Source organism: Halostagnicola alkaliphila (assembly GCF_055379965.1).
Genome location: NZ_AP043827.1, coordinates 1 through 114255, shown reverse-complemented (window position 1 = coordinate 114255; position 114255 = coordinate 1). Strand labels below are relative to the sequence as shown.

The 114255-nt window shown below is 59.6% G+C and carries 102 protein-coding genes and 3 rRNA genes (1 of these 105 only partly in view); 56 read left to right on the top strand and 49 right to left on the bottom strand.

The window, feature by feature from the left end; genetic code table 11:
* The 3 genes in view from ACZ5C7_RS22585 to ACZ5C7_RS22575 are tightly spaced (each overlapping or abutting the next) and all read right to left on the bottom strand, a layout consistent with a single transcriptional unit that may run on beyond the window.
* On the bottom strand, positions 1 to 861 hold the 5' portion of the coding sequence (locus tag ACZ5C7_RS22585; RefSeq protein ID WP_464378758.1) for an ABC transporter substrate-binding protein. Its footprint begins 111 nt before the window's first position; 861 of the gene's 972 nt are visible here — the first part of the coding sequence; the start codon lies at positions 859 to 861; its stop codon lies off the left edge, out of view.
* A complete protein-coding gene (locus ACZ5C7_RS22580) occupies positions 858 to 1871 on the bottom strand; it encodes an ABC transporter substrate-binding protein (protein WP_464378757.1) in 1014 nt (337 codons plus the stop codon). The genes ACZ5C7_RS22585 and ACZ5C7_RS22580 overlap by 4 nt, the downstream gene beginning before the upstream one ends.
* The gene (locus tag ACZ5C7_RS22575) at positions 1864 to 2772 is read right to left on the bottom strand and encodes an ABC transporter substrate-binding protein (protein ID WP_464378756.1); all 909 of its coding nucleotides are present in this window, start codon (positions 2770 to 2772) and stop codon (positions 1864 to 1866) included. The genes ACZ5C7_RS22580 and ACZ5C7_RS22575 overlap by 8 nt, the downstream gene beginning before the upstream one ends.
* A gap of 85 nt (positions 2773 to 2857) precedes the next feature.
* Here ACZ5C7_RS22575 and ACZ5C7_RS22570 point away from each other — a divergent pair, with 85 nt between their 5' ends.
* Positions 2858 to 3196 carry a cupin domain-containing protein gene (locus ACZ5C7_RS22570; RefSeq protein WP_464378836.1) on the top strand — a complete coding sequence of 113 codons (339 nt, stop codon included), beginning with the start codon at positions 2858 to 2860 and terminating at the stop codon, positions 3194 to 3196.
* Between the two features lie 170 nt (positions 3197 to 3366).
* On the opposite strand, the gene ACZ5C7_RS22565 is transcribed toward ACZ5C7_RS22570, so the two are convergent.
* From ACZ5C7_RS22565 to ACZ5C7_RS22550, 4 genes are all read right to left on the bottom strand, one after another.
* Positions 3367 to 4473 (bottom strand): cupredoxin domain-containing protein, encoded by a 1107-nt coding sequence (locus ACZ5C7_RS22565; RefSeq protein ID WP_464378755.1) that lies wholly within the window; start codon positions 4471 to 4473, stop codon positions 3367 to 3369.
* A gap of 33 nt (positions 4474 to 4506) precedes the next feature.
* Positions 4507 to 6210 carry an outer membrane protein assembly factor BamB family protein gene (locus tag ACZ5C7_RS22560; protein ID WP_464378754.1) on the bottom strand — a complete coding sequence of 568 codons (1704 nt, stop codon included), beginning with the start codon at positions 6208 to 6210 and terminating at the stop codon, positions 4507 to 4509.
* Between the two features lie 6 nt (positions 6211 to 6216).
* Complete coding sequence (locus ACZ5C7_RS22555; RefSeq protein ID WP_464378753.1) at positions 6217 to 7128, bottom strand: hypothetical protein; 912 nt, start codon at positions 7126 to 7128, stop codon at positions 6217 to 6219.
* Positions 7129 to 7224: 96 nt separating this feature from the next.
* On the bottom strand, positions 7225 to 7362 hold the full coding sequence (locus ACZ5C7_RS22550; protein ID WP_464378752.1) for a hypothetical protein: 138 nt from the start codon (positions 7360 to 7362) through the stop codon (positions 7225 to 7227).
* A 267-nt stretch (positions 7363 to 7629) separates the two neighbouring features.
* Here ACZ5C7_RS22550 and ACZ5C7_RS22545 point away from each other — a divergent pair, with 267 nt between their 5' ends.
* The 4 genes from ACZ5C7_RS22545 (at position 7630) to ACZ5C7_RS22530 (ending at position 11139) form a co-directional block, all read left to right on the top strand.
* Complete coding sequence (locus tag ACZ5C7_RS22545; RefSeq protein WP_464378751.1) at positions 7630 to 8049, top strand: GlcG/HbpS family heme-binding protein; 420 nt, start codon at positions 7630 to 7632, stop codon at positions 8047 to 8049.
* 207 nt (positions 8050 to 8256) lie between these two features.
* Positions 8257 to 9345 (top strand): NAD(P)/FAD-dependent oxidoreductase, encoded by a 1089-nt coding sequence (locus ACZ5C7_RS22540; RefSeq protein WP_464378750.1) that lies wholly within the window; start codon positions 8257 to 8259, stop codon positions 9343 to 9345.
* Positions 9346 to 9580: 235 nt separating this feature from the next.
* Entirely contained in the window at positions 9581 to 10405 is an 825-nt protein-coding gene (locus ACZ5C7_RS22535) for an alpha/beta fold hydrolase (RefSeq protein WP_464378749.1), read from the top strand.
* A gap of 236 nt (positions 10406 to 10641) precedes the next feature.
* Positions 10642 to 11139 (top strand): YciE/YciF ferroxidase family protein, encoded by a 498-nt coding sequence (locus ACZ5C7_RS22530; RefSeq protein ID WP_464378748.1) that lies wholly within the window; start codon positions 10642 to 10644, stop codon positions 11137 to 11139.
* A 97-nt stretch (positions 11140 to 11236) separates the two neighbouring features.
* Here ACZ5C7_RS22530 and ACZ5C7_RS22525 read toward each other — a convergent pair whose 3' ends face one another.
* From ACZ5C7_RS22525 to ACZ5C7_RS22515, 3 genes are all read right to left on the bottom strand, one after another.
* A complete protein-coding gene (locus tag ACZ5C7_RS22525; protein WP_464378747.1) occupies positions 11237 to 11518 on the bottom strand; it encodes a hypothetical protein in 282 nt (93 codons plus the stop codon).
* Complete coding sequence (locus tag ACZ5C7_RS22520; RefSeq protein WP_464378746.1) at positions 11515 to 13041, bottom strand: TrkH family potassium uptake protein; 1527 nt, start codon at positions 13039 to 13041, stop codon at positions 11515 to 11517. Before ACZ5C7_RS22520 ends, ACZ5C7_RS22525 begins: the two co-directional genes overlap by 4 nt.
* Positions 13042 to 13405: 364 nt before the next feature.
* On the bottom strand, positions 13406 to 13915 hold the full coding sequence (locus ACZ5C7_RS22515) for a YciE/YciF ferroxidase family protein (protein ID WP_464378745.1): 510 nt from the start codon (positions 13913 to 13915) through the stop codon (positions 13406 to 13408).
* Between the two features lie 268 nt (positions 13916 to 14183).
* On the opposite strand from ACZ5C7_RS22515, the gene ACZ5C7_RS22510 reads away from it, so the two are divergent.
* Positions 14184 to 15119: a twin-arginine translocation signal domain-containing protein gene (locus ACZ5C7_RS22510; protein ID WP_464378744.1), complete on the top strand. Its 936-nt coding sequence runs from the start codon at positions 14184 to 14186 to the stop codon at positions 15117 to 15119.
* 5 nt (positions 15120 to 15124) lie between these two features.
* Positions 15125 to 16999, top strand: coding sequence for a dehydrogenase (locus ACZ5C7_RS22505; protein WP_464378743.1), 1875 nt, complete (start codon positions 15125 to 15127; stop codon positions 16997 to 16999).
* 75 nt (positions 17000 to 17074) lie between these two features.
* Here the strand turns inward: ACZ5C7_RS22505 and ACZ5C7_RS22500 are convergent, their stop codons facing one another.
* Positions 17075 to 19318 (bottom strand): PQQ-dependent sugar dehydrogenase, encoded by a 2244-nt coding sequence (locus ACZ5C7_RS22500; RefSeq protein ID WP_464378742.1) that lies wholly within the window; start codon positions 19316 to 19318, stop codon positions 17075 to 17077.
* A 248-nt stretch (positions 19319 to 19566) separates the two neighbouring features.
* Complete coding sequence (locus tag ACZ5C7_RS22495) at positions 19567 to 20622, bottom strand: SMP-30/gluconolactonase/LRE family protein (RefSeq protein WP_464378741.1); 1056 nt, start codon at positions 20620 to 20622, stop codon at positions 19567 to 19569.
* Between the two features lie 335 nt (positions 20623 to 20957).
* Between ACZ5C7_RS22495 and ACZ5C7_RS22490 the strand changes: the two genes are divergently transcribed.
* Complete coding sequence (locus tag ACZ5C7_RS22490) at positions 20958 to 22061, top strand: extracellular solute-binding protein (protein WP_464378740.1); 1104 nt, start codon at positions 20958 to 20960, stop codon at positions 22059 to 22061.
* Between the two features lie 65 nt (positions 22062 to 22126).
* Complete coding sequence (locus tag ACZ5C7_RS22485; protein ID WP_464378739.1) at positions 22127 to 25147, top strand: ATP-binding cassette domain-containing protein; 3021 nt, start codon at positions 22127 to 22129, stop codon at positions 25145 to 25147.
* Between the two features lie 116 nt (positions 25148 to 25263).
* On the opposite strand, the gene ACZ5C7_RS22480 is transcribed toward ACZ5C7_RS22485, so the two are convergent.
* Positions 25264 to 25554 carry an ArsR/SmtB family transcription factor gene (locus ACZ5C7_RS22480; protein ID WP_464378738.1) on the bottom strand — a complete coding sequence of 97 codons (291 nt, stop codon included), beginning with the start codon at positions 25552 to 25554 and terminating at the stop codon, positions 25264 to 25266.
* Between the two features lie 115 nt (positions 25555 to 25669).
* On the opposite strand from ACZ5C7_RS22480, the gene ACZ5C7_RS22475 reads away from it, so the two are divergent.
* A complete protein-coding gene (locus ACZ5C7_RS22475; RefSeq protein WP_464378737.1) occupies positions 25670 to 25972 on the top strand; it encodes an amphi-Trp domain-containing protein in 303 nt (100 codons plus the stop codon).
* A gap of 20 nt (positions 25973 to 25992) precedes the next feature.
* Here the strand turns inward: ACZ5C7_RS22475 and ACZ5C7_RS22470 are convergent, their stop codons facing one another.
* Genes ACZ5C7_RS22470 through ACZ5C7_RS22460 form a run of 3 tightly spaced genes read right to left on the bottom strand, consistent with a single transcriptional unit; the run spans position 25993 to position 28200 of the window.
* The gene (locus ACZ5C7_RS22470) at positions 25993 to 26328 is read right to left on the bottom strand and encodes an ATP-binding cassette domain-containing protein (RefSeq protein WP_464378736.1); all 336 of its coding nucleotides are present in this window, start codon (positions 26326 to 26328) and stop codon (positions 25993 to 25995) included.
* Complete coding sequence (locus ACZ5C7_RS22465) at positions 26325 to 27713, bottom strand: ABC transporter substrate-binding protein (RefSeq protein WP_464378735.1); 1389 nt, start codon at positions 27711 to 27713, stop codon at positions 26325 to 26327. The genes ACZ5C7_RS22470 and ACZ5C7_RS22465 overlap by 4 nt, the downstream gene beginning before the upstream one ends.
* Before the next feature lie 52 nt (positions 27714 to 27765).
* The gene (locus tag ACZ5C7_RS22460; protein WP_464378734.1) at positions 27766 to 28200 is read right to left on the bottom strand and encodes a hypothetical protein; all 435 of its coding nucleotides are present in this window, start codon (positions 28198 to 28200) and stop codon (positions 27766 to 27768) included.
* A 174-nt stretch (positions 28201 to 28374) separates the two neighbouring features.
* Between ACZ5C7_RS22460 and ACZ5C7_RS22455 the strand changes: the two genes are divergently transcribed.
* Positions 28375 to 29187, top strand: a complete 813-nt coding sequence (locus ACZ5C7_RS22455) for a manganese catalase (RefSeq protein ID WP_464378733.1) — start codon at positions 28375 to 28377, stop codon at positions 29185 to 29187.
* A 155-nt stretch (positions 29188 to 29342) separates the two neighbouring features.
* Here ACZ5C7_RS22455 and ACZ5C7_RS22450 read toward each other — a convergent pair whose 3' ends face one another.
* Together ACZ5C7_RS22450 and ACZ5C7_RS22445 are read right to left on the bottom strand one after the other, a co-directional pair.
* Positions 29343 to 30227: an SRPBCC family protein gene (locus ACZ5C7_RS22450; protein ID WP_464378732.1), complete on the bottom strand. Its 885-nt coding sequence runs from the start codon at positions 30225 to 30227 to the stop codon at positions 29343 to 29345.
* A 199-nt stretch (positions 30228 to 30426) separates the two neighbouring features.
* The gene (locus ACZ5C7_RS22445) at positions 30427 to 31194 is read right to left on the bottom strand and encodes a DUF2267 domain-containing protein (RefSeq protein WP_464378731.1); all 768 of its coding nucleotides are present in this window, start codon (positions 31192 to 31194) and stop codon (positions 30427 to 30429) included.
* A gap of 199 nt (positions 31195 to 31393) precedes the next feature.
* Between ACZ5C7_RS22445 and ACZ5C7_RS22440 the strand changes: the two genes are divergently transcribed.
* On the top strand, positions 31394 to 31759 hold the full coding sequence (locus tag ACZ5C7_RS22440) for a sensory rhodopsin transducer (protein WP_464378730.1): 366 nt from the start codon (positions 31394 to 31396) through the stop codon (positions 31757 to 31759).
* 18 nt (positions 31760 to 31777) lie between these two features.
* Here ACZ5C7_RS22440 and ACZ5C7_RS22435 read toward each other — a convergent pair whose 3' ends face one another.
* The 3 genes from ACZ5C7_RS22435 to ACZ5C7_RS22425 form a co-directional block, all read right to left on the bottom strand.
* Positions 31778 to 32593, bottom strand: coding sequence for a hypothetical protein (locus tag ACZ5C7_RS22435; RefSeq protein WP_464378729.1), 816 nt, complete (start codon positions 32591 to 32593; stop codon positions 31778 to 31780).
* Positions 32594 to 32835: 242 nt separating this feature from the next.
* Positions 32836 to 32988, bottom strand: coding sequence for a hypothetical protein (locus tag ACZ5C7_RS22430; protein WP_464378728.1), 153 nt, complete (start codon positions 32986 to 32988; stop codon positions 32836 to 32838).
* A 151-nt stretch (positions 32989 to 33139) separates the two neighbouring features.
* The gene (locus ACZ5C7_RS22425; protein WP_464378727.1) at positions 33140 to 33910 is read right to left on the bottom strand and encodes a helix-turn-helix transcriptional regulator; all 771 of its coding nucleotides are present in this window, start codon (positions 33908 to 33910) and stop codon (positions 33140 to 33142) included.
* Positions 33911 to 34320: 410 nt separating this feature from the next.
* On the opposite strand from ACZ5C7_RS22425, the gene ACZ5C7_RS22420 reads away from it, so the two are divergent.
* Together ACZ5C7_RS22420 and ACZ5C7_RS22415 are read left to right on the top strand one after the other, a co-directional pair.
* On the top strand, positions 34321 to 35088 hold the full coding sequence (locus ACZ5C7_RS22420; protein WP_464378835.1) for an ABC transporter ATP-binding protein: 768 nt from the start codon (positions 34321 to 34323) through the stop codon (positions 35086 to 35088).
* A gap of 5 nt (positions 35089 to 35093) precedes the next feature.
* A complete protein-coding gene (locus ACZ5C7_RS22415) occupies positions 35094 to 36725 on the top strand; it encodes a hypothetical protein (RefSeq protein ID WP_464378726.1) in 1632 nt (543 codons plus the stop codon).
* A 32-nt stretch (positions 36726 to 36757) separates the two neighbouring features.
* Here ACZ5C7_RS22415 and ACZ5C7_RS22410 read toward each other — a convergent pair whose 3' ends face one another.
* Positions 36758 to 37252 carry a DUF892 family protein gene (locus ACZ5C7_RS22410; protein WP_464378725.1) on the bottom strand — a complete coding sequence of 165 codons (495 nt, stop codon included), beginning with the start codon at positions 37250 to 37252 and terminating at the stop codon, positions 36758 to 36760.
* A gap of 208 nt (positions 37253 to 37460) precedes the next feature.
* Between ACZ5C7_RS22410 and ACZ5C7_RS22405 the strand changes: the two genes are divergently transcribed.
* From ACZ5C7_RS22405 to ACZ5C7_RS22390, 4 genes are all read left to right on the top strand, one after another.
* Positions 37461 to 37730 (top strand): hypothetical protein, encoded by a 270-nt coding sequence (locus ACZ5C7_RS22405; protein WP_464378834.1) that lies wholly within the window; start codon positions 37461 to 37463, stop codon positions 37728 to 37730.
* Between the two features lie 428 nt (positions 37731 to 38158).
* On the top strand, positions 38159 to 38431 hold the full coding sequence (locus ACZ5C7_RS22400) for a DUF7344 domain-containing protein (protein WP_464378833.1): 273 nt from the start codon (positions 38159 to 38161) through the stop codon (positions 38429 to 38431).
* Between the two features lie 351 nt (positions 38432 to 38782).
* Complete coding sequence (locus ACZ5C7_RS22395) at positions 38783 to 40381, top strand: S8 family peptidase (RefSeq protein WP_464378724.1); 1599 nt, start codon at positions 38783 to 38785, stop codon at positions 40379 to 40381.
* A 99-nt stretch (positions 40382 to 40480) separates the two neighbouring features.
* Positions 40481 to 41398 carry a DUF7983 family protein gene (locus ACZ5C7_RS22390; protein ID WP_464378723.1) on the top strand — a complete coding sequence of 306 codons (918 nt, stop codon included), beginning with the start codon at positions 40481 to 40483 and terminating at the stop codon, positions 41396 to 41398.
* A 322-nt stretch (positions 41399 to 41720) separates the two neighbouring features.
* Here ACZ5C7_RS22390 and ACZ5C7_RS22385 read toward each other — a convergent pair whose 3' ends face one another.
* From ACZ5C7_RS22385 to ACZ5C7_RS22375, 3 genes are all read right to left on the bottom strand, one after another.
* Positions 41721 to 43028 carry a purple acid phosphatase family protein gene (locus ACZ5C7_RS22385; protein WP_464378722.1) on the bottom strand — a complete coding sequence of 436 codons (1308 nt, stop codon included), beginning with the start codon at positions 43026 to 43028 and terminating at the stop codon, positions 41721 to 41723.
* A 136-nt stretch (positions 43029 to 43164) separates the two neighbouring features.
* Positions 43165 to 43776: a bactofilin family protein gene (locus ACZ5C7_RS22380; protein WP_464378721.1), complete on the bottom strand. Its 612-nt coding sequence runs from the start codon at positions 43774 to 43776 to the stop codon at positions 43165 to 43167.
* Between the two features lie 137 nt (positions 43777 to 43913).
* Positions 43914 to 44255, bottom strand: coding sequence for a DUF6176 family protein (locus ACZ5C7_RS22375; protein WP_464378720.1), 342 nt, complete (start codon positions 44253 to 44255; stop codon positions 43914 to 43916).
* A 154-nt stretch (positions 44256 to 44409) separates the two neighbouring features.
* On the opposite strand from ACZ5C7_RS22375, the gene ACZ5C7_RS22370 reads away from it, so the two are divergent.
* The gene (locus tag ACZ5C7_RS22370; RefSeq protein WP_464378719.1) at positions 44410 to 44967 is read left to right on the top strand and encodes a sugar O-acetyltransferase; all 558 of its coding nucleotides are present in this window, start codon (positions 44410 to 44412) and stop codon (positions 44965 to 44967) included.
* Positions 44968 to 45025: 58 nt separating this feature from the next.
* Here ACZ5C7_RS22370 and ACZ5C7_RS22365 read toward each other — a convergent pair whose 3' ends face one another.
* The 3 genes from ACZ5C7_RS22365 to ACZ5C7_RS22355 all read right to left on the bottom strand — a co-directional run bounded on the left by ACZ5C7_RS22365 (position 45026) and on the right by ACZ5C7_RS22355 (position 46508).
* Complete coding sequence (locus ACZ5C7_RS22365) at positions 45026 to 45439, bottom strand: nuclear transport factor 2 family protein (RefSeq protein WP_464378718.1); 414 nt, start codon at positions 45437 to 45439, stop codon at positions 45026 to 45028.
* A gap of 182 nt (positions 45440 to 45621) precedes the next feature.
* Positions 45622 to 45798, bottom strand: coding sequence for a hypothetical protein (locus ACZ5C7_RS22360; RefSeq protein WP_464378717.1), 177 nt, complete (start codon positions 45796 to 45798; stop codon positions 45622 to 45624).
* A gap of 17 nt (positions 45799 to 45815) precedes the next feature.
* The gene (locus ACZ5C7_RS22355; protein WP_464378716.1) at positions 45816 to 46508 is read right to left on the bottom strand and encodes a class I SAM-dependent methyltransferase; all 693 of its coding nucleotides are present in this window, start codon (positions 46506 to 46508) and stop codon (positions 45816 to 45818) included.
* Between the two features lie 338 nt (positions 46509 to 46846).
* Here ACZ5C7_RS22355 and ACZ5C7_RS22350 point away from each other — a divergent pair, with 338 nt between their 5' ends.
* Complete coding sequence (locus ACZ5C7_RS22350) at positions 46847 to 47284, top strand: SPW repeat domain-containing protein (RefSeq protein WP_464378715.1); 438 nt, start codon at positions 46847 to 46849, stop codon at positions 47282 to 47284.
* Between the two features lie 112 nt (positions 47285 to 47396).
* Here the strand turns inward: ACZ5C7_RS22350 and ACZ5C7_RS22345 are convergent, their stop codons facing one another.
* Positions 47397 to 48656, bottom strand: a complete 1260-nt coding sequence (locus ACZ5C7_RS22345; protein ID WP_464378714.1) for a magnesium transporter — start codon at positions 48654 to 48656, stop codon at positions 47397 to 47399.
* Between the two features lie 373 nt (positions 48657 to 49029).
* Here ACZ5C7_RS22345 and ACZ5C7_RS22340 point away from each other — a divergent pair, with 373 nt between their 5' ends.
* The gene (locus tag ACZ5C7_RS22340) at positions 49030 to 50229 is read left to right on the top strand and encodes an alpha/beta hydrolase family protein (protein WP_464378713.1); all 1200 of its coding nucleotides are present in this window, start codon (positions 49030 to 49032) and stop codon (positions 50227 to 50229) included.
* Positions 50230 to 50331: 102 nt separating this feature from the next.
* On the opposite strand, the gene ACZ5C7_RS22335 is transcribed toward ACZ5C7_RS22340, so the two are convergent.
* Positions 50332 to 51303: a diacylglycerol/lipid kinase family protein gene (locus ACZ5C7_RS22335; protein ID WP_464378712.1), complete on the bottom strand. Its 972-nt coding sequence runs from the start codon at positions 51301 to 51303 to the stop codon at positions 50332 to 50334.
* A 398-nt stretch (positions 51304 to 51701) separates the two neighbouring features.
* Complete coding sequence (locus ACZ5C7_RS22330; protein WP_464378711.1) at positions 51702 to 53051, bottom strand: metallophosphoesterase; 1350 nt, start codon at positions 53049 to 53051, stop codon at positions 51702 to 51704.
* A gap of 587 nt (positions 53052 to 53638) precedes the next feature.
* Here ACZ5C7_RS22330 and ACZ5C7_RS22325 point away from each other — a divergent pair.
* From ACZ5C7_RS22325 to ACZ5C7_RS22285, 9 genes are all read left to right on the top strand, one after another.
* Positions 53639 to 56560: ribosomal RNA gene (locus tag ACZ5C7_RS22325) — 23S ribosomal RNA — on the top strand.
* A gap of 146 nt (positions 56561 to 56706) precedes the next feature.
* A 5S ribosomal RNA gene (gene rrf / locus ACZ5C7_RS22320) occupies positions 56707 to 56828 on the top strand.
* 71 nt (positions 56829 to 56899) lie between these two features.
* A 5S ribosomal RNA gene (rrf, locus tag ACZ5C7_RS22315) occupies positions 56900 to 57021 on the top strand.
* Positions 57022 to 57319: 298 nt separating this feature from the next.
* Positions 57320 to 57913 carry a PH domain-containing protein gene (locus tag ACZ5C7_RS22310; RefSeq protein WP_464378710.1) on the top strand — a complete coding sequence of 198 codons (594 nt, stop codon included), beginning with the start codon at positions 57320 to 57322 and terminating at the stop codon, positions 57911 to 57913.
* A complete protein-coding gene (locus ACZ5C7_RS22305) occupies positions 57910 to 58470 on the top strand; it encodes a PH domain-containing protein (protein WP_464378709.1) in 561 nt (186 codons plus the stop codon). The genes ACZ5C7_RS22310 and ACZ5C7_RS22305 overlap by 4 nt, the downstream gene beginning before the upstream one ends.
* 123 nt (positions 58471 to 58593) lie before the next feature.
* Positions 58594 to 59133, top strand: a complete 540-nt coding sequence (locus ACZ5C7_RS22300) for a hypothetical protein (protein WP_464378708.1) — start codon at positions 58594 to 58596, stop codon at positions 59131 to 59133.
* A 220-nt stretch (positions 59134 to 59353) separates the two neighbouring features.
* Positions 59354 to 60427, top strand: a complete 1074-nt coding sequence (pdhA, locus tag ACZ5C7_RS22295; RefSeq protein ID WP_464378707.1) for a pyruvate dehydrogenase (acetyl-transferring) E1 component subunit alpha — start codon at positions 59354 to 59356, stop codon at positions 60425 to 60427.
* Positions 60420 to 61385: an alpha-ketoacid dehydrogenase subunit beta gene (locus ACZ5C7_RS22290; RefSeq protein ID WP_464378706.1), complete on the top strand. Its 966-nt coding sequence runs from the start codon at positions 60420 to 60422 to the stop codon at positions 61383 to 61385. The genes pdhA and ACZ5C7_RS22290 overlap by 8 nt, the downstream gene beginning before the upstream one ends.
* A gap of 92 nt (positions 61386 to 61477) precedes the next feature.
* Positions 61478 to 62041: a type 1 glutamine amidotransferase domain-containing protein gene (locus tag ACZ5C7_RS22285; RefSeq protein ID WP_464378705.1), complete on the top strand. Its 564-nt coding sequence runs from the start codon at positions 61478 to 61480 to the stop codon at positions 62039 to 62041.
* Between the two features lie 33 nt (positions 62042 to 62074).
* Here the strand turns inward: ACZ5C7_RS22285 and ACZ5C7_RS22280 are convergent, their stop codons facing one another.
* On the bottom strand, positions 62075 to 62500 hold the full coding sequence (locus ACZ5C7_RS22280; protein ID WP_464378704.1) for a CBS domain-containing protein: 426 nt from the start codon (positions 62498 to 62500) through the stop codon (positions 62075 to 62077).
* 263 nt (positions 62501 to 62763) lie between these two features.
* On the opposite strand from ACZ5C7_RS22280, the gene ACZ5C7_RS22275 reads away from it, so the two are divergent.
* Together ACZ5C7_RS22275 and ACZ5C7_RS22270 are read left to right on the top strand one after the other, a co-directional pair.
* Complete coding sequence (locus tag ACZ5C7_RS22275) at positions 62764 to 63705, top strand: dihydrodipicolinate synthase family protein (protein ID WP_464378703.1); 942 nt, start codon at positions 62764 to 62766, stop codon at positions 63703 to 63705.
* A gap of 569 nt (positions 63706 to 64274) precedes the next feature.
* The gene (locus tag ACZ5C7_RS22270; protein WP_464378702.1) at positions 64275 to 64628 is read left to right on the top strand and encodes a hypothetical protein; all 354 of its coding nucleotides are present in this window, start codon (positions 64275 to 64277) and stop codon (positions 64626 to 64628) included.
* 147 nt (positions 64629 to 64775) lie between these two features.
* Here the strand turns inward: ACZ5C7_RS22270 and ACZ5C7_RS22265 are convergent, their stop codons facing one another.
* Entirely contained in the window at positions 64776 to 66770 is a 1995-nt protein-coding gene (locus ACZ5C7_RS22265; protein WP_464378701.1) for a DEAD/DEAH box helicase, read from the bottom strand.
* Between the two features lie 1018 nt (positions 66771 to 67788).
* Here ACZ5C7_RS22265 and ACZ5C7_RS22260 point away from each other — a divergent pair.
* Positions 67789 to 67965 carry a hypothetical protein gene (locus ACZ5C7_RS22260; protein WP_464378700.1) on the top strand — a complete coding sequence of 59 codons (177 nt, stop codon included), beginning with the start codon at positions 67789 to 67791 and terminating at the stop codon, positions 67963 to 67965.
* On the opposite strand, the gene ACZ5C7_RS22255 is transcribed toward ACZ5C7_RS22260, so the two are convergent.
* Complete coding sequence (locus ACZ5C7_RS22255) at positions 67958 to 68923, bottom strand: transcription initiation factor IIB (protein WP_464378699.1); 966 nt, start codon at positions 68921 to 68923, stop codon at positions 67958 to 67960. The two genes, ACZ5C7_RS22260 and ACZ5C7_RS22255, sit on opposite strands and share 8 nt — an antisense overlap.
* Before the next feature lie 762 nt (positions 68924 to 69685).
* Between ACZ5C7_RS22255 and ACZ5C7_RS22250 the strand changes: the two genes are divergently transcribed.
* From ACZ5C7_RS22250 to ACZ5C7_RS22235, 4 genes are all read left to right on the top strand, one after another.
* Positions 69686 to 70282, top strand: coding sequence for a DUF7344 domain-containing protein (locus tag ACZ5C7_RS22250; protein WP_464378698.1), 597 nt, complete (start codon positions 69686 to 69688; stop codon positions 70280 to 70282).
* A gap of 358 nt (positions 70283 to 70640) precedes the next feature.
* Positions 70641 to 71753, top strand: coding sequence for a Gfo/Idh/MocA family protein (locus ACZ5C7_RS22245; protein ID WP_464378697.1), 1113 nt, complete (start codon positions 70641 to 70643; stop codon positions 71751 to 71753).
* Positions 71754 to 71878: 125 nt separating this feature from the next.
* Entirely contained in the window at positions 71879 to 73339 is a 1461-nt protein-coding gene (locus ACZ5C7_RS22240; protein WP_464378696.1) for a flippase, read from the top strand.
* A 488-nt stretch (positions 73340 to 73827) separates the two neighbouring features.
* A complete protein-coding gene (locus ACZ5C7_RS22235; protein ID WP_464378695.1) occupies positions 73828 to 75873 on the top strand; it encodes a right-handed parallel beta-helix repeat-containing protein in 2046 nt (681 codons plus the stop codon).
* A 681-nt stretch (positions 75874 to 76554) separates the two neighbouring features.
* On the opposite strand, the gene ACZ5C7_RS22230 is transcribed toward ACZ5C7_RS22235, so the two are convergent.
* From ACZ5C7_RS22230 to ACZ5C7_RS22215, 4 genes are all read right to left on the bottom strand, one after another.
* Positions 76555 to 77502, bottom strand: a complete 948-nt coding sequence (locus ACZ5C7_RS22230) for a hypothetical protein (protein ID WP_464378694.1) — start codon at positions 77500 to 77502, stop codon at positions 76555 to 76557.
* A gap of 221 nt (positions 77503 to 77723) precedes the next feature.
* Positions 77724 to 78995, bottom strand: a complete 1272-nt coding sequence (locus ACZ5C7_RS22225; RefSeq protein ID WP_464378693.1) for a GNAT family N-acetyltransferase — start codon at positions 78993 to 78995, stop codon at positions 77724 to 77726.
* Between the two features lie 6 nt (positions 78996 to 79001).
* Positions 79002 to 80222, bottom strand: a complete 1221-nt coding sequence (gene mct / locus ACZ5C7_RS22220) for a succinyl-CoA:mesaconate CoA-transferase (protein WP_464378692.1) — start codon at positions 80220 to 80222, stop codon at positions 79002 to 79004.
* 74 nt (positions 80223 to 80296) lie between these two features.
* Positions 80297 to 82087, bottom strand: a complete 1791-nt coding sequence (locus tag ACZ5C7_RS22215) for a hypothetical protein (protein WP_464378691.1) — start codon at positions 82085 to 82087, stop codon at positions 80297 to 80299.
* Positions 82088 to 82661: 574 nt separating this feature from the next.
* Between ACZ5C7_RS22215 and ACZ5C7_RS22210 the strand changes: the two genes are divergently transcribed.
* Both ACZ5C7_RS22210 and ACZ5C7_RS22205 read left to right on the top strand, forming a co-directional pair.
* Entirely contained in the window at positions 82662 to 83975 is a 1314-nt protein-coding gene (locus ACZ5C7_RS22210; protein ID WP_464378690.1) for a hypothetical protein, read from the top strand.
* A 329-nt stretch (positions 83976 to 84304) separates the two neighbouring features.
* Positions 84305 to 85651, top strand: coding sequence for an RNase J family beta-CASP ribonuclease (locus tag ACZ5C7_RS22205; RefSeq protein ID WP_464378689.1), 1347 nt, complete (start codon positions 84305 to 84307; stop codon positions 85649 to 85651).
* 341 nt (positions 85652 to 85992) lie between these two features.
* On the opposite strand, the gene ACZ5C7_RS22200 is transcribed toward ACZ5C7_RS22205, so the two are convergent.
* Complete coding sequence (locus ACZ5C7_RS22200; protein ID WP_464378688.1) at positions 85993 to 87582, bottom strand: alkaline phosphatase family protein; 1590 nt, start codon at positions 87580 to 87582, stop codon at positions 85993 to 85995.
* 262 nt (positions 87583 to 87844) lie between these two features.
* Between ACZ5C7_RS22200 and ACZ5C7_RS22195 the strand changes: the two genes are divergently transcribed.
* The 9 genes from ACZ5C7_RS22195 to ACZ5C7_RS22155 all read left to right on the top strand — a co-directional run bounded on the left by ACZ5C7_RS22195 (position 87845) and on the right by ACZ5C7_RS22155 (position 96973).
* Positions 87845 to 88780, top strand: coding sequence for a polysaccharide deacetylase family protein (locus tag ACZ5C7_RS22195; protein ID WP_464378687.1), 936 nt, complete (start codon positions 87845 to 87847; stop codon positions 88778 to 88780).
* A 210-nt stretch (positions 88781 to 88990) separates the two neighbouring features.
* Complete coding sequence (locus tag ACZ5C7_RS22190; protein ID WP_464378686.1) at positions 88991 to 90091, top strand: Gfo/Idh/MocA family protein; 1101 nt, start codon at positions 88991 to 88993, stop codon at positions 90089 to 90091.
* Entirely contained in the window at positions 90088 to 91110 is a 1023-nt protein-coding gene (locus ACZ5C7_RS22185; protein ID WP_464378685.1) for a DUF362 domain-containing protein, read from the top strand. The genes ACZ5C7_RS22190 and ACZ5C7_RS22185 overlap by 4 nt, the downstream gene beginning before the upstream one ends.
* The gene (locus tag ACZ5C7_RS22180) at positions 91107 to 92075 is read left to right on the top strand and encodes an NAD-dependent epimerase/dehydratase family protein (RefSeq protein ID WP_464378684.1); all 969 of its coding nucleotides are present in this window, start codon (positions 91107 to 91109) and stop codon (positions 92073 to 92075) included. Before ACZ5C7_RS22185 ends, ACZ5C7_RS22180 begins: the two co-directional genes overlap by 4 nt.
* 222 nt (positions 92076 to 92297) lie before the next feature.
* Entirely contained in the window at positions 92298 to 93623 is a 1326-nt protein-coding gene (locus tag ACZ5C7_RS22175; protein ID WP_464378683.1) for a CitMHS family transporter, read from the top strand.
* 159 nt (positions 93624 to 93782) lie between these two features.
* On the top strand, positions 93783 to 94685 hold the full coding sequence (locus ACZ5C7_RS22170; RefSeq protein WP_464378682.1) for a 5-oxoprolinase subunit B family protein: 903 nt from the start codon (positions 93783 to 93785) through the stop codon (positions 94683 to 94685).
* Complete coding sequence (locus tag ACZ5C7_RS22165) at positions 94682 to 95686, top strand: 5-oxoprolinase subunit C family protein (protein WP_464378681.1); 1005 nt, start codon at positions 94682 to 94684, stop codon at positions 95684 to 95686. Before ACZ5C7_RS22170 ends, ACZ5C7_RS22165 begins: the two co-directional genes overlap by 4 nt.
* Before the next feature lie 77 nt (positions 95687 to 95763).
* Complete coding sequence (locus ACZ5C7_RS22160) at positions 95764 to 96006, top strand: acetyl-CoA carboxylase (protein WP_464378680.1); 243 nt, start codon at positions 95764 to 95766, stop codon at positions 96004 to 96006.
* A gap of 205 nt (positions 96007 to 96211) precedes the next feature.
* The gene (locus tag ACZ5C7_RS22155) at positions 96212 to 96973 is read left to right on the top strand and encodes a LamB/YcsF family protein (protein WP_464378679.1); all 762 of its coding nucleotides are present in this window, start codon (positions 96212 to 96214) and stop codon (positions 96971 to 96973) included.
* A 90-nt stretch (positions 96974 to 97063) separates the two neighbouring features.
* On the opposite strand, the gene ACZ5C7_RS22150 is transcribed toward ACZ5C7_RS22155, so the two are convergent.
* The 3 genes from ACZ5C7_RS22150 to ACZ5C7_RS22140 form a co-directional block, all read right to left on the bottom strand.
* The gene (locus ACZ5C7_RS22150; RefSeq protein ID WP_464378678.1) at positions 97064 to 98452 is read right to left on the bottom strand and encodes an acetyl-CoA carboxylase biotin carboxylase subunit; all 1389 of its coding nucleotides are present in this window, start codon (positions 98450 to 98452) and stop codon (positions 97064 to 97066) included.
* A gap of 251 nt (positions 98453 to 98703) precedes the next feature.
* Complete coding sequence (locus ACZ5C7_RS22145; RefSeq protein ID WP_464378677.1) at positions 98704 to 99969, bottom strand: sulfite oxidase; 1266 nt, start codon at positions 99967 to 99969, stop codon at positions 98704 to 98706.
* A gap of 152 nt (positions 99970 to 100121) precedes the next feature.
* On the bottom strand, positions 100122 to 101429 hold the full coding sequence (locus tag ACZ5C7_RS22140; protein ID WP_464378676.1) for an aspartate aminotransferase family protein: 1308 nt from the start codon (positions 101427 to 101429) through the stop codon (positions 100122 to 100124).
* A 201-nt stretch (positions 101430 to 101630) separates the two neighbouring features.
* Here ACZ5C7_RS22140 and ACZ5C7_RS22135 point away from each other — a divergent pair, with 201 nt between their 5' ends.
* On the top strand, positions 101631 to 102122 hold the full coding sequence (locus ACZ5C7_RS22135) for an Lrp/AsnC family transcriptional regulator (protein ID WP_464378675.1): 492 nt from the start codon (positions 101631 to 101633) through the stop codon (positions 102120 to 102122).
* Between the two features lie 5 nt (positions 102123 to 102127).
* Here the strand turns inward: ACZ5C7_RS22135 and ACZ5C7_RS22130 are convergent, their stop codons facing one another.
* On the bottom strand, positions 102128 to 102544 hold the full coding sequence (locus ACZ5C7_RS22130; RefSeq protein ID WP_464378674.1) for a universal stress protein: 417 nt from the start codon (positions 102542 to 102544) through the stop codon (positions 102128 to 102130).
* Between the two features lie 164 nt (positions 102545 to 102708).
* Between ACZ5C7_RS22130 and ACZ5C7_RS22125 the strand changes: the two genes are divergently transcribed.
* From ACZ5C7_RS22125 to ACZ5C7_RS22100, 6 genes are all read left to right on the top strand, one after another.
* Entirely contained in the window at positions 102709 to 102954 is a 246-nt protein-coding gene (locus ACZ5C7_RS22125) for a DUF7127 family protein (RefSeq protein WP_464378673.1), read from the top strand.
* A 282-nt stretch (positions 102955 to 103236) separates the two neighbouring features.
* Positions 103237 to 103659: a high-potential iron-sulfur protein gene (locus tag ACZ5C7_RS22120; RefSeq protein ID WP_464378672.1), complete on the top strand. Its 423-nt coding sequence runs from the start codon at positions 103237 to 103239 to the stop codon at positions 103657 to 103659.
* Positions 103660 to 103784: 125 nt separating this feature from the next.
* Positions 103785 to 104114 (top strand): hypothetical protein, encoded by a 330-nt coding sequence (locus tag ACZ5C7_RS22115; protein ID WP_464378671.1) that lies wholly within the window; start codon positions 103785 to 103787, stop codon positions 104112 to 104114.
* Entirely contained in the window at positions 104111 to 105517 is a 1407-nt protein-coding gene (locus ACZ5C7_RS22110) for a 4Fe-4S ferredoxin N-terminal domain-containing protein (protein WP_464378670.1), read from the top strand. Before ACZ5C7_RS22115 ends, ACZ5C7_RS22110 begins: the two co-directional genes overlap by 4 nt.
* The gene (nrfD, locus tag ACZ5C7_RS22105) at positions 105514 to 106875 is read left to right on the top strand and encodes an NrfD/PsrC family molybdoenzyme membrane anchor subunit (protein ID WP_464378669.1); all 1362 of its coding nucleotides are present in this window, start codon (positions 105514 to 105516) and stop codon (positions 106873 to 106875) included. The genes ACZ5C7_RS22110 and nrfD overlap by 4 nt, the downstream gene beginning before the upstream one ends.
* The gene (locus tag ACZ5C7_RS22100; RefSeq protein WP_464378668.1) at positions 106872 to 107159 is read left to right on the top strand and encodes a hypothetical protein; all 288 of its coding nucleotides are present in this window, start codon (positions 106872 to 106874) and stop codon (positions 107157 to 107159) included. The genes nrfD and ACZ5C7_RS22100 overlap by 4 nt, the downstream gene beginning before the upstream one ends.
* Positions 107160 to 107226: 67 nt before the next feature.
* Here ACZ5C7_RS22100 and ACZ5C7_RS22095 read toward each other — a convergent pair whose 3' ends face one another.
* Positions 107227 to 108144, bottom strand: coding sequence for a glycosyltransferase (locus ACZ5C7_RS22095; protein WP_464378667.1), 918 nt, complete (start codon positions 108142 to 108144; stop codon positions 107227 to 107229).
* A 298-nt stretch (positions 108145 to 108442) separates the two neighbouring features.
* Between ACZ5C7_RS22095 and ACZ5C7_RS22090 the strand changes: the two genes are divergently transcribed.
* Positions 108443 to 108652: a hypothetical protein gene (locus ACZ5C7_RS22090; protein ID WP_464378666.1), complete on the top strand. Its 210-nt coding sequence runs from the start codon at positions 108443 to 108445 to the stop codon at positions 108650 to 108652.
* A gap of 70 nt (positions 108653 to 108722) precedes the next feature.
* Here the strand turns inward: ACZ5C7_RS22090 and ACZ5C7_RS22085 are convergent, their stop codons facing one another.
* Genes ACZ5C7_RS22085 through ACZ5C7_RS22065 form a run of 5 tightly spaced genes read right to left on the bottom strand, consistent with a single transcriptional unit; the run spans position 108723 to position 113893 of the window.
* A complete protein-coding gene (locus ACZ5C7_RS22085; protein WP_464378665.1) occupies positions 108723 to 109763 on the bottom strand; it encodes a glycosyltransferase family 2 protein in 1041 nt (346 codons plus the stop codon).
* Positions 109764 to 111218 (bottom strand): nucleotide sugar dehydrogenase, encoded by a 1455-nt coding sequence (locus ACZ5C7_RS22080; RefSeq protein WP_464378664.1) that lies wholly within the window; start codon positions 111216 to 111218, stop codon positions 109764 to 109766.
* The gene (locus ACZ5C7_RS22075) at positions 111215 to 112210 is read right to left on the bottom strand and encodes a Gfo/Idh/MocA family oxidoreductase (protein WP_464378663.1); all 996 of its coding nucleotides are present in this window, start codon (positions 112208 to 112210) and stop codon (positions 111215 to 111217) included. The genes ACZ5C7_RS22080 and ACZ5C7_RS22075 overlap by 4 nt, the downstream gene beginning before the upstream one ends.
* A gap of 1 nt (position 112211) precedes the next feature.
* Positions 112212 to 113375 (bottom strand): DegT/DnrJ/EryC1/StrS family aminotransferase, encoded by a 1164-nt coding sequence (locus ACZ5C7_RS22070; RefSeq protein ID WP_464378844.1) that lies wholly within the window; start codon positions 113373 to 113375, stop codon positions 112212 to 112214.
* A complete protein-coding gene (locus tag ACZ5C7_RS22065; protein WP_464378662.1) occupies positions 113315 to 113893 on the bottom strand; it encodes an acyltransferase in 579 nt (192 codons plus the stop codon). The genes ACZ5C7_RS22070 and ACZ5C7_RS22065 overlap by 61 nt, the downstream gene beginning before the upstream one ends.
* Positions 113894 to 114255: the final 362 nt, after the last annotated feature.

The following is a 114255-nucleotide window of genomic DNA, read 5'->3' as shown; positions in this document are numbered from 1 at the left end:
GGTCTCCGCGAGGGCGGCTTCGAGTCGATGCCATCGCTCGGGATCGTGGGTTCCCCAGCCGGCTTCTCGAAGCTGATCGGGTAACTGGAGCGATCGCGACGCGGTTTCGAACTTCTCGCGTTCGATTTCGCGCCGCCGCTCGAGGGTGGCGTTTCGCGACACCAGGGCGTCGACCGCAGCCGCCGGATCGGTCGTCGCCGCGGCCCATCCGCGCGCGGTAGCGCGCAGGAACGCGCGCATCGTTTCGGGCTCGTCCGCCGCGAACGCCGGATTCGCAACGAGCGTCATGCCGTAGACCGGCAGCCAGTCCCCGATGAGGAGTTCGTCGGCCGTGCGGTCGTGCTCGCGCTCGAGTTCGAGTCCGTTGGTGACGACGCCGACGGCGGCGTCGATCTCCCCCTCGAGCAATTGGTGTTCCACGCGGTGGTGGGTGCGCGGATCGACGTCGGGGAGATCGACCTCGTCGCGGATTCCCGCGTCCTCGAGTAGTTGGGCCGCAAGGATGCGTGTCTTCGTCGCCGACGGCGCGACGGTGCGCCCGGCGAGTTGCTCGGGGCGCTCGAGGGGTTCGTCGAAAACGTCTCGGAGGGTGTAAACCGCTGCCGGGGTCTTTCCCGTGACCGCCGCGACGGCCAGCGGCTCGAACCCCTGGCTCCGCACCGAGAGCACGGCGCTGGCTCCGGCGAGTCCGACGGTGTTCTCGTTGCGGGCGGCCTGCTCGGCTGCGTAGGGGGAGCCGTGGCCCTCGACGAACGCCACCTCGAGCCCTTCCGCTTCGTAGAACCCTCGCTCGCGCGCGAGAAAGTACGGGGCTTGAAACCCGTTGGGCTCCCAGTTGAGCTGGAACGTGATCGACGTCACGCGAGTTCCTCCTGAAGATCCACCCGGAACGTCCCCTCGGGTACGTGATCGACGCCGAGCGCGTCAGCCCCCGCAACCTCGAGGAGGTGTTCGAACAGCCGTTCCATTCCGTCGACCGTCTCTTCGTTCCAGTCGGCGACGACCATGTCCCGCCAGCCGTCGCGAATTGCACGTCCGACGGCGGGGTCGTCTTCGTACATCAGCCGTTCGCGGATCTCGACCCAGAGGTCGTCGTCGGTTTGCAACCGCTCGACGGCCTCGCGATAGGCACCCGTAAACGCGCGGATCGTCTCCCGATCCTCCGAGAAAAACTCCTCGCTCGTCAGGAACGTCGAGATCGGGAGTTTGTTCTCCGTCTCCGACAGTTCCTGGACGAGTCGCGACATCGGGAGGACCTCGCGGTAGTCGTTGCTCCGGGTGATCTCTGGGACGATCTGCCAGAATTGACAGATCGCGTCGACCTCGCCGTCGGCGAGCATCCGAGTGAGTTCGACCTTCGAGCCCGACTCCACGGGCGTCGCCTCCTCGTCGGGATCGAAGCCGTGGTACTCCCGGCACGCGGCGCGGACGAGGATCCAGTTTTTGTCGAGTCGACGCACCACGCCGATTCGTCGATCGCGCAGATCCCCGAGCCCCTCGATCGGGGAATCCGTCGGCGCGACGAGTCCGCCGACGGTCCGGCCGTAAGGATGGAAGGCGACGATGGACGCGTCCTCGGCGCGCTCGCGGGCGGTCGAAATGTAATCGATGTCGATGAGGTCCGCCTCGCCCTCCTGCAGTTTCGCCTCGACGGTTTCGACGCCTCCCTCGAGTTCGTCGGAGACGAGCCTGACGTCGAGGTGGAACCCGTGATCGTGATCGAGCTCGAGGCGTTTGATCGCGTAGAGCAGGTACCGAGGGCTCCCGTTGTGTTCGAATCGCGCCCGCAGGACCGGTCGATCGCCCGGGTCGTCGTGGTGGGCGTCGAACTCGGCCTGTTGGCCCTCGACGTCTATCGTCGCGTCAGACATCGGTCTCCCCCACCGGGCCGACGATGGCGTCGATCTCCGCCGCCTCGTCGATCAGGTCGCGGTCTTTCATCCACTCGAGGTGGGCCGTGAGTTCGTCGCGATCGGCGAGCTCCGGCGGGTCGTATCGCGGGACAGACACGCTTCGCTCGAGCTCTTCGACGTCGATCTCCTCGAACAGATCGGGCGCGACGCGGCGGTCCTTCTCGAGCATCTCGAGGTACTCCTCGCGGAAGGCCTCCGGTTCGGCGTTGATCGCCCTCGCGGCGCGGCCGTAGGCGGCGACGAAGGATTCGAGCGTCTCGCGCCCGACGGCGTCGGAGGCGACGATTCCCACGTGGTTCTCGAACTCGAGGAGCCGCTCGAAACCGAGGTGGCTGGCGAGCGTGCTCTGTGGTTCGATGAGCGTCACGGCGTCGACGTCCCCCTCGCTCAGCGCGCGGAGCCGATCGGTGGGCATTCCGCGGTGGACGAGCGTAATTTCGTCGGGATCGACGTGTTCCTCGAGCGCCCGCATCGCGGTGTACTCCTGGCCGGTTCGGCGGTTGACGGCTACCTCGGCGTTCGCGAGATCCGCGGGCGACTCGATTCCCGCGTCCGGTCGCACGAACACCGCGTACGGCTGGTCGGCGAACGTTCCCTTCGCGACGACGCGGCCGTCGTCCATGCGCCACGTTCGTCGGAGGCTTTCCCACTTGCACACCGGATAGATGTCGACGTCGTGGTCGCCGGTCAGCGTCTCGTCCGCGGGGATGTACTTGACGTCGACGGTGCGCCGATCGCGTTCGACTAGCTCGACTGTCAGCCCTTCCGCTTCGTAGTACTCTCGCTCGCTCGCCACCTTCTGTGGCAACGCGAACGAGAACGGGAGGTGGAACAGTCGTAGTGTGTCACCACGAGCCATGGGAACTGCCTTCCACGAAGCATGGTATAAACGTATCACCGGAATGTTTATGCGTGGCTTCGTGGGCAGTGTATCGCGAGTGACCATGGAGAACGTCAACAGTGCGCAGGTCGAGTTCGAGGAGCATACCGACGGAGTCTACCTCGCCGACCTCGCCACCGGCCGACGGGCGTGCATGAAATACTGGCGGATCGAACCCGGGGCGACGCTGCCGGTCCACCGCCACGACAACGAGCAGATCGGGTACGTCCTCAGCGGCTCGCTGATCGCCTTGATCGACGGCGAGGAGATCCCGCTTTCGACCGGTGATTGTTATCGCTTCCGGAGCGGGGAGCCCCACGGTACCGAAAACAGGGAGGAGGAGCCGGCCGTCGGTATCGGCGTCCTCGCACCGCCTCGGGAGCGCCCGGATTGGGGTCGCTGACTCGCCCGGACGATGGTTCTCCGCGCTCGAACAGCGACCGGTTGAAGTCATCCCAGAGGGACTCGAGCGCCGTGAGACGATTGAGGCGAAGCGAATTCGTCGACCTACCGCCGAACATGATGTGCTTTCGCCGCCAGCTACGAAAAATTTGAGATGTCTGGAGTTGCCGGTTACTCGACGACGACGTCGCCGACCGCGTCGTGTTGGGACTGGTCGAGGTAGACCTCCATCTCCTCTTCGGCGACGAACTCGACGGTCTGATTTTCTCCCGCTTCGTCGACGAACCCCGAGCGAACGTACGTGTTCCACTCGTTCGTGTCTCCGCCGGAGGCGACGACGAAGTTGTGGCCGGGAAGGGGTTCTCCCCACTCTTCGTCCTCGAGCCGACCGATTCCGTTCTCCCACTCGACGGCGTACGTTTCGCCCGCCTCGAGTTCGAGCGTGGGATTCGCTTCGTCTGCGATTTCGTCGGGTGCCTCGCCGACCCACTCGCCCTCCTGAAGCGTGAGCGAGTAGGTTTCGACCGGGTCGCCGGGCTCTATCGCGGACAATTCGATCGAAACGTTCTCGTCACCGCCGTCGATCGTCACCTCCTCTGTGACCCGTTCGTGCCCGTACGTCCACACCTCGAGTTCGTAGTCGCCGTCCTCGAGCATGTCGAAGCGGGCTCTGGCCGGCTCGAAGTCCTCGTCCGGATCCGGGCGCGCCGCGATGTCGGAGAACGAGTGCATGTCCTCAAGGAAGACTTCGGCTTCGAGCGGGTCGCCGTCGCCGTCTTCGACGTGGACGTGCAGTTCGTGGACCTCGTCGGGATCGACCACTTCGATCGGGCCGCGCATCTGGACGGGGTGTGGTTCGCAGTAGTATTCCGCCATCTCCGATTCTGCGGTGAACGTCAGTTCCTCGAATTCACCCTGTTCATCGAGCATCGACGTCGCTTCTAGCGCGTCGCCCTCGTCGTCGGCGAGGACGAAATTGTGGTGAGAGCCGTCGCCGTTTACCCAGACGACTTCGTGCTCTTCGCCCTCCAGTAATCGGAGTGTCGGACCCGATTCCCCGTCGATCGCCGCGGGGGCGACGCCGATCCAGCCGCTGACAATTCCGAGCAACGTGAACGTTCTGCCGTCGACGTCGTTCTGTACGGCCGGGAGTGGCTCGTTCAGATGTTCTCGATACGCACCGGCCGTACCCGTGATCGCTGCCGTTCCGGCCGCCGCTGCTGTTCCTTTCAGTACTCCTCGCCGTGTCAGTTGGTCGTGTGAGTTATCGTTCGTCATTGTTGTGTGATTGTCTGGTAGATCCGGTTGCTTTCACTCAGCCATCGAGAATACGGCGAGCGTATCGCCGCGTTCTCCCTGACGGAGCCAGCCGCTTCCCCCGACCTGGATGGCGATGTACTGCGCCCCCGCGTCGGGGTCGTACCAGCTCATCGGCGAGGCGCTGATCGGGACGTCGAACTCGTACTCCCAGAGCCGGTCGCCGGACTCGCCGTCGTACGCGACGAACGTTCCGTTCTGGGTGCCGTTGAAGACGAGTCCGGTCGACGTCGCCATCGAACCGCCCCACATGTACTGTTCGCTCTCGATCCAATCGCGCCAGACGACTTCTCCGGTCGTCGGGTCGACCGCGACGAAGTTGGTGATAGAGCCGTTCCACTCGTCGGGGTTCTCGTCGGCCGGATCGTCGAGACCGCCGCCCCAGTAGGGTGCGCCCTCCGTGTACTCTTCGAATCGCCAGTACAGGTCCTGCGGGAAGTTCTGGTGGACGAAGTACGCGAGTTCGGTTTCCGGGCTGTAAGACGGCGGTTGCCAGTCGTTCCCGCCCGGTGCGCCCGGAACGAACGGAACGCGCTCGTCTTCGCTAATGTGCGGGATCATCTCCCACATATTGATGTGCTGGCTACACTCCTCGCTGCGTTCGTAGAGGTGTCCGTCGTCGGCGTCCATGATGTAGACCCAGCCGGTCTTTCCGGAGCCGAGCACGACGTCCGTTTCCTCTCCGTCGATCTCGAGATCGTTCACCAGCACGCGTGGGGCCGCCGAGTCGTAGTCCCAGACGTCGTGTGGACTCTCTTGGTACCCCCACTCGATCTCGCCGGACTCGAGATCCATCGACAGCGTTCCGCAGGTGGGAAAGTTCGGGCCCGGCCGAACCGTTCCGTCGAAGTCGGGTCCGGGGTTACCGATCGGCGAGTACAACATGCCTCGCTCCTCGTCGATCGTCGGCGTCATCCAGCTCGTTCCACAGCCGTGGTCTCGACTGGCCCCGATCCACTCGTCGTCGGGGAGCGTATCCGACTGCCAGACGGAGTCTCCGCTCTCGGTGTCGAGCGCGGCGAGGAATCCGAGAACGCCGTATTCGCCGCCAGCGCTGCCGGTGTATACCGTCTCGTCGTACACGACCGGTGCCCACGTCGCGGAGTAGCCGACTTCGTGATCGGCGGTCTGGGTGTACCACTCCTCCTCGCCGGTGTACCGGTCCAGCGCGACGACGCCCGAGTCGAGCGTCGTCATGTACACCTTGTCGCCGTAAACCGCGGCTCCTCGATTGTTGTCGTCACAACACAGCAAAACGTCGATCGGCGGGGCGTAGGTGTAACTCCAGAGGATCTCGCCTTCTCTGGCGTCGATCGCCTTGATGTGGTTCGGCCCGTTCGTCTGGTACATCACCGGCGGATCGCCGGGAACCACGATCGGCGTTCCCTCCATGCTCGAGCCCGTTCCAACCTGCATCTCGTACTCGAGTTCGAGGTCGTCGACGTTGTCAGGTGTGATGACGTCGGCGGTTGTGTTTCGCTGTTGTTTGTACCCGCCGCCGTACATCAACCACGCTTCGGGGTTCTCGGCGGACTCGCTGAGCATTTCCTGGGTTATGTCCTCCTCGGGGATGCGGTCGGCATCGTGGTCTTCCGTCACCGAATCGTCCGGTCCGCCGACCAGCGTATAGCCGTCGTCGATCTCTTTCAGTTCGATATCTCGTGCGGCCTGAACGGCCCTGTCGTTGCGTAGTGCCATGGATTATCACCGAAGTTTGCTTGCGGCGCGGATGTCGTCCGTGACGTAGAAGACGTCTCTCATCAGCTCTTCCTGGCTGACGATCTGGATCGCGGCCCCGGCGGTGAGCGCCGCAGGCAACTGTCCGTCGGTCAGTTCTCTCTCGTCGTCCGTGGCGGCGATGTCGCACGCGGCGGTCGTCGTGACGTACAGTCCGCCGAGCATCGCAGCGGTGTGCCAGTTTGCGTCGTCGAGGATTCCGTCGGTAACGATCACCCTGTTTTGCCAAAGGTGACGATCCAATCCGCGGATCCACAGGAGCGCTCCGCCCGCAGCGCGTTGGTGCAACGGCGGGACGTTCTCCGTGTCGAACTCGACGTCCTTCGGGATCTGATTCGACGGTACCCATCGAGCGAGTCGCTCGTTAGTGTTCACGATCGAAGCGAGGAGAACAGTTTTCTCCTCCTCGTCGAACCCGAGTTCGTCGAGCCCCGTCGAAAGCGACGTCGAGAGGAGTAACTCTCGAGCCGTATACTCGACGTGCTCGGGCGTGAACTTCGGAAGGTACGCTTCGATCCCTTCGAAAAACCCGGTCTCGACGAGGTGGTCGTAGACCCGCCACCCGGGTTGTGCGACCGACTCGTACAGCCCCTCGGGCTCGTCCGGAACGCCCGCCGCACGGACGTCGGGGAGACGAGCGATCTCGTCCTCGAGGGCTTTTCGCTCCCGTTGGAGCAATTCGCCATCGAGGCTGTCCGAAAACGCGTCTCTGATCTCTCGCCCTCTCGAAACGAACTTTGAATCTGTCTTTGCGTCGAGTGTCGCCGCGAGACCGTCCCACGTCACCGGCGTCTCGGCGGTCTCTTCGACGCCGAGGTTTCGCGCCAGATCGCGTCGGTCCGCCATCGACATTTCCGGCCTCATGCTTGTCTGTGACATGTTATCACTCCAAGGCCAGCCTTCCAGCAATCAGCTGATAAACATTTTCGAAGTATTCGTGTACTACAGGACAGGCTAGGTGTTCGATACCTGCCATCACTGTCGAGGTCCTACTGGCCTGTTGACCGATCGGTCCCACGCCGTTCGTCGTTCGACGCCGGAACTCGTTAGCAACGCTCGAGAATCGATATCAGCCGTAATCCCGATGCCGCGGGGATAGAACTGCTCGTCCATCGTGCATACGGTCGAAAACGGCAACATAACCCGGTCTCCGCTTTGCGCGGGTCGCTCGAGGCGATGCCTACTGTCTGTAACGCGACGATTCGAATACTGTAACCGACAGATATTCACTGCTCCGTTGACACTCGGTCGTGTCCGAGCGATTCCGGTCGTCTCGAGTGTCGGTTGGTCTCGAGGCCGGGTAAGTTAGCCTGACGATACTATCTGTAACGATTACCACGGGGCCGTTTTATGGTCCTCTACGGTGTGGGGGGAATTCGCATGGTCGACACAATCAGTCTCGAGACGGCGAAGGAAGTCATCGACGCGGCCGAACAGCGCGCAGAAGAAATTGATAACCCGATGGTAATCACCGTCGCGAACTCCGAGGGAAACCTCATCGCCCAACACCGGATGGACGACGCGTGGCTCGCGTCGGTTGACATCTCGCGAAACAAGGCCTTCACCGCGGCTTCGCTAGATATGCCCACACATGAACTAGCCGAGCCATCAAAACCGGGTGAGTCGCTGTACGGCCTCCAGAACACAAATCAGGGCCAGATCGTCATCTTTGGCGGCGGCTACCCGCTGACGCGAGACGGCGAGATCGTCGGCACGATCGGCGTCAGCGGCGGCGCCGTCGAACAGGACATGGACGTTGCGGAGGTCGGCGTCGACAAGTTCGACGAACTCACCTCCTAACGGCCAGGTGCGGATCTCACCGGGAATCAGTCTATCGCCCTCTCTGGAATCGACCGACGAGGCGGTCCGGGGATACAGCCACTACTCCGTCCGGGACGCTGTTCGCGAGTGACGGCCCGCGGATGCCGATTGGCGTTGACTCGGATCATCGCGGGCCGCAAATGCACGGCACACGGTCAACACCCACCCCGTCGTAGGACGGTTCGAATGACAGCTAGCGCTTGTCCGCAGTACGAGGTCGTCATCGTCGGCGGCGGGCCCGCCGGACTCACCACAGCACTGTACACCACGCGTCTGGGCCATCGAACCGCCGTTTTCGAAGGGGAAGGTGGTCGACACGCGGCGGTCAACCACGTTCACAACGTCTTCGGGATTTCGGAGGACGTCTCCGGTCGGGAACTGGCCGATCACGCTCTCGAGCAGGTCGAAACCTACGGCGGGGACATCTATCTGGACGTCGTTGAGCACATCGAAAAGCGGGACGAAACAGCGTATCCGTTCCGTCTCGAGGCCGCTCACGCGACGATCGAATCGAAACGCGTCGTTCTGGCGACCGGATTTCGAGATCACAGTCCCGACGTGCCGGAACTGCAGCAGTTCACCGGCCGCGGCCTGTACTACTGTTTGCACTGTGACGCGTACGCGCTCGGCGACGGCTCGGTGTTCGTCCTGGGTCACGGTCACGAGGCCGCCCACGTCGCGATGACGATGCTCAATTTCACCGACGACGTCGACCTCCTTCTCGACGGCCGCGAACCGGAGTGGGACGACGATGTCGACGAGCAACTCCGCGCCCATCCGATCGAGCGCGTCGAACCCAAAGTCGTCTCGACGTACACCGCCAATACGGACGACGAACGGTTCGGCGGGCTCTCGTTTACCGACGGGACGAACCGCGATTATCTCGGCGGGTTTGCGATGTACGGGATGACGTACAATACCGCGCTCGCGGAAGGGCTCGAGTGTGACCTCACCGACGACGGCGCGATCGACGTCGACGAACGCCGCGAGAGTAGCGTCGACGGAGTCTACGCCGTCGGAGACGTCACGCACGGTCAAAATCAGACGTCGATCGCGATCGGCGACGGCGCGCACGCGGGGATCGCACTCCACAAGGACGTTCGTCAGTTTCCGAAGTCGCTCGAGACGATCGAAGACCTCGAATCGGACGAAACAGATTCCGCGGAAACGGCGTTTTCCGTGCCTGGAAGCAGTCCGGAGCTTCGAGCGCGGATGCGGCGGATGCGAGACCGGGAGACGAACCCGGGTCTCCGTGGACCGCCGCCGGACCGGTGACGGAACGGTCGTCATCGATCCGCACATCGCTTTGTCGCCGCCGACCACGATCTTCACTCCCGCTGCCGACCGCGATCTCTACCGTCACCGACGTTCACCGACCCCACCGTCTCGCCACCCTCCATCGGCCCTACAGTCCCGCAGAGTTCGCTACTTTGCACGTGGCCGCCGTGCACTGTCGGACGTATCCCACTACCCGCAAATAACCTCACACATGTTCACTTCCACGATCCCGATGTCGACGACACGTACCGATACCGGAACGCTCCCCGGCGGAATTTCGTACGCAAAAGTCGGCGGCGGTCCCCGAACACTCGCCGTGTTGCCCGGATTCGGCGACGCGATGTTTTCGGGGACTTACCCGCCGCTTTCGTCGTTGACCCTCGCGCCCTACTTCTCGCGCTACCTGGACGAGTACACCGTCTACGTTCTCAGCCGTCCGCGCGGTCTGGCGCCGGACTACGACGCGAAAGATGCGGCCGAGACCCACGCTCGAGCCCTCGAGTCGCTATCCGATTCGAGTTCGTCGATAGACGTGATCGGCATTTCGATGGGCGGGCTGATCGGCCAGGCGCTCGCCCGTCGGAAACCGGAGCTCATCGACCGGCTCGTGCTCGCAAACAGCGCCTCTCGGCTCGCCGATGATGCAGTCCCGAGCGTCGAACGCCTCGAGAACCTCGCCCGCGACCGCGACTGGTTTCGGATCCGTTCCGAACTCGCTCGAGCGATGTTCGCAGATGGCCGAGCCGTCGCGTACCCGCCGATGATCCGGACCGTCGGTCGGCTCACCCTTCCGCGGCCGGCGGTGGCCTCGGACACGTGGCGGTCGCTCGAGTTCGTCCTCGATTTCGACGCCTCGGACGAACTCGCCGAGATCGATCAGCCGACCCTGGTTTTCGGCGGGGATCGCGATCCGTATTTCACCGAACCGGTCCTTCGGGAAACTGCTGAGACGCTGCCGTCCGGGGAACTCTCACTGGTCTCGGGTGCAAAACACGGCGCGTTCCACGAGCGCAAGCACACGTTCGATCGGCGGGCGAGGTCGTTTCTCGAGCGATAGCCGCTGGGCTGGGGACAGTCTTCACACCGTCCACAATGTCTACACCGTGTACAATGTGTGAAATACGCAGAGCGTGTGAAATGCCCAAAACGCACAGAGCTTGTACAACGTGAGGGGTGCGTACGCGTTGAGAGTTGACAGTAACCCTCACATTCTGGCGCATCTTGCCGGTTCACGTCCTCACCTGCAAGCCTGTTGCTTATCGAGTGAACTGGACTCACACGACACAGAGGACCATGAGTGTTGATTCAACAGAAGACCTGTTCCTGAGCGGGTTGAAACACGCGTACTACACGGAGCACCGCCTCGTCGACGCACTCGAGGAATTAGAGAGCACCTCGACGCGAGAGGAACTGAAGTCCGGATTCGCCGAGCACCAATCCGAGACGGAGAACCACATCGACCGGCTCGAGCGGGTGTTCGAGCAGGCAGGCGAATCACCCGAGCAAGCGGAAGACCCCGTCGTCGAAGGGATGATCGAAGCCCACGAGGAGTTCCTCGACAAAGATCCGAGCGACGACGCATTGGATCGATTCAACATCGCCGCAGGACAGAAGTCAGAACACTACGAAATCGCCGTCTACGGAAACCTCATTCCGATGGCCGATCAGATCGGACTCGACGAGGCCGCGGACCTCCTCGAGGAGAACCTCCGGGAGGAACAGGACGAACTCGACACCCTCTCGGAATACGGAGAGGAGTTCGACTACGGGGAACTCACGCAGTCGTCGTAATCGAACGAAGCGGTCGTTTTCGGTGCTCCACGCGGAGCTTTCGTTCTCGAATCGGCCCGACAGCACCCGAAACTACCTAACGCCGTAGCAACTCGAGCTACTCGTCTGTTCTCTCTGGATGGTTGTTTTCCTGGTCGCTGTCGCCCGACTGTTCCGGATCGTCGTCAGTCCTTTTCGCGGCGAGCCAGAAGTACGCTACGGAACCCGGAACCGCGAACACGTACGCGATTCCGAGGCCGATAGTGAGCGGATTTCGACCGGCGAAACCGATGAGGACGACAAGCACCGGGCCGACTAAGACGAGCGTTGTCGTGATGGGATTCACGCCGAGTTGATAGGCGCGTCCGACGACCGGAACGGACTCGAGACCCACGGTCATTCGAACCCCCGAAGGAGTACCCGGACGGTGACCATCACCGGAATAATCTCGAGTCGCCCGATCCACATGCTCGCGATGAAGACGAATTTGACGCTCGTCGGCATGCTGGCGCTCGTGATATCCGCCGATAATCCGACGTTCCCCTGCGCGCTCGCGGCTTCGAAGAGGACTTCGACGAACGGGTATCCACCGTCGCCGGTCGGCAACGCCACGAGCGAGACGAATATTACGGCGACGAGCGTGACGATCCAGAGGAACCCGACGATTGCGGCCTGGTCAAACTCGGACGCGGATTGTCCCGCCGTCGCATCCGCGTCCTCTCGAGCGATATCGAAGCTCCGCTCGTCGTCTTCGTGGAAGTAGCCCGTGACCGAGAAGACGACCCCTTTCGTCAGCGAAATCGCTCGAACGAGTTTGATGCCGCCGGCGGTCGACCCGGCAGCGCCGCCGATCACCATCGCCGACGAGAGAACCAACTGGCCGGCGATCGGCCACTGGCCGCCGATGTCCGTCTCCGTCTGGAAGCCGGTACACGTTAGCGCGGAGACCAGTTGGAATCCGCCGAACTGGATCGCCTCGAGCGGCGGATCGATCGCGGCCAACAACAGGATGACGAGGCCCGACCCGCCGACGACGAGGACGAAGAGCCACTGCGTCTGTGCGTCGCTTACCAGCGTCCCGACTTCGCCCTGCAACAGGTGGTGGTGAACCGCGAACGAAATCGCCCCGAGCAGCATGACCGGAACGATCACCGCTTCGATCCGCGCCGACCCGTAGCTCGAGATTCCGTCGTCGGTGACGACGAACCCGCCGGTAGAAATCCCTGTCATGCCGTGATTGAGGGCGTGCCAGAGGGGCATTCCGGCGAGCCAGAACGCGACGATCGCGACGAACGTGAACAGACAGAAGATCCACCAGACGAGTTTAATCGTTTCCTGCGTATCCGACCGGAGCGAAGAGACGGCCCCTCGTTCCTCGTAGAGCGAAGTGAACGCGTCGCTCTCGGCGGTCAACGCGATCGCCGCGGCGAGGACGACGACGCCGATTCCGCCGACCCACTGCATGAGCGACCGCCACCACTGGATCGTTCGCGGGAGGTCGTCCTCCGTTTCGGCCATCGTCAATCCCGTTCCAGTTACGCCGCTCATCCCCTCGAACAGGGCGTTTATCGGCGACTGGAACGCCTCGAGGCTCGGCGTGAGAGCCGGGGTGGACATTACCTCCGGTCTCACAGCCACCGTCCACGCGATGAACAGTATCGGCAGGGAGCCGTAGACCCCGGCGAGCAACCACGCGAGGGCCGCCGAAACGATGCCGTGAACTTCCTCGGAATCTCCCGGATCGCAGAATCGAAGGAGTCCCTTCCCGCTCGCACCCGTGAGTAGGGCCGCGGCGACAATTCCGGGGACCGCGTACCATTCGTTCCAGATGACGGCGATGACGATCGGCGTCGCCATGAGCACCGCAAACAGCGACAGCAACGAGCCGAGGTTCGAGCCGATGATCTCGACCGACTCTCGCATTAGATTCGGTACGAGAATCCCTCCCTTGATGCTTCTCCCTGCCAGTGACGATTCGAACATTCCTCGTCGACTTGATTAGTACGAAACCTACTGCGAGACAATCATCTGTAGGCCGTTACTCGACGTCGCTCCCCTCGATCGCGGCGGGTAACCCGGTAATTCCGCCGCCGATGATCGCCACGTCGACGTCCAATCCGTTCTCTACGGGTTCGTACTCCGTCGTCGGCGTCGTCGCCGACCACAGCGACTCGGCGTGGGGGAATCGGGGATGATCTCGTTTACCATGGGAATCAGCACCCGTTGCTATCTACACCGATCGGATCGAATCCGAGATCGTTCTCGGAAACCCGTTCGTATCGACTCCTCACCCGGCGAGACGCGCGAACGCTTTTCGGATGGTCGAATCGTCCGCCATCGCCTTGAGCTGTTTTTTAGTTTGTTGTTCTTCATCCAAACTCTGGTCGAGCAGATGCCGTACGTCCTGGTTCATCTCGAGCTTTCGAGTGAGCATGATGAGATTTTCGTAACCGGCGATCTCGAGGTGCTCGGTTTTGACCGCCGCGCCGAGGTCGTGAAGATCGCGCATATCCTCGTCGTCGCCCGCCACTTCGAAGAATTGCTCCCGCTCTTCGACGAGCGCGTCGAAGGTGGGACTGGGGCGCTCCTCGGGAGGTTCGTTGATGATATCGAAAATCTCCTCGAGTCGACCGGCCTGTTCTTTGGTCTGTTGGCGGTGCCTGTCGATTCCCTCTCGAAGATCGTCGTCGACGATGTCGGCACGCATTTGCTCGAGGATATCGACGAGCTGCTTTTCGATATAGTACATCTCTCCCAAGTGGTAGACGAACTTCTCGTAGAGCGTGTCGATAGTCATAGTGATCCTCTCGATGCCCGCTACCTCGAGGACTCTCAAAAGCGTTTGCGGGGGTTCGATTGAAGGTCAGACTGGGATACCTAACGGACGATCCGCCAAATCGACCCATCAATTACTACGTCAGTAACGCCCCGAGTGAGCCGAGACCGTCTTCTCTCTGTTCGACGGGTCGTAAATCCAGGTGCAGACTGATTGCGGAAAATCACGTTCCACGGTATCCGACTTGTGGATACCATTAATGCGCGGCTCGAGGTTCGTTCATCGTAACATGGCATACGGTACCAATCCCGGAGAACGATACAGTTACGGCGAGGTGAGTAGTGAAGACCGGCGCGAATTTTTGAAAGCACTCGGCGCTGTCGCCGGTGCGGGCGCGATCGGTGCGACGTTGAGCGATCTTCGCGCCGAAGTTTCGACCGGCGCGACCGGCGAACTCGCGGAGATGGGCGAGGCGATCCGCGCCGGATTGACAGGGTCGCTCGATGCGGCGCTGTTGAACACGGAACTGTCGGCACTCGCGGAGCGATTCGAGAAGCTCCCCGAACTCGAGGCGATGGGAATCCCCGAGGCGGGGTCGTCGGCCTACGCGGAGTTGACCGAGCCGGCGTGGGCGATCAACGAGCATCTGGCGGACGTCAGCTTCTTCGCCAGTGCCGAGGAGAACCTCCCGGCGTTCGAACCGGAACATATCGAGACGACGACGCGCCAACTGTTGAATATCGAAACGTTGCCTGCGACGCTTTCGGAAGTTGGCTTTACCGAACCAGAGCAAACGGCACTCGTCGTCAACATCGTAAACACCAGAGAGCAGCTCTCGTGGTGGATGCCGACGGTCGACTATCCGTCGGCAGAAGTCGCCGAGGAGGGCGTTGTCCACGAGTACGTGGCGCCGCTCCATCAGCGATCCGCCGAGGGCTCTCTGCTGTGGATCGACGGGTTGGACAACTTCCTCTGGCAGAACGAGGTGTTGCTAACCGATCAGATGATCGACCGCGGGCTGTGGGACGTTAAGTCGATGCTCGGCGGCTACTATCTCATGGGCGCCGCTGCTCGAGACCTCGCCGAGGGATCGATCGCGGACGAACACCTCTCGACGCTGATAAGCGGAAGCTCCGCGATCATGATCATCGGCCAGGAGTTCTTGATCGACGACGTGATCCGAATTACCGGCGACAAACGCGCTCCGCTCGGGGCGTCCGGGTGATACCAATGACGTTCGAATCACACCTCGAAGACCTGCCGGAGGATGCACCGTGGGACGAAAAGCCGGGCGAATCGGAGGTCGAACAGTACGACACCGACCAGATTCCCGAAGTCGACATCACCGAAGAAGATCTCCGCGAGTCGAGGGAGAACCCCGAAAACTGGCTGCTCTACGGAAACGACTATCAGAACCGCCGTCACGTGACGGCCGATGTCATTACGCAGGACAACGTCGAGGATCTCGAACTCGAGTACACGCTCGAACCCGGCGACGAGACGAACGACTTTCAGGGGTCGCCGCTGATCATCCACGGCGATCCGCCGATCATGTACTTCACGATCGGGCCGGACATGTTGTACGCGATAAACGCGCGTACCGGGGACCTCCTCTGGACGCACTTTTACGAACCGTACGTCGGTGCGTCGGACGAAACGCCCTCTGCAGAACGGGGGCCGGTTGTGCTCGGCGACACCATCTACAAGAGCACGTTAGACCTCGGTGTCCTCGCGATCGACCGGTACACGGGTGAAGAGGAGTGGTACTACAACGGCGCGGCGGTCTACCGCGGCGAGGTTGCGGACAACCTGATGCACGAGGAACTCCAGTGGGAGCGTTCCCGGGGGACGACGTCCTCGTGGCCGCCGCTGATCTACGACGGCCTGTTGATGAAAGGGAGCTTCGGCGGCGAGTTCGGGGTCTCCGGCTTCTTCGACGCGATCAACCTCGAGGGCAACCCCGAGTGGCGGGTCAATATGACGCCGGAGCACGAGTGGGTCGGCGACTCCTGGATGCACGGCGGCGGCACCGCGTGGCCGCTCGGAGCCATCGAACCCGACGAGGGGACGATCATCGTCCCGTCGGCGAATCCCGGGCCCTGGTACGGGACCGTTCGACCGGGGTTCAACCCCTACACCGCAGGAAAGGTCGCGATCGATATCGAGACCGGCGAACACGAGTGGCACTATCAGGACGCCCCACACGACTGGTGGGACTACGACTCTTCAGCCCCGCCGCTGGTCTTCGAGGAAGAGATCGACGGCGAGACGACCCAATTCGCGACGTGGCCCTCGAAGACGGGCTGGGTGTTCACGGTCAACATGGAGACCGGACAGCTCCACCAGCGAAGCGAGGAGTACGTCCAGCACTTGAACACGTTCTCCTTGCCGCCCTACGACGACCTCGAGTCCGCGCCGTGGATCATGCCCGAACTGGCCGGCGGGACTAACCCGTATCCGGCCGGATACGATCCCGAAACGCGAACGATGATCGTCAAGGGATTCAATCGGCCGATGCGGTTCTCGTGGTTCGAGGTCGAGTACGAGCCCGGTGAAAATTACATCGGCATGGACACGATCCGGGCGGAACTGCCTGATGACGCCGACGTCGAGGAACCGGACGATCCGGTCCACGAGGGAGAGGTTGTAGAAGATCCCGACGATGAAGAGGACGAGGAAGAAGAAGAGGCCGAAGACGAGGACGACGAAGATGAAGAGGAAGAAGCCGATGAAGAACTCGCCGAACCGCCGGAGGAGTGGAACGGCCACCCGGGTGCGATCGCCGGGATCGATCCGCTCACCGGCGAATTGAAGTGGCGTGAATGGACTTCCCCGGGCGATCCGCCGCCACGAGGCGGCGCGTTGACCACGCCGACCGGGGTCACGTTCGCCGGCATCGCGACCGGCCTCATGATCGCCTACGATACCGAGACTGGCGATCAACTGGCGCAGTTCGAAGTGGGTCCCCATGGCGTCGACGGCGCACCGATCAGCTGGTACGATCCCGACGAGGGGAAACAGTTCGTCGCGATCACTGGCGGCGGCGGAACCCACACCGACGCCGAAGACGGAAACACGCTCGCCGTCTTCTCGCTCGAGGAGTAGTCGGCCGCATCTCGAGTCGAAGCAGCGCCAATCGCCGCTTTTTGATTGGTACTGCTACGGAAAAATAACGAGTCTTCAGTCGGATTCGTTTTCGTCTCCGTTTTCACCATCCGCATCGGCGTCGGCTTCCGCATCGTCATCGTTATCGGTTCCGTTTTCGTCGTCTGCGTCTGGATCGTCTTCCGCTTTTTCTTCCTCCTCGTCGTCCTCGTCTTCCTCCCCGGGGACGATCCGGTGGACCTGCCCCTCACCCTCGATAGTCGACGTGTCGGAGGTAAGAACGTACACTTCGCCCTCGTCGTCCCGGCCGAAGCCGTAGACGAGGTGGTTCAGTTCCCCGTCTTCGACGACGTCGCCGTCTCCCTCGACGGAGAGCTCTTCGATCTGCCACACGCCGAGTTCCTCCTCGTCTTCTTCCTCTTCATCTTCGTCGTCCTCGTCTTCGTCCGGCGGATCGACGAACATGTCCTCGAGTTCGTCCGCCTCGTCGTCGACGTCTTCGGGCCAGCCGTCGGGTTGCCGTGCGAGAAAGAGCGTTCCCGGACCTTCGCCGTCCTGGCTCCAATCGCCGAAGACGTACGTGTCCTCGAGATCGTCTACCTCGTCGCCTTCGTACGTGAACCCGCCGACGACTGCCGTTCCGATCCGTTCGGCTTCGTCGTCCTCTTCGCCGCGGTCGACATCTTCGTTGTCGCCGTTTCCGTTATTGCCGTTGTCCTCGCCGTTCGCATCGTTTCCGTTTTCGTCGTTTCCGTTCTCGTCGTCCTCGTCGTACGCCAGATCGTCCGGATGCTGCGGATACTCGATCACCGGATCGAGCAACGGTTCGCCCCCGCGGACGTCTTCGGGCGTTTCCACGGGGCACTCCTCCGGCGGATCGTTGGGCGAGTCCGTACTGAAACAGTGGCGACCTTCGCGGACGTTCCAGCCGTAGTTCCCGCCGTTTTGGACGTGATTGATTCGGTTGAAGTTGTTCTGGGCCACGTCCGCGGCCAGCAACTCGCCATCTTCGGTGAACGACATCCCCCAGGGATTGCGCATCCCCCATGCGTAGTACTCCTCGAGGCCGTCTCCCTCGAGGTCCTCCCCTTCGGCGAAGGGGTTGTCGTCCGGAATGCCGTACGCTCGGTCGTCGTCCGCGTTTGTTTCCTCGTCGTTCGCGTCACCGTTTTCGTTGTTTCCGTTCTCGTCCTCGGCTTCTTCGTCCGCGCCGTTTCCGCCGTCGACATCGATCCGAAGAATCCCGCCGAGGAGGTTCTCTTCGGTGTCCTGGCCGTTTCCACCTTCGTTCTCGTCGTACCAGTCCTCGACGTGGCCCGCATCGGCGTCGTTCTGTCCGCCACCGTCGCCGGTCGTCACGTAGAGGTGCCCGTCGTCGGGCCCGAACGCGATCGGCCCCGCGTTGTGGTTGAACTGCGGTTGCGGGATCCGGAGGATGATCCGTTCCGAGTCCGGATCGCCCTCCTCGAGGTCGTCGTGGGCCTCGAATTCGGCCAACACGTCGGTGTGATCGAACTCCTCGGGAACATCGTCTTCGGGAATCTCCTCCTCGTCCGGCGGCGCGCTGTAACGGACGAAAAACCGGCCGTTTTCCTCGAACTCGGGGTGGAACGCGAGTCCGAGGAGCCCCCGTTCGTCGAATCCCTCGTCGAGTTCGACCATCCGATCCTCAATGTCAAGAAATGGCTCATCTTCGACCCCATCATCGCCGAGAACGTGTATCTGTCCGGTTTGGTCGACGACGAACCGTCGATTCTCGTCTTCCTCGGCAACCTGTAGGCTGATCGGCGCGGTCAGGCCGTCGGTGACGGTCTCGAGACCGACGGTCGGTCCGTCGCCGATGATCTCGTCGGGATCATCCTCGACTTCTTCATCCGGTTGTTCGTCCTCGTCGGCGAACTCGATTTCGCCGCGCATTGATTGGGGATGCGGGCCACAGAAGTACTCGGCCATCCCCTCCTCTGCGGTAAACTCAACCTCCTGGGTTTCGCCGGTTCCGGAGATCACGTCCGTTTGAACGAACTCTTCTTCACCTTCCTCGTCTTCGATGACGAAGTTGTGTCCGGCTCCGTCCCCGTTCTCCCACGTGAGCGTGTACTCTTCCCCCTCGACCAGCTCGAGGGTCGGATTCCGCTCGTCTTCGATTTCTTCGGGTGATTCGCCGACCCAGCCGCTCGTTCGCCCCTCGAGTTCGATTTCGCCGTCGATTTCGTCTTCCTGACCGATGGCGACCGTCGCTCCGAGGACCGTTGCCGAACCCAGTGCGGTTGATTGTAGTACGGTTCGTCGTGAAAGTGGATATTTGTTGTTTCCTGACATTGATGGCGTGTGATTGCCCTCTGTCTCTCTGTCGGCCCTGACAACTCGCAATCGCTATCTCCCGCAGGTGATAAAAAAGTAAGTCTCGTTCAATAAGCGGGGCTGATCGTTCTCTCGACAACACGATCTTATTCGAGATTGCCGGTCGAAATATCGGATTTTCGGCGGTAATCAGTTTTTTCGTCGAGGGGATGAGTGGCGGAGTCGATTGGAACCGAAGTCGATCCGCGATAGGCGGATACCGACGGTTACGGCGACCAGCGGAAAATCGCCGACTCTTCGGGAGTTTCGGGAGCGTAATTACAGACGAACAGGTTTTCTGACTGCCCTGGTATCGCCCCGAACGTCACGTCAGACGGCTCGACGAGACCGTCGTCGGCCGTTGCGATCGTTTCCGCGTCCGCATCCGGACCGACGCGAACTAACGTACTCTGCAGGATGGCGGCGACGTAGAGATCCTCCTCGAGCGGGTGCATTTCGATGCCGTCCGCGCCCAGAAGCTCCGGGTCCTCGAGGAACGTTTCGCCGTCGCCCGCGCCCCCGTCCTCGTCGATCGAAACGCGGACGAGCCGTCCGACATCCTCGCCGTCGATTTCGTCGTCAGTAACGGCGACGAACAAGTCGCCGTCGGGATCGATAGTGAGCCCGTTCGCCCCGAATTCTTCCGTATCGAGGCTATCGTCCTCGAACCAGACGGATGCGGCGGTGTCGGGGTCGTCCGCGTCCAACGGCACCTCGTAGACTGCGCCGCCGAACGACTCCGTGAAGAGAAGCCGATTGCGGCGTCTATCGTACTCGATCCCGTTCGGGAATACTTCGTCCGCTTCGCCGACGATGGCAAACGGTTCCGCTTCGGGAACGTCAGTTGCATCTTCGTCGACCGGTTCGTCCTCGTCTTCGCCAGCCGGCTCATCCTCGGCATCAGGTCCTGTTCCGTCCTCATTCCGCGGCACTTGCCAGATGCCCGTCTCCGCACCGGCGTGCAACGCGACGTACAACGTCCCGTCTGGCGTCACTTCGACGCCGAAGGCCTCTCCGGGGAGTTCGCCGACCTGCTCGGCGTCCTCGATGGTGAGCCCCGTTTCCTGGGTCTGCTCCGGCGTAATTCTCCAAACTTCGCCGGCGGTGATGCTGAAGTAGAGCGCCCCGTCTGCGTCGATCGCGAGGTTCTCCGGAACGCGTTCGCCGGGAATATCGACGACCGTCTCGAGGGATGCTTGTGCCGTCGCGGTCGTGCCAACGGCTGGGAGAGCGATGCTCGCACCGACGGCCTGCAACGCCGTTCGTCGAGTGAAGTGGACCATCGAGTTTGTCTCCACCGATCCTGTCCGTAAGTATCCCACCACCGGAAACATTCACCGGAACCTTCCTTCCGGAGCTCAAAGCGGCTCGAGGTTCCGAATTGGTTCGTTCGGGATGCGGTCAGGATCGATCCGTTTTACCGTCCCGTAATCCTTCTTTTCCACAAATATTTCATATTGACTACTGTTCCGAACCAGCTCTGAGTCGCCACGCTATACTGGAAATATCCTCTTTTCTGGTCCGGTATATTCTCTATCGAGGGTTCCGTGTATACTTTTCCAAGGGAAGATTCTCTCTAAACACTGAGGTTTATACATACATCCCCTGTCTCATGGGTATGCTCGAGTCGACCGGACTCTCGAGTCGACGAGCGTACCTCCTCGCGACCGGCGCGCTCTCGACGAGTCTACTTGGCGGGTGTCTCGACGCCGACGATGGATCCGACGTGCTTGGCGACCCCGAGTACGTCGAAGACCGTCCCGATCCGGGCGGCGTTTCGATGGAGGAGATGCCGGATTTGAACGGTTCGCTGACGGTGTACTCGGGGCGTAGTCAACCCCGTATCGGCGAGTTGATGGAGTACGTCGAGAACCTGTACGACGACTTTACGCTCGAGATACGCTACGACGACACGGCGGATCTCACGAGCGCCATCGAAACGGAGGACGAAACGCCGGCGGACGTCTTCTACGGGAGCGAAACCCAGTCGATGACCCACTTCAAGGAGGAAGGGTATACCGTCCCCTTGCCCGACGACGTCCTCGAGTTGGTGGACGGCGATTCCGTGGACCCGGACGGCCATTGGCTGGGTTTCACTCGCCGGTTCCGGGCGGTAGCGTACAACGCCGACAGCTTCGAACCGGACGACCTCCCGGACGATATTTTCGCGTACGCGGAGGACGAGCGCTTTCAGGGAGACCTGATGTGGCCGCCGGATCAGGGCTCCTTTCAGGCGTTCATCACGGCGATGCGACTGCTCAGCGGCGAAGCGGAAACTCGAGCGTGGCTCCGCGGGATGATCGACGACCAAGACGTGGTCGCCTCACCCGGGGGCGACAGCGCGCTCGCACAGGCAGTCGGCGACGGCGAAGTCGGTATCGGACTCACCAACCACTACGTGGTTCGGGATCACGGCGGTGATTCGGTCGAGTTGGCGTTCACGAGCGACGATGCGGGCGCGATGTACAACGTCACCGGCGGGACGATCATGGAGGCGAGCGATAATCAGGAAACTGCCGCCGACTTCGTCCGTCACCTCGTCTCCGCGGAGGCCCAGGAGTTCTTCGCGACGACGACGTGGGAGTACCCGACGATAGACGGCGTCGAACCGCTCGAGGAACTGCCCGGAACCGACGAGTTCGATCCGCCCGAATTCGATCTGAACGAGCTGGCCGATCCCGAACCGACGCTCGAACTCCTCCGGTCGGAGGACGTGTTGTAGCGGCTCCCGGGTATTCGCCCGCTCCCGGAGTAGTACCAAGAGGCGGTCGATCACGGCGATCCAAGATGCCAACCACTGATCCGTTCGAAATCGACGAGGCGAACCCGACAGGGAGCGATCACCCCCACGATGAGGAGAGCGATTCGGAGCTTCCGCTCGGGCTCACGTTACTCGCTGCAGCGGTCGCGGCGGTGATCGTCGTTCCGGTTCTCTGGATCGGATTCGTGGCGCTGAACGTCGATCCCGAACGCGCGATCTCGATCGTGTTCCGATCGAGGACCCTCGAGGTGCTACTCAACACGCTCTTGCTGATCACGTTGGTTACCGCGTTCTCCGTGCTTATCGGGGTCCCGCTGGCGGTACTGACCGTTTTGACCGATCTTCCGTTCAGTCGGTTTTGGATGGTTGCCCTCTCCCTCCCGCTGGTGATCCCGAGTTACACAAGCGCGTACGCGTACATTTCGGTCTGGGGGCCCCACGGGCTGGTCCAATCCCTGCTCGACCCCCTCGGTATCGGCTCGCTCCCCGAAATTTACGGGATGCCGGGGACGGTGTTCATCCTCACGCTGTACAATTACCCGTTCGTCTACATCACGACCGTCGCGGGATTGCGTTCGTTCGACAAAACGTATTTAGACGCCGCGCGCACGCTCGAGACGGATCTGTCCGCGGTCTTCAGACGCGTCGTGCTCCCGATGGCGAAACCCGCGATCGCCGCGGGGGCGCTTCTGGCGGCGCTCGAGACGGCCGGCGATTTCGGCGTCCCGGCGATGTTGCGGTTGGACGTTTTCACGCGCCAGATATACGTCGAGTACAACGCCCTGGCTCACGATTACGCCGCGCTCCTGTCCTTGCACCTCGTCGCGATCGCCCTCGTTATCCTCGCGATCGAGTACCACGTCCGCGATCACCAGTCCGTCCACGGCGGTGCACGGGGGGAATCGCGCTCGTATACAATTTCCCTCGGGCGGCTGAAATGGCCCGCGGTCGCCGCCTGTTCGCTGGTCGTCCTCCTCGCAATCGTGCTCCCGGTCGCCTTTTTGCTCTCGTGGCTCGTTCGCGGCCCCGAGACGTACGTCGGATCGTTCGGATTTCGACCTGAGTACGCGATCAACTCGATGTCCGTCTCGCTGCTCGCCGCGCTCGCCGCCGCGGTGCTCGCGCTGCCGGTCGCGTATCTGGCCGCCAAGCATCGGTCGCCCGTTTCGACGGTCCTCGAGCGCGCGACCTACGTCGGCTTCGCCATTCCCGGCGTCGTCATCGGGCTGAGTCTCGTCTACTTCGGGTCGTCGTACCTGCCGGCGCTGTACCAGACGGTCCCGATTCTCGTCTTCGCGTACGTGGTGCTCTACCTTCCGTTGGCCGTCGGAGCGGCGCGAACGTCGTTTATTTACGTTAATCCTCACTTCGTCGAGGCCGCTCGAGCGCTGGGCTGTACGCCGGTACAGGCGTTTCGACGGATAACGCTCCCGCTGGTGGTTCCCGGAATCGTCGCCGGCGGCGCGCTCGTCTTCCTTCACGCGATGAAGGAGCTTCCGGCAACCCTGTTGCTTCGACCCACCGGCTTCGAGTCGCTCGCGACGTTCATCTGGATGGCCGAGCGAAACGCCTACTACAGCTACGCGGCGGTGCCCGCGCTCGTGCTCGTCTGCATCTCCGGTATCGCCATCTTTGGTGCCCTCCCCGGAGACCGCCGGGAGTACTGGTCGTTCCTCCGTCGCGACAGCAGTAACAGTGGACTCGACGACTCGAACACCGACGAGGGAGCGACGGGCGCAGACTCGGCCGTCGAGCGGGAAACGACGGATGAAGGCGGGCACTCCGGAGACGGGGGTGACGGTGACGTGTCCCTTTTTCGGGACCAAGCCCGCGACCCTCTAGAAATCCTCGGCGAATCAGGCGCTGTGACGGACTCCGAGGATCGAACCCGGAGGGCGCCGGACGGCGGCTACTCGAGAGCACCCGTCGAATCCGGGTCGGATCTCGTCCCCGCCAGGGAAGCCGAGTCGAGCGACGAAGACGAGGACGTCGTTCTCGAACTCGAGGGCGCGACAAAAACGTACTCGGGGGGAGCGGCCATCGACGACCTCTCGCTCTCGGTTCGCGAGGGCGAACTGCTCACGCTTTTGGGACCGTCCGGGTGCGGGAAGACGACGACGCTCCGGCTGATCGCCGGGCTGGATCGTCCCGATACGGGCGTCGTCCGACTCAGAGGCGATTCTATCGCGAACGAAACTGAATTCGTGCCCACCGAGAAGCGCGACGTGGGAATCGTGTTTCAGGACTTCGCGCTCTTTCCGCACAAGACCGTCGCGGCGAACGTCGCCTTCGGCCTCGAGGAGGAACCGCAGGCGAAGCGGGACGAAATCGTCGACGAGGTGCTCGACCTCGTCGGCCTCGCACAGTACCGGGAACGATACCCGGACGAGCTATCGGGCGGGCAGAAACAGCGCATCGCGCTCGCTCGCTCGCTCGCACCCGAACCCGATATCCTCCTGCTCGACGAGCCGCTGTCGAACCTCGACGCCGGGCTCCGCGTTCGGATGCGCGAAACCGTCGCGGACATTCTCGACGCCGTCGACGTAACTGCCGTCTGGGTCACGCACAACCAGGAGGAGGCGCTCTCGGTCGGCGACCGAACCGCCGTCATGAACGGGGGATCGATCGAACAGATCGCGCCGCCGCGACGGCTCTTCATGCGGCCCGCGTCGCGAATGGTCGCCGACTTCCTCGGCCGGGCGAGTTACCTCACCGGTCGCCCCGCCGACGGTGCGCTCGAAACCCCGATCGGCCCCGTCGAGTTCGACAAACTCGTGACGTCGGGGGGCGGGCCGTCGGAACCGCTCGAGGTCCTGCTCCGTCCGGACGATATCGCCGTCACGCCGCGGTCGGCCGACGACGCGGACGGGTGGATCGTCAACCGGCAGTTCAACGGCCCGACGGTTCGGTATCGGATCGAACTCGAGAACGGCACCGTCCTCGAGAGCCGGCACTCCCACGAGGAGTGGCTCGAACCTGGAACGCCGGTTGCGGTGACGATCAGCGCCTCGCACGAGTTACCGACGTTCGAATCGACGCGCGAGTAACTGCATCAGAACCCTCCCTCGAGCGATAGCCGTCGATCCTCGAGCGATCGCTGTCCGCAGTCAAGCGATAGCCGTCTCCCACTCGAGCGTAACCACCCTCGTCGTCCCGATTGCGTTCACTGACCCGCCGTTTCCGTCTCGATGTCTTCGGTCTGCAGGACGAACGCCCGTTCCGGCGGCGGGGCGATACGCAACTCGAGGGACTGACGGAGCACGTAGTATTTTCGATTCCCGCGCATGTACCACTCGACCAGTTCGGCCTCCTCGAGCGTCGAGAGGTGATGCACCGCCGTTTTCCCGTCCATTCCGGTCGCCTCTGCGAGCTCGGAGACGTACATCGGCTCCCGGGAGAGTTCGCGCAGGATCTCGAGGCGCGTCCCGTTCCCGAGCACGTCGATGAGTGACATACGCACATCTTCGACGGCCGGCACAAGAAGGATTTCCCAGGCAAGAGCCGCTTACGTTTCGGATACGCTGAACGTTGGTCCCGACTTTATCACGTGGATCGTCGTACGGCGACGTATGAGCGACCGGGTCACGTTGCCTGAGGACCGAGACCGAGAACTGCGTACGATCACCGACGGCTTTTTCGAACGGGAGGTGTACCTCTCCCGAAACGAGACGGCCGCGTTCCTCCGGGATCTCGCCGACCAGCTCGAGGCCGACACGTCGATCACGGTCGCCGGGTCGGACTGGGAGATCCCCTTCGAGTATCGAGACCCGATCGAGGTCGAAATCGAGTTTACGAAGCAACGCGAACGCGAACTCGAGATCGAACTCGAGTTTACCGAGGAGAGCGGTGGAGAGGGGCTTTCGATCCGCTAATTTTGGCTTCGATCCGTTCACTACGTACCCGACCGCTTCGGTCTGGACGACTTCCCCGCAACCCTGCGGAGGAAGGTAACGTTCTGAAACGCCGTTTTCCAGGGGAAGAGGGTGTGTTGTTGGAAGACGTACCCGAGATTCGCCGTCGCTTGGGCCGCTTCCGGGGCGTCCCTGTCGACCAAGACCCGGCCGCTCGTGGGTTCTTGAAGCCCTCTGATCGCCCGCAGGAGCGTCGTTTTCCCGTAGCCCGATGGGCCAATGATCGTGACGAACTCGCCGGAATCGATTGCGAGGTCGACGTCCTCGATCGTCGTGAGATCCTCGAAGGCGACGGTCAGTTCGTCGACTTCAATCATCGTCTTCCACCCTGGTCCCGTGTCCGCCCTGTCCATTCATCGAACGCGCCGCCCTGAGCAAGCGCGGCACGGAGATTGGCCCACTCTTTCGGCGAGTGCCATCCCCAGCCGTGCTTTCTCACGGCGTCGCTCGGTCCGAACGCCTCCCGCGCCCGTTCGAACGTTCGGACGATTCGGTCGGTCGATTTATCGCCGTTTTCGGCGATCTCGACCGCCGCGGGCTCCGGATCATCGATCGCGCTCGCCCATCCGCCGACGATCGTCGACAGCAGGGTTTCGACCATCGTCGCTCGCGACTCGAGCGTCGATTCGCTCGCGACCACGACCGGGCCGTAGACGGGAAACTGGTCGGTCATCGTGAGGGTCTCGACCGTCCGCGTCGCCGATTCGAATCGTTGCGGATCCGGCCCCATTCCCGTTACCGCATCGACCGAGCCCGACTCGAGCGCGTTTCGCTCTTCTCCCTCCACGTCGACGAGTTCGACGGCGTCACGGAGCCCCGCTTGCTCGAGGAGTAGTCGTCCGAGCAGTCCAGTCTCCGTGTCGATCGGCATGCCGACCCGTCGCCCTCGTAACCGCTCGAGGGAATCGAACGGCTCGCCGAAGCGCTCGCGGGTCGTAAAAAGCACGACCGTCGAACGCTGGAAGAGGACGGCGACCGGAACGATCGACTCGCCGCGCGCTCGTTCCCGAACGACCGTCGCCGCACCGGCGATTCCAACGTCGCTTTCTCCCGCTCGAATGCCGTCGATGACACGTCGAGATCCGGTGTGCGCTTCGAACGCGAGTTCGACGGCCGACTCGGAGTCGACGTTCGATCTCTCTCGAGCGGCAAACAGTGGGAGGTGAAGTGCGTTCGGCCGCCAGTTGAGCCCGATCACGATCCGTTCCCGTCGATCCGTCTGATTCGTTTTCGGAGTCGACCGATCCGTTTTCACGTCCGCAATCTCGATGCTGTCGGTGTCCGCGCCGCCGGTACTCGTGGCATCGGCGTCCTGATCCGATGGAAACCGATCCCTGAACCGTTCGCTTTGCTCGAGTAATCGTTCTGCGTGGTGTTCGTACAGCCGACGCGCGGTGTCGTCGCGACGGGAAACTGCGTGCCAAGCCTTGGGCGGTCTTCCCGGATCGGTCGTCTTGACCGTGGTTTCCTCGATGATCGCTGCCGCAGCGAGCTCGTCGAGCGCCCGTTTCGCGGCGCTCTTGCTCACGTTCGTTCCGACGTGAATCGCCGTTTCCGTCGCCGTCTTCGAGAACTCGTCGTCCTCGCGTCGGCGCTGGAGGTACGCGAGCACTCGAGCGCCGTCGTCGCCGAGCCCGACTGCGAACCGGTCGACCAGCGGTTGGTCGCTCGCCGTGAGCACGGGGAATTCCTGAACGTCCATCAGCGGACGTACCACAGCAGGGGTATTGTTGTTGGTGGGGTGTTCGAGCGGACTACTGCGTCGTCGATTCGGCGGTCACACCGACGAGGCGTCGGTCGGAACCGACCTGCGGGACGCGTTGTGCAGCCCCGAGTTCGAACGGCTGCTCCTCCGCTTGGGACAACGCGGTTTCGGTGAAGAAAAACGCCCGAAGCGACCGGGCGTACTCGTACCGGATGACGTACGTTTCGTAGGCGGAGTCGATGCGCTCCGGTCGCCAGTCGAGGCCGCTCTCGAGTACCGTAAACCGGGCGTTCGGCGTGAATTGATACGGGAACATCATCCCCTGAGCGGTCGTCGGCTCAGCGTGTTCGGTTGCCCCTTCTGTCTCGGTCGCACCGACGCTGTTCGAGCCGCCGATGAGCACACCGGTGGTCGCGAGCAGTCCGTGTTTTATCAGCCGTCGACGCGACGGCCCCGTACTCGATGGTGAGTTGTCGCCCGTCATCTGGAATCAGTCTACCACACGGACTACCCGTTTTGAGAAAAAGGTTCGTGAGAGGTGATAGAGACCTTCAGACGGACGGATCGTTCCTCACGATCGGTATCTCTCTGCTCACTATATTTCTTACTATTGCAAGTGGAATATTTATCAGTTATACCGCTGTCGGGAACGTGAAGCATGTTCTTCCAAGAACCAGAACTCCAGTACGACGTCACAGTCGAAGAGCCGGACCCCCACTTCGCGAAACTCCTCCAGCAGGCGATCGGCGGTGCGGAGGGAGAAATTCGCGTCGCGATGCAGTACATGTTCCAGGCGTGGGCGCTCCCGCCGGAGTACAGTGAGTTTCGAAACCTGCTGATGGAGACCGCAGCAGAAGAGTTGGGCCACATCGAAATGCTTGCGACCGCGGTGACGGAGAACCTCCGAGGCGCACCCGATGAACTTCGGGAGGAAGCGAAGCAGAATTCGGCCGTCAATGCGGCGATGACGGGCCAGAACCCGCGCCACTTCCTTTCGGCCGGACTTTCGGCAATGCCCGTCGATAGTAACGGCGTCCCGTTCAATGGCGGCTACGTCGTCGCCTCCGGAAACCTCGCCGCTGACCTCTATGCGAACGTCATGGCCGAATCGACCGGTCGTCTGCTCGCCACGCGGCTGTACGAAATGACCGACGATCCGGGGATGGAAGACATGCTCTCGTACCTCATCGCTCGAGACACGATGCACCAGAACCAGTGGCTCGAGGCTATCGAAGCCCTCGACGACCCGATACCGATTCCCGCGAGTTTTCCCCAGGAGGAGGAAAATCAGGACGTCAACTACGCGTTCATGTCGACCCGCAGAGATCCACAGGAGGATCCGAACCTGCCGTGGACGGAGGGCTCCTCACCGGACAGCAAGGGCGAGTTCTCCTATCTCGCCGAACAACCGGGCGACGGCGAAGTTGCTGCGCCGGAGCCGGATCCGCAGACGTACAACGATCCCAAGTGAACTGTTGAGCCCGAACCGGTTTTCGATTTGCTCCACCGTGCTATCCCAACCAACGGTTAGTTGCTGGCAATCGCCGACAAAGGGTAGTGACTGCCAATCGCCGACAAGCGGTTAATGACTGGGGACCGAGCCGAATTGTCCCGTTTCAGGGCAATTCAAACCAGATCCCCCGAACCGCGTCCGGACGGGTTCGTCTCGAGGGAGGGGATTTCGCCCGTCTCCGCGAGACTTTTAAACCGATTGAGCGTCTTCTCCGCGAGCGTTCCCGGCACGAACTCGATTCCGTTCATCACCGCGTTCCCGAGAGAACCGCCGGGTGGATCGAACGTCAACTGAAGGGTAACCTCCGTTCCTCGGTCGGCGGGTGCCTCCCGAAACTCGATCGAGCCCTCGCTCGAGAGTCGTTCGCCCTCGAGTGACTCCCAGCGCAGGTACTCCTCTGGTTCTTCTTCGACGAGTTCGGTCTCCCAGGTGACGGTTTGCTCGAGCGGTCCGGGGATCGTCCATCGCCAGCGCCCCTCGTCCTCGTCGACTGTCTCGATTTTCCCGCCGGGGCCCGCGAGGCGCTCGAGCGTGTCCGGTTCGGTCCAGAGGTCGTAAAGGTCGTCCGCAGACTCTCCAATCGTAACCGACCGCTCTATCTGGGGTGTCTCCGTGTCGATTTCGTCGAGAATACGGTCGGTAATTGTACTTACATCGACGCTCCGCACGGATTCCATATCGGTGTCGATGGAGCTTCCAGTCTCGGTACCTGATTCGGGATCAGTCTCGGATCTGGCGTCGCTCCCGAGTTCCATATCCGTCTCGGCATCGGTATCGTACTCCGGTTCTCGCTGACGCTGTCCTTTGACGCCGCGATACACGAGCCATCCGCCGGCGAGCGCGGCTATCGAGCCGGTCACCGAACGGTTCTTGATCCCGAACAGGACGAGCCCGCCACCGACAGCCGCGGATACAATTCGCCTCCACTGTGGGGGGTCGGTCGCAGCGCCGATTCTCGCGTCGTCTTCACCGGTTCCGAAAGCGGCTTTGAATGACATACCAATAACAGCCTCGGTCTGGTATCGCGGTAACGTGGCCCTTGGCTGTTTGGGGTGCACCTGCAGCGCTCTGGGAATAATTCCGTGTTGTGTGTCTCGAGCCCCGTCGGATATCCCGGCGGCCGAAGGGCGGCGGGAACGACTGCGTTCGAACGCCCTGGAGAACGGCAGCTTCCGAACTATAGATTCGATACCCAGCCTAGCCGTTCGGCGGATCGAACGCCCGCCGGAACCGGTCGGGCAACTGACTTTCCGTCGCCTCGAGTTCGCGCTCGCTCACCGTCTCGGCGAGGGTGCTCCCGACGGCTCGGACGTGTCTCTCCGCCGTGGCTTCGGGCACGCTTTCGCGCTGGGAAACCCGTCGAACGAACTCGTCGAACGAGTAGTCCGTCGCCGATTCGTCATCCGAACCGGTGAGCTCGTCCGCGAACGGTTCCGGAAGGAAGAGTGAGAGGTCTGCGGCTTGTCCCGCCGAGAGCCGCTCGCCGAACGTTCGGATCGTCCCTACCGTCGCGGCTCTCGCCGCCTCGAGCGAATCGAGATCACCCCGCTCTCGGACCGTCTCGAGGAACTCTCGTTCGGTCGCCGGCCCGCCCGGTTCGAAGAGCACGTCGTACTCCGTCGGGAGTTGTTCGCGGGCGCTCTCGAGTTCGTCTTCGGCGACCGTCGCCAGCGCAGCGGTCACGCCTCGAGAATACTCGACGACGTCCGATTCGGCTATCTCGGCCCGCTCGCTCACCCGTTCGGTACACTCCTCGAGGGAGAACGGCTCGGCTTCGCCGGGACTCGCGTTGGTGAGGTCGCGGGCGAATTCGTCGGGGAGTTCTCGAGCGAGGTCCGTCGCTTCTCCGTCGGAGATCCGCTCGCCGAGCGTCTGCAACGTCGCCGTCGTTACGGTTCGTGCGTCGTCTGCCGACTCGAGCGGTGTCTCCTGTCGGACGGTTTCGAGGAATTCTGTGTCGTTCATGATACTCGAAAGCGGACGCTCGAGTGTGTCACCGACGGCGGGTTTGAATCTAATACATGCACTCCACTGCCGGAGGCCCCTCTCCTGCGGGAAGGCCATCAAACAATATAGCTACTATTGGTGTATGAACCCCCGTCCCTGAAGGTACATGCCCTTCTGTTATCCACCTGTTCGTGGTCGTCACAACAGAGTGAACGCAGTGACTGGAAAACAAACGTGGGCCATTCCGGAGGGATATATCCCCGAGGAAAGCACCGGCCCCGAACCCGAGATGATCAGCCACGAGAGCGTCTGTATCCTGAACACCACCGACGAGGATGCGTCGATCGAAATAACGATCTACTTCAGCGATCGCGAACCCGTCGGCCCCTACGAGGAGACGGTTCCCGCCGAACGAACCAAGCACATCTGGTACAACGAACTCGAAGACCCGGAGGAACTCCCCAAAGGCGAGGACTTCGCGAGCGTGATCGAGGCCGACGTCCCGGTCGTCTGTCAACACACCAGACTCGACTCGAGGCAGGCGGAGAACGCCTTACTCTCGTCGATTGCGTACGGAGAATAGCGCCCCCGCCGGTTTTGCTTATTCGTCTTCGCCGTCTTCCGTCGTCGTTCCTCCGGAACTCCCCCCTTCGTCGCGGACGTCTTCGGGGTCGACTCGAGCGTCCGTTCGCTGACCGACGTCTTCGTCGGGAGTGATCTCGGCCTCCGGATCGTCCTCGGTCAGTTCGGTCGGATCGACCTCGAGACCGCGACTCGCTTCGTCCTCGATATCGTCCAGTTCCTCCGGCGACGGCTCTCGGTCCGCGCCCCGTTCGTCTTCGGGTTCCATCTCTTCTCCCTCCCGCGGGTCGTTCATCTCGTCCGGATCCTGCATTTCATCGTCGGGGTCCACGCGAGGTCCGTCGTCGATCGTTTCGTACCGACCGTCTTCCATCATGGGCTCTGCTTCGTCGAGGTCGTTTCCGCTCGGGCCTCCAGATTCGCCAGTCTCTCTTTCCGCGTCAGTGGATTCGTCGACGCCGATTCCCGCGTCGGTATCGGCGGTATCGCTCCGTCCCTCAGTAAAATTGTCGACATTTTGCTGTTCGCCCTCCTCGAGATCATCGTCGGGAGTCCCGTTGCCCTCCGTTACGGCCGATGATATACTCTCTTCCGGAAACGAGGACTCGAGTTCGACCGCGTCGTCCGTAACCCGTCGGACGGAGTCGTCCGGAAGCGGGACGGCGTCTCCCGGCCGGGTCTCCCAATCGAGCGTCGCCTTGATCGAATCCGTCACCCCCGGGTCGGGCTCGACGTAGGCGGTTTCGTCGTCCACGGACTCGATGATTCCGAGCGCCTCACCCTCCGCGCTTTCGACGGTCTTGCCGACATCGTCGGTGGTGAACGTGGGACTCATGCTCGAGGGTAACGTCGTGGCCGTGAAGTCATTCTTGCCTGCAGACCACGGGATTCGAGACTCGAAAACGACGGCAGAAAAACTCGTTTCACCTCCAAGTTCGAGCGAGGGAGTCGGCACTGAGTATCGAGTCGACGCGAATCTCCGATTCTCCGTGGTGCTGTCCCGGTGTACCGTTTATGATCCACAATCGAGATATATTGTTCCCTCGCTCCGACGGCTCGAACGAGAGTTCCTATAACTCATCCCGGAAAGTCGGTCTCGAGCGATGGAATCCCCACCTCGGCGAGGCTTTTGAATCGCTTGAGCATCTCTTCCGAGAGCGTCCCGGGAACGAAATAGGCTCCGATCAACTCTGAGTTCCTATCCGGCGATTTGTTCGATCGACTACCCATGGCCGAGTCGCATACTAACTTCGCTACGGCCTCGAATTCGTCTTCGGTGACAGTGAGTAGATGGGCGGTTCACGGCTCGCTGGTACTCGCAGCGACCGGTTCATGATTATGGCCTCAGTCACTACTTCGCTAGGAGGCTATCGGTACAATTTCAACTCAGAACCGTCGCTTGATCCTGGAATTCGTTGAACCGATTCCGTGCCCACTCAACGGCTTCTTTCCGGTAATTGATCAAAACACCTTTCACTCCACCGTTTTCGTAGATGGTTACCCCTCCGTAATCCAAACTGTTTGATTCCATTACCCAGATCGAATACGGTAACTTTTGTTCTGTCACCATGAGGGTCACGTCCTCGCTTTCTTTCAGATCCCGCATAATCTCTCCACAGATACAATCGAGGCTACCAACAAGTTTCTTTTCTACGACGAGTTCTACTTGAAGGCCATTGTTCATTACAGCCTCGTGTAACTCCTGTGGGTATGACGGGAGAACAAAGGACATCAGTCCCTGGAGACGATCCGATGAGTGAAGAATTTCATTTTTTACTTCCAAAGCGATTCCAGGTATCTGTGGGTCTGCAGGATATTTTTTTGCTCCTTTAATGAACTCACTATATATTGATGTGTTGGCCGGTAACGAATTTATAATATCTGCTTTCTTTTGGAAGTGGGCTACCGTACTAGTGTAGTCTTCGTAGCTTGTAAAGATTAATTTACCAGCGGTTGTTGATCGATATTTCCCGTTCTTTTTTTCGACACAGCTGTGCCTTTCAAAGGCATCAAGCCCTCGAGATATTGTCGACCGAGATATACCTAGTTCCTCGGTAAGTTGGGACTTATCTCGAGGCGAAATTATGACGGCTTGGAGCAGTTGTGCCCTCTTTCGCAGGGTGTTTTCTAGGGATGAACCTGAAGGTGTCATTTTGTAAAAAATCATTCTTATTTATAATAAAATTACCGTTACACTCATTATTTGAATAGGTACTTGAAAAACCATTACCTATATAGAATATTGTCTATATCTATTTGCTCTTGGGAACTTAATTGTTGACAGTATTATTTACGGTGTGATTGAATACTAGAACCTTTGAGTTAGCGCACAGTCAGTTAGCTTCTACGTACATTTTCTCCATCTATAATCTAATGACAACCTGAAAGGGGAAACCCGAACCAAGGTTTGGTCATACGATGTTCCTCCTAACTGCTTATGATACAACCGATAACGAAAATAAAATTCTCTTACCATCTATTATAATAAAAATATATAGTGGTATTGGTACAAATCCAAAAAATCCTTACACCTGTATACTAAACTACCAATATCTGCCCATTATGACCTCTACATTAGCTATCCAGACAAACAATATTGTCAAGCGATACGGCGGAGTTAGTGCAGTTGAGGGTCTCGACCTCACTGTTCCACAAGGGAGTGTGTACGGCTTTCTCGGACCAAACGGTGCAGGCAAAACCACAACCATGCAACTGCTGACAACGCTCATCACCCCCTCGGAGGGTCATGCACGTATCATGGACAAACCGATAACCAAGCGAAATGAAGTTATCCCTCATATTGGGTATCTCCCGGACAAGCCGCCCCTTTATCATGAGTTTTCTGCCTACGAGCAATTGTCCTATATTGCTGATCTTCGTAATATGCCTTCACAGGCCGCCCAGGATAGAATCCACGAATTACTCACGGAATTTAATCTCCTCGAGGATGCGGAGAAACAAATTGGGACGTATTCGAAAGGGATGCGACAGAAAACTGCCTTCATTCAGGCTATTCTTCACTGTCCGGATGTTCTGTTTTTGGATGAACCCACGAGTGGTCTCGATCCCCACGCTGCCCGGACAATTCGTGACTTGATCAACACCCTCGCTTCTGACGGGATGTGTATTTTTCTCTCAACGCATATTCTTCCCGTCGTTGAGGAACTTGCAACGACGATTGGTGTTCTCCATGACGGCCAACTCGTTACCGAAGGTCCTCCGGAACAACTGAAACAGTACGATGAGACAGAGCGTGCAGAGACGCTCGAGGACGTCTTTCTGGAGCTTACCACAGGTGATTCCACCGATCAGAGTGTCACCTTCGAGTGATTTTCATGCAGGATGATTTCGTCCATGGGCTTCGGATCGGCCGTGCCGAGTTTAAACGAACATGGCGAACGTACACGACGGATCCGCGCCGACTAGTTGGTCTCGGAATGGTCACTCTGTTACTCGGGGTGACCCTCGTTTTTATCGCAAGTGAAGCGTATGCAGTCGGTCAATCGGTTACCATTCATCAAGATTTCTCAGTACCCGGTAGCGTCTACAATCAGTTTGTGCTTCTCGTACTGGGGCTGATTTCGATGTTCACGTTCCAGACAGTAGGTCGGCACGGAGAGATCGACGCTATGGATCTGATTTTGACGACGACATCGTCTCGAGCGGTCAGTATCGGGTTAGTGTCGAAGTTACTCCTCCAGTTCGGTGTCTGGGCCGGTCTCCCCGCGCTCCTTGTTCTTGGTGCGTTTGCCATTGGTGCAGAGGCACCACTGTTATTCGTGGTTGTTCCACTGATCTTCATACCAGCGCTGTTTTTTTCCGCCGTTGTGGGCTATTCTCTTGGGTTAATTATTAGAGCACGGACTAACGTACGTTTGACAACCTCCAAAACAATCTCAGCGATTGGAGTCGTAGTGCTAGGTAGCGGCGCCGTGGTGATTTTATTTGACCGATTCGTTTTATCCGAATCATCGATCTTTTCATCGGAGGGTATCACGCAGGCGCTCTCAATGGTGCCATTAGCCTGGTACGCCGACTTCTTTTTTATCAGTATTCCCGGTCAGTCCGTTCGATTGGGGGCTTGGATTACGGCTATTCTCTTCGTACTCGGTATCCCCGTCGGAATCAATATTGCAACGCGACTTGCTGAGATTGTGTGGTTTACCAAGTCATCGGCGCAGAGTTATGAACAGGCGGAATTCAAACCGACAACACCATCTCGTAGAGAGATTCCGCGCTTATTCGCCTGGTGTCGGTCCGGCCGTATCGCTTGGCACATTTGGCTTCGGAACGTTCGATCTCCAGACCAATTCATTCAGCTTTCATATATTGTGATGATTCTCGGAGTCTACGGAATCAGTACTGTACTCGTTTCAGACGTAACGCTCTCATTGTGGCCAGCAATTGCTGTCATCGTCGGATCGCTGGTTGCCGGACAAGCGTTTAGTCTGAATCCGCTCGGCGACGAAGAACAAATGCTGCCGTTGGTTATGACAGTGACGATGCCGGAACGATACTTCGTCCAGGCGCGAGTGATTGCAGGAGTTCTTCCTGGGATACTCACAATGGTCGTCCTTTTCCTTGGGTTCAGTTTGTTCGAGGCGCTGTCGTCAACCGAACTACTACTCTTCTTTGGATTCGGGTCCCTTCTCGCTATCGTGAGTGCAATCGTTGGAACCAGTTTGGGGATGTGTTTTCCAAAGTTTGAGCGCGTTCAAGCCCGTGGCGGCAGTATGGTTTTACCATCACCAGTAACATACCTTTGTCATTGGATATTTCTCGGAGTTCTTTTCATACCGTGGTTCGTTCTGATCGCGCCTGAATTACAGTCAATTATGGTGTGGGAAATTGAAACGGGACTCGTTCGGAATATGGGGGTTGTGATATATGCGATAGGGTTGTGTATGATTGGAATTGCTGGATACAAGTATTCAGTGCACCGGTATCGTACGTATACGGTTGATTAACCCGATAGAGCGTAGCAGATGAGACACCGCGTTCACTGCGCCGGAATCGACTCCATGTCGTACCCTTCGGTCAGCTCTTTGAGCTTCTCGAGGGCGTCCTGTTCCTCGCGGAGGTTCTCCTCGAGCATGTCCGCGGCGTCGTCCAGTCCGAGTTGGTCGGCAAGCGGAATGAGATTCCCGTAGGCGGCGATTTCGTAGTGTTCGGTTTTCTCGGCGGCGGCCATGTTGTGGTAGTCGAGGACGTTCTGATCGGGATCCGTCTCGAGGAAGCCCTCGTACTCCGAGATCAGTCCCTCGATTCCTTCGCACTCTTCTTTCTCGGGCGGCTCGCCGAACTCCTCGAAGACTTGCTCGAGACGGTCGATCTGGTCTTCCGTTTCCTCGCGGTGCTCGGCGAACGCCTGTGCGATCCCGTCGTCTTCCGTGTGTTCTTCGAGTTCCTCGAGGGCGTCGAGGAGCTCGTGTTCCGCGTGATAGATGTCCTCGAGGCCGTGCTCGAACAAGTCGTGGATGGTTTCTGTACTCATGGTGGTCCACCCTAACCGTCAACGACCGGGTCAAAATGGGAACAGCCTGCGACGGCAGGGATGACGGCCGTTTCTGGTACGGAACGTTCGTGGCGGGACACCTCGCGTTTCAGCGCGACTGCCAGTGGTCAGGAGGAGACTGGATGCGAACGGCTACAGGGCACATTCAAGGCCCAGATTTAGGCTCGATTACATGGGAGAATCGAACATGGCCGATATTCCGGACGTCGAGATGGTCGAAACGGCAGACGAATACATTCACGTGAGGTTTCGAGATCCCGACCGCTACAACGAAATCCGAACGCCCGACTGGGCCGACAACCCGGCGGAATCGGTGTCGGAAGGGAGCGAAGTTCGAACCGGGAACGTCGAAGGCGAAGACGACTGGGAGGTCACGAGCGTGTTGATCAAAAAGAGCGTCGGCGAGGAGAAAGCCGAGGAACAGGCACGGGAGATCGTCGAGAAGATCGAATCGTAATGTCATGCCAGCGACTCGAGACCGCTCTACGAACGCGGTCATCGCGCTATTGGCGTCGTATACGATCCGGATCGCGAATCCAGTAGCTACGCACCGACGGTATTGCCCGACCGCTCCGATGCCTCCGTTCACATAGCGGAAACCACCGTGTTCAATCCGTTCGAACTGCACGTCGCGCGTGACGATCTGCCCGAACTTCACTCGTGGGGGGAGTGTACTACTCACTTCCCGACCAGCAACTCGATGTCTCTGGCCGACCGATATCGTCGGTATAAAAGTAGACTCACTTTCAAAGGAAGACCGCTATTTCTCTGGGGGCCCTCTCTAGATTCGATGAGTCACCAATACACGGCGACCGGCTGTTCGTTCTCGCTCGATACGGCATTTGACCTCTCCACGATCGCCGCCGTCGCGCCGTCCTCACAGTCCTGAATGAAACTGACCGACGGCTCTCACTGACCGAGTTAGCGAACAAGATTACGATTCGAGAGAACGATCCACGAGATCCTTCGGCGCACTCCGAGAACGTACGACTCTCTTTGACTCACGTTCACCTTCCAAAACTGGCCGACGCGAACGTCGTCAGATACGACCGCGAGCGGCCGACGATAGAGCCGGGTCCGCTGTTCGAACAGACACTTTCACATCTCTCGGCGTCGGCTACCGCGGAGTCCGCTCCCCGTCCCGTTCACAAATTGTAACCGTTCGATCGAACCTTCTCCGATCGATTGCGATGACGACGCCAGGCGCTTGCCGATACTGATGGACGCAGGGTCCGATGACGTCGCTCGAGTTCGTAGCGTTCGGTTAGGAATCTGATTACCACGACCTCGGCGAATACCCCGAAGGGCCGAGTTCGGCGAATCGTAGACTCCCAGCCGTTTGGAGGATCGTTTGCTCCCGGATTGTCGCGTGTTCCCAGCCTCTCCCTCCGAGCTGAGCCATGCTATCATCGTTTTCGACCTCGTCCGGTGAATATCCTCTCGAACCGTCTTTTTCTTGCCACCCAAGGAATAAGTAGCGGTAATTGTACTTGGAATGTATAAACAACGATGAAGGAATTTGCCCAGGATACGACCCAATCGGCACAATCGAACCGATCTACGTCCGAGAACCCCACGAGGTGGTCGTCGCGTCGACGAAATTTCCTCAAACTGGCGGGAATAACCGGCGCGACGAGCGTCCTTCCGGTTAGTAGCGGGACGGCGCTGGACCTCGGGTCGATTCTCGACGAAACGCTCGACGCCGCAACGGATGCCCTCCAAGAGGTTCTCGTCGTCTTCGACGCGATAGCAGACATCGAGTTACTGGACACGCTCGATCTCCCCGACGGGTACTACGGATTCGATACGTTGCCGATCGCGTATACCGTGGTGCCAGGTACCCTGCTAAGCACGATCGCCGAACTGACGGGAGTTCGCCTCGTCGTCCCGAACCGCGAACTCGAGTACTACAACGACGACGCTCGTGAAACGACTCGCGCCGATGCGGTTCTGTCCGGTGATGGCGTCGACGGATACACTGGCGAAAACGTCCACAGCGTCGTCATCGACTCGGGTGTCGACGGCTCTCATCCCGACCTCGCCGACAATCTCGTCGCGAACTGGCGTTGGATCGGCGATCCGCTCACGGACGACGGCGAAACGACTCTCTGGGTCGATGCAGGATCGATCAACACCGACGACAACGGCCACGGAACGCACTGTGCAGGAACGGTGGCGGGCGACGGTACCGAAAGCGAGGGAGAACTTCGCGGGATGGCTCCCGGCGCTGATCTCACCGTCTACTCGGCGGGGCTCGCGCTCTTTCTGGTCAAGGTCGTCGCCGCCTACGACCACATGATCGGTCGAAAGCGGTCGGGAGAAACCGACGTCCAGGTCGTCTCGAACTCCTACGGGGCCGACGACGGCGTCAATTTTGACCCCGACCTACCCGAAAACATCGTCACCTGGGAGGCCCTTCAGGAGAACATTTTACCCGTGTTCGCGGCGGGTAACTCCGGCCCCGAAACGAATACGCTCAACACCCTGGCCCACGCTCCGAACGTCCTCGGTGTGGCGGCGACGAACGCCGACCGGTCCGTCGCGGAATTCTCCTCTCGCGGTCGACCCGAGGAGTTCGACGGAGAGTCGAACTACGACCGCGGGGAGGCCTACGAGAACCTCCAGGCGTTTCGAGACGGAGAGGAAGTCGACGGGCCGCTGGGCCTGTACCGTAACGGGGCAGGTGCGAAGGGTGCGGGCGTGTTGAGTACGATGCACCCGTTCCACCTGCTACAAGCTACCGGGAACGATGCTGAGCGCTACTACGGTTCTCTCGACGGGACGAGCATGGCCTGTCCGGTCGTCGCCGGTTGCGCGACGCTGGTTATCGACGCCTACGTAGAAAATCACGGGACCGTTCCAGACTCCATCGACGTGCTCAATACGCTCGAGGCCACCGCCGATCTCGCCGGTATCGAGGCGATCAATGACCCCGGGGGCGAGGACGAGTACACCGCGGAAAACATCGGAACCGGGTACGTCGACGCTCTCGCAGCGGTCGAACGCGCCGAAGCGGACGATCTTGCGGACTTCGACGAGGCGACGATCGCACCGAGCGGTGGTGGCGATTCCGACGCGGAGAACCAAGGACCCCTACTCCCCCTCTAATGGGATTCGACGCTTGCCGGGGACCTGTTGCCCACTCGGACATCGTTCCCGGCAGTCACGGGGTCGCTACTTTTACACCGGCTTAACGACCGGTCGCGTATGAGCGAATACTGGCGTCCATTGCGCGAAGCGTGCGAGCGACTCGAGCCGGGTTCGGAACTGGTTACCCCCATCTCGGAGCGATCGTTCGGAATCGAGGCGGCGTTCGAGGACCGGATCGTGACACGCTTTCGAGACAGCGGCGAAGAACGACCGCTCCACCGAGATCAGTTCGATGTGCTCACCGACCGTCTCGAGGAGAGTCCCCTGTCGCTCGAGACGCTTCCGCCGGGCGTCGAACCGTACGCGGCCGTCCTGAGCATCTCATCCGAGTACGTCTCCGACGGAGAAACGCTCTCATCGGCTCCCGACGATGCCACCGGCGGGGAGAGCCCGCACCTCCTTCCCCCTGAGGAGGCACGAACTCGACCCGAGCGCGTCCACGACGATGCCGTGGTGCTTGCGGACCTTCTCGACAGGGTAGACGTGGACGATCCGTCGTCGCTCGACACCGAAACGCTGACCGATCTGTATGTCATGCTTTCCGACGTTCAACGCGGCGCCGACCGCGTCAGGAAAACGACGAGAGAGCCCCTGCTCGAGCGCCTCGGCCCGGACCAGCGGTTACACGGTCGGTTCGGAACTGTTCGTCGAACCACGCGCGAGCGCCGACACCCGAAGGACGACGAGACGATCCTCGACGCGCTGGACGAACACGACATTCCCCACGACTGGGTGCTCGGCGTCGACACCGAGAAGCTAGACGTCGTGCTCGCGGTGACCGACCTCGAGGAAAACGCAGTTTACGACGCCGAGGAGCAGGTGTACGTCCAGAAAACGGGCGTCGACGAAGGTGAGAAGTTCTCCCGGTTGCAAGGGCTCGCGGATCGACTCGAGGAACTCGAGGGCGGCGAGGATATTGCGGACGACCTTATCGAAATCGAACAGCGACTCGACGAAGCACTTTCTGCCGGGTGACCGGCCCAGCCGCGCTCTTTGTTCCGTCTGTCTTCGTTCGTCTACTTGTTCCGTCTGCTTGCTCCGTCTCTCTTTGGCTTCGTGTTCCGATACGGCTTTGCTCGACCCGGTCGCTTCGATTGGGAGGACGTCCCATTCTCGGCCGGTAAGCCGTCCCAATTTCGGCTAGCGACTGTCTCATACGGTTTACTGTAAGTCATTTCCAGCGCAACCGCAGGACTGGACGCGGTTGCACCGGTGGACTCGCTCCGCTCCTCCACCGAGGCTCGTCTCACACGGTTCGACTCACCGCCGGTAAATCGTTACAGTAATCCGTATCAGCCTACCGAACGGTATCGGGCGTGAACCGTTCTTGTAACTGCGTTTCAGTTCCGTCGAATTCGTCGATGAGCCCCCCGTCAGGATTGACCGCGCGAAATTCCCGTGAGCCGTCGGGGTCCAGTTCCGCCTGTATGACGTTCAATTCACTCTCGCTTTCCGCGAGATACGGCCGTTCCTCGGGTGAATACACATCTCGCGGACCTTCCCCCCATCCGCCATCGCCGAGGTAGAGGACGCCATCGTCCGGATCCGGCTCGTCGTCTCGGAGTCGGTGTGTCCGCTTGTAAGCGTGATCGTCGTGTTCGAACGCAACTTCAACATTGGACGATTCGAACACCGGGACCCAGTGTTCTCGGATATCGCCTCGGTTCTCGCCTTCGATTTCCTTGGCCGACGGATACACCGGAACGTGGTAGACTGCAAATAGATTGGTTCGGTCGGCACGCTCAGCGACTCTTTCCTCGAGCCACTCCGTTTGGGTTCCCGCCACCTCCGCCGTGTGATTCGAGTCGAGGATGAGTAGTGAGATGTCGTCACCGATGTCTAACGCCCAGTAGGCGCGTTCTTCCTGTGTATTGTCGAACAGCGTGTAGAAAAACGGGGCATCGTCCGGTGTGCCACCGTATTCTCTCTCTTTCAGTTCGTGGTCCCCGATGGCGGCGACGAGCGGGATGAGACGATTTTCGGAGCGCATGTACTCGTTCCAGTCCTCGAGAAAGTCGATCCAGCGATCGGAATCGTACCCGTCGGCGTACGCGAGGTCGCCACCGACGACGGCAAATAACGGATCCGAGCCCGCCGCTTGCTCGTGGAGCTGCGGGACATCATCAGAGGTTCCGATGTCGCCTCCCTCGACGAAGGGGAGTGGTTCCTCCAGTTCTTCGGGAGCCGTCTGGACGGATAGCTCCGTCTCCGACTCGTCGATGGTGATCCGATAGCGGGTATCAGCATCCAGGTCGGTCAGCGTCGCACGGTGGCGAGAGAGGTGTGAGTCTCCAAACGACGCGACCTCGGTTTGGGTACTCGCGTTCGACGCTCCGTTCTCCTGGGAGAGGTCGACGGGAACCGGATCCGCGCGTTCGTCGCTGTCTCTGAGCCACTGGAGTGTCACGGTGCTGGTCGGGTCCTGACCCCGCCAGGTAGCTATCAGCGTCGAAAGCGGTTCCGTCGGCGTTTCAGTCCCTCCTGAACCGAAACGCGCACAACCAGCGATGCCGACGGTTCCGAGACCAGCAAGTTGGAGAATCCGGCGCCGCGTTTGTCCGTCTCTGGGGGAGTTTGGCTCCGCTCGAAGATTGACCTCGTCCATGACTGTTTATCTTTCAACTGTTATCTCGCGTATCAATGATACGCTTTCGGAGGTGGATGTTTTCCTCCGGTATCTATGATCCGCTTTTCGAACTTGTTCGGCTGGACCGCGACAGGTGTCGTTTAATTTATTTGAATCACCCTGTTTCGTTGACTTCACCGTCGATTTCTGCGGAATCGGCGACAGCAACGGATTGGCCGGTGACATCGCCGTCGACTTCCGCATCGTCCTTGAGACTCACATCGCCGTCCGCTTCGATGGTACCGTCAACTTCGGCATCTGCCTGGAGTAACACGTCCCCGCCGGCGTCGACGTTCCCATCCACGCTCGCGTCGGGGCCGAGCGCAACGTGTTCACCGGCGATGAGATTCCCATCGATCTCGGCGTCTTCTTCGAGGTAAACGTGTTCTCCCGCATCGACCGCTCCGTCGACTTCGGCATCTCGCTCGAGGACGACCGAGCCGTCGGTCGTGACGTCGCCGTCGAGGTCGAAATCTTCGGGGACGACGACATCGTCGTCGGTGTCGACATCGTCGTCGGAATCTTCGACGACTGTCGCGTTTTCACGGTCCTCGATCGGCCACGATTCATCGATTTCGTCGGCCGCGTCTAGGGGGCTGTAGTCGTCGTCGACTTGCCCGTTCGTCTCTTCGTCGTCCTGTGCACTCGCCGGGAGCCCCATCAGTCCGATTACCGCTGTTCCGGCCGCTACGTGAAGGATTCGTCGCCGCGTGGTTTCTCGTTCCATCGAGGAACCTAAAGCCGGGGTGCGGAATAAACCATTTTCATGCTTTATCCGACTTACGTAGATATTGACCTGCCGTCCGGTAGAACGCCCGTTGCGAACGAAACGGTACAGACGACGGGTACATCGCGTTCGCTCGACTATCGCTCCGGGTTCGAGAGGTGATACAGCGGTTCGTACTCGCCGACGCTCTGGGAGTCTTTCAAACAGTCTTGCATGACTTCTCCGTGCTCCCTATCGATTTCGTGGGTTGATTCCTCGAACGTCTCCCACACCCGTTCGAGGTCCGCCGCCTCGATATACGTCACGAGGAACGTCCCGCTGGTCGTTTCCTCGAGAAACGTCGTCTCCGTGTACACTCCCTCGCCTTGGAGCGTTTCGAGAGCCTCTGTGTTTCGGTCCTGAACCGTTGCCATCCACTCTCGTAACTGCGTGACTTTGTCCGGCTTCACTTCCTGTTTGAGCAGAGTCACTTCCGTCATAGCGGCGCTTTCTCGAGGTATCCACATAAGTGGGGGCGCTGCGACCGCCTCGTTGTCGATTTGACCACATCGGTAATCGAACTCGTAATCGGCCGGGAGGGGCGGAGCTATTCACAACAGAAACCGTATAAGCGCTGCACCTGCTCGTGGGACTATGCCGACTGAACGCGAGAAAATGGTCGACGGAGAGCTGTACGATCCCGACGACCCGCAGTTAGTTGCCGACCGGCGGGCGGCACGGGAGCTTACTGAGGAACACAATCAAACGCCGGTCTCCGACGAAGCTCGGCGCACGGAACTGGTGACCGAACTGTTCGGCTCCGTCGGGAACGAGGTATACCTCGAGCCCCCGTTTCGCTGTGACTACGGCTACAACATTCACGTCGGCGACGCGTTCTACACGAATTTCGACTGCGTTATCCTGGATGCTTGTCCGGTCAGGATCGGAGACAATTGTATGATCGCCCCCGGCGTTCATATTTACACCGCGACGCACCCGCTTGAGGCCGCAGAACGAGTGAAGGGTCCCGAATACGGAAAGCCGGTGACGATCGGCGACGACGTCTGGATCGGCGGCCGAGCGGTAATCAATCCCGGCGTAACGGTTGGAGACGGCACAGTGATTGGATCAGGGGCGGTCGTCACCGAAGACGTTCCCGAAAACGTCGTCGTGCAGGGCAATCCTGCGGAAGTCATCAAGGAATTAGAATAGGTGTGCTTGGGACCTTCAAAAATACTCCCCACCCAATCTCGACTAATGGTTGTCAAAATCAGTTGTTCTCCTCACCCGCGTAAATTTCCTCCCAAGTTACGTCCGCGGACCGTTGAACGGGCTCCAGATAGATCCGTCCTTTGTGAATCCGACCGTCGGTGATTCGCTTGATAACGACGCCCCGAACGTCCAATTCGTCCCCGTCGGTTTGGGTCCCTTGCATTCGCATTTCGATCCAGGCTGTCGCTCCATCGATCGTCGTTCGCGGAAACTCGACCGAGAGATCGGGGGTCGTCTCGAACATTCGAATCCAGTTCTCCCGAACCTGTTCGCGGCCGGTAAACGAGCGTTCGGGATGTGCCGGCGTCTCGCTCCGGTAGTCCTCGTGAAAACACGAGAGCAAGGTCTCGAGGTCGTGATCGTTCATCGCCCGCAGAAATCGATCCACGATATCTTTGGTGGTTTGAGACATGCGTTATCATCCGACAAGGATAGCAATAAACCCGTCGTAGCGGGCTGTAAATACCCGCGAAAACCGAACAAACCAGCGACCTCATACTTCCGCTGGCCGCCACCACGAAGACCGATCGGGACGACCACGGAATCTCGAGGGTTCGCTCGAGTCGACTACGGATGACGGTGATTCGAACGACTTCACGTCTCGGACAGCAAGAAGTCGAACGCAACTCTGACGATGAAATAGAGAGCCGCAACGGCGAAGATGAACCCCCAGTCGATGGCACCCTGCCAATACTGGAACACCCCAAGAACGAGCACAACGATACCGGTACCGATGAGATGACGTTGCAGACGGAGCGAAGATTCGTCCATATTTTGAGCTATAGCCGTCACTCAATAAAACTACCTTCACCGGTTCGTGGACGATCCGCCCGGAGCGTAAATACGGTCCCGTGCATGTACGTCGTGAATCGTTCGTATTCACCGAAGACGTCAGCTATTACCCCCGCGACGTGCTCGTCCGAATTCCAATTCGCATACCAGCGAAGGAACCGTCTCAACACCGGATTGAGCACTCTTGTGGGCCCGGACTGAAACTCCTGCAGGTCGAGGACCCCCATCGTTCCACCCGTTTCGAGTGCTGCATAGACGTTTTGGACCGTTCGCTCGACATCGGGCATGACGCTCAGGGAGAGCGTCGCAACGGCCGCGTCGTAGGGGCCGCCCAGATCGGCGGTCGTCGCGTCGGCGTGGATCACCTCGACGTTCTCCCAGCCGTTCTCTTGGACTCGCCGGTTCGCCTTCTCGATCATCGCCGGGCTGTAATCGATCGCCAGTAGCCTGCCGCCTTCGCCGATAGCGTTCCGAATCAGTCCGAAATTGACGCCCGGTCCACAACCGACCTCGAGGACGGTATCACCCTCGCTGATCTCGAGGTCCGCGATCAGTTCTTCGCGGATCGGCTCGAAATCGCGTTCGCTCATTCCGTACCAATTACTCCATCGGTTCCAGACGGACTCACTGCGCGCTAAGTGGTCCCCGTATTCCGTTTCGGCTTCCGGTTGGCGGTCGATTTCCGTCATCGATGTGGCCTCGAGTCCGAGGAGTTCGGACGATTGTGTGGTATCCTCTCTCGTTATTTATGCCTACTGGCAGGTCCACTGCGTCACCTGCTGGCGAGCCACTGTATCATCGGTAGGATCCCGCGTTCGGTTTCCCGGCATCGCTGTGCGGGCGGTCATCACACGCCCGATACCCGACGCTCACGGGATCGCCACTTTCGCTGGTGCTCGAGGACGACGGATCAATCCGGCTACTCTCAAACGAGGTGACTTTCGAGGATGGTCCGTGCACACCGTTGCCGACGGTTGCAGGCACTCTCGTTATGCGAGGGTATCGAGTAACCGCGGTGGAGAGACTTATGAGCGAAACACCAACCGACACGGGCGCCGATACCGAGGCTACGCAGAACAGAAATACCCTGAACACGGATACGATGCAGTGGGTGAGCGCGGTCATTGCACTGCTCGGGCTCTATCTCGTCGCATCGCCGTTCATCTTCGAAGCCACGGAGGCGGCGATTTGGAACGATACGCTCGTCGGCACAGGGATCTTCCTGCTCGGCGGGTACAACTTCTACCGCATGAGCCGGGACCGATTGGCGAGCGTCGGCGTTGCGTCGCTGACGGTTCTTCTCGGTCTGTGGGCGGTCATATCGCCGTACCTCATCGAGATGGGAAGTAACGAGCTCGCGACGGGAACGACGATAACCGGCGTGCTCGTCGCCGCCCTTGCGGGCTACAACGCCTACGCTAACAACAAGGCTGACTCGCCCGAACACGCTGCGACCCGTACGTAACGGATCCAACGGAGGGATTCCACGTCGTCGGGCTACCTCGACTGCTTGAGACCGGAGGTCCCTTTCCGTTCACGGCGTAAAGGAAATCAATCTTTCCGAAGCAATGGGGCGCTTACAACAGGATCGCCTGAGCTAATCCGAGGAAGACGAAAAAGCCCAACACGTCAGTCGCCGTGGTGATAAAGATCGTTGCAGAAGTGGCCGGATCGTACCCGATCCGGTCGAGCAATAGCGGGGTGATCGCACCGAAGAAGCCCGCGATAACCAGGTTTGCAACCATCGAGACACCGATAACCGCTCCGAGTAGGATACCGAACTCTCCGTAGGAGAAGGCGATAGCGATGACAGCGACAAGTGCCCCCGTAATGAGCCCGTTAATGGCTCCTGCGACAACCTCGTTGACGACGACACGTTTTCCGGTGTTAAGCGAAACCTCGTCCAAGGATATCCCCCGAACGGTGACTGCCATCGCCTGTGTTCCTGCATTTCCCCCCATCCCTGCAACGACCGGCATATACGCGGCCAGTATGGCGACGGCGGCAATGGTCGACTCGAACAACCCAACGACCGCTGCAGCCATAAACGCTGTACCGAGGTTGAGAATTAGCCATTTGTATCGCCTCCGCACTTTCTCGGCGGGGCTGTCGAGTACGCTCTCTTCTTCGGCGACGCCGGTAAACTCATAGAGGGTTTCGCCCCGCGCCTCTTCGATCATCATCAGCAGATCGTTGGCGTGGATCACACCGAGAACATCGTCCTCCTCGTCGAGGACTGCGACGGTTCGCTCGCGGTTCTCCCGGAACACCTCGAGTACCGCTTCGTCGTCGCGATCATACCGGATGTGCGGTGTCTCTTGAACGTAGTCGGTAATCGTCTCGTTCTCCCGGTCAGCCACCGAAAGCGCCGCGCCCGGGAGTTCGCCGAGGAGTTCATCCTCATCGGTGACGAAAATCGTCGGTACTCGACCCGTCCGTTCTTCGAAGCGACGAACGCGCTCGGTCACGTCGGAGAATTCTCGAGACCCGTCGACGGTGACGTAATCGAGGTTCATCAACCCCGCCGCACTTTCAGGGTTGAACGACAGCAGGAAGTCGATCTTCTCGCGCCGCTCGCTATCGAGGCTGTCGAGTACTGCCTCGCGGGTCCCTTCGTCGACGTATTCGAGGACGTCCGTTACTTCGTCCGGATCGAGCCGAGCAATAAACGTATTCAACTGCGAACGACTCATATCGGCAACGACCCTCTCCCGAACGTCCTCTGGGAGCGCGAAAAACAGATCGCGCCACTCGTTTCGCGGTAGATCGGTGAACGAATCAGTGGGGTCCGGAGATGTTGCGATACTCTCCCTAACATCCCTCAACTGACTGGGCATACGTTGAGACCACAGGTGTGACACTTGATTGTACCGGGACTATCGCCCCTATTGTTATTAATTATTTGCTGATAAGTTCCGCAGGGACGGTTCTTCGGCTACGGTAGTGCGTTGGAAGTCGGTTTGTTAGAAAGAACATACGCACCAATCACTGGTAGGGTGATACCGTCTTTGCCGCACGTACTACTGAGTGTTCATTGGACACTGTTTAGACGGTTTACACGTTCCATCACGAGTTGCGTCGTGCGGTTTGACGACTACGCTCGAGCCGAGATTTTGCGACAACGTTTCCACTCTCTCCCGGTTATGACTGCCAGACGGGGAACCAATGGCGGTACGTCGGCTTTATTGTCGACGTCGTGGTCCGACCGCTATGTCTCTCGACTACTTCGAGGGCGAGTTCGAGGGCCAACTCGAGCGCGCGCTCGGGAAAGTCTACTACGGCTGTGCGGACGTCGGCGAGTGTTTCGCGACTGCCGATCGAATCGATGAGGGCGATTACGACAGCTGGTACGACGAGTGGTTCGCGACGGCCGAAACAGTTGAGAACCGCGCACACGACTCGCGCGAGGACAACCATCTGGTAAGCGCTCGAGAGTCGTTTCTTCGCGCGACCGAGTACTACCGATCGGCGTACTACTTCCGCAGACACGACCTCGACGATCCGGATCTGCACGAGGCCTGGCGTCGTCAGCGCGAGTGTTTTCGAGCGGCGGCCTCGTTGCTCGATCATCCTTTCGAAATCGTCGATATCCCGTTCGAGGGGACGACGCTCTCGGGCTATCTCTTCGCGCCGGACGCCACGGGAGCGGTACGGCCCACGATAATCGGCTTCCCGGGCTACGATTCGCCCGTCGAGGAGTCCTATCCGATGCTCGCGAAGGCGGCCCTCTCTCGGGGCTACAACTGCCTCCTCTTCGAGGGCCCCGGACAGGGGGGAACGCTGTACGAGAAACGCCTCTTCTTCCGCCCGAAGTACGAAACCGTGCTCGGTCCTGTCGTCGACTACGCCGTTCGGCGGCCGGAGGTCGATTCGTCTCGAGTCGCGCTGGTCGGACGAAGCTTCGGGGGCTACCTCGCGGCGCGGACGGCCACGCGCGAACATCGCCTCGCCGCGCTCGTCGTCGACCCCGGAATCTACGATCTCGGCTCCCTCTCGCTACAGCTGGTCCCCGAGAAGCTACGGGAGGCCGTCCTCGAGGCTGATTCCGACGCCGACGAGACGCTCGACCAACAGCTCGAGGATCCGCGGGGACTGGAGTTTTTCGGGGCGCGGATGGCCGCCCACGGCGTCGATTCGCTCGGGGAGTACGTCCGCGAGTTGCAAGCGTACACGCTCGAAGGACGTGCCGATGCGATCCGGTGTCCCACGCTCGTTACCGACAACGAATCCGACCGGCTTGCAGTCCAATCGAAGGAACTCGCCGAGATGGTTACGGCACCGATGCAGTACGTCGAATTTACCGACGGCGAAGGTGCCGGCGGCCACTGTGAGAGCACGGCCCAATCGCTGTTCCACCAGCGGACGTTCGACTGGCTGGATGAAACGCTCGGACGGACGATGGGTGCCTAAAATTGCCGAACCCGAGTCAGTCGACGCTCGCCACCAGTTGTCTCGAGCCGCTCCCGCAGGCGATTGCTACACGGTCACCGCGACTACCCGCGCCGAAACGCGTTACTCTTCGTCGCTGTCGGGGTTCGGATCGTAGCCATCACCAACGACCACCCGAAGCCCGCCGCGGTCCGTCCCGAGGCTTACTCGTTCGGAATCGAGTATCTCGCCGTCGAGACTGTACGTGACCGGTGAGTCGTCGAGTGACTCGATCGTCAACGCGCTCGCGCGGAGGCGAACGATGTGTTCGGCGTCGCGGCCGAACATCCCCTCGAGAACCGCGTCGCCGAGAAGGTCGACGGCCGAGGCGTCCTCGACCACCGTCACCTCGAGTAGCCCGTCCTCTGCGTTCCCCTGAGCGGTTCGGGCGCTGGTAAATCGTCTGGCGTTTCCGACGAGGACGAATGCGGCGTCGCCCTCCCAGCTTCGAGTCACCGATTCGTCACGCGGTTCCGCGTTCGGATCCGTACACGGGGTCGTCGATTCGGTCTCCGCGTCAGTTTCGACCCTGAGCGGAAGAGAGTCGAACGACTTGACGTTCTCAATCGTGCGGAACACGTACGCGAGCACACCAAACTGGCGCTTTCCCGAGGATGTCGTCGCGCCGCTCGCCTCGGCGGTAACACCGGCGACGCAGGAGTTGACGAACGCCCGTTCCTCGGCCGTCCCGAGGTCGATCGTCCGGCGACGGTCCCGTCGGATGACGTCGAAGGCGTGGTCGATACCCTCGACGCCGATATTCGTCGCGAAGTTGTTCCCCGTCCCCGCTGGAACGACGGCGACGGTCGTCGTCGAAAGCGCATCGGCCGCGTACAGCCCGTTTACGACCTCGTTTACTGTTCCATCTCCTCCCGCCGCGACAACGAGGTCCGTCTCCGTCGCCGCTTTGCGGGCGATCCGCTTCGCATCGCCCTCGCCCCCGGTCGTCCGTACCCCGAACCCGTGGTCTTCGGCCAGTTCGACGACGGTGTCGACGTGATCCTCGCTCCCGCTGACCGGATTCAAGATCAGGAGCCGTCGTTCGCCCGCATTCACGGTGGTCTCTACGACGGGAAACTACAAAAGGTGTCCCCTACCGTGCGCGTCGAAACGGATATCCGCCCACTTTCCGTTCGAGGATTCATAGTCCTGCTGCCGCTTTTCCGTCGTATGGTGTTCGTTCGGTATCGTATTCTTCACCGTTGACCGCGGTGGCGCTCGAGCACTCGCTACGGTTACCCAGCGTGACGGCAATCGCCGTTGGCAGGCTCTCAGGTTCCACCAGACCCGAACTACCGAATATAAACCGTTTACAATGTGTACACGTTGTAAACTGTGTGCCTGTTCGACTGCTGACCGTGTAGTAACGGAACACGCGTAGAACATCTCCGCTCTGTCGTGTAGCCCCGATTTGGGACGCGATCGAAGGGTTCTATTCCAGAGACTCCGCTAGCTCACCTTCGCTCTGGTTTCTCCTCCGCGTCGGGAGCGGCGCTCGATAGTTCATCGGTGACGACCGATCGGTCGGGTAACTTCGGTGTCGGTGCCCGACCGAGAGTGAGCAGTCGCTCGGCGAGGCTGATCTCGTCACCGTGTGGATTCGGCTTTTCCATTTCCTCGTACTCGACCACCACACCGTCAGTCTCGGCGGTGATACGAACGACACAGAGTTGATAGGATGGATAGAAGACCGGCGGAAGCATCCCGGCAAAAACATCTCGGCGGTGTAATCGTTTTAACCACGTTCCGGTGTTGACGAGCAATCTGCCCTCGAGGTCGGTCACCTTCGGGCGGTGGGTGTGTCCGTAGCAGAAAACCGCCGTTTCAGGCCGTTCGTCGAACACCTCTCGAGCAGCCTCTTTATACGGCTCATCGGGGTCGACGGTGAGTTCCGTCTCGAAAATGCCGAATCGATCGACGGTCTTCGTGACATCGCGGAGAATAAAGTAGATGGGAACGCTTACGAGGAGTATCATACCGGTAACGACTGCGTTGACAACGAGGAGGAAGTGAACCGCTTCGCCGGCCAGCCCCAACTGGTCGAGAACTACATCCGTCCGCTCGACCGGCATCGTCCAAATACCGGCCACGTCCAGTCCGGCCAGTACCGAGATGATTGCGCTGATATTGAATACCAACAGAAACGGGATCACGGCGTACCGCAAGAGCGGATTCATTTCGCGGTACAGGTACTTCGAGACCAGCCAGCGGGGCACCCTCTCGGTCGGCGTGACCGCCTGCACGTCTTTCAACCAGTTGTCCCGTCCTCGGTCGGACAGCTGCCCTGCCCGACTCGTTACGAGCGCGTTGTAGAAGTACCCCAGCGGTGTCTCGTACGGATTCCCGAAATCCTTGAACCGGTTGTTGGGGTCTTGTTGATGCCCGTGCTCGAACCAGATCGTTCGGTTACCCACCGGACGAGTGATCGACTCGGATTGAACCAGGTCGACGTTGTACTCGGCCAACCGGTTTACGTACTCGTCGTACGCTGCAAGTTCGCTGTCGTGATTGCCCGGTAACAACGTGATGGGGACCGATTCTCCTGTCGCGCGTAGCTGTTCGAACAACGCCGGGTAGCGCTCGAGTAGTATTTCGAATTTCGCAGGGCCGTCGACCTGCGTGAACTCCCACAGACCGAACATGTCTCCGTTGATGAGTAACTCCGCGTTCTCGTCGGTCGTCTCGAGTCGCTCGAGAAACTCGAGTAACTCCTCGAGGAAGTCAATCTCGCCCAGTTGCTCGTCGCCACCGATGTGAAGATCACTGATCACATAATAAACCGGGTCGCCAGCAGTGGTACCCATGGAGGGAAACGTTCAACGTCGACACGTATAGAGTTGAGCTCCCCGTCTGCGGTTGGCTCCTCGTGGCAGATCCGGTTTCGGCTACGAACCCGAATTTGCTTAGTTCCCGTTTCAGAGCTGGAAAGCTGAGTAATCGAGATAGGTTTCAGACACCATATCCCCCGCAGGTGCTGTCAGTCACCCTCAACCGTGGTACGATATCACCTTCTACAACTGAATCGTGTCCCTTAAATGGGTGCCGTCGTTTTGGTTTGTTACGAAGCAAAAACCTCTGTGCGAGATAGGCGGGAGACGGTGATCACGCTCGCTGTCTATGAGCGTGTAACTGTATCGAAACCTGCCACGAGGTGAGTAGCGGTCCGGATCCTTTGTGGGTCCGTGACTTGGATTGAATCACGAACCGTGTCCCTTAAGTGGGAGACGGCGCTTTGATACAATCCGAAGAAGCGAACCAATGCACCACCCCGCGCAAGTGCGGGTGGGAAGGGTTAATGCAGGCCCGCTGTCTACGGGCGTGCAGATGATACCGTGTGTACGTGTAGTCCAGGCGTCCACTGGACCCGTTCCCGGGTCACTACTGATCCGAAAGAACGTGGCTACTGTGCCAGCTGGTGGATCGCTCGGCTCAAGAGCTGAAGAAGGACGTGCCAAGCTGCGAAAAGCCTGAGGGAGCCGCACGGAGGCAAAGAACTCAGGATCTCCGAATGGGAATCCCCACCGCAATTGCTTCGCGCAATGGGGAACGTCGAGAATTGAAACATCTTAGTATCGACAGGAAAAGAAAGCAAACCGCGATGTCGTTAGTAACGGCGAGTGAACCCGACACAGTCCAAACCGAAGCCTTCACGGGCAATGTGGTGTTCGGACTGACATTCAGCATCCGAAACTCGATAAGAAATCTCCTGGAACGGAGTACGAAACAGGGTGACAGTCCCGTACGATCGAGAAGTACGATGTGCGTCAGCTCCAGAGTAGCGGGGATTGGATATTCCTCGTGAATGTTGCGGGCATTGACCGCAAAGACTCAATACTCCTTGAGACCGATAGCGAACAAGTAGCGTGAGCGAACGCTGAAAAGCACCCCAAGAAGGGAGGTGTAATAGGGCGTGAAATCAGTTGGCGATAGAACGACAGGGCACACAAGGTCCGACACGAAATGAATCAGATGCGAATCTGTAGTAAGCAGTGTCGGAAGCCGGTGTTCTGTCGTACGTTTTGAAAAACGAACCAGAGAGTGTGTCTGATTGGCGAGTCTAACCTGATCATCAGGGAAGGCATAGGGAAACCGATATGACCGCAGTGCTTTGCACCAGGGTCACCGTGTTCAAGCGCGGGGAGCCACTCGGACACGACCCGAAACCGGACGATCTACGCATGAGCAGGACGAAGCGTGCCGAAAGGCACGTGGAGGTCCGTTAGAGTTGGTGTCCTACAATACCCTCTCGTGACTTATGTGTAGGGGTGAAAGGCCCATCGAGTCCGGAAACAGCTGGTTCCAACCGAAACATGTCGAAGCATGACCTTCACCGAGGTAGTTTGTGGGGTAGAGCGACGGATTGGGAGACCGGCCTCCGAGAGGAGTTCGCCTCCCTGTCCAACTCCGAACCTACGAACGCTGTTGACGTGAGGAGTCCGGTGCGCGGGGTAAGCCTGTGTACCGTGAGGGAGACAACCCAGAGCTGGGTTAAGGTCCCCAAGTGTGGACTAAGTGCGATCGAAAGTGGTGCCGAGCCCTAGACAGCCGGGAGGTGAGCTTAGAAGCAGCTACCCTCTAAGAAAAGCGTAACAGCTTACCGGCCGAGGTTCGGCGCGCTGAAAATGATCGGGGCTCAAGTCCACCACCGAGACCGAGCGACACATTTTACAATGTGATTCCGTAGGTTGGCGTACTGTTCGGATGGAAGCATGGAAGAGATTTCGTGTGGACCGTTCAGTAACGAAAATTCTGGTCATAGTAGCAGCGTTAGTCGGGTGAGAACCCCGACGGCCGAACGAGTAAGGGTTCCTCAGCAATGCTGATCAGCTGAGGGTTAGCCGGTCCTAAGTCTCACCGCAGTTCGAATGAGACAAAAGGGAAATAGGTTAATATTCCTATGCCAGTGTGAATTAGAAGTCGACGCTTTGGAGCCGCCCAGGCCGGGCACTCGCCCGGTGTAACCATCGAAATCCGTGGAAGCCGTAATGGCACGAAGCGGATGAATGGTGGGATGCCGCAAGCTGGGTCAATCTGGAGCCCGTGAAAAGACGATCACACTGTCCGTACCGAGATCCGACACAGGTACTCGTGGCGGCGAAAGCCAAGGTCTGTCGGGATCAACCGACGTTAGGGAATTCGGCAAGTTAGTCCCGTACGTTCGCAATAAGGGATGCCTGCCTCGGAGAGAGGCAGGTCGCAGTGACTCGGGCGCTCCGACTGTCTAGTAACAACATAGGTGACCGCAAATCCGCAAGGACTCGTACGGTCACTGAATCCTGCCCAGTGCGGGTATCTGAACGCTCAGTACAATGAGAAGAAGGACCCGTTAACGGCGGGGGTAACTATGACCCTCTTAAGGTAGCGTAGTACCTTGCCGCTTTAGTAGCGGCTTGCATGAATGGATCAACGAGAGCGCCACTGTCCCAACGTTGGGCCCGGTGAACTGTACATTCCAGTGCGGAGTCTGGAGACCCCCAAGGGGAAGCGAAGACCCTATAGAGCTTTACTGCAGGCTGTCGCTGAGACGTGGTCGTCATTGTGCAGCATAGGTAGGAGCCATTACACAGGTACCCGCGCTAGCGGGCCACCGAGGCAACATTGAAATACTACCCGATGATGACTGCGACTCTCACTCCTGGCGGAGGACACCGGTAGCCGGGCAGTTTGACTGGGGCGGTACGCGCTTGAAAAGATATCGAGCGCGCCCCAAGGTTTCCTCACTCGGGTCGGAGACCCGAGTAAGAGTGCAAGAGCATAAGGAAGCCTGACAGTGTCGAGCACAACAATCGACGCTGACGCGAAAGCGTGGTCTAGCGAACCAATTAGCCTGCTTAATGCGGGCAATTGCTGACAGAAAAGCTACCTTAGGGATAACAGAGTCGTCACCCGCAAGAGCACATATCGACCGGGTGGCTTGCTACCTCGATGTCGGTTCCCTCCATCCTGCCCGTGCAGAAGCGGGCAAGGGTGAGGTTGTTCGCCTATTAAAGGAGGTCGTGAGCTGGGTTTAGACCGTCGTGAGACAGGTCGGCTGCTATCTATTGGGGGTGTTACGGTATCTGACGAGAACGTTCGTATAGTACGAGAGGAACTACGAATGGGTGCCACTGGTGTACCGGTTGTTCGAAAGAGCACGTGCCGGGCAGCCACGCACCACGGGGTAAGAGCTGAACGCATCTAAGCTCGAAACCCACTTGAAAAAGAGATACCAACTGAGATCACTCGTAGAAGACGAGTTCGATAGACTCGGGATGTACTCACCAAGGCAACGAGGTGTTGAGTCCGCGAGCACTAACAGATCGAGCCACCATTCATACGCATTTGGATCATGTACGGACCCGGAAACGGGTCCAGGCGTGAACTGGACTACACGTACACACGGATTAGACACCGTATACCGAGACTGGAGTCACACGCTCAATAGAGCGTGTGTGGCGGTTCGAATCCGTAGCTCGGCGTTACGGCGGCCACAGCGGCGGGGTTCCTCCCGTACCCATCCCGAACACGGAAGATAAGCCCGCCTGCGTTTCGGTGAGTACTGGAGTGGGAGACCCTCTGGGAAATCTGATTCGCCGCCTTCACTCATATACAATCAGTATACCTGAAGCGATCGACATTGGTATGACGGCGGTTCAATTCCGCCGGTCGACATTACAGCGGCCACAGCGGCGGGGTTCCTCCCGTACCCATCCCGAACACGGAAGATAAGCCCGCCTGCGTTTCGGTGAGTACTGGAGTGGGAGACCCTCTGGGAAATCTGATTCGCCGCTCCCTTTCATACTCTATCACACGGAGCGGTTGCTTTGGGCTTTCTTCCTCTCGTTTTTGACACAATATGCTACGCCGTTATTGATTTCCGCTTTTGCTCTCGAGCTCGGTATTACCGATACGGCAATTCGAAAAGTATCGCTGTGTGGATCAAGCGGTATGCGCGGAACTGCTTACTACACGTTAAAGATGGGGGAGTTGCACGGAAGAGCGAAGACTACATCGAAGAACAAACGACGCGGTTGCGAGTTCCGTACCGGAACCAATGCGAACAATGATCTACCACGAAAGCAGACATACACTTATGTCTGATTCGTTTTCGTGGTTGTCACTCGACGCAGACGAGGAGGTCGTCTGGTCCGGCCGCCCCCGTCTGCACGTATTGATTTGGGTCGTCGCTTCCGCACTCGTCGTCCCGGCTTTGTTATTGGTCGTGTGGCCGACGTTGCTGAGTGCGCTTCTCGGCGTGGTCGCTCTGGTTGCTATTATTTCAGTAGGGTATCTCTACGTGACGAATATTGACTACGTCGTCTCGACGAAATACGTCTACTCGAAGTGGGGTGTACTCGGGCGGTCGGTTACGCAGATCGGCCTCCACAACATTCAGGACACAACGCTCAGCCAGGGAATATTCGGGACACACTCCGGCTATGGAACGGTCTCCTTTAGCACCGCCGGCGGAGAAGGATCGGCGCTCGCGTTTTATCTGGTCGATGAGCCGTCGACGGTGAAATCGGCGGTGGATCGACAAGCCTCGACAGCACGCAGGGAGAAGAAAGCCGAAAAAGGACCGTCGAAAGCCGACGGCGTCGACGAATTACTTTCGGAACTTCGTGCGTCACGAAAAGCCGCCCAGCGAATCGATCAGGGACTCGAGCAGGGAGGGAACCAATCGTGAGCGCAACTGAGTACGACTGGCTGTCCCTCGAGTCGGACGAAGACGTGATCTGGTCCGGACAACCGGAACTCCTCGGGTATGCCTGGGTATTCATTACCGGAATTGTCTTGATTCCGCTGTTCGGTGCAGGATTGGTGATTATCGCGTCGACGTACTTCTATGCCAAAAACACCGCATACGTGATTACGACGGATAGCGTGTTCAAGAAAACCGGGATATTTTCTCGAAAGATCACCGATATTGGCCACGAGAACATTCAGGACACCGGATACAATCAGAGTGTTGTCGGACGACAGTATGGATTCGGGACCGTTCAGATCAGCACCGCTGGCGGTAGCGGTGTCGAGATGTCTCTCTCCTACGTCCCGGAGCCGCTGGACGTCCAATCGCACCTTGATCGAGTCGCCACCCGGAGGCCGTCCGCGGACGACACCACCGAACGGACCGGACGGGAAGCGGTCCGAATTGACGGGGAGGCACTCGAGGAACTTATCGAAGAAATGCGGGCGACGCGAGAGGCGCTCGAGGCCATCGAACGGCGACTCGAGGAGCAGTAACGACCCAACGAACAGCTTCTCGACTCGGAGAGTAATGCCTCTATAACATTTCACACCCGACGTGAGGCGGACGATTTTCATTTCGAACGCGTATTTATATATCAACACGAAGTAGTTAGTACTATGACTGGATCTGTCTGTCGGCGGTTCGGTCCCGGACGGCTTCCGTACGCATCGCGTTGTGATATCGGGGCCGGCATCGCCATGGGAGCGACCGCCTTGCTGGCAGTTGTCCTGTGGCTCGTCGGCGTCGTGGTCTTGCACTATTCCGAAACGGCAACGGTAGTACCCACCGACTTTGCCGGGTTCATTCTCGCATCGAGCGTCCTCTTTGTTCCTCTGACCGTTCCGTCAGCGTTCGTCGTCGCCGTGGTGCTGTGGCGGTACTTCCATCCGGGCCCGCCGCAACCGGCCTTCGGTGCGATTATGGGTGCGTGTACGGTCGGTGGCAGCGCGATCGGCGGAGGATTCGGGTTCGGTCTGGCCATCGGCCTCGGATACGTTCGCGGCGGGTTGATGGGTCTGTTCGAAGCCATCGCCTTCAGCCTCGGTCTGTCGGTTCCATCGGCAGTCATCGCCATTTCGATTTCGGGGTGGCTGCTCCTGCCGCTCGGTACCTTCGGCGGTTGGTACCACGAGCGGGCGAAACTGATCGAGCGCTGACTTGCTAACCTTCCAGGTCCCCCCGTTATTTCCGGAGACGCCGAACCAGCTACGGCTTTCAGGAGACCGATTCGGCGACTGTCTCAGTCCGCCGTGAGCGCACAGGTTCCGTCGGTGACATTCTCGGACGACGTAACCTCGAGATTGCCGTCCAAAACCTCCCGCGCGGACAGCCACATCCGGGTACCGCCATTAACTCGCTCGAGCGATTACCATTAGTATGCCACGTGAGGACATCGCCCAGTTCACGGTCGAGTCGGTACAGGTGCTCTCCGAGGACGAGGAAGTCGACGAGTCGCTCGTTCCCGATCTGACCGACGACGAACTCCTTGAGTTGTACGAGCAGATGAAGCGGTCTCGCCGGCTCGACGAGCGAGCCATCGCGTTACAGCGCCGCGGGGAACTCGGTACCTACGCTCCGGCGATCGGTCAGGAGGCCGCGCAGGTCGGTAGCGCGTTCGCCATGGCGGAGGGTGACTGGATCGTCCCCTCGTTCCGCGAGCAACCCGCATTGCTCGTTCGCGGAACGGCTCCCCACAAGATCCTCGAGTACGCGATGGGGATGGAGGAGGGTGCGGAGGTTCCGGGCGGGGAGGGCGCGCTTCCACCAGCGATCCCCGTCGGAACGCAGCCGCTACACGCCGTCGGTGTCGGTTGGGGCGAGGCGCTCCAGGGTCGCTCGACCGTCGCGGTAACGTACTTCGGCGACGGGGCGACCAGCGAAGGGGACGTTTACGAGGCGCTCAATTTCGCGGGGGTGTTCGACGCCCAGACGGTCTTCGTCTGTCAGAACAACCGATACGCTATCTCCACGCGGCTCGAACACCAAACTGCGGCGGAGACCCTCGCCCAGAAGGCCGTCGGGGCCGGTATCGAAGGAATTCGCGTCGACGGTAACGACGTCCTCGGCGTCTACCGCGTCGCGAAGGAAGCCATCGAGAAAGCCCGCAGCGGCGATCCCGTGCTGGTCGAGGCGCTCACTTACCGTCGATCGATGCACACGACCTCCGACGACCCGTCGGTCTACCGCGAGTCCGAGGAGGAAGACGAGTGGGAGGCTCGAGATCCGATCGTCCGATTTCAGGTGTATCTTCGGAATCGCGGGATCCTCGACGACGAAACTGCGGCCGCCGTCGACGACCGGATCGATTCCGAGCTTGCCGACGCGATCGATCGGGCGAAAGCGGAACGCGCAGAGATCGACCCGGCGGATATGTTCAGGCACGTCTACGACGAGCTGACGCCCGAACTCGAGTCCCAGCTCGAGGCGTTCGGAGGCGACGCAGATGACTGAACGGCTGCGGATGATCGAGGCGGTCCGGGAGACGTTGCGCGTGGAGCTAGCTCGCGACGATGGCGTCGTCGTCTACGGCGAAGACGTGGGCCGTGCGGGCGGCGTATTTCGTGCGACGGAGGGGCTGATCGAGGAGTATCCGAAACGGGTGTTCGACGCCCCGGTCGCGGAAGCGGGTATCGTCGGCGTCGGCGTCGGTCTCGCCGCAACGGGGTTGCGTCCGGTTCCGGAGATCCAGTTTCAGAGCTTCCTCTACCAGGGGTTTCACCAACTCGCACAACACGTCGCGCGGATTCGCTCACGTACGCGCGGTACGATCACCTGCCCGATGACGATCCGGGTTCCCTACGGCGGCGGCATTCACGCTCTGGAACTGCACTCCGAGAGCTTCGAGGCTGGTTTCTCTCACGTTCCGGGTCTGAAGGTCGTCTTTCCGTCGTCGCCGGCCGAGACGAAAGGCCTGCTCACCGCGGCGATCCACGATCCGGACCCGGTGATCTTCATGGAACCGACGCGGCTGTACCGATCGTTTCGCGAGGAAGTGCCCGACGACCACGAGATTCCGCTCGGCGAGGCTCGAGTTGTCGAAACCGGCGCGGACGCCACGGTCGTCGCGTGGGGCTCGATGCTCCGCGAGACGCTCGAGGCCGTCGAGACCATCGACGCGAGTGTCGAGGTGATCGATCCGCGGACGCTTTCTCCGCTCGACACCGACGCTATCGTGGACTCCGTCAAAAAGACCGGCAGATGCGTCGTCGTTCACGAAGCGCCGCGAACCGGCGGACTTGCCGGCGAGATCATCGCACGGCTCAACGAGGAGGCGTTTTTCTACCTCGAGGCCCCGCTCGAGCGGGTGACGGGCTACGACGTTCCCGTCCCGTTGTTCGCTCGCGAGGACGAGTATCTGCCCGACGACGAACGCATCGCGGCGGGAATTGAACGCGTGCTCGAGCGCTAGCGGGGTTCGCCGGAGATCACAGAACGGATTCCGGATCGAAGTTGCACAAACAGGCGAGATGCTTATTCAGGCGCGGAGTGGGAATTGCAGTGATGAGCGACTCCGAACAGCAACTTGATGGCGTAACCGTCGGTATCTACCTCGCAGAGGAGGGTACCGAGGAAATCGAGTTTACCGAGCCCAAACAGGCGGTCTCCGACGCCGGAGCGACTGTCGATGTCCTGGGAACCGAAACCGGCGAGGCCGAGACAGTCAACAACGACCTCGAGTCGAGCGACTCTTACGAAGTCGAACGGATCTTTTCGGACGTCTCCGCGGACGAGTACGACGCGCTGATCGTTCCGGGTGGCACCGTCGGAGCGGACACGCTTCGGATGGACGACGACGCGGTTGAGCTCCTTCGAGAACATTCGGCCGACGGCAAGCCCATGGGCGTGATCTGTCACGGCCCCTGGACGCTGGTCGAGGCGGACGTCGTCGAGGGTCGAACGCTGACCTCGTACCCGAGCCTCCAGACCGATATCAGAAACGCAGGTGGCGAGTGGGTCGACGAGGAAGTCGTCACCGACGGCGGGCTCGTCACGAGTCGAAAACCCGACGATCTGTCCGCGTTCTGTGAAACCATCGTCGAGGAGTTCACAACGGCCATATCGTAACTCACAAAGCGCCACAAGGCACCGAAGGCGAACTTAGGGGCTGTACTCCGGCGACTGGGCTTCGACCGTGTCGGCGACGTTCCCGAGTTGTTCGCCGATCGTTGCGACGAGATCGTCGAGGGTGACGATCCCGGCGAGTGCACCGTCTTCGTCGACGACCGGAAACCGTCGTACGTTGTGTTCGTCGATCGCCCGCGAAATCTCGATCGCCTCTTCGTCCGCCCGTATCGTCGCCGGGTCTTCCGTCATGATGTCTTCGATCGATACCGAGGCCACGTCGTCGTGTTGATGAATCGCGAGCGCGGCGTCCCGATCGGTAACGATCCCGACCGGCGATTCGTCTTCGGTGACGACGATCGCGCCGATATTCTCCGATGCGAACGTTTCCGTGACGGACCCGAGTTCCGTCTCCCGATCCGTCGTTACCACGTCGTCCGGTCCGAGTTCGTTGACTGGCATGGCTCGGGTCGATCGACCACCGACTCCGTCATCAAGGTGTACCCTTAATTTGAACCGTCGAGCGGGCCCTAGATGGCAGGCCACAGCTTTAGGGACGGACCCGCTGGTAACACGGTATATATGCGTTCGACTTCTCACCGTCCACGAAACCGCTCGTCCGCCACTCACTGCAAGAGCCCGCTCGCACCCACACTCTCGCGGTGCGACACCGCACTCGCGGCGCCGAGACGCCGGCTCGAGATCACCGCGTCGAAGGGGTCACGATGAGTCACCACTTTCATCCCGGCGACGCGGATCCCCTCGGCGTCCGCGGCGTCATCCCACCGACTGTCACCGCGTTCGACGAGAACGAGGAACTCGATCCGGAAGCGACGGCAACGCACGCCAAGTTCGTCGTCGACGAGGGCTGTCACGGCGTTTTTCCGCTCGGGACGAACGGCGAGTTTCCGCTCCTGACGGCCGACGAATGCGCCCGGGTCATCGAGACCGTCGTCGCGGAAGTCGGCGACGATGTCCCCGTCCTCGCCGGCGTCGGGGCGCCGAGTACGTACGAAACGGTTCGGAATGCGACCCGCGCAGAATCCCTCGGTGCCGACGGACTCATCGTCGTGACGCCTTACTATTATCCCGTCGAGGACGAGGGTCTTCTCGAGCACTATCGAGCCGTCGCCGATGCGACCGATCGTCCGATCTACATTTACAACATCCCTCGTCGGACCGGGAACGAACCCTCGCTCGAGACGCTTTCGGCGCTCCTGGAGATCGACTCGGTCGTCGGCTGTAAGGACTCGAGCGGCGACCTCGCCTGGCTCGGACAGGCGATCGAGCAGAACCGGGAGCAAACGTTTGTCGCCGGATCGGACGCATTGCTGTTCCCGAGTCTCCAACTCGGCTGTTCGGGACTGGTCAGTGCCGTCGCGAACGTGTTTCCGGGGATCGTCGTCGACCTCTACGAAGCGGCCCTCAAGGACGACTTCGAGCGCGTTCGCACGCTACAGGCTCACGTGTACGAACTCCGGGACGCGATCAAACAGGGGCCGACCCTCTCGGGCGTGAAAGCGGGGCTCGACCTTCGCGGCTTCGACGTGGGACCGGTTCGGAGCCCGCTTCGTGGATTCGGCCCGAACGAGGTGGAGACCCTCGAGGCGACGCTGATCGATCTCACCGAAACGGATGAGCTGAGGCTTCAGGCCGCTCGAGAGTGAGCGTCAGCGGGAGAGTCTGCTTTCGTTCGCCGCCGATCGAAAGCGCGGACTGACTCCCGTGCTGGTCGATACCATACCCAGGAAACGATTATGTAGGTGCGCCAACACAGTCCGTATAGTCGGTCACGTTTCGGTTTCGACGTGAAGTCGACATCGTCGAGGACGTGACCATAGACCCATATGATCCCACACGCGACCAATACGGCTCCACTCGTCGTACATATTCGACCGACGAGTGGAGGCTATGGACCGGGGCTTGCGATCGGTCTCGGACCGAACGGTCGTGGGTGGATCGGAATGGCGCCGGTGCCGAACGCATCCGGCGACCCGTCCATCCGCGCCGCGTAGGCTCGATTTCTGGCCGGATGGATGTCGTCACTCGCAGGGGATTCTCACTCTCTCACGGTGAACGCGGTTCTGGATCCCGGTGCTCTCGTGGCTCGTTCGTCCGGCCAGTCCGGCTACGCGGGGCTTTCCCCCGTAGTGTACGCCGAAGAAGGCGACTCTCTCCGGCACTGGTCAACACGCGGGTCCGCTCGAGCGCCGAGTTCGATTCTCGGCGGGGGAGTATGGAACGCACTATCCACGTTTACATGGTGGAACTGGTCGTTCGAGTTCCGATCAACGCATCCGGGAGTCTCGTCGACGGCGCGAGTGGAGTCCTCGAGCGCGTCGAGTCAGTCGAAGCCGTCGACGATCCCCAGTTCCGTGGCATCGAACCGGGTTTGAACGACACGACCGTCGATCTGGAAGCGCGACTCGAGCTGTCGGTCGGCGAGCGAGGCGAAGACACCGCGCTGGCGAGACGGCAACTCGAGACCGGCGTCGGCGTTCTGGCGGTCGAACGCATCGAAGCGCTCGAGACAGATTCGGAGACCGGCGTCACGGTCTGTGAGAACTCGACCGGGGAGACGGTCGGGTGATGGGAGTCCGCCGGCGAACCGTCCGGTGGTGAGAAATCCGCCGACGAACGGCTTGCCGGTGAAAAGTCGCCGGTGAACGGTCGGGAGTGCGAAGTCCGGCGGCGATCGATCGGCTATCGAGAATCAGATCGAAACCCGGTCGATCAGTTACTCCTCGATATCGACGTTCTGCTCGCGAACCGTCATCCCCTTTCGTCCGAGGTGCTGGAGTTGCTTCCGGGCGAAATCCTCCTCTCGAGTCCCCCTCGTCGCCAACACGTAGACGAGCGCGCCACCAGCGGGACGCATCGTTCGACCCGCGCGCTGGGTTCCCTGCCGTCGGGAGCCGCCGAGCCCGGAGGCGATGATCGCGAGGTCGGCAGTCGGGAGGTCGATGCCCTCGTCGCCGACGCGAGAGACGACGAGCAACTCGCGTTCGTTCCGACGGAACTCCGCTAAGAGCTGTCGGCGTTCGTGGTGGGGCGTTTCTCCGCTCAGGAACGGGACGCCAACCGCGTCGGCGATCGCTCTCCCTTGCTCTAAGTAATCCACGAAGACCAGCGCCTTCGAATCAGGGTGGGCCGAGAGCAAGTACCGAACGTCGTCGATCTTCCCTCGATTTCGCGCCGCGATGCGGTACTTCTCCTGACCGTCGGCCGAGCCGTAGGCGTTTTGTTGCTCGTCGTCGCCCCACGGAACGTACCGAATCTCGAGTTCCGGTTCGGCGACGAAGCCGTCCTCGAACAGCGCCTCCCAGTCGGTGCCGATCGGCGGCCCGACGAGGGTGAAGATCTCGGTCTGGCGGTCGTCTTCCCGGATCGGACTCGCGGAGAGACCGAGACGGTGACGCGATTGGAGGTGGGTACTCCGCCGGTAGACGTCGCTGGGAACGTGCTGGCACTCGTCGAAGACGACGAGTCCCCACTCGCGGTCGTCGAACAGCGAGCGGTGTCTGTCCATCCCGGCGATCTGGTAGGTCGCGATCGTCACCGGGCGGACGTTCTTCTGGCCGCCGTGGTACTGGCCGACCTGGTCGGGCTCGAGGGAGGTTTGTTCGAGCAGTTCCTCGTTCCACTGTCTCGCGAGGTCCCGACTGGGGACGAGCACGAGCGTCTCGCCGCCGACGTGGGCCATTGCCCCCATCGCTGCGACCGTCTTCCCGCTCCCCGGCGGGCCGACGAAGACCCCTTCGCCGGTCTCCGCGAACCGATCGACCCACGTCCGCTGGTAGTCTCGCAGCTGAACCTGCAGTTCGATCGGGAGCTCCTCGCCGCTCGCGAGTTCTCGCTGGTCCTGGACCGGATACCCCGCCTCGTAGAGCACCCGTTTGATCGCGGCCTCCGCACCCTCCCTGACCCAGTCTTCGGTATCGGAGATCGGCGCGTGGACGTGTTCCTCGTCGAGCTTCTGCCGGGCGACGTTGCCCATGATTTCCGCGCTTTGGGCCTCGAGGACGGTATACCCATCGTCGTGAGTTGTGAGTCGGAACTGTCGAGCGCGGTCCCACTGGCTTTCGACCCAGTCCTCGAGGGCCGCGGAGCGTTGGCCGAGCGCTTGGCGCATCGTTCGCGCGAGGTCCTCGAAGGAATCGTGGGGCGCTTGCCAGATGTCCTCCGGGCGGACCTCGTACCGGTACCCGTTCTCACCGTTCGTATCGGCGAGGTGGGCGAACTGCGAGAGCTGTGCTCGAGTAAACTGGTCCGGCCGGTCGACGACGATCTCCCGGCGCTTCGGAAAGACGACGACCCGTTCCCTATCGGTCAGATCCTCGAGTTCGCTGGGATACCAGACGACGGGATCCGTCGAGACCGAAAGCGATTCGATCTCGCCGGCGTCCTCGAGTTCCTCGAGCCGTTCGGAGACGGCCTCGTGAGATTGATCTAACGCGCGGGCGACGCCGCCGGCGGTGAGCACCGGCCGCCCTTCGTTCTGACAGGCGTCGTGGAACTCGGCGAGCGTGAGCGGCTGGTGATCGTCGTCGTTCGAACCGCCGCCGCTCGGTTCGGATGCCGCGTTGGCGTCGTCGGGTTCGGCTCTCGTTTCGCCGCTCCGTTCCGACTCCTCCGCTCGACTCGAGTCGACTTCGTCGCTAGCTGTTTTCGTCGACTCGTCGGAATCGGTACGGCCCGAAGAACGGCGTGTGGAGGAATAGTCGTCGGTCACTGGCGAGTGCTAATGGCGGTACGACTAAACCCATTTCGCTCGCCTCCGATGGACTGTTTTTACTTCTTATCGATCATGGTTAGAGAGGCTAAGACATGACGATTGTGGACTAGCTTCTCAGCCCTTCAGATATTCCACATTAGTCGTAATGTAAATTAGTTTAATTTGTATCGCTGCCTTCCTCGGAATTATAGTGTTATACCAATTCTGGTATTCCCCTCTGTCTGTATATATTTTTCTATCCTCTCGCTATAAAATATTAGGCGAGAATTGCTCACTATCTATTATAATTCACTACTCGGGAATAAGATTGTGATAATTGATATGTATTAGCATTAATTACTACACCGACTTGGGAAATACTCAAAATCTGGTGGATCGATTACTATATCGAGGAGATCGTCCGCTGATTCTCTATTGGTACAAGTTGGATGGTATCTATATTCATCCGAAATTGCTTCGTCAACATTGATCTCGAATATACTCACTTGACTTTCGAATACGTCCTCCTCTATTCTCCGCGACCAACCCGGGTCCAATTGATAGGATTCGTTATGGAGCTCATCGCCATCAAGCGAAGTAACTATGACGTGTACACTGAGAGCACTACTACGCTCGTTGATCAATGAAAAACCGGCTACGGGTTCCTCCCAAAAAATGCATCCTCCCAACGGAATTAAACCACTAATCGAAATCGATTTAAGAAATAACCGCCTCGATTGATTCCTCATAGTATGTGTGAGAGTCTAATCATATACCTATATGTGTTATGGTATAAAAATCCAAACACAAAACATTCCAAAAATCACGCATGTAGAAATTATTTGGGTGTATAGACAACTATATTTGGATAGTTCGTGTGGAAGTTACTCGACCACAAGTCGGTATGCTCGACCAGCACCCGTCACTCTGGTTGAGTCATCCGATCGATTATCCCATGCGATTTCTTACTGTTTTGTAATCGTCTAGGGTCAATCGACCCATACATTATTTCTCGTTGGCCGTCGTACGTTCGAGCATGTACAGAGCGATTCTCCCAGAGGGTCAGATCGTCTGTGAACGCTACGACGAGACGGAGAAAGGCCTCGAGCTGTACGACGAGGACGACGAATTCATCGCGTTCGTTCCCTATACAACCCTTCACGCCCTGATAAACGAGGACGTCTACAGCGAAGACGAGCGCTCGATCATGTAGACACTTCGGGCTCTTGACCGATCGCCTCGAGTTGCTCGCGGTACCGATTCCTGACGGTGACGACGGTCGTTTGGGCGGTCTCGGCGACGGCTCGCTGCGGGATGGTTTCCTCACAAAGGAGGCCGGCGGCGTAGATCGCTGCGGCCGCGAAACCAGTCGGTGACTTCCCGGAGTGAAGCCCTTGTGCAGTCGTTTCCTCGATAATTTCGATCGCTTTCGACTCGACTGTCGTTCCGACGTCGAGCTCCGAGCAAAATCTCGGCACGAACTGACTCGGATTGGTCGGCTCCAGATTGATGTCGAGTTCGTCGGCGATGTAGCGATAGGTGCGACCGATTTCGCGCTGATCGACGCGTGCGACGGCGGTGACCTCCTCGAGACTTCGGGGGATGTCCTCCTTTCGACAGGCCGTATAGAGTGCACTCGTCGCGACGCCTTCGATCGATCGGCCGCGAATGAGATCTCGCTCGAGCGCCTGTCTGTAGATGACGGACGCGGTTTCCTTGACGGGTTTTGGAACGCCGAGTGCGCTCGCCATTCGATCGATTTCCGAGAGCGCGTACTTGAGGTTTCGTTCGCCAGCGTTTTTCGTTCGGATTCGTTCTTGCCAGACCCGCAATCGGTGAATCTGTCCGTGTTTGTCCGCCGACATCGAACGCCCCTTCGCATCTCGGTTACGCCAGTCGATGGTCGTGGTCAACCCCCTATCGTGCATCGACTGCGTGAGCGGTGCGCCGACGCGTGACAGCTGATCGTGTTCCTGCGCGTTGAACGCTCGCCATTCTGGGCCGTAATCGATGGGATCTTCACTCAAGACCAGACCGCAGTCCTGACAGACTCGTTCACCTCGATCCGGGTCCTGGATGATCGTTGCGGTCTCACAGTCAGGACACAGCTCCGCTTCGGATTCTGTCTCCTGTGTCTCGTCTTTAACGCGATGGATGGTAGACCGGCTCATCAGTAATTGAAAAACCGATGGCAAGACTGTAAGGGGGTCACATGGTTTCGACGGAAATACCGACTTACCGGGAGCCCCTAATCGCCCCATACGTCTCGCCGTTCCGACCTCAACTCTCCGCGTTCGTTTCGACAGTGTCTATCAGGGTTGGCTCCCGGTTCGGGGATCGTCACCCGATACCTGTTTTCGTCCCCGTCTGTTCGATACCCAGACTGTTACCCGATGATTTGACTGCGGCTTTCCCGTGTCCGGTTGAGCGCGTCGTACAAACTAGGGGGAAATAGCGGATTCACCTCGTAAAGAGAGCTTTCAGTACCGAACTGTCGAGTTAGTTTATGTCGATGGCATCGAACGTCCTGTTCCAGTGGTTCCAGTACGACGCTTCGCTCGTTGTCGATCTGTTCCTCGAGCTCCGGTATCGAATCCGAATTCTTCCCCTACAGCGTGGATGGTGGCTCCCAATCGGGACGAGGAACGTGACGATTATCTCGACGAATTGTTTCGAACGGCCGTCTGGGTCGCGGCAGTGGCGGGTCGATACGCCGGTCGAAGAAGTGGACCCGTACCAACTTTGCAATGGGTGCGAAACGTGGCCGTGTTTAAGAGTATCACCGTTGGCCTACAAATTGGTGTGTTAATCGTGATTGCGACTTGTCGTTCATCGGCACAGTGGGTGGCGACGGAGGGCCCGTCTAGTGGTTATTTCGAGTACTGGATGAGTCGATTCAAAATGGATGGAACAGCTCGTGGAGGCGTACGGTAATGTCCTCAGTAGATACGTCATTACCCGAAGAAATTACGGCAGTAACTGACCCCGAGCAGAACGCTCGCCTTTCGAAGGACGTTATCTTCGAACTGCTGAAAAACCGCCGTCGTCGAGAAGTCCTCTCGTATTTGCTCGAGACGGAGGGAACTGTAACCCTCGGTGAACTCGCCGAGCAAATCGCGGCCTGGGAGAATGACACGGATATCAATGCATTAAGCTCGGATCAACGAAAGCGAGTGTACGTCGCGTTGTATCAGACGCATCTCCCGAAGATGGACGATGCGGGAATCGTCGAATACGATCAGGACCGAGGGTTGATCGATCTCTCCGACAATGCCGATTTGCTCATGATGTACCTCGACACGGACACGCATCAACAGGACCGCTGGGATCGGTTTTACGCTGTGTTGAGCGTCGTTGGCGTCGCCGTTTTGACAGGTGCATTTCTCGGAGTCCCGCCCCTGACCGCAGTGCCGAACATGGCCCTCGCTGGCACGGTCGTTCTTGCTTTTTGTGTCCTCTCGATCGTTCACCTCGTTGCCAATACACGAGAACAACAGACCGTCGACGGCAAACTTTCGCGGATTGAGTGAACAGTTGGGTGAACACTGCAAGGGTTTTTATCGCACAATCGCTTATGATGAGATGGCTCCCGAATCGTCTTCCACTATCGGAACAGTTCGCGTGCCAGCAACGTGTTCCTGGTGAGGGAGCCACCTTTTCATCGAGTCGGTAATATTGCCGCTGAAACATTCGTTGTGAGTGTTTACAACTCTATTACTACCGTTCGAAACGGCCGACTAGCGGATCGGCGCGGCGCTAACTATGTTCTACTGATGACAGTATCTTCTGACGGTATGTCCTCTCTACCGGAATTCGTTTCAGTGTTTCAACAATGTTCAAAGCGGTAACCGGTCCAAAACTAATACTGTTTGTCGAAACCCGTGAGATATGGTAGTTCGAACTGCAGTCGTCGGCGGCGGAACGATTTCGCGCGTACACTTGCGCGGCGCTCGAAAGAACCCCCAAACGGAACTCGTCGGTGTTTGCGATCTCGACGGGTCGATCGCGAGAGAACGAGCTCGAGAGTTCGGCACGATGGCGTTTACCGATTTCTCGGAACTATTGGCGGCGGGAATCGACTGCTTGCACATTTGCACGCCGGTACAGAGCCACTTCGAAATCGCGAGCCAGGCGATCGAAGCGGGTGTCGGCGTTATCATCGAGAAGCCGGCAACGGTCACCGTCGAGGAGATCGAGAAACTCGAGGAGCTCTCCGAAGAACACGACGTTCCCGCGACCGTTATTCACAACCACCTGTTCTATCCCGTCGTTCGACAGGCTCGCGAGATGATCGAGTCCGGCGAACTCGGACAGCTCCAGAGTGTGGACGTGATCTATACCGGTCTCACACCGCCCGACCAGGTCAACCGCGGTTCTTGGGTGTTCGATCTCCCTGGCGGCGAATTCGAAGAGGGAATTCCACACCCGATCTACACCGTTCTGGGTGTCGGCGGGTTTCCGAAACGTGTCGACGGAATATCCGCACAGACCGCGCTCCTCGAGGAGTACGAAGACGGGTTTAGTTACGATCAGGCCCAGGTCAACTACGTCTCGGAATCCGACGTTCTCTGCAGCGTGAAGATGCTCTCGGGCGGTCAGCCACAGCGTTTGCACGTGATTAACGGCTCCGAGAAGTCGCTCATTCTCGACGAGATCAATCAGTCGCTGTACACCGTCGACGAAGATTACACGAGTTCGCCCGTTTCCCGGACGAAAAAGGCGGTCGACGTGTCGATGGCGCAGTTCTCGAGTACGGCCCAGAACGTCAAACTCGTCGCGTCGAATCGACTCGACGACAGCTGGGAGAACGAGGCGGAATCGAACTCGCACTTCGCCATCTTCGACGCGTTCGTCGAGTGCCTCGAGGGTGACGGGGACGTTCCCGCGTCGCTCGAGCAGTCGAAGTGGACGATTCGGGTCATGGAGGCGATTCGAACGGCCGCACAGTCGTCGACCGAAGAAGCCGACCCGGTCGAAGAACCCGTTTCGATCACGCAGTAACGGAAGTCGGTTCCATCACGCGAGAGGCGATTCGTTTCGATTCGGAAGTCGTGCGGATCGGTCGATAATGCAGTAACGCGAACCGTCGTTCATCACAGCGGTAGACGGTCCTCACTTCGATAGCAATGTCTCTCTCACAACGTATCGCTCGCGGAGTCAAAGCGACCTTCGGGGCGGAACTCGTTCATCTGGGTGCACAGGCGGGAATTATTCTGTTGCTCACCCGGATGCTCGGGCCCGACGGATACGGGACGGTGTATCTCGCCATCTCTGTGTTTTCGGTCGCATCGTTGTTCGGAACGGTCGGCATTCCGAAATCCACGGCGAAGTTCGTCACCGAGTACGCGCAAAAAGATCGCACGCAGGTCCGTCACATCGTTCGTCGGTCGACGATCGCGCTCGTTTTCACGACGGGAGCCGTCTGTCTCGTCTATTTCGCCCTCATCGATCCGATCGTTGCCGTATACGACGAGCCTGCGTTGGGCCCACTGCTCGTGCTCGGCACGGCGTACATCGCGATTAACGTCGCGTACGGGTACGTAACGATCCTGTTTCAGGGGTTCGGAAAGGTACCGTTGACCGGGGTAACGAGGGCGGTTGCGAACGTGAGTCAGTTCGGCGCGATCGTACTCTTGCTCGTCCTGGGATTCGGGACGGTCGGCGTGATCGGAGGGTTCGTTATCGGCTACGCGATCGCGGTCCTCATCGCCAGCCTCTACGCCGCGAAAATCCTTCGAACGTACCCACAGACGGAATCGGCCGAATCGGGTCTCACTCGACGCGTGCTCGAGTACAGCGTCCCGTTGACCGCCTCGCAGGCGGGTAACGTGTTGTACAAACGAGTCGACACGCTGATGGTTGGGTTTTTCCTGACCCCCGTCGCGGTCGGATTTTACGAACTCGCAAAGCAGGTCTCGACGTTCGTCATCGCTCCCGCGGATTCGCTCGGATTTACCGTGGCTCCGACGTTCGGTGAACACAAGTCCTCGGCGCAACTCGAGCGCGCTGCACGCGTGTACGAACAATCGTTCGAGTACATTCTGTTGCTCTATCTCCCCGCGGTCGTCGGTGTCGTTTTGCTCGCCGAACCCGGTATTCGGTTCATCTTCGGTTCGGAGTATCTCGGTGCGGTCCCCGTCTTACAGATATTTAGCGTTTTCATCCTCTTTCAGGCGGTCGACAAGATCACGAACGACAGTCTCGATTATCTCGGGCGAGCCACTGAACGAGCAATTGGGAAAGGGGTTACCGGAACCGCGAACTTCTGTCTGAACGTCGCGTTGATTCCGTTAATCGGCGTCGAGGGGGCCGCACTATCGACGGCGGTGTGTTTCGCGCTGATGGTGCTGTATAACCTCTATTTGATCGACAGCGAACTTGACCTTCACTGGGGGACGATTGCAAAATCGTTCGGGGTGACGGGTGGTATTACCGCCGCAATGACCGCGGCCGTCTACGCGCTGGCACCGTTTATCAGCGGATTGCTCACGCTGTTTGGCGTCGTCGCCTTCGGTATCCTCATCTGGGCGGTGTGTTCGGTCGCAAGCGGTGTCGTTGACGTCGGTGAGGTCAAAGCACACATCTGATCGGACGAGATGTTTTCGGGGATCAACACGGGAGGCTAGTTGCTACCGATCGGCGACTCAACGCTGTCTACGGAGTGGAGAACCAACTCGTTTTATTGAACGTAATTCGGTAGCGAGCACACGCGCGTTAGTACCAACAAAGCCTAACCGGTATAGATTTGAATTGACCGATCACGAAGGGGTTCCGTGTGGACGAGCGATCGGGTATCGATTCCACATTTGTTAGCATTGTATACACTCTCAATTACCGGAAAATCACACGGGTAGTGCGATTATTTGGCGAGTAATACTCAATTATTACAATCAGAATTGAGGGTTCCATTGGTAATATGGTATTTTATCGCCGCCACTTTTAACTCATATATAATAATTCGTGAGTAAAAACTCATGAATAACTGAACGTATAGTCGTGATACAACGATAATCTTTTAATTTTATACAAAATACAAGGGAAGGTTTATACCGGTATAATGGAATTACCCGAATGCATGGCACGCGAACCTTCGGTATTGGACGACGACGACGTAGTCCATACTGACGTTGAGACGGACGAATTGAACAGTAATAACGGATTACTCCATCGACGATCGTACCTCAAACTCGCTGGAACCTCTGTGGCAACCGCTGCGGTTGCGAGTGCGAACCCGGTTTCGGCCGACGAAGACGAGTACGATGTCATCGGCGGTGCCGGCCAAATACGGCTCGGCGACGGTGAAACGTTCGAGAACGCGATTATCGACTTCGATCAGGGCTGGACGATGCTCCACTGTACCGGCGACAACGTGACGATACGTAACGTTGGCTTCCGTGGAACGCACACGTCGGACCAACACGCAATCGTCGTCAACGGTGGCGATACGGTTATCGATAACGTGTACATGGGTGACGGCTGTATCCGGCCCTCGCAGTACTCCAGTCACGGACAGTGCGGTATCTTCGCCCACCGCGACTTTTACGGACACCTCGAGATCCGAAACTGCAATATCCAGAATTGGCCGAACAACGGCATTTACGCCTCCGCCCCCGAATACGACGGTGGCGGAACGATCGAAATCGATAGCTGTTATGCGGCGAACAATTACGTTTCCTGTTACCGCCTCGCAACGGAAGGGTCCTCGGTGTCGAACTCCGTCGCGTACAACGATGGGAGCGGGCGATACACCGGTCGACCGTTCTGGGGATGGTCTCCGGGCACGTTGACGATCGAGAACTGTGACTTCCAGGAGGGTTCGTACAACGAGGCGATCCACCTCAGGGATAGCGGTTCGATCCAGATACGCGAGACGAACCACACCGGCGTTCACGGTGCCGGGTCGTGGAACGTCTCCGAGTCCAACGTGGGCTCGAGCCCCGATCTTTCGATGCCCGACGGCGTTCCAACGTCGGCCGAAGAGGCGGCCACCGGTAGTTCCGACGGCGATTCGGGCGAAGCACCGCCGGAAGAGGACGAGGATGACGAAGACGGCTCTTCGCTTACGAACACCATCGTCTTCGACGGCAACGGGACCCCGGAGACTACCAGCTACGAGTTCGTCGTCAGCGAGGCGGTTGAACCGAGCGAATACGAGGACGCCTCCATCGATGATGCGGCTACGGACGACGAAACGGAAGCCAGCGGCGTCGTCGCGGACTACCTTGACGCGTGGGAGTTCGACGGCGAAATCGAACGGCTTTCGGTCGACGGCGATGCGACGATCCGTGTCAACGGCGAAGAGATCGATCCGGACGACTACGACGACCTCTTCGAGAACGTCATCCTTCTCGACGGTTCCGAAGAGGATGTCACCCGCTACGAGTTTGTCGTCGACGGCGAAGTCATTCCGTCGAACTACGAGGGGGCCTCGATCGACGACGAAGACGAGATCGACGACGGAACGGTTCACGGCGTCGTCGCCGACTGGAAGGACGCGTTTCGGTTCAACGGCGACCTCGAGCAGTTCACTGCGGACGGTCCTGCGACGGTGTATCTAAACGACGAGGAACTCGATCCGTCGGACTACGGCGAAGATCTGCCACACGAACTCGTCGTCGAAGGACGGGGCGTTCCGACGAGTTTCGAAATCACGGTCGATGGAACGATCGAACTGGATTCGGAGGCCGACCCGGAAGACGAGGCGACGACGGTCTCGGGGTCGACCGCACAGAGTTCCGTTACCGACGGGACGCAGGAGTTTTGTTTCTCCGGTGCGCTCTCTGATATCACCTTTTCGGACGGCGAGGCGGCCGTCTACCTCGACGGTGAAGAGATCGATATCTCCGAGTACGGTGACCAGGAACTGTACGCCAACGCGTTGGTTATCGACGGTACCGAAGCTGAGGGGCCCAGCACGTACTCCTTCAAGATATCCGGCGGAGTCGTCAAATCCGACTACGAGGAAGCCTCGATCGACGACGAAGACGTGATCGAAGGCAAACGCGTCAGTGGAGGCGTCGCAAATTGGCTCGACGCCTATTGGTTTGACGGAGATATCGAGGAATTGCAGGTCCTCGGCGATGCGAAAACCGAAATCCAGTACAACGCTCGAAATCAGTAATCGACCCGTTTCCGGCTACTGCTGCAGTCTTTTTTGGGCTGATCGTGCTCGATGAGTTGCGACGAGTCGGTACCGCATGATTGTCGGAGCGGTGGGACGGTCGGTCCACTTTGCGAGGGAACCGCGGGAGACGTGGACAAATCGCCGAGGCGTTCCTCAGGTTGCGATTGCCGTTCCTCGTTCCGTCGATGCGTGCTATTCTCGTTGCATCAGTCCGTACTGGTTTCCGCTCCAGAATCCGTTTCAGGTCGCAGTTTCGAACCGTTTCGAGAGTAATGATCTATTGCACTCCCTTTCACTCCGTTCGCAAAGTCGTGCGACCCGCTCTACGAAATTTTGCGGGGGCAATAGTGGTCCCCCAGCGCGGACGTAACTCTCTCAAGTGGGAATCCGAGGCGCTTCTCGTGTTCGGCGATGCGAGAATCCGCGTAGAGTAGTTCGAGTATCGTGTCCGGCGGATTGGCGGCTTGCGGAACTCGTTCCAAAGCGAGATCCTGTTACCGCGGCGGATCGTCACCGACGCGGTTTGTTTGCGGATACTAGCGCGAGGAGAGGTACGGAACGACGCCGCATTAGTGTCACAACGGGATATCAGTTCGAAAAAAGCCGGGATGAAGCGCAAAACGGCCGCGGACGAATAACGACAGTTAGTTGCTCGGGTATCGACGCCGACTACAGCACCTATTGTGCACCGGTCGCTGCTTCTTCAGGTGAAGTTGGCACACCCTCTGGAACGAAGGCTTCCGGGTTAGTGTCGACGCTGTCTCCAAACTGAACGTCCGATCCACCTTCCTCGCCGATTCCGCCGTCCATACCGGTGTCGTAATCGGTGTCGGAGACGACGACGCTCGTCCCCTGCCCGTTCGCGCCGGCGACGATCGACTGGTTTGCACCGTTCATCTCGAGTTGGCAGTTTTCGACTTCGATGGTCCCGGGCGACCACGCCCAGATGCCACGGCCGCTGAAGCCGCTGCCGTCGACGTAGACGTTCGAATTTCTGACGCTGCTCCCTTCGGTTGCAACGCGATAGTGTGAGACTTCGCAGTTGGCCGCGAAACAGCTATCGATGTGGACCGTTCCGCCGCCTGCACCGCCGGGTGCGGAGCCGTAGATGGCGTTGTCCGCGAAGCCTTGAATGTTGACGTGCTCGAACTCGAGCTGTCCGGAGTGTTCGGGATTGACCCAGAACGCAGTCTGTCCGTGGCCGGTACTGCTTCCGTTGCGGGCGTCGGATCCGTCGCCGAGATAGACGTTTTCGATGGTACTCGTGTCGCCACCGGTGTCCGCAACGCCGAAGGTCGCGGAACCGGCTCCGGAAGTGTTCTCTCCTTCGAAACCGACGTTTCGTATCGACCACCCGGATCCCTCGGCGGTGATAATAATATCTTGGCCTGTCGTCATGTCGACGACCTTGTTCTCCCAGGTTTCTCCCGACCCGATCTGGATCGTCTGCCCGGACGCTTCGATCAGTTCGTACTCCTCGTCGGCGGTGGCCGACCCTGCGACGCCGATGGAAGCGGTTGCGGTTGCGACCGCTGCGACCGAACGTACGTACGAACGGCGCGTTAAGGTTGAATTACTGTCTGTAACTGGAGGGGCTGTCTCGTTAGTGCGGGAATTCTGCGGCATGCATTATGGAAACGAGACCTTGCACTCATAAACTTTTCTTTAGCAAAGAGTATTGAATTTACAGATATTATTTCGTTCGTACTGAATCATTCACGATATAGTGAATATAATTCGAAAACAAGAGGACTATATTTCGCCGAATTCGGCGTGGGGCGTCGAGGGAAAGCCAATATTGACGCTGAAACCCAACTTTAAGAGCCGACTCGAGCGCCGATTCGACTTCAGCGGGTGTCCTGTTCGGCGAACGTGATCGTCCAGTTCGTGGCGTCGGCAACGGCGCGACCTGCGATCGTCCACTCGTGACCGTCTTCGGAACTAATAGGATACGTGACCTGCGTCGTCGGCTGTGATACGCGCGAAAGCGGCGCCGAAAGGTCCGAGTGAAACCCAAAATTCGAAAGCAGCGATTCGGGAATTCCGTCGCCGCTGACGGCGAGTAACGAATCGTCGCGTCGGTCTTCGATGATCCGGTCCAGCAGCGCCCGGAGTCCGTCTCGTCGATTTTTCGTCGTCGCGAGCGGAACGACGTCGGTGAGGTTGGTGATTCGCGACCCGTCCTCGCTCGTGGTTCCGGTAATGATTCCTGCGATCGGCGCTTCGTCCCGCCTCGCGACGTAGGCGTCGTAGGACAGGTTCGGATTATCGAATCGCCAGTCGTAGAACGTTTCGGTCCGATTCGCGTGGATCGTTCCGGGAACTGCCTGGCGATACAACTCGGCGAACACGTCGGTTGGAACTTCGTCGAACCGTTCGACGGAAACCCCTTCGACGCCGCGTTCGCGTCTCTCGCGCGCGCGGAGATACCCTTTCAAAAGCGGGGTGGCGGCGCTCGTCAGCGTCGAGAGGCGCTCGGACTCGTCCGTATCGATTATCGAATCCGGTTGCTGAATGCGGTAGTACGTCGGCACCTCTTCGACGATTTCCCAGCCGTGTTTGAGGCTTCCCGAGAGCGTTGCGGGATTCGGGAAGTTGAAAAACAGTTCCGGATCTCGCTCTCGGTAGTGTTCTTTCATCCGCTCGGTCGTTCGGGAGTAGAGTCCACGACGGCGGTGGTCCGGATGGACCATGACATCCGCCGGCTGGTAGCCCCTGAACGTCTCGTCTTCGACGCGTAACTCGAGGACGAAACTGGGTTTCGTTCCGACGATTTCACCCTCGTGCGTCGCGAGAACGATCGGAACGTGATCGACGTAGGGATTGTCCTCGTACTTCCACTGAAACCACGCTTCGTCGACGTCGCCGAAGACGAGGTCGTACAACTCGAGGAACCCGTCCCTGTCCGCCGCCTCGTATCGTCTGATCTCGTACGGATCCGAGTCTCCGGTATGGTTTCCTGACCGTTCGTCTACCCCTTTTTGGCTACCGCTTTTGTCCGAGTCGTCGGTATCGACGGATTCCGATTTATCGTCGGGCTCCGTTCGTTCAGTCTCGTCCTGCTCGGTATCCATCTCGTTCGTCTCCTTCTCGTCGGTGCTGGGGTTGTTAGACGCCATTGCTCGTTAGTTATCGTGACCGCTGCTATCGGATATCCCGACGCGTTCGGGGGATATCTCCTCGAGTTCCGCCCTTGATAACGAATCCGTCTCGAGCAGTTCGGACCGGTGTTCGTCGAGTAGCGGTGCCCGATTGCCCGGCTCCGGCGGCGTTTTGGTCATCTTTATCGGTGTTCCCGCGATAGTGACGGTTTCGTCGATGTGGGGTAAGTCGGCTTCGACGAGCATCTCTCTTCGCTCGGTATGCTCGCAGTCGTAAACGTCTGAAATATCTTGAACGGGACCACACGGTACGTCCCCCTCGAGTGAGGAGAGGACTTCGTCAGTGGTCCGCGTCGAAACCCAATCCGTGATTTTCTCTCGAAGCTCGTCTCGGTTTGATAGCCGATCGTTTGCGTGCGGGTAGTCGACGACCCATTCGGGTCTGCCCATCGTCTTACAGAGTCCACGCCAGTGGTTGTCGCCGAGTGCGGCGATAACGATGTGACCGTCTTTTGCTTCGAATGCGTTGTAGGGAAAGAGCGTCGGATGGGCGTTTCCCTGCCGTTTCGGAACGTCGCCCGTGTATGAATGTTGATAGACCGCACGCTCGGCGAGACTTACCATCGCGTCGTACATCGCGGTATCGACGAACTGGCCGACGCCGGTGCGATCTCTGTAGTGAAGCGCCGCGAGAATGTTGACGGTGTGTAACACGCCCGTGAAGATGTCACCGACCCCGAACCCGACTTTCATCGGCGATCCGTCTTCCTCGCCCGTCTGGTGCATCACGCCACCGAGGGCCTGCGCGACCAGATCGAAGGCGGGTTCGGCCTGCTTCGGGCTCGAGCCGGTTCGGGGGTCGCCGAACCCGCGCATCGACGCGTAGACGAGCTGTGGATTGATCTCGGCGAGCCGTTCGTACTCGAGGCCGAATTTCTCCATCGTTCCGACGCGGAAGTTCTCGACGACGACATCGGCTTTTTCGACGAGGGACCGAAAGTCCGCCCGGTCCTGTTCGTCGGTAAAGTCCAGTTCGAGACTTCGTTTTCCGCGGTTGATACTTTGGAAGTAGCCGCCGAACTCATCCTCGTCGGAGTAAAACGGTGGCGTTTCTCTGACGAAATCGCCGCCCGGCGGTTCGATTTTGATGACGTCAGCACCGAGATCAGCCAACAACATTGTACCATAGGGACCACCGAGGACCCTCGTCAAATCCAACACACGTACGTCCTCAAGGGCAGACATTGTCGTATCAACCGTGGAGGGTGGATTCGGGCTTTGTTATGCAGGTGTTTCGTAAATTATCGCGGAGTACGGTGTCATTCATCGTCTGCAGTGATAGCATACATTCGGAACTCGTCGTTGGAAATGACCTTGTTCGCTCTCGGTTCCTCGTCGACGCCTTCGAGTGCTGCCTCGCTGTGGTGAAGCCCTTGATACACCTCGAGTTCCCGCGTCGTGTCGTACTCGGACACGACGAAGTAGTAGTCGTGGCCGTCGTAGGCCCCGCTGTAATTCCCGCTTTCGAACTCGGTTACGTTGACGGCCCCGCTTTCGTACGGCGTCGTGGCGACGCTTTCTTCCTCGATTCCGTTGATGCCGTGATCGAACCGGAACGGGTCCGCTCCGTAGCCGACGTGGGGCCGCTCTTCGACTGCGTGTTCGTAGCTCGACTCGTACCCGTTTAGGTGCTGATCGGTTACGTGTTGGTTCGGCTGATAGATGATCGGCGAGGCGTAGACCGTCATCAACCCGAGAATCAGAAACGCCGCGAGCATTGTTGCGACGACCGCGTTCGCGCCCGGCGTCGTGATAACTTTCGAGAGCCCCGCCGTCGCGTGTGCGATCGCGATCCCCGCCAAAATCGTCAGGATCACGAAGATGAACCCGACCTGTCTGAACGCCATCGTCGGCGTTCCGACGAAGTAGACCAGGAACATCCCACCGAGCGGGATCAACGCGAGCCCGAAATACGTACAGAACGCTTTCGTCTCGAGGTCGATATTCGACCAGCCGAGCCAGATGACCACCAGGAAAATCGCGACGATCAGTCCGATAACCGCCGCCTCGAGGAACATTTTGACGAACAGTTCGGCGAGACTCCCTCCGAGTTCGGTCAGGGAAGATCCACGTTGATCGACTTCAGCACCCGCACCGACGTCGTCGGCGAAAATTCCGTAGACCAGCCCGGAAAACGAGTCCCGAAACCGCTCGTTACTGATCGCCCAGATACCGACGATCGCGCCGAGAACGGTCGTGTGAACGTACGTCGTCGGGTGGTGGACCATTGGATGGTCTTCGAACCGCCACCGAGCGAGATACTGGATCGCACCGATCGATCCGAGCAAGACGACGACGGCGACCATCTGTTGGGGGTGAACGAACAACAGCGCGAGGCTGGCGAACACGATGAGCACGCTGAACGGAGAGAGCCCGAGCGGGAGCCGCTCGATGTCGCTTCCCCGTTTGAGATAGGCGGCGAACGCGAAGATCACGACCGGAACGAGGAACAACGCGTTCGAGTTCGTGTGTGCGCCCATGTGCGTCGCGACGTTGTTGACCGGCAGGATCATCCAAGAGATGACGGCAGCGATGCCAACCGCGAGCGCGTTTCCGGAAAGTTCGCGAACCGTCAGCGGAATGAAAATCAGGAACGGGACGAAGAAGACGATGACCATCAAGAGCACGGATCGCTCGAGAGGGACGCCACCGACGAAGTGGATAGCGGAGGCGATCGAGTGCAACCCGGGGTAGAACAGTTCGTGAGGCAGGAGATCCCCGCGAACGATGTCTCGCGTCCAGCCGAGGTGAGACAGCGCGTCACCCACGCCCGCGAACCGGTAGTTCCTGATAAAGGGGAGGCTGACGATCGTCGTGACCGCAGCCGCACCGAGTCCGATCGAGATTGCCTGATACCGACCCCGACACGTCAGCGTCGTACTCACAGCGATCGCCAGTCCGATCGCCAGTCCGATCCACGTCGCCGTCGGCGAGGCCATGTACACCGACGATTCGTAGCTCGAGGCCGGATTCGCTCGCGCGATGAGGATAGCGGCGGCGACCGCAAAATAGCCGAGCGCAAGGACGATGTCGAGTGCGACCCGTTTCATTGCCGATCGCCCGGTTCAAATCGATGTCTTCGTCCCGTATCGATAGCCATTGTTAAAAGCTCGAGCACGGATAACTGGTTTGTTATAGGGTTCATACCCGGTGACCGTTCGCTCGAGTTGACCGTCCCGGTTCGAGAACGGTTCGCCGAGAATGTGTGTATCCTCACCCAAACTGTTCTCCATCGGTGTCGGTCTCACGTCGGTCTGCATTGACGTCGCGAGTAGCGTGATTGAATCTTCCGAGTCTGGTAGTGTCGGCGTCTGAGGATCCCACTACGAGCGGGGTCGACCCAACTCAATCGATCGATCGCTGTCCTCACAGTACGATTCTGAACCATTATTTAGCGAAACAGTCTCTTTTTGTATCCGTTTACCATCAGTTACTAACTCCATTCATGCCTGATACAAGGTGCTTGTAGCACACCACTGAATTACTTGTACTGCTCCCCATCGATTGCTACGCCTGGCTTTCAGATTTTGTGATCAATCAACGATTATACCGATTTTTGTATCCGTCCGTGGTCGATTCTCTCGAATCGAACTCCGATCACCCGTCTACGCCACACCCCACAACATGTCCGCTATCATCATCGACTCAGTTACCGCAGACGACGACACGCTCGAGTCCGTAATCCGGCCGTCGGCCGACCTCGAGCGATTTTTCACCGGAGAGCCGTTTCGAACGACGTACGACGTTGCTATCGAGGACGTCCCTGACGGCGTTCTCGCGATTCCCGTTCTCGCACACGTCTGTCCCGTTGCGTGGGCACAGGGGGCTGATGTCTACGTCGACGAGGTCGATGCCACCTTCGCACGCGCGTTAGAAGATGCAAAAGCCTCGTTGCTCTCAATGTACGACTTTCTCGAAGGTGGGACGCTCTACGCGCGAAACGTAACGAGCACCGCTCCCCAGACCGAGGGCGAGTCCGGATTACTGTTCACGGGTGGCGTCGATTCGACATCGTCGTACGTCCGCCACCAGGCGGACGAACCGACGCTGATCAGCATCCGAGGCTGGACGATTACCCCCGACGCAAGCGACGACGAAGACTGGGATCACCTCCGTTCGCGAGTCGGGGCGTTCGCCGACGAACGCGGCCTCGAGACCGCATTCGTCGAATCGAACATGCTCTCGGCGCTCGATCATCCGATGTTGTTGGCCCACTACAAACGCCACGTCGACGGCGCGTGGTACAGCTCCGTCGGCCACGGACTCGGTCTGCTCGGGCTCTGCGCGCCGATGGCCTACGCACGCGGGATCGAAGATTTGTACATGGCCGCGACGCACTGGGACGGAATCGACCTCGAGTGGGGCTCCCGACCGGATATCGACGACTACGTCCGCTGGACGGGAACTCGGTGCCATCACGACTGTTACGACCTTACTCGCCAGGAACGACTCGAGTTGATCGCGTCGTACGTCGAGGATCACAGCTCCGATCCGGAGGCCTCCCGGCTCGAGTTACAGACGTGCAACACCCGGATGGACGGCAACTGCGGGGAATGTGAAAAGTGCTATCGGACAGCGGTCGGGCTTCGGCTAGCGGGACTCGAGCCGTCCGCCCACGGCTATCCGTTCGCGGACGAGGACTATCACGAGATTCGTTCGTCGTTCGAAAACGGCGACTGGATACTGGGACTCGACGAACGATACATGTGGGAGGATATCCAGCACACCGTTCGTAAAACCGAGCCCTCGAGTCCCGCCGAAGGGTCCTTCTTCGAGTGGCTCTCGACGGCCGATCTCGATGCGCTGGTCGCGGAATCGGGCTCCCCGCTTCACCACCGACTCCTCCGGGCGGGCGCTCGGAACGCCCCGAACAGGGTGTACAACACGATGTATCCCGTCTGGAACGTGGCAAAGGCGGGTGCCCGACGCGTACGCTGAACCGTCCGCTCACCGTCGAACTACCGCTCAAGCACTCGTGTTGTTCGAGGCTTCAGCTTTTGTCCTCTCGGAACCCATCTGGGTGCGTACTCGATTGATTCGAGGCCATTTTCAACTCCGTCGCCGTCTTTCCGAAGATAATCCGGAGGTATAAGGGGTTGAAGCATCACTTGGTAATCAACCGAAAGACGCGCTGTCCTTTACACGGATAATGGTTGGACGTTGGTGGTGTGGACGCGTATCGTTGTCATCTTCAACGCTCATCGCTACCGTTGCAACCATCGTGGCTGTCACTCCTTGTGAACGGAACGCTATGACCGGCCTGATTTATGGAAATAGAAATTGCAACTATCGGTGGTTACGAAGAAGTCGGACGGCAGATGACCGCTGTTCGCGCTGGTAGCGACATCGTCATTTTCGATATGGGGCTGAACCTTTCGAAGGTTCTTATCCACGATAATATCCAAACTGAAGGAATGCACAGTCTCGATCTGATCGACATGGGTGCGATTCCCGACGATCGAATCATGAGCGATCTCGAGGGCGACGTGCGAGCGATCGTCCCCACCCACGGTCACCTCGACCATATCGGAGCCATCTCCAAACTGGCTCATCGATACGATGCTCCCGTCGTCGCAACGCCGTTTACCCTCGAACTCGTCGAGCAAGAACTCGAAGACGAACAGAAGTTCGGCGCCGAGAACGACCTCGTCAAGATGAACGCCGGCGAGTCGATGACGATCGGGGACGGTGGCGTCGAACTCGAGTTCGTCAACGTTACGCACTCAGTTGTCGATGCGATCAATCCCGTTGTTCACACGCCGGAGGGTGCGATCGTCTACGGACTGGACAAACGAATGGACCACACGCCCGTAATTGGCGACCCGATCGATATGAAGCGCTTCCGTGAAATCGGACGCGAAGACGAGGGGGTACTCTGTTACATCGAGGACTGTACCAACGCGAACAAGAAGGGGCGAACGCCCTCCGAAAACGTTGCCAGAGAACATCTTCGAGATGTTCTCTACAGTATGGAAGACTACGACGGCGGGATCGTGGCGACGACGTTCTCGAGTCACATCGCCCGTGTCAAGTCACTTATCGAATTTGCGAAAGATATCGGTCGTCAGCCAGTGCTGTTAGGACGGTCGATGGAGAAGTACTCCGGTACCGCAGAACGACTCGACATCGTCGACTTTCCGGACGACGTTGGCATGTTCGGGTACCGAAACGAGATCGATCAATCGCTCGAACGGATCATGAACGAGGGCAAGGAGAACTTCCTCCCAGTAGTCACCGGCCATCAGGGCGAACCGCGCGCAATGCTTACTCGAATGGGGCGTGGTGGGACCTCCTACGAACTCGACGAGGGTGACAAGGTCGTCTTCTCTGCCCGCGTTATTCCGGAACCAACTAACGAGGGCCAACGGTATCAGGCCGAACAACTGCTCGGCATGCAAGGTGCGCGTGTCTACTCTGACATTCACGTTTCTGGCCACCTCTGTCAGGAAGGCCACTACACGATGCTCGATGCACTCCAACCACAGCATATTATCCCCGCCCATCAAGATATGAAGGGGTTCTCCGGGTATGTCGACCTCGCCTCGGAGCAGGGGTACAAGGTCGGACGCGATCTTCATCCGACCTCGAACGGAAATATCATCCAACTCGTCTGAGCGTCGCCTCGTGAGCGACTCTCTCGAGTAACTCTTCGCGCGAATTTTTCTTGGCAGGATGCGTCTCTCACTCACGAAGCGAGCAAGCGTGAGTGTGACCCTCCCGACCGTGACCCACCATACTGTTAGAGGCCACCATGCCGATGGTGTCTCGGGTGTGTCCGACCAATCCACGGGAAGCTCAGGGGACAAGTCCCGGAGCAGTTCATCGTGGTATTCGCACACACCTTCGTGCCGTCGCGTGATACCATCTGTGAGGTGGTGTTGTAATTCCGTCGCAGCTCGCGAACTCGAAATCAGAACCTTCGGGACTGTCGCCTCGGTCGCGCGTCGAGCGCAACTTATTCCATGTACCCGAGTCCCTTGAGCCGATCTTCGACGTCGGTGAAGTCGTCGTCAACCGCTTCGTCGTCGCTCGAGCGCGTTAGGTCCGTCCGCTGGACCTTGGTCCGAGATGCGGGGGCGTCATCGCGGAACGCATCGAAGAGGACTCGGCCGTCTGCGTTCCCCGGGACGGGCTCTCCGATGCCGTGGAGAAGGGTCGGTGCGATATCGACGACGCGCGCGCCGCGGAGCTCGGCTCCGGGATCGATCGACGGCCCGCGACAGAGAACGATCCCCGTGCTTCGGTGGCTCGCCGCCGTCACGCCGGTGTCGCCGAACGGTTCGTCGGCGATCGAATTTCTAGATTCGTAGCCGTCTTTTCCGTTGACGATGAAGTTCGGCGATTCGGGATCGTTCGGGAACAGGTCGTCGCCGTCGAAGACCCGCAGAATCTGTTCGTCGTTTTCGTTCGTGACCGATTCGAAGAGATCCATTAACTCTTCTTTTAACGCCGGGATATCCGCCGGATCGACCGTTCCGTTTTCGAACCGTCTGGTATCGTTGATGTAGCAGTTCCCGGCGTCGTGGACGAACGCGACCGTTCGCTCATAATCGACGTCGTACAGCGCGTGTTCGCCCGGGATCTGCTCTGCGACGGAGTCGACGAGCGTCCGCGGGAGGGTCTGGATGAGCATCTCCTCGGAGATACCGACTCGATTGAGCGCCTGCTTGACGTTGCTTCGAGATATCCCCAGACTCGCGAGCGCCCCTCTGGTGCCCTCGTCTTCTCGTCTAAACAGGTACCCCTCCTGCTCGAGGAAGTGATTGACGTAGACGAGTTCGTCGATCTTTCCGAATCCGTGGTCGGAGACGACGTAGAGGTCCGCGTCGTGTTCGTCCGTGTAGGTCATCACTTCACCGAGCATATCATCGAGTTTCTTGTAATGCTCAAGGAGCATGTCCATGTCCCAGACGAGGTGCTGGAATCGATCGGGTGCCGTGTAGACGAAAAAGAACAGTTGCCAGTCCTCGGCGTGTTCCATCTGCAAGCGCATGAGATTTCGCCGTTTCTCGAGGATGTCGTTGACGGCGATTTCGAACTCGTCGAGGCGATCCGCGTACTCCGGATAGTTGAGGCTGATCTCGTAGCCGGGAATCCGATCTTCGATTTCGTCGCCTAACTCGGGGGGATGGGTAAAGTCGCTGTCCGTCGAAGGCGTCATCATTCCCGTGACCATCGTTCCGTCTATCTCGCTGGCGGGATAGGTCAACGGAACGTTACCGACGTGGGCGGGCGAGAGTTGCTCCCAGAGGGGCGGTTGTTTGCAGTCCCGACTCGTGTACATTTCGTGAGAATACTCCCTAGAAAGGTTCTGAAATCCGTAGATACCGTGTTTATCCGGCCAGACACCCGTCGCGATAGATGGCCAGGCGAGCGGCGTCGTGGGGGGACGCGTGCTCTCGAGCGTTCCCGCCGCCCCCTCCTCACGCATTCTGGCAAAATTGGGTAGCTCGCCGTCGTCTGTCCATCGTTCGATGAGTCTCCACGGCACGCCGTCGAGACCGAGTACGAATGCTCGCTGAGATGTCGGAGTATGTCCGCTCATGATTGATGAATGAGGCGTCACTGACGCCCGCTGTGGATGTGGTGGCGGGACGACCGTTTTGTTATGTGTAGGTTGCACCGAGAAACGCCGACGAACGCGTGATAATTCAACGACTGAACTGGTCTCGATGGGATGAATTTTGGCCCGCCATTCGGTCTCACCGTTCCAGACGTTCTCCTTCCGGTACCGGTCAACTACAGGATATCCATAACAATACCCCTCGGTGGGAACTCACAGCTATGAACGTTGGTTGGTGGAGTGAATGGGAAGCGTCGTAATCTCGCTCGATGCAGAGCTCGGCTGGGGATTCCACGATCTGGATTCGCCGCCGATACATCGTGTCGAGGCGGGTCGACGCGGCTGGCAAGCGATGCTCGATTCGCTCGCAGAGTACGACGTGCCGGCGACCTGGGCGGTTGTCGGCCACCTCATGCTCGAGTCCTGTGACGGCGAACACGACGACCATCCTGCTCCACCGGGGTGGTTCGAACGCGAACGGACGGAGTGGTCCGATCGGCCCGATCTCCGGTTCGGACGCGATCTCGTGGAGGGAATACTCGAGTCGGAGACGGACCACGAGTTTGCGAGCCACTCGTTTTCGCACGTGTTGTTCGGCGACCCCGACACGTCTCGAACCCTCGCAGAAGCGGAAATTTCTCGGAGCGTCGATCTCGCGAACGAGTGGGGTCTGTCGGTCGATTCGTTCGTTTACCCGCGAAACGATGTCGGTTACCGAGACGTGCTGGCGGAGTACGGAATTACCGCCTATCGCGGGCGGTCACCGACGCCCGACGGAGCCCGCGGTGTCGTCGACTCGGTGTTCAAAGACGAATCTCTGGTGATCGAGCCGTCGATCGACGAGTACGGACTCGTGAACGTTCCGGCGTCGATGTTTTGCTTCGGGTTCGAAGGATCGGCCAGAATGATCGCCGAATCCGTCTGGGCGGACCCGATGGTCGTGGTAGCCCGACAGGGGATCGACGAGGCGGTTCGAGAGGACGGCGTATTCCACCTGTGGCTTCATCCCAACAACCTTACGCACGAACGCGACGACCGTCGGATGCGCGCAATCCTCGAATACATAGATCAGCGTCGTCGCGAGACCGACCTGACCGTCGAAACGATGAGCGATGTTGCACGACGTTTTCGTGACTCAGCGCCGACCGCAGAACCCAGTCCGGCCGCGTACACCCGGTAGGTAACTTCCGAGCGTCGGCGCACTTCTCGCGTTTTCCATACCCCCTCCGTTGTTTCTCCCTCGTGACTCGGTTCCTCGTGGTGAGTTTTTTCGGTCGTTCTCGAAGACTGGCATCTTGCAGATATTGCCTCTCGAAATCGCTCCCTACGGTTCGTCGACGAACGGTAGGGCGGCGATAACAAAGCCCGCTGGCGATCCGTTCTCGAGAAGATGCGCTCTTTCATCCGACGTCGACTGACGGGCTCCGAACCGGTACGGATCGGCGTTCTGGGAGTCGGCAACATCGGCAGTGTACACCTCAAATCGGCACTCGCGATGCCTGGCGTCGACGTCGTCGCCGCGGCTGACACCGTCCCAAAGAATCGTGATCGGGCAGACAGCGCGGGCGTCACTCGTGTGTACGACGACTACGTGACGTTGCTCGAGTCGGAAACGCTCGATGCGGCTATCGTCGCGTTACCGCCGTTTCTCCACCGCGACGCCGTCGAGGTGGCCGCAAAAACCGGCGTCGATGTCTTCGTCGAAAAGCCGTTCGCCAGGTCGACGGCCGAAGCCGATGAGATGCTCGAGACGGCGTCCAAGGCCGGAATTCGCGTCGGTGTCGATCATACGCTTCGATACCAGCCGGACCTCACCGGGCTTAAGGGGGCCTACGAGGACGGTGTGGTAGGCCACGTCCCCCACGCCTCGATGGTTCGGGTGAACGACGGTCCGCTGGGTCGTCCACCGGTTGAGAATGCACCTCCTTCCTGGCCGCTCGACCGCGACGCGACCGGCGGCGGCTCGCTGATGGAACTCGGCGTTCACTGTTTCGACTATCTGGAGTGGACGTTCGGACGACTCGAGATTCGGGATGCGATGGTCGATACGACGCTCGAGGTGCCGGTCGAGGACGCTGCGACGGTTCTCATGGAAGCTCAGGAGACGGGAACCGCGGTGACGCTTCACTGTGGCTCCTACCAGTGGGAAGAACTCCCGGAGGTAAACACCAACGTCCGTCTCGAGGGCATCACCGGTACGATCGAGAGCGAGGAGTATCTCCCGACGAACTTCTACGGGAGCGCCGCGCTCTCGGCGCTCTCGAACGTTGCAAGTCGGTTTACCGGCGGCGAGCCCGACGTCTACGGACCGACGTTCTACCTCCAGGCACATTACGATGCGCTCGAGGATTTCGTCGATTCGATTCGTGCGGACGAGACACCGCCCGTAACCGGCGAAGACGGTCGACGAACGCTCGAACTGGTCGAGACGGCGTACGAACTCGCGGACGAGGATCGTGCCGAAGCCGACGCCCTCGAGGTGGTTTCATGAACGACGATCGGTCGCTGTCGGTTTCCGGCGTCTCCGTTCCGCGCGGGAATTCCGAGGGCCGACTGGCGGCGCGGGAATCGGCTCTCGAGGTGACGGCCGAACGGTCTCTGGCGGGCGGGAACAATTGGACGCCCGCGATCGACGCGCGAATGGCCCGACTCGAAGGGCCCGTTCGAGAACTGATCGAACCGGTCCCGGAACCGTTCACCGACGCCGCCGAGATAACGCTCGTGCCGGACGTCCACTACCCGTTCCATCCCTCGACAGGGATGGTAACGGATCCGGCCGTCGTCGGCGCGATCACGGGCTATTTCGGGAAAGAAACCGCCGCCGACATCGTCATCGCCGGCTCGAGTACGGAATCGATGGATCTCGATCGAACGACCGACTATCTCGATTATCCGGCGCTCGAGGAGCGCTTCGACTGTCGCCTTCGGGATCTTTCGTCGGAGCGGGATTCTCGAGTCTCAGTTCCGCTTTCCGAGAGCGAGGAGCCGGTCGAACTTTCGGTTCCGGACTCGTTGCTCGAGAACCCCGTCGTCGTCGTTCCAACGCTTCGTCCGACGGAAGCAGGGCCGGTTGCGGGAACGATGCGGACGCTCGGTCGGCACGTCGAATCCGGCGTGGAGAACCACGAACTGCCGGCCGGACGACGCGCTCGCGCGGCGACTGCCGGTATCGACCCCGAACTGTCGATCCTCGATGCAACGACGATGTTCGCCGGCGAGGCGTTCGCCGCGGAGACCTTGTTTTCGGGCTCCCCTCTCGGCGTGGACACGGTCGGAACGACACTGCTCGGACGGGATGTCAACGACGACGATGCGTTGTCGTCCGAACTCGGACCGGGCCAGACGTCGATTCAGGTCTCGGGGTGTGACTTCGACGCTCTCCGAGAGCGCGTTCCATCCGGAGGGCTGCCGCCGCGGACGGCAACCCACCCCGCCGTCTCGATCGCGTACGGATTGTACGCGAAAGTCAGTGGAGACGCCGTTCCGCCCCAACTCGAGGTGGACCGATGACGAAAACGGCCGCCGTGACGGGCGCGACGGGCTTTCTCGGTTCGCATCTCTGTGAACGACTGCTCGCCGACGGGTGGACGGTTCGCGGACTCTCCCGGCCCACGTCGGATCGAGGCGACCTCGAGGCTCCCGTCGAGTGGTACGTCGGCGATCTGTTCGACGACGCGACGCTTCGCTCGCTCGTCGACGGGACGGACGCCGTCTTCCACCTGGCCGGTATTGGCCTTTGGAGCGGAGATGCGGAGACAGTTGAGCGCGTCAACGCCGGGGGAACGAAACGGCTCATCGATGCGTGTCAGCATTCGGAGACGGATGCCGGCAAACTGGTGTTCACGAGTACGGCAGGAACAAGGCGACCGTCCGTCGAGGGTGAGGTCGCGGACGAAACCGATTACGCGCCGCCGGTCGGTGCCTACCAGTCCTCGAAAGCCGAGGCGGAGGTGCTCGTCGACAACTACGCGAGCACAACGGGAGAGGCCGTCACCGTCCATCCCACGTCGATTTTCGGCCCCGGCGACGAGACGTTTACCGCGCAGTTACTCGCGATGGCAACCGATCCGGCGATGTTCGTCTATCTCCCCGGCGGATTGAGTATCGTCGGCGTGACGGACGTCGTCGACGGCATACTGGCCGCCTACGAACGCGGCGAAAACGGCGGCCACTACATTCTCGGCGGCGAGAACCTCACGCTCGAGCAAGCCATCTCTCGTATCTCTCACAGTACAGGCGGGCATCGTGCGCCGCTCGAGGTTCCGTCCGCGGCGATTCACGCCGCCGGTCCGGTGGCCGAAACGGTGGGTGCCGTATCCGGGTTTCGAGTGTTTCCCTTCGACCGAGATATGGCTAAGTTGGCGACCAAACGGCTCTACTACACTTCGAAGAAGGCTCACGACGAACTCGGATATACGTACGATCCGCTCGAGGAACACGTTCCCGACGCGATGGCGTGGTATCGTTCGCTGTAGGTGGGCCCTTTATAAAACTGAGTGCGAGTTGTCCGAAGTTTGTTCTAAGACTCTTGGATATCGTTCTGTGTATCGCGGGCATGGTTCAGTTATGGGTTCGCTCCCTCCTGAATTCATTCGACGCTCGACGAAATTCGATTCGGCAAACGTTTCCGAAACCGGTTCCAGCATATGTTCGATTAAATCCCGCGGTTTTTATACTGATAATTGGAATCCGGGCATATGCTAGGATCTGGCTTACCGCTGGGAATTATCGGCTACGGAGCAATCTTTCTCATCCTCTTTCTTGTCATACGAAAGCGGCTATACGTTATCCCGACACTAATTATCGTTCCGATCATTGCCGCGATAATTGCTGGCTTTTCGTTCAACGAGATCGCAGAATTCGCCGAAGAGGGGCTCCAGGGAATCGTCGGCATCACCGCGATGTTCGCGTTCGCCGTCTGGTACTTCAGCATCATGCGCGACAGCGGTCTGTTCGATCCGTTCGTCTCCCGGATCGTGAGTAGTATCATCAGCAAACCTGCGTTACTGACGGTCGGGACCGTTGCGCTAGCGATGGTCACGCACTTAGACGGTGCGGGTGCAACAACGATGCTCGTTACGATCCCGGCGATGTTGCCGCTGTACGATGCACTCGACGTCGATCGAAAAATCCTCGCCGCACTGGTTGCGCTTACGGCTGGGACGATGAACATGGTCCCCTGGGGCGGACAGGTCGTCCGCGGCGTCGCTGCGATCGATCCGGCGACGATTTCGAACGTATTCAACCCGATGATCCCCGCACAGGCTGCCGGAATGTTGTCCGTTTTCGCAATCAGCGCCTTCTACGGTCGAAAAATTCGACAGGATCTGGACGCCGTCACCGCCTTCGAAGGCGTCGACGAACAGTCGCTCATCGACGAAGCGATCGACGATCGCAAAGTCAAGATGGATCGAACGTGGATCTTCAACTTCCTCCTCACAGTCGTCGTTCTCGGTGCGTTGATCAGAGGGACCACGTCGCCGGAAGTCGCGTTCATGATCGGCGTCGTCCTCGCACTCATCGTTAACGTCCCCGACTACGAGAAACAAAAAGAAGTTCTCGAGTCCTACGCGCCGGACGTGATGACGTACGTCGGTATTCTCTTTTCGGCCGGTGTTCTCATCGGCGTTCTCGAGGAGAGCGGCATGGTCGACGAGATGGCGAACATCATGGTGTACCTGATTCCGGACATGCTCGGTTCACAGTTGCCGGTCGTCATCGCAGTGTTGTCGCTTCCCGCCCGCCTTCTGTTCAGTCCGGATGCGTTCTACTTCGGCGTCTTGCCCGTTCTCTCCGAAACGGCCGCCGCGTACGGTCACGATCCCGTCTCCGTCGTTCGCGCGTCGCTGGTCGGGCAAACTGTCGGGTTCCCGGTTTCGCCGTTTACCGGTGCGACGTATCTCCTCATCGGATTGGCTGGGGTCGAACTCGGTGAACACATCAAGTTTACCCTGCCGCTGATGGTGATCCCCTCGGGTGTAATCCTCGTGGTTGCCATTCTGACCGGTGCGATTCCCCTCTAGGAGTTCCGATGCGGTCCGGGGAACGCGGCGCTCGTAGTCGATCAACCGATTTCATTCTTCGTGCGGCCGTTGTATTGTACCACATTCGAAACCTTCCGGTTATCTTGACTTCAGACCAATATTTATTAATCAGTGTGGGCTGAATTGTCATCCCACAGCATGGCAACCGAGCAAATTACCCCTGTCGATCTTCCCGACCCCCGATACGAGTACGGAGCTGACGACTTCGTGTTCGTCGAACTCGCCGAAGAAATGAGTTTTACCGCTAATTTCAAGGCGATGGCGATCACCCAACAGGTCGCCGAGCAGAATATCGACGGCGTCATCGAGAACTGTCCCGGCAACGCCTCGTACATGCTTCGGATCGACCCCGAAGTTATCCACCCCGACGAGCTGATCGCGCGATTGAAAGCGATCGAATCGGAGATCGATATTTCCGAGTACGAGTGGGAAACGCGCGTCATCGACGTTCCAGTGTTGTTCGAGGATCCGTGGACCCACGAGACACTCATGGAGTTTCGAGACCGTCACCAGGACCCCGACGGGACGGACCTCGAGTACTCCGCCGAACTGAACGGGTTCGATTCCGTCGACGCGTTCCTCGAGGCCTTCGTCGGCGCACCGCACATGGTCACGATGGTCGGGTTCGTTCCCGGTCTCCCGTGGTGTTTCCAGATGGTCCCTCGAAGTCAACAACTCGAGGTTCCGAAGTACGTCGAACCCCGAACCGACACGCCGAGTCGTGCGGTCGGGTTCGGCGGAGCGTTTTCGGTCGTCTATCCCGTTCAAGGAGCGGGCGGGTACCAGTTATTCGGCCGGACGCCGGTCGAAGTTCTGGACGTCGATCAGGAACTTCCGGATTTCGACGAGTCGATCGTCTTCCCGAATCCCGGCGACATCCTGAACTATCGGGCGATCGATCGCGAGGAGTACGACGCGATCCGCGAGGAGGTCGACGCGGGAACGTACGAGTACACATACGAACGGGTCGAGTTCTCTCCCGACGAGTTCTTCGAAGCACCACACGAGTACAACGATCGACTCGTGGAGGTGCTCGAATGATCGATATTCACGAGGGCGGGATCTCGAGTACCGTCCAGGACCTCGGTCGATCGGGCAATTACCACATCGGGATGCCGCCATCGGGGGCGATGGATCCGTACGCACATACCGTCGCTAACTATCTCGTCGGGAACGAGGCGGACGCGGCGACGATCGAAATGACCTACCAGGGAATCACGGCGACGATTCGGGAGGACGCAGTCATCGCGGTTACGGGCGCGGACATGTCCCCGAGCGTCGATGGCGATCCGATCGGTATGTGGGAGACTGTCGCCGTCGAGGCTGGTGACGAACTCGAGATATCCTTCGCGACCGACGGCGCTCGAGCCTACCTCGCCGTCGCCGGCGGAATCGACGTTCCGGACGTGATGGGTAGTCAATCGACGTACACGCTCGTCGGAATCGGCGGCCACGAGGGCCGCGGACTCGAGGACGGCGACCAACTTACGATCAGGGATGTGGACGAGGACTCGAGCGGGCAAGGCGGAACTGGCGACCCCGAAGAGTTGGTCGGAACCGAAGTCTCCGAGGAGTACGTCCCTAATTACGCCGAGGAAGATACCGTTCGAATCGTCCTCGGACTGACTGACTACCGACTCACGGACGAGGCGAAGGAAACCCTCTGTGACACTGAATGGAAGGTCTCCCCGGAAGCCGACCGAACAGGCTACCGACTCGAGGGACCGGATATCGAGTTCGAAGAGCGCGAGCAACCGTTCGGTGCCGGGCCGAATCCCTCGAACGTGGTGGATCTGGGCTACCCGGTCGGTTCGATTCAGGTCCCCCAGAAACCGATCGTTCTCATGCAGGATGCGGTGACCGGAGGCGGCTACGCGACCGTCGGAACCGTTATTAGCGTCGACCGCGGCCTGCTCGCCCAGCGACAAACGCACAAGACGGTCTCGTTCGACCCGGTCGACGTGGAGGAGGCTATTTCGGCACGCGAAGAACAGACGGAGCGCCTCGAGACCATCCGAGCCGAGATCGCGGGTGAACGATGACTACGTCGAACGACAATTGAACCACAACCGGAACGAAGAGTATAATTGGGACTGTATTCAATACACTACCAACGACAATGTCAGAGACCACCACTATCAACTCACCGATGCCGGGCGTCTTCTACCGACGGCCGGACCCGGACGAAGAACCGTTCGTCGAAACAGGCGACCAGGTCGAGGAGGGCGACACGATCGGCCTCGTCGAAGTCATGAAGAACTTTCACGATATCGAAGCCCCCGAATCGGGAACGATCACCGAGTTCCTCGTCGAGGACGAGGGGGAGATCGAGGCCGATCAGGTCATCGCCGAACTCGAGTAGCTTTCGACTACTCGGCTCGAGTTCCTGTTGACTGTCGAAGCCATTGTTGAGTCGCGTTGCGTATTTGCGTGGTCTTCAACCAATATTCAGTTAATTGTTTATTGTGCAGAATATATAGCTACTGGTGGGTTTTGGTCCGATCCTCACCTCTATCGTTGAACTAATTGACGCAAGCTATATTGCCGTTTGCGTTCGTGTAACGCGCATGGGATCGATCGACATCAACTGCGATATGGGCGAGAGCTTCGGGAATTGGCGGATGGGTAACGACGAACAGGTTATGCCATACATCACCTCGGCGAACATCGCCGGCGGCTACCACGCGGGGGATCCCCACGTCATGCGCGAGACGGTCGAACTCGCCGCAGAACACGATGTCGGAATCGGCGTCCACCCAGGACTGCCGGACAAGATGGGATTCGGCCGACGCAAAATGGACGCCAGCCCGGAAGAAGTTCGAGATTACGTCGTCTACCAGCTCGGCGCGCTCACGGCGTTCGCGCGTCGCCACGGCGCGACCGTTCAACACGTCAAACCCCACGGGGCGATGTATTCGATGCTCTCCGACAGCGAGGAGCACGCCCGCGCCGTCATGGAGGGAATGCTCGAGGTCGATCCCGATCTCATCTACCTCGCGACGGATATGAACATCTACGAGGTCGCCGAGGATGTAGATGGACTGCAGGCAGTCTTCGAGGGCTACGTCGATATCGACTACCGCGAAGATCGCTCCCTGATCGTCGAGAAGGAGGTCGGCGATAGGGACCCCGAACTCGTCGCCGACCGATTCGTCTCGATCGCGACGGAGGGCGTCGTCGAAGCCGCCAACGGTGAGGAGGTCTCGATCCCCGCCGAGAGTATCTGCATCCACGGGGACAACCCCAACGCCGTCGAGATCCTCGAGGAGATTCACGGTCGACTCGACGATCACGATATCGAACTCGCCTCGCTTCCGGAAGTGGTCTGAACCGCTCGCTTTCGCAGACCCGCCCGCCGCTCGGCGGCCGCCGTGGGATCTGATAACCCGCTTTGAAATCGCGTTCGTCTCTCCGGCCGTCTACTCCTCGAGCAGCTGTTCTTCGACGTACGTCGTCGAGTGCTCGTTCTCGAGGAACCCGTCGTCTTCTAAGAGCCGTTGGTGGAACGGAATCGTCGTCGGAACCCCGTCGATTTCGGTCTCCTCGAGCGCCCGTTTGCCGCGAGCGATCACTTCGGCTCGGTCTTCGCCGGTGACGATCACCTTGCCGAACATCGAATCGTAAAACGGGGTGATCGAATCGCCTTCGTCGACGCCGTCGTCGACGCGGACGCCGATCCCACGAGGCGGGTTGTACGTCGAAAGCGTTCCCGGTATCGGCGTGAAATCGTTGTCCGGATCTTCGGCGTTGAGGCGGAACTCCATCGCAGCGCCGTGGCGTTCGACGTCCTCCTGACTGAAGGCGAGTTCTTCTCCAGCCGCGACGCGGAGTTGCCACTTGACGAGGTCGATTCCGGTAAGTTCCTCGCTGACGCCGTGTTCGACCTGGATTCGCGCGTTGACTTCGATGAAGTAAAACTCGCCGTCGCCGTCCGCCGTCCGCCCGTCAGTGGCGGTTCGCCCCGCGCTGTCTTCGTACAGGAATTCGACGGTTCCGGCGTTGACGTACCCCGCGCTCGAGACGCCGCGGCAGGCGGCTTCACAGAGTTTTTCGCGCGTCTCCTCGTCGAGCGCCGGAGCGGGTGCCTCCTCGAGCAGTTTCTGCTGGCGGCGCTGGATGCTACAGTCGCGCTCGCCGAGGTGGCGAACGTTTCCGTGTTCGTCGGCGATGATCTGGACCTCGATGTGGCGCGGATTCTCGAGAAATCGCTCGAGATAGACGTTCGGATTGTCGAAGTAGGCGTCCCCCTCGCGGATCGCCTCCTGTAACTTGGATTCGATCCGGTCGGGTTCGTGGACGATTTTGAGGCCGCGTCCGCCGCCGCCGCCGTCGGCTTTGATCGCGAGCGGATAGCCGTGTTCCTCGCCGAACGCTTCGACCTCCGCCGGTTCGGTAACGGGATCGGTCGTTCCCGGAACGATCGGCACGTCCGCTTCCTCCATGATCTTTCGCGCCTTCGTCTTTTCTCCGAAGTCGGCCATCGCGCCGCTCGGCGGGCCGATCCACTCGAAATCGCTTTCTTCGACGTTCGCGGCGAACGATTCGTTCTCGGCCAGGAACCCGTATCCGGGGTGGATGGCGTCGACCTCGGCCTCGCGAGCCGCCTCGAGCAGAGATTCCTGGTCGAGATAGCTGTCTTTGGCCTTCGATCCCCCGATACGGTAGGCCTCGTCCGCTATTCGAACGTGCTTTGCGTCTTCGTCGGCGTCGCTATAAACGGCTACGGCCTCGACATCCAGCTCTTTACAGGCGTGGATGATTCGAACCGCGATCTCCTCGCGGTTCGCGATTAGGACCTTATCGAACACAGTGTGATATAATGGGGCCTATTAGTAAATAAAGCTAACTTATGAAGGATTATTGAACTAGATCCACGAATTTCCGTTTTATTTGGATTATAGCTGATACAAACAATCATTTCGACACTCTGTTTCCGTCGCGATTCGGTCTCAAAACCGATCGCCCTCGAGGTTTTCCCGCTCGTTCGTCGCTCAAGGTGACGAAATGCAATCCGGTTGAAGCGGAACGGGAGTGCCAATCCCGTTGTCATTCGGCTGATTCACTCCGGCGATGGTTGTTGATCCGTGCTCCGAATTTCGACTTCCACGCCGTTCGGCTCGTACGCGTTCGCGGCGTACCCGCCCTCGTTCCAGGGGAACTCGTCGTTCTCGAGCGCGTCTCGCCAGGCTCCTGGCTCGGAAATGGTCGACGGTTGTCGTCGACCCAGTTCGTCCGTTGCCCGCGACAGCAACACGTGATTTCCCGGCTCGGGTTCCCAGTCGAATCGGAACAGCCGCCACGCACCCGGGTAGTCGGGACCGAACAACTTCGCGTCGTTCCACGACGCGCCGCCGTCGGTCGAAACTTCGACGCGGCTAACCGCATCGTCGCCCGCCCAGGCGACGCCCCGAACGTCGACCGTGTCGTCGGTCGGCACCGTCACGGGCCCTTCTCCATCGGGGATGCCGATCACCGACATCACGTTCGCGTCGAACGTGTACGGATGCTCGACCGCACCCTCGAGTTGTTCCCAGGTATCGACGGTGTCGACGGTTTCGTTCGTTGCGGGTTCGGTTCCTTCGGGGTGGATGCGGTAGGAGTCCTGTTGCCAGAACGCGTGCTCACCCGGTCGCTCGAGCGACCCCTCGGTCACCATCGAGTTCGTGATTCTGAGTTCGTCGACCCATTTCACGTTGTTGACGCCGTACCACCCCGGAACGATCAGTCGGACCGGGTAGCCGTGTTCGCGCGGGAGTTGCTCGCCGTTCATCTCGTACGCCAGGAGACAGTCCTCGAGCGCCTTCGCGAGCGGAATCGAACGCGCGAACACGTCGTCTCCGTCAGACGGGTCTCCGCCGATAGCGGTCATCCATCGTCCGTCGGGTGATTCGACGCCGTGCTCGCGGAGAATCGAACTGATCGGGGTTCCGGTCCAGAAAGCTGTGGCCGCGGCTTCGAACCCCCACTGAACGCTTCCAGTCTCGGGTCGATGCTGGCCGCGGCCGTTGCCAGCACATTCCATCGTATGCGCGACCGCGACCGTTGGAAACTCGTCTTCGATGTCGGACATCGAGATCTCTTCCCCGATCTGACCGGTCAGAGAGACGATCCACGCGTCGCGGTCGATATTCGGGATGTCGTTCCGGTGACAAACGAAGTGTTCTTCGATCGGCGTCAACCAGTTCGCGAAGGTGCGTCGCTCGGCTGCGCCGACGACAGTGTACTTGTCGGCCTCGTCGCGCGTCTCCCTCACGCCGCCCGCTTTCGTCTCGACTATCGCGTCGATTTCGTCGTGTCGGCTCTCTCGAGGGAGCTCGGTAACCATGGGGGCCAGACCACTCGCACGGCCAAATAATGAGCGCTTGCGCGTACGCCGGAGCTTCCCATTCGAACTACCGTACACGACGTCCCGATGGCCGTCGCTGGTCGTCCGAACCGGTAGACGCTTCTGCGGCTCGTCGAGCCCGATACCGCTCCTTATACCTGTGTTATCGCACTCTGAAGCGCCGACATCGCGTCCTCGAGCTGTTCGCGGCTGATCGTCAGCGGCGGCTGGAATCGCAGGACGTTCTTGTAGTAGCCGCCGACGCCCATCACGACGTTCGATTCCTCGCGGAGGTGGTCGCTCACGGCCGTCGCCAACTCGGAATCCGGTCGCGGGGCAACGCCGCGTGGGCCGGTTTCTGTCGGCTCTACGAGTTCGATTCCGTGCATCAAGCCGATCCCGCGAGTTTGCCCGACGACATCGAACTCCTCCTTGAGTTCGCCGAGTTCTGCTTCGAGCCACTCGCCGTGTTCGCGCGTCTGATCGACGATTCCGCTCTGTAGCTCTTCTATGGTGGCGAGTGCGGCCGCACAGGCGACTGGGTTGCCGCCGAACGTCGAGAGGTGGTCGCCCGACTCGAACGCGTCGGCAATCTCGGCCGACGCCGTAAACGCTCCGAGCGGAAGCCCGTTTGCGATCCCCTTGGCCTGCGTCAGGATATCCGGCCCGACGTCGAAGTGGCTACTCGCGAACAGTTCGCCGGTTCGCCCGTACCCGGTCTGGACTTCGTCCGCGATCAGGAGCGCGTCGTGATCGTGTGCGATCTCTTGGACCCGCTCGAGCCACCCCTCGGGTGGAACGATGATCCCGGCTTCGCCCATCACCGGTTCGACGACGATGGCCGCGAGGTCACCGCTGGTGTGGGTCCCGATGACGTGCTCGAGGTCGTCGGCACACGACGGGTCGCAACCGTCTCCGTTACAGTTCGGACAGCGATAGCCGTACGGCGCGGCGGCGTGGGAAACGTCGTTCAGCGTCGGTGCCATTCCCTTCTTGTAGGCGTTGTTCCCCGTCAGTGCCAGGCTCCCGAGCGTTCTCCCGTGAAACCCCATCTCGAGGGCGACGATCTCCTTCGAGCCGGTGTACTTCCGGGCGAGTTTGACCGCCCCTTCGACGGCCTCGGTCCCCGAATTACAGAAGAAGCTCTTCTGGAGATCTCCTGGCGTCACGTCGGCGATCGTCTCCGCGAGCGTCGCGACCGGCTCGTTCGGGTGAACGTACGAGCAGCCGTGGACGAACTCGTCGAGTTGGTCTTTGGCCGCGTCGACGACCGCGTCGTTTCCGTGACCGACGTTCGTTACCGAAATTCCCGAGAAGAGATCGAGGTATTCGTTTCCGTCGAAGTCCTCGAGCGTACAGCCGGTCGCTCGCTTGACGGGGACGTTCAGTGACTTCCAGATCGGCATCACGTGCTCGCCGTAGGTCGCTTCGATAGAAGAATTCGTCTGATATTCGGCCATGTGGTGAATATTTGCATATGGTGCTAATAAAGAGTTGGATATGAAATTCTGTCTGATATTCTTGAGGGGGTTGCTATCACTCGCTTCGCGACCATTTTCCGCACCGTTTTTCACGCCAAATTGTGAGTCGAATCGGGTTCCCGTTCAACTTCCACGATAGTTTTCGAATGTTGTTTATTGGCCTTGATCGTTGAAGGGGGTATGGATCAACGTGACATTCGCATCCTGCAGGCGATCGCAGAACTCGGGTCGGGGAGTCCGGACGAGATCGCAGAACACACCGATATCCCGAAATCGACGGTTCACTATCGGCTGACCAAACTCAAAGAAGCGGACGTCGTGACGAACGATCTGTTCGATATCGACCTCGAGAAGTTGGGACTAGATATCACGGTCATCACGGAGGTCATCGCGGAGTACGACGAGCAGTACCACAAAAAGGTCGGCGAGAAACTCGCCGACATTGAGGGCGTTAACCAGGTCTACTTTACGATGGGCGATACGGATTTCATCGTTATTTCACATCTCTCGGACCGGGAGATGGTCCATCGGCTCGTCAGCGATTACGAACGAATCGACGAGGTCGTTAGAACCAGTTCGCAGTTCGTCATCGAAACCGTCAAAGACGAACCCAATCCGCTCAACGATTTCGAACTGGAGACGCTACTAGAACAGACGCACGAGGTCGACTAATTCGATCACCGAACGACGGTCACCGGAACGGGTGCGCGCTGAACGATTTTCTCGGCGACGCTCCCGAGTAAGATGCGAGAGACGCCCGACCGGCCGTGACTCCCGACGAGGATGTGGTCGATGTCGTTTTCCTCGGCGAACGCGACCGTTTCTCGAGCGGGATCGCCGACGACGCTCTCCGTTCGGAATTCGATCTCGTCGTCTTCTAGCAGTTCCGCTACTTCGTTCGAGAGCTCCGTTTCGGTCTCGTTTTGTAACTCCATGAGCTTCTCTTTGGCGAGGTTGACGCCCGCCGACGTCGAACCGCCCGCGGCCTCGATGACGCGAAGGAGGACGATTTCTTCTTCGGGGTGCTCATCGATAGCCCACTGGAGCGCTTCCTGTGCGGGACCCGAACTATCGTACGCGACGAGTATCGTCATGGATCGAACTAGCGACCGAGCGGTCATAAACCCAACCGATATCACCGACTCCGTGGATACGGTGACGATACGTCGATGGCTCGTCTCCGTGCCGGTGATTTCGCCTCCGGGTACTGGCGTGTTCGTGCAGTGTACTTACGAACAGTGCTCGCCAGCACTCGAGTATGGAAACGCCCCCTGAACTGCAATCGACAGCCGAGGAGCAAACCGACATCACGATCAGCAACCGCGAGTACGAGGACAAGAGCGTCATCGCGGTCGATTTCGGCCCAGTCGCTGGCAAACCGACGGTCGACGTCGTCGAAGAGACGGCTATCGTCGTGGTCGGTGACCAGCAGTTCGAGTTCGACATTCCGGCGGATGCCGACGACGTGACGGTCAACGACGGGATCCTGACGATCAGCGGATAGCGGCCGACGTCTCGAGCGGGTTCCCGTCGTTCGTTACGCATAACTTTTCGAACCGAAGTACCATTCCCGGAAACGAACTGTTATGGAGGTCCTTCGATCCCCTACGAGACGGCCAAATCCTCATAATCACAAGCTAATTGAGACGAGTGTCGAGCGGTGATCTGAGTCATCCCTCGACCGCCACGATAGTCCGCGGCGAGTAACCGAGAGTTTTCGCTGAAACAGTGAGCGTATTGATGCGGCTCGCAATCGAATCCTCGAGCAGAGGCGACTGATTACCGCATGGACGACCCCGAACATCGAAAAACGCGGCGTCGACTCCTTCAACTCGCTGGCACCGGATCGGTTATCGGACTCGCTGGCTGCCTCGAGATGGGGGTAAACGGGACCGCCGGTGCACCGCTAGACGACCGCCCGGTCGATTGGTGTCTCGACATGTTAGACGACGAGGTACCGGAAGAGGAGGCCACGGCTCCGAGTATCGACGGAATCGAACGACGTGATGAGGACGAACTGGATTCGAAAAGCGACGCGATTTACGAGTGCGGGGCCAGAGACGGGGACCAATGTGGAAACTGCACCTATTATATCGACGATCGAACGGGCGACGGGATCGGGGCTTGCACGGAGGTGGAAGGGCAGATTCGATCGGTCGACTGGTGTGCGCTATGGCAACCTAGAGAAAAGCTAGGTGATGGAGACTGATTCGAATTGCAGACTATTAAATTGGCCAAAAAGTCAGTACATGGTCGCTGACTCCCTCTAATTTCTAATTAATAACCGTATCTCCCCGCGGTTCTTTTGTGAATGCTAGCGTCTGTTATGGTCCCATGGGTCACACATATCGAACCGAACCGGACCCGCCCGAAGAACCGACCGAGTGCGATTCTCGAGACGTCAGGGAGACGACGGAGGCGTTCTACGACGGGATCTGGGTCGCCGTCTCGTCGATGTTCGGCGTCCTCTTTCTCGTCGTCGCCATGATCCAGGTGACGCGTCTGTTTCCCGAGTCGGGTGCCTACGGCACCGCGACGGCGACGAGTTGGATCGCCTTCTTGCTCTCCGCGCTGTTGCTCATCGGTATCATCTCGTGGGGTCTGAAAAAGCGACCGGACGCCGGTACCGCGAACGCGGCTGATTCCAGGGGTACGACTGAATGAACGCGGACGACGATTCAACCGGCTCTCCCGGTTCGTTTCACCCGCTCGGAGACGAGTGGGAACGAGAACTCGAGGAATTGCTCGAGGAAACCGACTACGACGCCGACCTCGGGATGGAGATGGCTCGGGACGCGATGGAGGTCACGAAGGGCGAGCTCTCCGAGGCCGAGTTTCACGACCGCTATCACGACGATGTCGTGGAGGAGTTCGGTCAAGACGACCGCCCGACAGAAGCGGCGCTCGAGGAGTTGGAATCGAACGTCGGCTCCGAGCGAAGCGTTTCCGAGGCGCTCGAGGCACTCGGTGGCGACGGCGAGGTCGACCGCCGGGAAGTGATGAAGAAGATGGGCGCGGGTGCCGCGTTCCTCGGACTCGGCGCCTGGGCGACGATGGACGAAACCGAGCCGAACGTCGACGCCGGCACAGCTCAGGAGGATGAAGACGAGGACGGCACCCAGTGGGGGATGGTTTTAGACCTCGAGCAGTGTGACGGCTGTCTCTCCTGTGTGCAGGCCTGCGCTGACGAGAATCAACTTGATTCGGGAGTCAACTGGATGTACGTCCTCGACTGGGAGGATTCGGACGACCAACTCGATACCGGCAGACAGCGACTCATTCGACCGTGTCAACACTGTACCGATGCGCCGTGTGAAAAGGTCTGTCCGACGACTGCTCGGCACACGCGAGCGAGCGACGGCCTCGTTCTCACCGATTACGATATCTGTATCGGCTGTCGATACTGTCAGGTCGCCTGTCCGTACGGCGTGAACTACTTCCAGTGGAACGAACCCGGCGTCTCCGCCGAAGCGCTCGACCAGGACCACATTTACAGCGATCGAGGCCGCCCCGTCGACAGTCGCGCGCCGCGTGGAGTCATGAGCAAGTGTACGTTCTGTCCGTCACGGCAGGACGGGAATATGGGCGAGGAGATGGTCGGTAGCACCGCCTGCGAGGACGCCTGTCCCCCAAATGCGATCCAGTTCGGCGACATGAACGATCCGGATAGCGCTCCACAGCAGTACCGCGAGGACCCGCCGCTCCAACGGGCGAGATTGCGGGCTGCCGACGACGACGACGAACTGCAGGAGGCTATCGATATCATCGACGGCGAGGAAGAACCTGCCGAAGACGACGATGACGGGATGACGGAAGCGGAGGCTCGAGCGATGATCGACGATATCGGCGGAACGGCCGATTCGACGTTCAAATTACTCGAGGAGATCGGTACCAATCCGAACATCATCTACGTCGGAAACGAACCCGGCCCGAACGCGGAGCAGGTCGGTGGACCCGTACAGTACGACGAGTTGAGTTACGAGAACGTCGAGGAAGAGATGGTGCAACTGGCGGACGAGCGAAAGGATGTCACTGACGAGGGAACGGTCGGTGGATATCCGCTATGAGTACGAAGCGTCCGAGCAAGGAGGATATCCTGCGCCCGATTCAACACACCTCGAGGGGCTATTACATCCTCTTAGGTGTTGCCGCACTCGCCCTCGGGCTCTTTCTCGTCGGGTGGATGTACCAGTTGTCCGAGGGGATGATCGTCACCGGACTCTCGGATTGGGGCAGTGGTGGCGGCGTCACCTGGGGGCTCTACATCGGCGCGTTCATCTGGTGGGTCGGAATCGCACACGGCGGGATCATCCTCTCCGCGGCGGTGCGATTGCTCGGTATGGAACGATATATGCCGGTTGCCCGCCTCGCTGAGCTACTAACGATCGCGGGACTGTCCGCGGCCGGTTTTTTCATCGTCGTTCACCTGGGCCGCCCCGACCGAATGGTGCGCAGCATTATCGCTCACTATCACATCACCGTCCACAGTTCGCCGCTCGTCTGGGACGTGACCGTCATCACGCTGTATTTCGTGTTGACGGCGACGTATCTGGCGCTGACGCTTCGATACGATATCACTCGTCTTCGCGATGACCTCCCGGACCACTTCGGCCCGATATACGCGGTCATGACGGTCGGCTACTCGGAAAAAGAAGATCAGATCGTCCAACGGATGGTCTGGTGGCTGGCGCTCGCGATCATTATTCTCGCCCCGTTGCTTCTTCACGGAGGCGTGATTCCGTGGCTGTTCGCGCTGATTCCCTCGATGCCGGGCTGGTTCGGTGCCGTTCAGGGTCCGCAGTTCCTCACGATCGCACTCACGTCGGCGATAAGCGGTGTCATCCTCCTCTCGTACGGTTTCCGTTACTCCTACGACTGGGAACATATCATCGCCGACGACGTCTTTCGCGGACTCACGCTCTGGCTCGGCTTTTTCTCGCTGTTGTTCCTGTGGCTCCAACTCCAGCAGGTCGTCGGCGGGACGTACGCCGCGCCGCTCGATCAGAGCACGGTCGTCAGCGCGATGATCTCCGATCCGATCTACATCACGTCGATGACGCTCGTCTTTTTGGTTCTCGTCTACACGTTCGTTCAAGCGGTTCGTCCATCGCTGTTCTCGAAGAAGCGATCGGTGGTCGCGGCGGTTGCCGTCCTTACCGCGACTCTCCTCGAGAAGATCCTGTTCGTCGTCGAGGGGCTGATGTACCCCACGTTCGGTATCTACGGCGCAGTGCCCGGAAGTTATTGGCCGAGCTTGATCGAGTTCGCGTCTATCAGCGGAACTATCGGGATGGTAACGATGTTCTTCCTGTTGGTCGCGAAAGTGGTTCCGGTGGTCGAACTCCACGCTATCGAGCACTTACAGGAGGATCACGGCCACGACCGCTCCGGCGACGGCGGCACTGAAACCGAGGTGGAAGCATGATCTCCATGGCAGTCGATCCGCTCTTGTTGACGGTCACCGACATCGTGTTGACACACGGCTACGGCGGCGAGGTTCCGACCGCGGGATACCCGGATACGGGAACCTGGTTGATCTTCGGCATCATCCTCGCTCCCGTCTACGTGATGGTCGGTGCGTGGTTCCTCGGCGCGCCTCGGGACACGAGAACGTCAGTCATGGGTGTCGGATATCTCCTCACTATTACGACGGTGCTCTGGGTGACGATGTTTATCGGGATGGAAATGGTCGCATTGGTATTCTACTAGCGACCCCTCAGAGCTCCCATTTGCGGGTCAGGAACCCGGCTTTCGAATTCGACTCGAGCCGAACCGGTCAGACGACGCGTTCGTACACCTCGAGCATTCGCGCCGCCGTTCGTTCGACGCTGATCTCGGTCGCCGCCTCGCGGCCGTTCGAGCGCTCGCCGCGCTCGAGTATTGCCTGGAGCCCCTCGACGAGCTCTCGGTCGCTGGCTGCGACAACGGACGGGTTCACCCCCTCGAGTTGCTCGGGAACGTCGCCGACATCGACGGAAACGACGGGGACGTTACAGGCCATCGCCTCTTTGACCGAGTTCGGCGATCCCTCGCTTTTCGAGGTCAACAGGAGCGCATCCGCGGCGTTCATGTACTTGACGACCTCGTCGTGATCGATCCCGTGGACCGTCCGCAGTCGCACCGGTTCCTCGAGCAATCCATCGACCGTTCGAACGATTCGCTCCGCTCGCGGGTAATCTTTGACCTCGCGGTCGGGCGAGTACGGAAAGAGCACGTCGTGCCCGTTTTCGTCCCACCCGACCGTCTCGCGAGCCTGTTCCTGTGAAATTGGGTAGAACTGCTCGAGATTGACGCCGTCGGGGATCACCGTACACTCTCGCCCGAGCGTTCGTCGCATCTCCTCGGACATCACGACCACTTCGTCACACATTGGTGCGCAAACACGGCTAACCGGTTCGCCGGGACCGTAGATATCCGTTCCCCACAGGGAGAGCACGGTCGGTTGGTGAAACTGAGCGACCGCCATCGGGGCGGTGAGTCCGTAGTGAGCGTGAATCAGATCGTATCCGTTCGTCGACTCGCGAAACACCGTCGGAAAGAATTTGAGATACTCGAGCGGACTCCGCGACTGAGCCGGTCCGGTTTCGCCGTCGACGGACCGAATCGTAAACGAGACGCCGCGGCGCTCGAGCGCCGCGATCTGCTGGTTCATAAACGGCGCGTCCTCGTTGGTCGTCAAAATCAGGACGTGCATTCAGGTGCTGAACTAGGGGATTTTCCGGGGCTTTGTTAACCAACGCCTTCAGTCCTGGTACGGAAATAGCACGCCCCATCGCGTGTACTCTCGAGTACCACTCGTCGAGCCGTTCGCGACAACTGGCGTCCGGCACCGTGTAAAAAACGGTGAGACCGGATAACTCGAATCGAGTAGGGCCCTCCGCCGCCGCAGATCCGAATTTGCGGACCAAATTCAGGTGCGTTCGGCCAGTACGGACTCCATACTCGCGAAACACTTATTACCGTCTCTCAGGTAGCCCAGATCGTTCAGCGTTATGAGTCTTTCAGAGTTCCTGTCCGGGTTGTTTGGACAATCCGGAACTATCTCTTCACCCGACTCGACCGACCGACTTCACCAGGGTGGGGAACGAAAGCAACCGACGCTCGTTCACGAATGTCGGGCGTGCGGGACAACCGTTTCCGCGGCGACGGAGCGGTGTCCGGCCTGTGAACGGGGCGACATCGTCACGCACACGATAGACTAATCCGGTCGGTACTGATTGTTCGCCGACACTTTCTCCTGGATGCAAGAGCGCTCCTCGTGAGTCGTCCGCGCTACTGTTCGAGAAGTCCTTCGTCCGGCATCGACTCGTGTTCGTCGTAGGTCACCTCGAGATCCTCGTTTTCCTCGGCGTCCATCGAAATCGCGGTACCGACCGAGATCGTCCCGACGAGTAGCGTCAACACCGAAACGATGGACGCGGTAAATCCGTCGCCGTCTCGAGTCGCTTTGACGGCGGCGCCGGCGAGCCCGATCGCTCCGGCGACCAGTCCAGTTGCGCCGGTAGCGTAGAAGATCACTGCCGGGTGGAACTCCCGTTTCACGTATCGGACCTTCAATCGCCAGAGGAAACTGCGGAGCAACAGCATTGAAACGAACCGGACGAACGGAACGTACCGAATGCTGCTTTCTTCGTCGCCGTAAACCGCTTGCATCGGCACGTCAGCGACGCGGAAGCTGTTCACGTTCAGGTGGGTGAGCAGGTGGTTCAAGAACCCGTACTGGTCGGTAACCGAATCGAGATCGAGCGCCTCGATCGTTTCTCGCGAGATGGCGGTGTAGCCGTTCTGGGGATCGCTGAGGGTCCAGTAGCCGGTGGAAAACTTCGAGAGCCCGGTTAGCATCGCGTTGCCGACGAATCGAAAGGTCGACATCCCCTGTCGATCGTCGCGGTTTCGGAGTCTATTGCCTTTCGCGTAGTCGGCCGCGCCGGTGACGACGGGATCGACGATCCGATCGAGAATTTCGGGATCCATCTGTCCGTCGCCGTTCATCACCGCGACGACGTCGACCCCGTCGGCTGCCGCCCGCTCGTATCCGCTCTTGACGGCGGCTCCGTAGCCGCGGTTTTCGGGGTGACGTATCGGGACGACGCGCCTGCTCTCGCCGCCGTCGGCCACCGCGAGTTCGGGTTCGATGTCGTCGTTGATCCGAGAACTGACGCGTTGAATAACGTCCCAGCACCCGTCAGGGGAGGCATCGTCGACGACGTAGATTCGGTCGACGAACTCCGGAACCGTTTCGATAACTTCACCGACGAACGACTCCTCGTTGTACGCCGTCACGACCACTCCGATGGTTTTCCCGCGGTACATCTACAGCTCACCTCCGTCTGTTTCTGACGCTCTCCCGTTCGATGCTGAGCGTGCCGTGGTAGGTCCTCCGAGCGTATAGCCGCGATGGTGATCGAACGGCTCACTTTCGAGATCTAACGCATCCCGCCCGTCGAGAACGACGAGTGACTCGAGGTGCGTCCACTCGATTCGGTCGAACTCCTCGTGGGGCGTTACCAACACGACCGCATCGAGGTCTCGATCACCGAGTTCGTCGACCTCGAGCGGCTTCGCCCCGAACTCGGCGGGGTCGACGAGCGGATCGACGCCGTAGACGGACGAACCGCGTTCGGTGAGCGCTTCGATGACGCCGAGCGCCGGGGACGCTCGCGTTTCCTCGACGCCCGGACGGTACGTGATTCCGAGCACGGCGACGGCCGCATCGGACAACGTCACGCCGTCGTCCTCGAGTTCTCGCTCGAGTCGGGCGACGGTGACGGCGGGCATCGAGTCGTTGACTCGACGGGCCGTTCGAGTGACCGGCATATCCGTATCCGCTTGCGAGAGGAGAAAGTGTGGATAGAACGGGATGCAGTGGCCGCCGACGCCCGGCCCCGGATCGTGCAGTTGACACATCGGGAGATCGTTCGCGGTTTCGATCGCTTCGCGTACCGAGATTCCGAACGACTCGCAAGCGCGTGCGAGTTCGTTCGCCAGTCCGATGTTGACGTCGCGGTAGATTCCCTCGAACACTTTCACGGCCTCCGCGGTCGTCGCATCGGAGACCGGGTGGACGTCGTTGCTCGAGAGTTCGTCGTAGACGAGCGACGCAGCGCGCGTACTCCCTTCGTCGACGCCGCCGACGACCTTCGGGTACTGTCCGCGGATGTCTCGAAGCGCCGTTCCCGAGGACGTCCGTTCCGGACAGAACGCGAGTCCGAACGCGTCCGGGTCGAGCCCGCTCCGTTCGGACAGGTGGGGACGAAGCACGCTGCGACAGGTTCCGGGCGGAAGCGTCGATTCGGCGATCACCAGATCGCCGGGCTGCAAACCGGCGGCGATATCGTCCGCGACCGACTCGACCGTCGAGAGGTCCGGCTCGTTGGAATCGTCTAACAGCGTCGGGACGATGATAACGTGAATCCGTGCTCGAGACGCCGCATCGGCTCCGTCCGTGGTCGCCTCGAGCGCTCCCCGATCGACCGCTTCCCGGAGATCATCCGCTAACCCGGGCTCGCCGCGAACGTGACACTGGCCGCCGGAGACGGTTTCGACGACGTCGGGGTTGACGTCGACACCAATCACGTTCGACGTCGTCTCGGCGTAGACTGTCGCAAGCGGGAGCCCCATTTTTCCGAGGCCGTAGACGGCGACCGGTACGTCACCGCTCGTCAGCGCCTGGCGCTGAGCAGAGGCCGGTGCTGTCGATCTGTACAGGCCGCCCCGGTCCTCTTCGACCGCTTTCGTGTGCCCGGCTGAGTGAGATGGTTCGCTCATCGGACCCCTCCCTCCGCCGGTTCCGTTTCGGCCAAGCGATCGAGTTGTTGGATTGTTTCGACCGCTCTCAGCCCGTCTTCGGCGGTTACCTCGGGTTCGGATCCAGTTCGAACGGCCTCGAGGAACGACTCGAGTTCGTGTCGTAACGGCTCGCCGTTGTCGATCCGTGGACGTTCGATGACGCTTTCGTGTCGATACCGATTCTGGCCGTTGTCCGTGACGTAGGCGGGGAACGAATCCCGATGGATCAGTATCGACTGCTCGAGATAATCGACCTCGACGAGACACTCGTGTGCGGTGACAGTGAGCCGTCGAACCTTCTTCTGCGTTACTCGACTCGCCGTAAGCGATGCCACGACGTTGTCGTACTCGATCGTCGCGCTCGCGTACTGTCCGCTGGCGGCTCTGGCCGCTGTCAGCGGTTCGGGTTCTCCCTCGAGAAGCGCGTTGAGAACGTCCACGTCGTGGACCATCAGGTCGTAGGTGACGCCGTCCAGCCCGGTTCGATCGACCGGCGGGCCGAGCCGCTTGGCGTCGACTGCGATCACGTCGAGGTCTTCGATGAGATCGATAACGCCCTGTACGGCGGGGTTAAATCGTTCGATGTGGCCGACCTGGAGGACGAGCTCTCGCTCGCGAGCCGTTCGAGCGAGTTCTCTGCCCGCTTCGATCGACTCGGTGATCGGCTTTTCGACGAGTACATGGACGTCAGCCTCGAGGCACGCTGAAACCGTCTCGTAGTGAGCCGTGGTCGGAACGGCCACCGTGACGACGTCGCACTGATTGAGGAGCGTTTCGAACGGAACCGCTTGGGTTCCGAACTCTGTGGCAACGTCGCGTGCACTCGCTGCGTCGAGATCCGTAACCCCGACCAGATCGACGTTTCTTAGTTCGCTGTACACTCGTGCGTGATTTTCTCCCATTGCACCGACCCCGACTACTCCAGCACGGATCGGGGTCGAATCGGTGGTCGAACGACTACTATCTATCATATTATTGAAGTCCTGTGGTTACCGCTTCGACGACACGCTTCCTGTCGTCGCGGGTGAGATTCGGGTGCACTGGAAGCGACAGAACGGTCTCGGCGGCTCGTTCCGTCCGCGGGAGCGAGGTCGTCGCCGTGCTCGTCGACTCGTATGCTGGCTGTCTGTGGATCGGCGTCGGGTAGTAGACCTTCGAGCTCACGCCGTGTTCCTCGAGCGTCTCTCGGAGGGATTCTCGTTCGTCCGTGCGGACCGTGTACTGGTGGTAGACGTGGCCGTGACTGCTGGGGACCGTCGGCGTTTCTACCGGCAGGCCGGCTAACCGTTCGGTGTAGACCGTTGCAGTCTCCCGGCGGGCCTGGTTGAACTCGGGAAGCCGATCGAGTTGGACTCGCCCGATCGTGGCCGCCAGACTCGTCATCCGATAGTTGTGACCGAGTTCGTGATGGTCGTAGCCGCCGGTCCCGTCGTTCGGCGTTCTGCCGTGGTTGACATACCCGGCGATACGGTCCGCGAGCCGTTCGTCGTCCGTCGTAACCATCCCTCCTTCCCCGGTCGTCATGTTCTTGGTCGGGTAAAACGAGAAGCAGGCGGCGTCTCCGAAACTCCCGACGCGTTTGCCGTCGATCGTGGCCCCGTGGGCCTGACAGGCGTCCTCGAGAACGAACAGCTCGTGTCCGGCTGCGATTTCCTCGAGTGCGTCCATATCCGCCGCCAGTCCGTAGATGTGAACCGGAAGGATGCCGACGACATCGTCTCGTTCCCGCACAATCCGTTCGACGGATTCGGGATCTACCGTGTACGTCTCCGGATCGATATCCGCAAAGACCGGCCGTCCACCGGCGAGACGAATCGCGTTCGCGCTGGCGACGAACGAAAAGGGTGACGTAACGACAGCGTCGCCGCGTTCGACGCCCAGCGCCTCGAGCGCGGCGTGGAGCGCCGTCGTTCCGTTCGCAGTTGCGACGCCGTGGTCGACGCCGCAGTAGCTCGCAAATTCCGATTCGAAGGCCCTCACTTCGGGCCCGTCGGCGAGCATTCCGTCCTCGAGGAGTGAGTGGACGCGATCCATCGCGTTGGCACTCAGCTCCGGGTCGGCTATCGGAATGTCCGTCATGCGAGTTGATTCGCTCCCTCGAGGGGCTCGGGTAACGGTTCGATACGTGCGGGCGATCCGACTGCCAGGCTGTTTCGCGGTACGTCGCTGGTCACCAGCGCACCGGCGGCGACGAACGCGTTCTCACCGATCGTCACGCCCGGTAACAGCGTCGCGTTCGCGCCGATCGAGGCACCGCTTTCGATAGTCGGCCCGTCCAGTTCGTCCTCGGTACGGACCGGATACTCGTCGTTCGTCATGACGACGCCGGGGCCGACGAAGACGTTGTCGCCGATCGTGGTCTCCGTGGGAACGTAAACGCCGGTCTGAAGACTCACGTCGGAGCCGATCGACGTGTGGCCGTCGATGACGGTTTTCGTGCCGACGAGGACATTGTCCCCGATCGTCGTTTCCTCTCGGACGAGCACGTCGTGGCCGGTCGTAAATCCGTCGCCGATCGTTACGTTCCCGTAGACGATCGACCCCTCTCTGATGGTCGCTTCCTTACCGATCTGCGTCGGTTCATCGAACTCGCCTGAGCCGACGGTCGCCGTCTCCGCGATCGTACAGTCACGACCGCAGAGTAATTCTGTCATATCGACACACCTCGTTGTCGTCGACGAATCGTCACGTCGTCCTGAATCTCACTCACCTTCATTGGTAATCGATACCCAGCGTGGGCAATCAACTGTGTACTCCGGGTAACGAGGCTTTGTTATCCTCGCCCTGCGGACGCTGTAGCCACGAACTACGGGTTACTCGCTCGGCTAACCGACGACGGCGCTTACGGCTCCCGAGAACGATACTTCCCCCCTGTGTAGGCCCTACTGCCGAAAAATATTGGATTATACGTCAGTCACAGGCGCTGATGAGTACAATCCGGTTTCGATAGGGTAGCCGTAAGATAGTAAAGTATCCAACTGTCGGAGAGGTGAGCGTGAGGTATTCGAAGACACCC

Coding starts and splice junctions, on each gene's coding strand:
- ACZ5C7_RS22525 (WP_464378747.1), bottom strand. CDS start 11,518: ATGACCGTGGGTCTCGAGTCCGTTCCGGTCGTCGGACGCGCCTATCAA.
- ACZ5C7_RS22165 (WP_464378681.1), top strand. CDS start 94,682: ATGATCGATATTCACGAGGGCGGGATCTCGAGTACCGTCCAGGACCTC.
- ACZ5C7_RS22450 (WP_464378732.1), bottom strand. CDS start 30,227: ATGTCATTCAAAGCCGCTTTCGGAACCGGTGAAGACGACGCGAGAATC.
- ACZ5C7_RS22465 (WP_464378735.1), bottom strand. CDS start 27,713: ATGGACGTTCAGGAATTCCCCGTGCTCACGGCGAGCGACCAACCGCTG.
- ACZ5C7_RS22250 (WP_464378698.1), top strand. CDS start 69,686: ATGTCCTCAGTAGATACGTCATTACCCGAAGAAATTACGGCAGTAACT.
- ACZ5C7_RS22510 (WP_464378744.1), top strand. CDS start 14,184: ATGGCATACGGTACCAATCCCGGAGAACGATACAGTTACGGCGAGGTG.
- ACZ5C7_RS22260 (WP_464378700.1), top strand. CDS start 67,789: ATGTACAGAGCGATTCTCCCAGAGGGTCAGATCGTCTGTGAACGCTAC.
- ACZ5C7_RS22065 (WP_464378662.1), bottom strand. CDS start 113,893: ATGACAGAATTACTCTGCGGTCGTGACTGTACGATCGCGGAGACGGCG.
- ACZ5C7_RS22420 (WP_464378835.1), top strand. CDS start 34,321: ATGACCTCTACATTAGCTATCCAGACAAACAATATTGTCAAGCGATAC.
- nrfD (WP_464378669.1), top strand. CDS start 105,514: ATGAGTACGAAGCGTCCGAGCAAGGAGGATATCCTGCGCCCGATTCAA.
- ACZ5C7_RS22255 (WP_464378699.1), bottom strand. CDS start 68,923: ATGAGCCGGTCTACCATCCATCGCGTTAAAGACGAGACACAGGAGACA.
- ACZ5C7_RS22190 (WP_464378686.1), top strand. CDS start 88,991: ATGCGCTCTTTCATCCGACGTCGACTGACGGGCTCCGAACCGGTACGG.
- ACZ5C7_RS22460 (WP_464378734.1), bottom strand. CDS start 28,200: ATGACGGGCGACAACTCACCATCGAGTACGGGGCCGTCGCGTCGACGG.
- ACZ5C7_RS22225 (WP_464378693.1), bottom strand. CDS start 78,995: ATGGCGTCTAACAACCCCAGCACCGACGAGAAGGAGACGAACGAGATG.
- ACZ5C7_RS22120 (WP_464378672.1), top strand. CDS start 103,237: ATGGACGACCCCGAACATCGAAAAACGCGGCGTCGACTCCTTCAACTC.
- ACZ5C7_RS22110 (WP_464378670.1), top strand. CDS start 104,111: ATGAACGCGGACGACGATTCAACCGGCTCTCCCGGTTCGTTTCACCCG.
- ACZ5C7_RS22095 (WP_464378667.1), bottom strand. CDS start 108,144: ATGCACGTCCTGATTTTGACGACCAACGAGGACGCGCCGTTTATGAAC.
- ACZ5C7_RS22485 (WP_464378739.1), top strand. CDS start 22,127: ATGCCAACCACTGATCCGTTCGAAATCGACGAGGCGAACCCGACAGGG.
- ACZ5C7_RS22580 (WP_464378757.1), bottom strand. CDS start 1,871: ATGTCTGACGCGACGATAGACGTCGAGGGCCAACAGGCCGAGTTCGAC.
- ACZ5C7_RS22375 (WP_464378720.1), bottom strand. CDS start 44,255: ATGACGGAAGTGACTCTGCTCAAACAGGAAGTGAAGCCGGACAAAGTC.
- ACZ5C7_RS22380 (WP_464378721.1), bottom strand. CDS start 43,776: ATGGAACGAGAAACCACGCGGCGACGAATCCTTCACGTAGCGGCCGGA.
- ACZ5C7_RS22345 (WP_464378714.1), bottom strand. CDS start 48,656: ATGCCCAGTCAGTTGAGGGATGTTAGGGAGAGTATCGCAACATCTCCG.
- ACZ5C7_RS22475 (WP_464378737.1), top strand. CDS start 25,670: ATGAGCGACCGGGTCACGTTGCCTGAGGACCGAGACCGAGAACTGCGT.
- ACZ5C7_RS22415 (WP_464378726.1), top strand. CDS start 35,094: ATGCAGGATGATTTCGTCCATGGGCTTCGGATCGGCCGTGCCGAGTTT.
- ACZ5C7_RS22570 (WP_464378836.1), top strand. CDS start 2,858: ATGGAGAACGTCAACAGTGCGCAGGTCGAGTTCGAGGAGCATACCGAC.
- ACZ5C7_RS22300 (WP_464378708.1), top strand. CDS start 58,594: ATGACTGGATCTGTCTGTCGGCGGTTCGGTCCCGGACGGCTTCCGTAC.
- ACZ5C7_RS22125 (WP_464378673.1), top strand. CDS start 102,709: ATGGAAACGCCCCCTGAACTGCAATCGACAGCCGAGGAGCAAACCGAC.
- ACZ5C7_RS22505 (WP_464378743.1), top strand. CDS start 15,125: ATGACGTTCGAATCACACCTCGAAGACCTGCCGGAGGATGCACCGTGG.
- ACZ5C7_RS22545 (WP_464378751.1), top strand. CDS start 7,630: ATGGTCGACACAATCAGTCTCGAGACGGCGAAGGAAGTCATCGACGCG.
- ACZ5C7_RS22425 (WP_464378727.1), bottom strand. CDS start 33,910: ATGACACCTTCAGGTTCATCCCTAGAAAACACCCTGCGAAAGAGGGCA.
- ACZ5C7_RS22170 (WP_464378682.1), top strand. CDS start 93,783: ATGGCAACCGAGCAAATTACCCCTGTCGATCTTCCCGACCCCCGATAC.
- ACZ5C7_RS22500 (WP_464378742.1), bottom strand. CDS start 19,318: ATGTCAGGAAACAACAAATATCCACTTTCACGACGAACCGTACTACAA.
- ACZ5C7_RS22430 (WP_464378728.1), bottom strand. CDS start 32,988: ATGGGTAGTCGATCGAACAAATCGCCGGATAGGAACTCAGAGTTGATC.
- ACZ5C7_RS22480 (WP_464378738.1), bottom strand. CDS start 25,554: ATGTCACTCATCGACGTGCTCGGGAACGGGACGCGCCTCGAGATCCTG.
- ACZ5C7_RS22090 (WP_464378666.1), top strand. CDS start 108,443: ATGAGTCTTTCAGAGTTCCTGTCCGGGTTGTTTGGACAATCCGGAACT.
- ACZ5C7_RS22180 (WP_464378684.1), top strand. CDS start 91,107: ATGACGAAAACGGCCGCCGTGACGGGCGCGACGGGCTTTCTCGGTTCG.
- ACZ5C7_RS22385 (WP_464378722.1), bottom strand. CDS start 43,028: ATGGACGAGGTCAATCTTCGAGCGGAGCCAAACTCCCCCAGAGACGGA.
- ACZ5C7_RS22100 (WP_464378668.1), top strand. CDS start 106,872: ATGATCTCCATGGCAGTCGATCCGCTCTTGTTGACGGTCACCGACATC.
- ACZ5C7_RS22350 (WP_464378715.1), top strand. CDS start 46,847: ATGAGCGAAACACCAACCGACACGGGCGCCGATACCGAGGCTACGCAG.
- ACZ5C7_RS22560 (WP_464378754.1), bottom strand. CDS start 6,210: ATGGCACTACGCAACGACAGGGCCGTTCAGGCCGCACGAGATATCGAA.
- ACZ5C7_RS22370 (WP_464378719.1), top strand. CDS start 44,410: ATGCCGACTGAACGCGAGAAAATGGTCGACGGAGAGCTGTACGATCCC.
- ACZ5C7_RS22275 (WP_464378703.1), top strand. CDS start 62,764: ATGAGTCACCACTTTCATCCCGGCGACGCGGATCCCCTCGGCGTCCGC.
- mct (WP_464378692.1), bottom strand. CDS start 80,222: ATGTCTGCCCTTGAGGACGTACGTGTGTTGGATTTGACGAGGGTCCTC.
- ACZ5C7_RS22185 (WP_464378685.1), top strand. CDS start 90,088: ATGAACGACGATCGGTCGCTGTCGGTTTCCGGCGTCTCCGTTCCGCGC.
- ACZ5C7_RS22075 (WP_464378663.1), bottom strand. CDS start 112,210: ATGATAGATAGTAGTCGTTCGACCACCGATTCGACCCCGATCCGTGCT.
- ACZ5C7_RS22455 (WP_464378733.1), top strand. CDS start 28,375: ATGTTCTTCCAAGAACCAGAACTCCAGTACGACGTCACAGTCGAAGAG.
- ACZ5C7_RS22285 (WP_464378705.1), top strand. CDS start 61,478: ATGAGCGACTCCGAACAGCAACTTGATGGCGTAACCGTCGGTATCTAC.
- ACZ5C7_RS22140 (WP_464378676.1), bottom strand. CDS start 101,429: ATGGCCGAATATCAGACGAATTCTTCTATCGAAGCGACCTACGGCGAG.
- ACZ5C7_RS22085 (WP_464378665.1), bottom strand. CDS start 109,763: ATGTACCGCGGGAAAACCATCGGAGTGGTCGTGACGGCGTACAACGAG.
- ACZ5C7_RS22435 (WP_464378729.1), bottom strand. CDS start 32,593: ATGAGTCCCACGTTCACCACCGACGATGTCGGCAAGACCGTCGAAAGC.
- ACZ5C7_RS22230 (WP_464378694.1), bottom strand. CDS start 77,502: ATGCCGCAGAATTCCCGCACTAACGAGACAGCCCCTCCAGTTACAGAC.
- ACZ5C7_RS22200 (WP_464378688.1), bottom strand. CDS start 87,582: ATGAGCGGACATACTCCGACATCTCAGCGAGCATTCGTACTCGGTCTC.
- ACZ5C7_RS22445 (WP_464378731.1), bottom strand. CDS start 31,194: ATGAACGACACAGAATTCCTCGAAACCGTCCGACAGGAGACACCGCTC.
- ACZ5C7_RS22215 (WP_464378691.1), bottom strand. CDS start 82,087: ATGAAACGGGTCGCACTCGACATCGTCCTTGCGCTCGGCTATTTTGCG.
- ACZ5C7_RS22290 (WP_464378706.1), top strand. CDS start 60,420: ATGACTGAACGGCTGCGGATGATCGAGGCGGTCCGGGAGACGTTGCGC.
- ACZ5C7_RS22135 (WP_464378675.1), top strand. CDS start 101,631: ATGGATCAACGTGACATTCGCATCCTGCAGGCGATCGCAGAACTCGGG.
- ACZ5C7_RS22195 (WP_464378687.1), top strand. CDS start 87,845: ATGGGAAGCGTCGTAATCTCGCTCGATGCAGAGCTCGGCTGGGGATTC.
- ACZ5C7_RS22340 (WP_464378713.1), top strand. CDS start 49,030: ATGTCTCTCGACTACTTCGAGGGCGAGTTCGAGGGCCAACTCGAGCGC.
- ACZ5C7_RS22495 (WP_464378741.1), bottom strand. CDS start 20,622: ATGGTCCACTTCACTCGACGAACGGCGTTGCAGGCCGTCGGTGCGAGC.
- ACZ5C7_RS22530 (WP_464378748.1), top strand. CDS start 10,642: ATGAGTGTTGATTCAACAGAAGACCTGTTCCTGAGCGGGTTGAAACAC.
- ACZ5C7_RS22145 (WP_464378677.1), bottom strand. CDS start 99,969: ATGGTTACCGAGCTCCCTCGAGAGAGCCGACACGACGAAATCGACGCG.
- ACZ5C7_RS22330 (WP_464378711.1), bottom strand. CDS start 53,051: ATGGGTACCACTGCTGGCGACCCGGTTTATTATGTGATCAGTGATCTT.
- ACZ5C7_RS22490 (WP_464378740.1), top strand. CDS start 20,958: ATGCTCGAGTCGACCGGACTCTCGAGTCGACGAGCGTACCTCCTCGCG.
- ACZ5C7_RS22080 (WP_464378664.1), bottom strand. CDS start 111,218: ATGAGCGAACCATCTCACTCAGCCGGGCACACGAAAGCGGTCGAAGAG.
- ACZ5C7_RS22550 (WP_464378752.1), bottom strand. CDS start 7,362: ATGGACGAGCAGTTCTATCCCCGCGGCATCGGGATTACGGCTGATATC.
- ACZ5C7_RS22555 (WP_464378753.1), bottom strand. CDS start 7,128: ATGTCACAGACAAGCATGAGGCCGGAAATGTCGATGGCGGACCGACGC.
- ACZ5C7_RS22470 (WP_464378736.1), bottom strand. CDS start 26,328: ATGATTGAAGTCGACGAACTGACCGTCGCCTTCGAGGATCTCACGACG.
- ACZ5C7_RS22115 (WP_464378671.1), top strand. CDS start 103,785: ATGGGTCACACATATCGAACCGAACCGGACCCGCCCGAAGAACCGACC.
- ACZ5C7_RS22575 (WP_464378756.1), bottom strand. CDS start 2,772: ATGGCTCGTGGTGACACACTACGACTGTTCCACCTCCCGTTCTCGTTC.
- ACZ5C7_RS22355 (WP_464378716.1), bottom strand. CDS start 46,508: ATGACGGAAATCGACCGCCAACCGGAAGCCGAAACGGAATACGGGGAC.
- ACZ5C7_RS22360 (WP_464378717.1), bottom strand. CDS start 45,798: ATGGACGAATCTTCGCTCCGTCTGCAACGTCATCTCATCGGTACCGGT.
- ACZ5C7_RS22395 (WP_464378724.1), top strand. CDS start 38,783: ATGAAGGAATTTGCCCAGGATACGACCCAATCGGCACAATCGAACCGA.
- ACZ5C7_RS22540 (WP_464378750.1), top strand. CDS start 8,257: ATGACAGCTAGCGCTTGTCCGCAGTACGAGGTCGTCATCGTCGGCGGC.
- ACZ5C7_RS22280 (WP_464378704.1), bottom strand. CDS start 62,500: ATGCCAGTCAACGAACTCGGACCGGACGACGTGGTAACGACGGATCGG.
- ACZ5C7_RS22270 (WP_464378702.1), top strand. CDS start 64,275: ATGGAACGCACTATCCACGTTTACATGGTGGAACTGGTCGTTCGAGTT.
- ACZ5C7_RS22160 (WP_464378680.1), top strand. CDS start 95,764: ATGTCAGAGACCACCACTATCAACTCACCGATGCCGGGCGTCTTCTAC.
- pdhA (WP_464378707.1), top strand. CDS start 59,354: ATGCCACGTGAGGACATCGCCCAGTTCACGGTCGAGTCGGTACAGGTG.
- ACZ5C7_RS22310 (WP_464378710.1), top strand. CDS start 57,320: ATGTCTGATTCGTTTTCGTGGTTGTCACTCGACGCAGACGAGGAGGTC.
- ACZ5C7_RS22515 (WP_464378745.1), bottom strand. CDS start 13,915: ATGACTATCGACACGCTCTACGAGAAGTTCGTCTACCACTTGGGAGAG.
- ACZ5C7_RS22155 (WP_464378679.1), top strand. CDS start 96,212: ATGGGATCGATCGACATCAACTGCGATATGGGCGAGAGCTTCGGGAAT.
- ACZ5C7_RS22210 (WP_464378690.1), top strand. CDS start 82,662: ATGTCCGCTATCATCATCGACTCAGTTACCGCAGACGACGACACGCTC.
- ACZ5C7_RS22535 (WP_464378749.1), top strand. CDS start 9,581: ATGTCGACGACACGTACCGATACCGGAACGCTCCCCGGCGGAATTTCG.
- ACZ5C7_RS22365 (WP_464378718.1), bottom strand. CDS start 45,439: ATGTCTCAAACCACCAAAGATATCGTGGATCGATTTCTGCGGGCGATG.
- ACZ5C7_RS22565 (WP_464378755.1), bottom strand. CDS start 4,473: ATGACGAACGATAACTCACACGACCAACTGACACGGCGAGGAGTACTG.
- ACZ5C7_RS22245 (WP_464378697.1), top strand. CDS start 70,641: ATGGTAGTTCGAACTGCAGTCGTCGGCGGCGGAACGATTTCGCGCGTA.
- ACZ5C7_RS22520 (WP_464378746.1), bottom strand. CDS start 13,041: ATGCGAGAGTCGGTCGAGATCATCGGCTCGAACCTCGGCTCGTTGCTG.
- ACZ5C7_RS22205 (WP_464378689.1), top strand. CDS start 84,305: ATGGAAATAGAAATTGCAACTATCGGTGGTTACGAAGAAGTCGGACGG.
- ACZ5C7_RS22235 (WP_464378695.1), top strand. CDS start 73,828: ATGGCACGCGAACCTTCGGTATTGGACGACGACGACGTAGTCCATACT.
- ACZ5C7_RS22175 (WP_464378683.1), top strand. CDS start 92,298: ATGCTAGGATCTGGCTTACCGCTGGGAATTATCGGCTACGGAGCAATC.
- ACZ5C7_RS22130 (WP_464378674.1), bottom strand. CDS start 102,544: ATGACGATACTCGTCGCGTACGATAGTTCGGGTCCCGCACAGGAAGCG.
- ACZ5C7_RS22240 (WP_464378696.1), top strand. CDS start 71,879: ATGTCTCTCTCACAACGTATCGCTCGCGGAGTCAAAGCGACCTTCGGG.
- ACZ5C7_RS22410 (WP_464378725.1), bottom strand. CDS start 37,252: ATGAGTACAGAAACCATCCACGACTTGTTCGAGCACGGCCTCGAGGAC.
- ACZ5C7_RS22390 (WP_464378723.1), top strand. CDS start 40,481: ATGAGCGAATACTGGCGTCCATTGCGCGAAGCGTGCGAGCGACTCGAG.
- ACZ5C7_RS22405 (WP_464378834.1), top strand. CDS start 37,461: ATGGCCGATATTCCGGACGTCGAGATGGTCGAAACGGCAGACGAATAC.